Annotated in this window: 91 protein-coding genes and 1 tRNA gene (1 of these 92 only partly in view); 39 read left to right on the forward strand and 53 right to left on the reverse strand. The window is 63.6% G+C overall.

Annotation, left to right across the window (positions count from 1 at the left end; genetic code table 11):
* Both NMB41_RS00330 and NMB41_RS00335 read left to right on the forward strand, forming a co-directional pair.
* A protein-coding gene (locus NMB41_RS00330; protein ID WP_494380513.1) for a potassium transporter Kup crosses the window boundary here: on the forward strand, positions 1-687 show its final stretch. It extends 1,191 nt beyond the left edge of the window; the window shows 687 of its 1,878 coding nt (coding positions 1,192-1,878); its start codon lies beyond the left edge, outside the window; it ends in the stop codon at positions 685-687.
* 95 nt (positions 688-782) lie between these two features.
* On the forward strand, positions 783-1,223 hold the full coding sequence (locus NMB41_RS00335) for an FKBP-type peptidyl-prolyl cis-trans isomerase (protein WP_494380514.1): 441 nt from the start codon (positions 783-785) through the stop codon (positions 1,221-1,223).
* Positions 1,224-1,243: 20 nt separating this feature from the next.
* Here NMB41_RS00335 and NMB41_RS00340 read toward each other — a convergent pair whose 3' ends face one another.
* The 13 genes from NMB41_RS00340 to minC all read right to left on the reverse strand — a co-directional run bounded on the left by NMB41_RS00340 (position 1,244) and on the right by minC (position 14,973).
* Positions 1,244-1,696: a GNAT family N-acetyltransferase gene (locus NMB41_RS00340; RefSeq protein WP_494380515.1), complete on the reverse strand. Its 453-nt coding sequence runs from the start codon at positions 1,694-1,696 to the stop codon at positions 1,244-1,246.
* A 15-nt stretch (positions 1,697-1,711) separates the two neighbouring features.
* Positions 1,712-2,764, reverse strand: a complete 1,053-nt coding sequence (locus NMB41_RS00345; protein WP_494380516.1) for a histone deacetylase family protein — start codon at positions 2,762-2,764, stop codon at positions 1,712-1,714.
* 8 nt (positions 2,765-2,772) lie between these two features.
* Positions 2,773-4,371 carry a glutamate--cysteine ligase gene (gene gshA, locus NMB41_RS00350; protein WP_494380517.1) on the reverse strand — a complete coding sequence of 533 codons (1,599 nt, stop codon included), beginning with the start codon at positions 4,369-4,371 and terminating at the stop codon, positions 2,773-2,775.
* Positions 4,372-4,505: 134 nt separating this feature from the next.
* Positions 4,506-6,515, reverse strand: coding sequence for a DUF885 domain-containing protein (locus NMB41_RS00355; RefSeq protein WP_494380518.1), 2,010 nt, complete (start codon positions 6,513-6,515; stop codon positions 4,506-4,508).
* Between the two features lie 149 nt (positions 6,516-6,664).
* Positions 6,665-7,771 carry an IS481 family transposase gene (locus NMB41_RS00360; RefSeq protein ID WP_494379720.1) on the reverse strand — a complete coding sequence of 369 codons (1,107 nt, stop codon included), beginning with the start codon at positions 7,769-7,771 and terminating at the stop codon, positions 6,665-6,667.
* 162 nt (positions 7,772-7,933) lie between these two features.
* Entirely contained in the window at positions 7,934-8,758 is an 825-nt protein-coding gene (gene prmC, locus NMB41_RS00365; RefSeq protein WP_494380519.1) for a peptide chain release factor N(5)-glutamine methyltransferase, read from the reverse strand.
* Positions 8,755-9,240: a disulfide bond formation protein B gene (locus NMB41_RS00370; protein WP_494380520.1), complete on the reverse strand. Its 486-nt coding sequence runs from the start codon at positions 9,238-9,240 to the stop codon at positions 8,755-8,757. The genes prmC and NMB41_RS00370 overlap by 4 nt, the downstream gene beginning before the upstream one ends.
* 103 nt (positions 9,241-9,343) lie before the next feature.
* The gene (prfA, locus tag NMB41_RS00375) at positions 9,344-10,420 is read right to left on the reverse strand and encodes a peptide chain release factor 1 (protein WP_494380521.1); all 1,077 of its coding nucleotides are present in this window, start codon (positions 10,418-10,420) and stop codon (positions 9,344-9,346) included.
* Positions 10,421-10,507: 87 nt separating this feature from the next.
* Positions 10,508-11,788 carry a glutamyl-tRNA reductase gene (gene hemA, locus NMB41_RS00380; protein ID WP_494380522.1) on the reverse strand — a complete coding sequence of 427 codons (1,281 nt, stop codon included), beginning with the start codon at positions 11,786-11,788 and terminating at the stop codon, positions 10,508-10,510.
* A 211-nt stretch (positions 11,789-11,999) separates the two neighbouring features.
* The gene (locus tag NMB41_RS00385) at positions 12,000-12,692 is read right to left on the reverse strand and encodes a response regulator transcription factor (RefSeq protein ID WP_494380523.1); all 693 of its coding nucleotides are present in this window, start codon (positions 12,690-12,692) and stop codon (positions 12,000-12,002) included.
* Between the two features lie 397 nt (positions 12,693-13,089).
* A complete protein-coding gene (minE, locus tag NMB41_RS00390; RefSeq protein WP_193687891.1) occupies positions 13,090-13,341 on the reverse strand; it encodes a cell division topological specificity factor MinE in 252 nt (83 codons plus the stop codon).
* Position 13,342: 1 nt separating this feature from the next.
* Positions 13,343-14,158 carry a septum site-determining protein MinD gene (gene minD / locus NMB41_RS00395; protein ID WP_494380524.1) on the reverse strand — a complete coding sequence of 272 codons (816 nt, stop codon included), beginning with the start codon at positions 14,156-14,158 and terminating at the stop codon, positions 13,343-13,345.
* Positions 14,159-14,193: 35 nt separating this feature from the next.
* Entirely contained in the window at positions 14,194-14,973 is a 780-nt protein-coding gene (minC, locus tag NMB41_RS00400; RefSeq protein ID WP_494380525.1) for a septum site-determining protein MinC, read from the reverse strand.
* Between the two features lie 361 nt (positions 14,974-15,334).
* Between minC and NMB41_RS00405 the strand changes: the two genes are divergently transcribed.
* Both NMB41_RS00405 and phbB read left to right on the forward strand, forming a co-directional pair.
* The gene (locus NMB41_RS00405) at positions 15,335-16,513 is read left to right on the forward strand and encodes an acetyl-CoA C-acetyltransferase (RefSeq protein WP_494380526.1); all 1,179 of its coding nucleotides are present in this window, start codon (positions 15,335-15,337) and stop codon (positions 16,511-16,513) included.
* Positions 16,514-16,593: 80 nt separating this feature from the next.
* On the forward strand, positions 16,594-17,334 hold the full coding sequence (phbB, locus tag NMB41_RS00410) for an acetoacetyl-CoA reductase (RefSeq protein ID WP_494380527.1): 741 nt from the start codon (positions 16,594-16,596) through the stop codon (positions 17,332-17,334).
* 96 nt (positions 17,335-17,430) lie between these two features.
* Here phbB and NMB41_RS00415 read toward each other — a convergent pair whose 3' ends face one another.
* The 4 genes from NMB41_RS00415 to NMB41_RS00430 form a co-directional block, all read right to left on the reverse strand.
* Positions 17,431-19,473 carry a peptidase domain-containing ABC transporter gene (locus NMB41_RS00415; RefSeq protein WP_494380528.1) on the reverse strand — a complete coding sequence of 681 codons (2,043 nt, stop codon included), beginning with the start codon at positions 19,471-19,473 and terminating at the stop codon, positions 17,431-17,433.
* A gap of 181 nt (positions 19,474-19,654) precedes the next feature.
* Positions 19,655-20,989: an HlyD family secretion protein gene (locus NMB41_RS00420; RefSeq protein WP_494380529.1), complete on the reverse strand. Its 1,335-nt coding sequence runs from the start codon at positions 20,987-20,989 to the stop codon at positions 19,655-19,657.
* 600 nt (positions 20,990-21,589) lie between these two features.
* Complete coding sequence (locus tag NMB41_RS00425) at positions 21,590-21,772, reverse strand: hypothetical protein (protein ID WP_494380530.1); 183 nt, start codon at positions 21,770-21,772, stop codon at positions 21,590-21,592.
* A gap of 26 nt (positions 21,773-21,798) precedes the next feature.
* The gene (locus NMB41_RS00430; protein WP_494380531.1) at positions 21,799-21,954 is read right to left on the reverse strand and encodes a class IIb bacteriocin, lactobin A/cerein 7B family; all 156 of its coding nucleotides are present in this window, start codon (positions 21,952-21,954) and stop codon (positions 21,799-21,801) included.
* A 493-nt stretch (positions 21,955-22,447) separates the two neighbouring features.
* Between NMB41_RS00430 and NMB41_RS00435 the strand changes: the two genes are divergently transcribed.
* The 6 genes from NMB41_RS00435 (at position 22,448) to NMB41_RS00460 (ending at position 28,310) form a co-directional block, all read left to right on the forward strand.
* Positions 22,448-22,852 carry a DUF2750 domain-containing protein gene (locus NMB41_RS00435; protein WP_494380532.1) on the forward strand — a complete coding sequence of 135 codons (405 nt, stop codon included), beginning with the start codon at positions 22,448-22,450 and terminating at the stop codon, positions 22,850-22,852.
* 9 nt (positions 22,853-22,861) lie between these two features.
* Complete coding sequence (locus tag NMB41_RS00440) at positions 22,862-24,178, forward strand: amino acid deaminase (RefSeq protein ID WP_494380533.1); 1,317 nt, start codon at positions 22,862-22,864, stop codon at positions 24,176-24,178.
* Positions 24,179-24,229: 51 nt separating this feature from the next.
* A complete protein-coding gene (gene pip, locus NMB41_RS00445) occupies positions 24,230-25,186 on the forward strand; it encodes a prolyl aminopeptidase (RefSeq protein ID WP_494380534.1) in 957 nt (318 codons plus the stop codon).
* A gap of 86 nt (positions 25,187-25,272) precedes the next feature.
* Positions 25,273-25,728, forward strand: a complete 456-nt coding sequence (locus NMB41_RS00450) for a DUF2721 domain-containing protein (protein WP_494380535.1) — start codon at positions 25,273-25,275, stop codon at positions 25,726-25,728.
* A 29-nt stretch (positions 25,729-25,757) separates the two neighbouring features.
* Positions 25,758-26,213: a hypothetical protein gene (locus NMB41_RS00455; protein WP_494380536.1), complete on the forward strand. Its 456-nt coding sequence runs from the start codon at positions 25,758-25,760 to the stop codon at positions 26,211-26,213.
* A 66-nt stretch (positions 26,214-26,279) separates the two neighbouring features.
* On the forward strand, positions 26,280-28,310 hold the full coding sequence (locus NMB41_RS00460; protein WP_494380537.1) for a 2,4-dienoyl-CoA reductase FMN-binding domain-containing protein: 2,031 nt from the start codon (positions 26,280-26,282) through the stop codon (positions 28,308-28,310).
* Here NMB41_RS00460 and NMB41_RS00465 read toward each other — a convergent pair whose 3' ends face one another.
* Positions 28,311-29,066 (reverse strand): DUF8692 domain-containing protein, encoded by a 756-nt coding sequence (locus tag NMB41_RS00465; protein ID WP_494380538.1) that lies wholly within the window; start codon positions 29,064-29,066, stop codon positions 28,311-28,313. It abuts the gene before it with no gap.
* A gap of 393 nt (positions 29,067-29,459) precedes the next feature.
* Between NMB41_RS00465 and NMB41_RS00470 the strand changes: the two genes are divergently transcribed.
* The gene (locus NMB41_RS00470; RefSeq protein WP_494380539.1) at positions 29,460-30,947 is read left to right on the forward strand and encodes an alkaline phosphatase family protein; all 1,488 of its coding nucleotides are present in this window, start codon (positions 29,460-29,462) and stop codon (positions 30,945-30,947) included.
* Positions 30,948-30,981: 34 nt separating this feature from the next.
* Here the strand turns inward: NMB41_RS00470 and NMB41_RS00475 are convergent, their stop codons facing one another.
* Together NMB41_RS00475 and NMB41_RS00480 are read right to left on the reverse strand one after the other, a co-directional pair.
* Positions 30,982-32,103, reverse strand: coding sequence for a beta-ketoacyl-ACP synthase III (locus tag NMB41_RS00475; protein ID WP_494380540.1), 1,122 nt, complete (start codon positions 32,101-32,103; stop codon positions 30,982-30,984).
* A gap of 104 nt (positions 32,104-32,207) precedes the next feature.
* Positions 32,208-33,632 carry a S41 family peptidase gene (locus tag NMB41_RS00480; protein WP_494380541.1) on the reverse strand — a complete coding sequence of 475 codons (1,425 nt, stop codon included), beginning with the start codon at positions 33,630-33,632 and terminating at the stop codon, positions 32,208-32,210.
* A 630-nt stretch (positions 33,633-34,262) separates the two neighbouring features.
* Between NMB41_RS00480 and NMB41_RS00485 the strand changes: the two genes are divergently transcribed.
* Both NMB41_RS00485 and NMB41_RS00490 read left to right on the forward strand, forming a co-directional pair.
* Positions 34,263-36,308 (forward strand): M13 family metallopeptidase, encoded by a 2,046-nt coding sequence (locus tag NMB41_RS00485; RefSeq protein ID WP_494382908.1) that lies wholly within the window; start codon positions 34,263-34,265, stop codon positions 36,306-36,308.
* A gap of 111 nt (positions 36,309-36,419) precedes the next feature.
* A complete protein-coding gene (locus NMB41_RS00490; RefSeq protein ID WP_494380542.1) occupies positions 36,420-38,468 on the forward strand; it encodes a M13 family metallopeptidase in 2,049 nt (682 codons plus the stop codon).
* Positions 38,469-38,607: 139 nt separating this feature from the next.
* Here the strand turns inward: NMB41_RS00490 and NMB41_RS00495 are convergent, their stop codons facing one another.
* A complete protein-coding gene (locus tag NMB41_RS00495; protein ID WP_494380543.1) occupies positions 38,608-40,689 on the reverse strand; it encodes an RIFT barrel domain-containing protein in 2,082 nt (693 codons plus the stop codon).
* On the opposite strand from NMB41_RS00495, the gene NMB41_RS00500 reads away from it, so the two are divergent.
* On the forward strand, positions 40,676-41,116 hold the full coding sequence (locus NMB41_RS00500) for a hypothetical protein (RefSeq protein WP_494380544.1): 441 nt from the start codon (positions 40,676-40,678) through the stop codon (positions 41,114-41,116). The genes NMB41_RS00495 and NMB41_RS00500 overlap by 14 nt on opposite strands.
* Positions 41,117-41,162: 46 nt before the next feature.
* Here the strand turns inward: NMB41_RS00500 and NMB41_RS00505 are convergent, their stop codons facing one another.
* Entirely contained in the window at positions 41,163-42,062 is a 900-nt protein-coding gene (locus tag NMB41_RS00505) for a c-type cytochrome (protein WP_494380545.1), read from the reverse strand.
* A 234-nt stretch (positions 42,063-42,296) separates the two neighbouring features.
* Between NMB41_RS00505 and NMB41_RS00510 the strand changes: the two genes are divergently transcribed.
* Positions 42,297-42,372 (forward strand) — tRNA-Arg (locus NMB41_RS00510).
* Positions 42,373-42,486: 114 nt separating this feature from the next.
* Here NMB41_RS00510 and NMB41_RS00515 read toward each other — a convergent pair.
* Positions 42,487-43,557: a GNAT family N-acetyltransferase gene (locus tag NMB41_RS00515; protein ID WP_494380546.1), complete on the reverse strand. Its 1,071-nt coding sequence runs from the start codon at positions 43,555-43,557 to the stop codon at positions 42,487-42,489.
* A 418-nt stretch (positions 43,558-43,975) separates the two neighbouring features.
* Here NMB41_RS00515 and NMB41_RS00520 point away from each other — a divergent pair, with 418 nt between their 5' ends.
* The 7 genes from NMB41_RS00520 (at position 43,976) to NMB41_RS00550 (ending at position 53,816) form a co-directional block, all read left to right on the forward strand.
* Positions 43,976-45,265 carry a nucleotide sugar dehydrogenase gene (locus NMB41_RS00520; protein WP_494380547.1) on the forward strand — a complete coding sequence of 430 codons (1,290 nt, stop codon included), beginning with the start codon at positions 43,976-43,978 and terminating at the stop codon, positions 45,263-45,265.
* Positions 45,266-45,379: 114 nt separating this feature from the next.
* Positions 45,380-46,447, forward strand: a complete 1,068-nt coding sequence (locus NMB41_RS00525; RefSeq protein ID WP_494380548.1) for an SDR family oxidoreductase — start codon at positions 45,380-45,382, stop codon at positions 46,445-46,447.
* Positions 46,448-46,469: 22 nt separating this feature from the next.
* Positions 46,470-47,873, forward strand: a complete 1,404-nt coding sequence (locus tag NMB41_RS00530) for a TIGR03013 family XrtA/PEP-CTERM system glycosyltransferase (RefSeq protein ID WP_494380549.1) — start codon at positions 46,470-46,472, stop codon at positions 47,871-47,873.
* Positions 47,874-47,931: 58 nt separating this feature from the next.
* On the forward strand, positions 47,932-50,010 hold the full coding sequence (prsK, locus tag NMB41_RS00535) for an XrtA/PEP-CTERM system histidine kinase PrsK (protein WP_494380550.1): 2,079 nt from the start codon (positions 47,932-47,934) through the stop codon (positions 50,008-50,010).
* Between the two features lie 14 nt (positions 50,011-50,024).
* Positions 50,025-51,386: a PEP-CTERM-box response regulator transcription factor gene (gene prsR / locus NMB41_RS00540; protein WP_494380551.1), complete on the forward strand. Its 1,362-nt coding sequence runs from the start codon at positions 50,025-50,027 to the stop codon at positions 51,384-51,386.
* A complete protein-coding gene (locus tag NMB41_RS00545) occupies positions 51,383-52,801 on the forward strand; it encodes a right-handed parallel beta-helix repeat-containing protein (RefSeq protein ID WP_494380552.1) in 1,419 nt (472 codons plus the stop codon). The genes prsR and NMB41_RS00545 overlap by 4 nt, the downstream gene beginning before the upstream one ends.
* A 109-nt stretch (positions 52,802-52,910) precedes the next feature.
* Complete coding sequence (locus tag NMB41_RS00550) at positions 52,911-53,816, forward strand: hypothetical protein (RefSeq protein ID WP_494380553.1); 906 nt, start codon at positions 52,911-52,913, stop codon at positions 53,814-53,816.
* Positions 53,817-53,868: 52 nt separating this feature from the next.
* On the opposite strand, the gene NMB41_RS00555 is transcribed toward NMB41_RS00550, so the two are convergent.
* From NMB41_RS00555 to NMB41_RS00595, 9 genes are all read right to left on the reverse strand, one after another.
* Complete coding sequence (locus NMB41_RS00555) at positions 53,869-54,957, reverse strand: polysaccharide deacetylase family protein (protein ID WP_494380554.1); 1,089 nt, start codon at positions 54,955-54,957, stop codon at positions 53,869-53,871.
* 720 nt (positions 54,958-55,677) lie between these two features.
* Positions 55,678-57,066 carry an FAD-binding oxidoreductase gene (locus NMB41_RS00560; RefSeq protein ID WP_494380555.1) on the reverse strand — a complete coding sequence of 463 codons (1,389 nt, stop codon included), beginning with the start codon at positions 57,064-57,066 and terminating at the stop codon, positions 55,678-55,680.
* A gap of 273 nt (positions 57,067-57,339) precedes the next feature.
* Complete coding sequence (locus NMB41_RS00565) at positions 57,340-58,263, reverse strand: AAC(3) family N-acetyltransferase (protein WP_494380556.1); 924 nt, start codon at positions 58,261-58,263, stop codon at positions 57,340-57,342.
* A complete protein-coding gene (locus NMB41_RS00570; protein ID WP_494380557.1) occupies positions 58,256-59,317 on the reverse strand; it encodes a hypothetical protein in 1,062 nt (353 codons plus the stop codon). The genes NMB41_RS00565 and NMB41_RS00570 overlap by 8 nt, the downstream gene beginning before the upstream one ends.
* Before the next feature lie 496 nt (positions 59,318-59,813).
* Complete coding sequence (locus NMB41_RS00575; RefSeq protein WP_494380558.1) at positions 59,814-60,668, reverse strand: hydrolase 1, exosortase A system-associated; 855 nt, start codon at positions 60,666-60,668, stop codon at positions 59,814-59,816.
* Positions 60,661-61,497, reverse strand: coding sequence for a hydrolase 2, exosortase A system-associated (locus tag NMB41_RS00580; RefSeq protein WP_494380559.1), 837 nt, complete (start codon positions 61,495-61,497; stop codon positions 60,661-60,663). Before NMB41_RS00580 ends, NMB41_RS00575 begins: the two co-directional genes overlap by 8 nt.
* A gap of 3 nt (positions 61,498-61,500) precedes the next feature.
* Complete coding sequence (locus tag NMB41_RS00585; RefSeq protein WP_494380560.1) at positions 61,501-61,749, reverse strand: acyl carrier protein; 249 nt, start codon at positions 61,747-61,749, stop codon at positions 61,501-61,503.
* Positions 61,746-62,807: a GNAT family N-acetyltransferase gene (locus NMB41_RS00590; RefSeq protein ID WP_494380561.1), complete on the reverse strand. Its 1,062-nt coding sequence runs from the start codon at positions 62,805-62,807 to the stop codon at positions 61,746-61,748. The genes NMB41_RS00585 and NMB41_RS00590 overlap by 4 nt, the downstream gene beginning before the upstream one ends.
* Positions 62,804-63,991, reverse strand: coding sequence for a DegT/DnrJ/EryC1/StrS family aminotransferase (locus NMB41_RS00595; RefSeq protein WP_494380562.1), 1,188 nt, complete (start codon positions 63,989-63,991; stop codon positions 62,804-62,806). The genes NMB41_RS00590 and NMB41_RS00595 overlap by 4 nt, the downstream gene beginning before the upstream one ends.
* Before the next feature lie 161 nt (positions 63,992-64,152).
* Here NMB41_RS00595 and NMB41_RS00600 point away from each other — a divergent pair, with 161 nt between their 5' ends.
* The 5 genes from NMB41_RS00600 to NMB41_RS00620 all read left to right on the forward strand — a co-directional run bounded on the left by NMB41_RS00600 (position 64,153) and on the right by NMB41_RS00620 (position 71,488).
* A complete protein-coding gene (locus NMB41_RS00600; protein WP_494382909.1) occupies positions 64,153-65,751 on the forward strand; it encodes an acyl-CoA ligase (AMP-forming), exosortase A system-associated in 1,599 nt (532 codons plus the stop codon).
* Complete coding sequence (locus NMB41_RS00605) at positions 65,748-66,983, forward strand: pyridoxal-dependent decarboxylase, exosortase A system-associated (RefSeq protein ID WP_494380563.1); 1,236 nt, start codon at positions 65,748-65,750, stop codon at positions 66,981-66,983. Before NMB41_RS00600 ends, NMB41_RS00605 begins: the two co-directional genes overlap by 4 nt.
* Before the next feature lie 322 nt (positions 66,984-67,305).
* Positions 67,306-68,751 (forward strand): oligosaccharide flippase family protein, encoded by a 1,446-nt coding sequence (locus NMB41_RS00610; protein WP_494380564.1) that lies wholly within the window; start codon positions 67,306-67,308, stop codon positions 68,749-68,751.
* Complete coding sequence (locus tag NMB41_RS00615) at positions 68,748-70,529, forward strand: hypothetical protein (protein ID WP_494380565.1); 1,782 nt, start codon at positions 68,748-68,750, stop codon at positions 70,527-70,529. The genes NMB41_RS00610 and NMB41_RS00615 overlap by 4 nt, the downstream gene beginning before the upstream one ends.
* Positions 70,526-71,488: a N(5)-(carboxyethyl)ornithine synthase gene (locus NMB41_RS00620; RefSeq protein ID WP_494380566.1), complete on the forward strand. Its 963-nt coding sequence runs from the start codon at positions 70,526-70,528 to the stop codon at positions 71,486-71,488. Before NMB41_RS00615 ends, NMB41_RS00620 begins: the two co-directional genes overlap by 4 nt.
* A gap of 103 nt (positions 71,489-71,591) precedes the next feature.
* On the opposite strand, the gene NMB41_RS00625 is transcribed toward NMB41_RS00620, so the two are convergent.
* From NMB41_RS00625 to NMB41_RS00690, 14 genes are all read right to left on the reverse strand, one after another.
* On the reverse strand, positions 71,592-72,839 hold the full coding sequence (locus NMB41_RS00625) for a glycosyltransferase (RefSeq protein WP_494380567.1): 1,248 nt from the start codon (positions 72,837-72,839) through the stop codon (positions 71,592-71,594).
* A gap of 17 nt (positions 72,840-72,856) precedes the next feature.
* A complete protein-coding gene (locus NMB41_RS00630; protein WP_494380568.1) occupies positions 72,857-73,858 on the reverse strand; it encodes a polysaccharide deacetylase family protein in 1,002 nt (333 codons plus the stop codon).
* Between the two features lie 168 nt (positions 73,859-74,026).
* Complete coding sequence (locus NMB41_RS00635) at positions 74,027-75,373, reverse strand: putative O-glycosylation ligase, exosortase A system-associated (protein WP_494380569.1); 1,347 nt, start codon at positions 75,371-75,373, stop codon at positions 74,027-74,029.
* 130 nt (positions 75,374-75,503) lie between these two features.
* Positions 75,504-76,682: a glycosyltransferase family 4 protein gene (locus NMB41_RS00640; protein WP_494380570.1), complete on the reverse strand. Its 1,179-nt coding sequence runs from the start codon at positions 76,680-76,682 to the stop codon at positions 75,504-75,506.
* Complete coding sequence (locus NMB41_RS00645) at positions 76,679-77,896, reverse strand: TIGR04063 family PEP-CTERM/XrtA system glycosyltransferase (protein ID WP_494380571.1); 1,218 nt, start codon at positions 77,894-77,896, stop codon at positions 76,679-76,681. Before NMB41_RS00645 ends, NMB41_RS00640 begins: the two co-directional genes overlap by 4 nt.
* Before the next feature lie 24 nt (positions 77,897-77,920).
* Complete coding sequence (locus NMB41_RS00650; RefSeq protein ID WP_494380572.1) at positions 77,921-79,876, reverse strand: XrtA/PEP-CTERM system amidotransferase; 1,956 nt, start codon at positions 79,874-79,876, stop codon at positions 77,921-77,923.
* The gene (locus NMB41_RS00655; RefSeq protein WP_494380573.1) at positions 79,861-81,057 is read right to left on the reverse strand and encodes a TIGR03088 family PEP-CTERM/XrtA system glycosyltransferase; all 1,197 of its coding nucleotides are present in this window, start codon (positions 81,055-81,057) and stop codon (positions 79,861-79,863) included. Before NMB41_RS00655 ends, NMB41_RS00650 begins: the two co-directional genes overlap by 16 nt.
* Before the next feature lie 3 nt (positions 81,058-81,060).
* Positions 81,061-82,608 carry an exosortase A gene (gene xrtA, locus NMB41_RS00660; RefSeq protein WP_494380574.1) on the reverse strand — a complete coding sequence of 516 codons (1,548 nt, stop codon included), beginning with the start codon at positions 82,606-82,608 and terminating at the stop codon, positions 81,061-81,063.
* Positions 82,602-83,849 carry a TIGR03087 family PEP-CTERM/XrtA system glycosyltransferase gene (locus NMB41_RS00665; RefSeq protein ID WP_494380575.1) on the reverse strand — a complete coding sequence of 416 codons (1,248 nt, stop codon included), beginning with the start codon at positions 83,847-83,849 and terminating at the stop codon, positions 82,602-82,604. Before NMB41_RS00665 ends, xrtA begins: the two co-directional genes overlap by 7 nt.
* On the reverse strand, positions 83,846-84,730 hold the full coding sequence (locus NMB41_RS00670; RefSeq protein WP_494380576.1) for an XrtA system polysaccharide deacetylase: 885 nt from the start codon (positions 84,728-84,730) through the stop codon (positions 83,846-83,848). The genes NMB41_RS00665 and NMB41_RS00670 overlap by 4 nt, the downstream gene beginning before the upstream one ends.
* A complete protein-coding gene (locus NMB41_RS00675) occupies positions 84,727-85,761 on the reverse strand; it encodes an XrtA/PEP-CTERM system-associated ATPase (RefSeq protein WP_494380577.1) in 1,035 nt (344 codons plus the stop codon). Before NMB41_RS00675 ends, NMB41_RS00670 begins: the two co-directional genes overlap by 4 nt.
* Positions 85,762-85,774: 13 nt before the next feature.
* Positions 85,775-87,343 (reverse strand): TIGR03016 family PEP-CTERM system-associated outer membrane protein, encoded by a 1,569-nt coding sequence (locus tag NMB41_RS00680; protein ID WP_494380578.1) that lies wholly within the window; start codon positions 87,341-87,343, stop codon positions 85,775-85,777.
* On the reverse strand, positions 87,324-88,298 hold the full coding sequence (locus tag NMB41_RS00685) for an XrtA-associated tyrosine autokinase (RefSeq protein ID WP_494380579.1): 975 nt from the start codon (positions 88,296-88,298) through the stop codon (positions 87,324-87,326). Before NMB41_RS00685 ends, NMB41_RS00680 begins: the two co-directional genes overlap by 20 nt.
* A 38-nt stretch (positions 88,299-88,336) precedes the next feature.
* Positions 88,337-89,863: an XrtA system polysaccharide chain length determinant gene (locus NMB41_RS00690; RefSeq protein WP_494380580.1), complete on the reverse strand. Its 1,527-nt coding sequence runs from the start codon at positions 89,861-89,863 to the stop codon at positions 88,337-88,339.
* 386 nt (positions 89,864-90,249) lie between these two features.
* On the opposite strand from NMB41_RS00690, the gene NMB41_RS00695 reads away from it, so the two are divergent.
* The 7 genes from NMB41_RS00695 to pepA all read left to right on the forward strand — a co-directional run bounded on the left by NMB41_RS00695 (position 90,250) and on the right by pepA (position 96,015).
* Positions 90,250-91,032, forward strand: a complete 783-nt coding sequence (locus NMB41_RS00695) for a S1 family peptidase (RefSeq protein ID WP_494380581.1) — start codon at positions 90,250-90,252, stop codon at positions 91,030-91,032.
* Positions 91,033-91,176: 144 nt separating this feature from the next.
* Complete coding sequence (locus tag NMB41_RS00700; protein ID WP_494380582.1) at positions 91,177-91,809, forward strand: XrtA/PEP-CTERM system exopolysaccharide export protein; 633 nt, start codon at positions 91,177-91,179, stop codon at positions 91,807-91,809.
* Between the two features lie 202 nt (positions 91,810-92,011).
* The gene (locus NMB41_RS00705) at positions 92,012-92,635 is read left to right on the forward strand and encodes a hypothetical protein (protein ID WP_494380583.1); all 624 of its coding nucleotides are present in this window, start codon (positions 92,012-92,014) and stop codon (positions 92,633-92,635) included.
* 16 nt (positions 92,636-92,651) lie between these two features.
* The gene (locus NMB41_RS00710; RefSeq protein ID WP_494380584.1) at positions 92,652-92,960 is read left to right on the forward strand and encodes an HPr-rel-A system PqqD family peptide chaperone; all 309 of its coding nucleotides are present in this window, start codon (positions 92,652-92,654) and stop codon (positions 92,958-92,960) included.
* Positions 92,954-93,871: an HprK-related kinase A gene (locus tag NMB41_RS00715; protein ID WP_494380585.1), complete on the forward strand. Its 918-nt coding sequence runs from the start codon at positions 92,954-92,956 to the stop codon at positions 93,869-93,871. The genes NMB41_RS00710 and NMB41_RS00715 overlap by 7 nt, the downstream gene beginning before the upstream one ends.
* Positions 93,868-94,956, forward strand: coding sequence for a nucleotidyltransferase domain-containing protein (locus NMB41_RS00720; protein WP_494380586.1), 1,089 nt, complete (start codon positions 93,868-93,870; stop codon positions 94,954-94,956). Before NMB41_RS00715 ends, NMB41_RS00720 begins: the two co-directional genes overlap by 4 nt.
* Positions 94,957-95,157: 201 nt before the next feature.
* Complete coding sequence (gene pepA / locus NMB41_RS00725; protein ID WP_494380587.1) at positions 95,158-96,015, forward strand: flocculation-associated PEP-CTERM protein PepA; 858 nt, start codon at positions 95,158-95,160, stop codon at positions 96,013-96,015.
* 214 nt (positions 96,016-96,229) lie between these two features.
* Here the strand turns inward: pepA and NMB41_RS00730 are convergent, their stop codons facing one another.
* From NMB41_RS00730 to NMB41_RS00755, 6 genes are all read right to left on the reverse strand, one after another.
* Positions 96,230-97,321, reverse strand: a complete 1,092-nt coding sequence (locus tag NMB41_RS00730; protein ID WP_494380588.1) for a nitroreductase family protein — start codon at positions 97,319-97,321, stop codon at positions 96,230-96,232.
* Positions 97,318-98,217 carry a ThiF family adenylyltransferase gene (locus NMB41_RS00735; protein WP_494380589.1) on the reverse strand — a complete coding sequence of 300 codons (900 nt, stop codon included), beginning with the start codon at positions 98,215-98,217 and terminating at the stop codon, positions 97,318-97,320. Before NMB41_RS00735 ends, NMB41_RS00730 begins: the two co-directional genes overlap by 4 nt.
* Positions 98,218-98,332: 115 nt before the next feature.
* Entirely contained in the window at positions 98,333-99,118 is a 786-nt protein-coding gene (locus NMB41_RS00740) for an N-acyl amino acid synthase FeeM domain-containing protein (protein ID WP_494380590.1), read from the reverse strand.
* A gap of 130 nt (positions 99,119-99,248) precedes the next feature.
* Positions 99,249-102,017 carry an XrtA/PEP-CTERM system TPR-repeat protein PrsT gene (prsT, locus tag NMB41_RS00745; protein WP_494380591.1) on the reverse strand — a complete coding sequence of 923 codons (2,769 nt, stop codon included), beginning with the start codon at positions 102,015-102,017 and terminating at the stop codon, positions 99,249-99,251.
* 261 nt (positions 102,018-102,278) lie between these two features.
* Positions 102,279-102,590 (reverse strand): hypothetical protein, encoded by a 312-nt coding sequence (locus NMB41_RS00750; RefSeq protein ID WP_494380592.1) that lies wholly within the window; start codon positions 102,588-102,590, stop codon positions 102,279-102,281.
* A gap of 93 nt (positions 102,591-102,683) precedes the next feature.
* A complete protein-coding gene (locus NMB41_RS00755; RefSeq protein WP_494380593.1) occupies positions 102,684-105,122 on the reverse strand; it encodes a TonB-dependent receptor in 2,439 nt (812 codons plus the stop codon).
* Between the two features lie 249 nt (positions 105,123-105,371).
* On the opposite strand from NMB41_RS00755, the gene NMB41_RS00760 reads away from it, so the two are divergent.
* From NMB41_RS00760 to NMB41_RS00780, 5 genes are all read left to right on the forward strand, one after another.
* Complete coding sequence (locus NMB41_RS00760; RefSeq protein WP_494380594.1) at positions 105,372-106,382, forward strand: LacI family DNA-binding transcriptional regulator; 1,011 nt, start codon at positions 105,372-105,374, stop codon at positions 106,380-106,382.
* Positions 106,383-106,484: 102 nt separating this feature from the next.
* On the forward strand, positions 106,485-108,827 hold the full coding sequence (locus tag NMB41_RS00765; RefSeq protein ID WP_494380595.1) for a glycoside hydrolase family 65 protein: 2,343 nt from the start codon (positions 106,485-106,487) through the stop codon (positions 108,825-108,827).
* A complete protein-coding gene (gene pgmB / locus NMB41_RS00770; RefSeq protein WP_494380596.1) occupies positions 108,824-109,465 on the forward strand; it encodes a beta-phosphoglucomutase in 642 nt (213 codons plus the stop codon). The genes NMB41_RS00765 and pgmB overlap by 4 nt, the downstream gene beginning before the upstream one ends.
* A gap of 32 nt (positions 109,466-109,497) precedes the next feature.
* Positions 109,498-110,748: an MFS transporter gene (locus NMB41_RS00775; protein ID WP_494380597.1), complete on the forward strand. Its 1,251-nt coding sequence runs from the start codon at positions 109,498-109,500 to the stop codon at positions 110,746-110,748.
* Between the two features lie 53 nt (positions 110,749-110,801).
* Positions 110,802-112,001, forward strand: coding sequence for an FAD-dependent oxidoreductase (locus NMB41_RS00780; protein ID WP_494380598.1), 1,200 nt, complete (start codon positions 110,802-110,804; stop codon positions 111,999-112,001).
* 22 nt (positions 112,002-112,023) lie between these two features.
* On the opposite strand, the gene icmF is transcribed toward NMB41_RS00780, so the two are convergent.
* Complete coding sequence (icmF, locus tag NMB41_RS00785; protein WP_494380599.1) at positions 112,024-115,311, reverse strand: fused isobutyryl-CoA mutase/GTPase IcmF; 3,288 nt, start codon at positions 115,309-115,311, stop codon at positions 112,024-112,026.
* Positions 115,312-115,343 lie beyond the last annotated feature (32 nt).

Consider the following 115,343-nt stretch of genomic DNA (forward strand, 5'->3'; position numbering starts at 1 on the left):
GTGCTGTGCCTCGGCGCGACCGGCTTCTTCCTCGTGATCGACATCATGCTGTTCTCGTCGACGGCGCTGAAACTGTTCCACGGCGGCTGGTTCCCGCTGCTGCTCGGCACGGTGCTGCTGACCGGCATGCTGACCTGGAAGCGCGGCCGCGAACTGGTGTTCGAGAACCTGCAACGGCATGCGATTCCGCTCGACGCCTTCCTGCAGTCGCTGTTCGTCGGCCCGCCCACGCGCGTGCCCGGCACCGCGATTTTCCTGCGCGGCGAAAGCGATGGCGTGCCGCACGCCCTGCTGCACAACCTGCTCCACAACAAGGTGCTGCATGAGCGCGTCGTGTTCCTGACCGTGCGCATCAAGGAAGAACCCTGGGTCGCGCTGCCAGAGCAGGTGCAGGTGGTGGAACTCGGCCACAACTGCTTCCAGTTGAACATCCAGTATGGCTTCAAGGACGAACCGGACATCCCGGGCGTGATGCAGCACTGCGCCACGCTGGGCTTGCCCTTCGAGATGATGGAAACCTCGTTCTTCATCGCGCGCCAGACCGTGATCTCGGCCCCTGGCGGCGGCATGGCGCCCTGGCGCGAGCATTTGTATGTGGCGATGTCGCGCAATGCACGCGGTGCGGCGGACTATTATCAAATTCCGACCAATCGGGTGATCGAGCTCGGTACCCAGGTCGAAATCTAATACATTTAAGCTACAAAAACCGGACAGTCTGGAATGCCTTGCGCTGGTAAGGTGCAGTGTTTTCCCTCTAAAACACACCTTTCCGCGAGTTCCCGATGCAAGCTAAATTTTCCCTGCTGGCCGCCTGCTGCGCCGCCCTACTGACCTTGAGCGCTTGCGGCGGCGGTGGCGACGACAGCAGTGCGCCGCCGATCGCCGTCAGCAATCCGGCCACCCTGGTGGTGACCGACACGGTCGTCGGCAGCGGCACCACGGCCACCAACGGCAAGAAGCTCACCGTCACTTACACGGGCTGGTATTACAGCGCCAGCGCGGCCGATCACAAAGGTCCGCAGTTTGAGACCGGCAGTTTCGCCTTCACGCTGGGCGCCGGCGCCGTCATCGCGGGCTGGGACCAGGGCATGGCCGGCATGAAGGTGGGCGGCAAGCGCACCCTGGCCATTCCGTCGACACTCGCCTACGGCAGCGCCGGGCGCGGACCGATTCCGCCGAATGCGGGCCTGCTGTTCGACGTCGAACTGACCAAGGTAGAGTAAGTACCTTTCAGCCGCTGCAATCAGCGCAGCATGTCGATGTGCTGGATACCGTCTTCGTCGTAAGGGGCAGAGACGGTCTCGAAGCCGAAATCCTGATAAAACTTTTCCAGCCGCTGCTGGGCGCCGATACGGATGCGGTGGCCCGGGTGCAGCTGCTCGGCGTACTGGATGCCGTGGGCGACCAGTTCGCGTCCGGCGCCGGTGCCGCGCACGTCGTTCGTCGTCAGGATGCGGCCCAGCGACATCTCGTCGTATTTCGCGCCCGGCGCCAGGCAGCGCAGGTAGGCCACCAGCACACTCCGCCCGCCGATGTCGCGCCAGCCGAGCAGGTGATGGGCGTCGAGGTCGTAGCCGTCGATGTCCGGATACAGGCAGGTTTGCTCGAGGATGAACACGCCCTGGCGCTGGGCCAGTACTTCATACAGTTGCGCGCCGGAGAGGTCGGCGAAGCTGCACCATTGCCATTCGATCATGTGTGAATCCCTGAGTTAAAGAGTGGCCGCCGTCTCGAAACCTTCGAGCACGTTGACTGTGTGGATGCCGATGTCGGCCTGCGCCTGGCCGCCTTCGAACACGAAGGCGGTCGGCACACCAAGCCAGGCGATGCGTTCGCCGATGCGCAGGTAATCCGCGCCGCTCAGTGCAAAGCCGGCGTTCGCGCCGGCGTCCGGATCGCCGCCGCGGGCGCCCACGCCGAGCGACACCACCAGCGCCTCGGGCGCGAACATGCCCAGCTTCAGGCAGGCCGTCTCCAGCGCCGTGAACCATTGCGCGGCGCTTGTCGCGCGCGCCAGCGGCAGGTTCATGTTGTAGCCGCTGCCTTCGCCGGCGCCCGTTTCGTCGGCGTGGCCGCTATAAAACGGAAAGTCCATGCGCGGGTCGGCGTGCAGCGAGAGGGTCAGCACGTCGCTGCGGCCATAAAAAATGGCCTGGGTGCCGCTGCCGTGGTGGTAGTCGATGTCGAGGATGGCCACGCGTTTCATGCCGTCGTCGAGCAGGTGCTGGGCGGCCAGCGCCGCATTGTTGAGGAAGCAGCCGCCGCCCAGGAAGTCGGCGCCGGCATGGTGGCCGGGCGGGCGGGTCAGGGCGAAGCTGGCGCGCTGGCCCAGGCGCAGTGCGTGCGCCGCGTTGATGGCGCAGTCGGCGCCGGTTTTCGCCGCGTTCCAGGTGCCGGCCGTGAGCGGCGTGGCGTCCATCGAATACAGGCCGAGGCAGCCGCTGAAACTGTCCGGCTCGATGTCGCTGCGCAGGCCGCGCACCGGCCAGCTCGCCGCCTGCGCGTCAAGGTCGGCATTGCGTGGATCGAGCGCCAGCCACCCGCTCCAGGCGCTGCGTAAAAAATGCAGGTAGCGCGCGCTGTGGATGCGTTCGAGCGACACCAGCGGCGCGCGGTGCGGGGTGACGATCTCGCCCAGAGCGCGCCGCTGCAGCTCTTTCAATACCAGCTCGACCCGCTCGGGCTTTTCAAACGCCGCCGCGCCCTGCGGCCGCGCAGCTCTCGCGCGGTGCAGGGCATGGTGTTCGTTATAAAAAGTGAGCAAGGCTTACCTTACTGATGGTTGCCGCACAGGGTACTGGTGTTATACGCCGCCACGAAGTCGTCGAAGCTGCCGGTGTCCTGCTGTTCGATCGCCGCCTGTTCGGCCAGCGAGGCGGCCGCCATCTCGGCGAACACCGCTTCCTCGGCCGGCATCAGGGGGCTTTCGCGGAAGTAGGCGGCATGCAGTTCGCTCTGGCGCAGGCCGAAGGCCGCGGCCGAACCGAGTTTGCGCACTTCGTCCAGCACGCGCGCCGACGGCGTCTTGCTCGGGTCGGCGACCTTGGCCTTTTGCTGCGCCAGCGAGGCTTCGTGCACGCCGCTTTCGTTGTGCTCTTCGTCGAGCAGGCGCGCCAGCGGACGGATGCGTTCGATCAGCTCGTCGGCCCAGGCCGAGAGCAGCACTTCCTCGCCATCGCGGGTGAGCGTCAGGTCGGGGCGGCGCCCTTCCTTGACCGTGCGCGCGAAGTTGCGGGCGTGGATTTGCCCTTCGGCGGCGCTGATCATCGGGCTCTCGTCGAGCGCGCAGAAGAGTAAAAAAGCGTCGAGGAAGCGGCCGGTCTCGATGGAAATCCCGATCGGCTCGAAGGGATCGACGTCCAGGCAGCGCACCTCGATGTACTGCACGCCGCGGTTGCACAGTGCCTGCACCGGCCGCTCGCCGGTGCGGATCACGCGCTTCGGACGGATCGTCGAATAGTATTCGTTCTCGATCTGCAGCACGTTGGTCGACAGCTGGATCCACTCGCCATCGCGTTTGGTGCCGATTTCCTGGTAAGGCGGATACGGGCGGTTGACCGCATCCATCAGGCTCGTGACATAGCTTTCCAGGCTGTTTTCGTGCGGGCGCAGGCCGGACTGGGCGTCGTTCTGGTAGCCCAGGTCGCTCATGCGCAGGCTGGTCGCATACGGCAGGTACAGCGTATCGTCGGACAGCGTTTCCAGCGCATGCTCGCGCCCGCGCAGGAAGCTCTTGGTCAGTGCCGGCGAGGCGCCGAACAGGTACATCAGCAGCCAGGCATAGCGGCGGAAGTTGCGGATGGTGGCGATATAGCTTTCGGACTGGAAGTCGCGCAAGGCGCTGCGCCGCTCTTCGGGAATGCCGTCGCTGGCCAGGATCAGCCCCCAGAGCTGCTCCGGCAGCGAGTAATTGTAGTGAATGCCGGCGATGCATTGCATCGCCTTGCCATAGCGCAGGGCCAGGCCGCGGCGGTACACGTGCTTGAGCATGCCGATGTTCGAGGTGCCGTACCAGCCGATCTCGATGTCTTCTTCGGCAGGCAGTTCGCCCGGCATCGAGGAGCTCCACAGCATCTCGTCGCCCAGCTTGGCGTAGCCGAAGCGGTGGATCGCGTCGAGGCGGTGCAGCGCCAGGCCGATGTCGTGCTCGGCCGGGGTGATGAATTCGAGCAGCGCCTCGGCGTAGTCGGTCGTGATTTGCGGGTGCGTCAGCGCCGAGCCGAGCTGGACCGGATGAGGCGTGCGCGCGAGCTGGCCGTGCGCGTCGACGCGCAGGGTTTCGCGTTCGATGCCGCGCAGGCCCTGGCCAAGCAGGCCACGGTGGGCATCGTCGTCCAGCAGGGCCAGGCGGCGGGTCAGTTGGTTCGACACGGGTGTTTCCTTTCTTATACTGCCATAGCGATGATTTGGTGCAGAGAGTAACCGAAAATCGGGCAGCGCGTCGGTGGCCGGATCATTTCCCGGGGCCGCCGCCGGCCGCGCCCGAGCGGCGCCCGGCGCTGCCTTCAACCGGACGCGGGCGGGGGCGGTGCGGGCAGCGCGCCAGCCGCTTCCGGCTCGGGCGTGCGCCCCGGGGGCGCGTCTTCTCCGGGACGCTTGCCGGGTGCGGTCGCGGGCGCTTTGTCGGGCGGCTTGGCCGGTGCCGCGGCCGGGGCATCGGCAGCGTCGGCGGCAGGCTTGGCGGGTGCGGTGTCGGCGGGCGGCTTGGCAGGCGCCGGCGCCGGGGCCGGCGTGGCGCCGGCCTTGGGCGCTGCGGCGGCTGCCGGCTCCGGCCCGTTCACCTGGACCGACAGCCATTTATTCATCTCGCGCTCGAGCAGCGGCAGCGGCAGCACGCCGTTGCCGAGCAGCGCATCGTGAAAGCGGCGCGTATCGAAGCGCGCGCCGAGCGCCGCCTGCGCCTTCTCGCGCATGGCGCTGATGCGCAATTGCCCCGCCTTGTAGCTCAGCGCCTGTGCCGGCTGGGCGATGTAGCGGTCGATCTCGACCTCGTTGTCCTGCAGCGCGTTGGCGGTGTTCGCATTTAAATAGTCGAGCGCCTGCTGGCGCGGCCAGCCGAGCGCGTGGATGCCGGTATCGACCACCAGCCGCGCGGCGCGGAACATCTCGTCGTTCAGGTAGCCGAAGCGCGAGAATGGATCGCGAAAGAAGCCCAGCTCCGTTCCCAGGCTCTCGGCATAGGTGGCCCAGCCTTCGCCGAAGGCGTCGTCCCAGCCGTTGCGGCGAAATGCCGGCAGCTCGCGCAGGCTGCGCGCGCGCGCCACTTGCAGGTGGTGGCCGGGAACGGCTTCGTGCAGGGCCAGCGTTTCGACTTCCCACAGCGGCTGGGTATCGAGGCGCTCGGTATTGACCACCAGCGCCGCGCTGCGTTCCAGCGTGCCGGCTTCGTAATAGGCCGCCACCTGGCTGCCGGCGCCGGCCTGGCCGAGGCGCTTGACGCCGATCTCCACGTCGGGCAGCGTGCCGAACAGGGCCGGCAGGCGCAGCGTGGCGCGCTCGATCACGCGCCGGTAGCGCGCCAGCAGCACTTCCGGCTCGCGCGCAAACAGGCGCTTGTCGTCGCGCGCAAAGGCGAGGAACTGGGGCAGGCTGCCGCGAAAGCCGGTGCGGCCGATGGTCTGCATCATCGCGGCGCGCAGGCGCGCCACTTCCTTGAGGCCCAGCGCGTGCAGTTCGAGCGGGGTCAGTTCGCCGCCGGTGGCATTCCGAGCCAGGAAGGCGTAGTAACCGGGGCCGCCGGGCAGGGTGGACGCGCCCAGGGTCTCGCGCGCGGCAGGCAGGTATTCGCTGCGCACCATCTCTTCCAGGCGCCGCAGGGCGGGCGCCACGCTGTCGGTCAGGGCCGCCGTGCCGGCCGCCAGCAATTCCTCGCGCAGCTTGCTGTCGATGGTGGCGGGAATGCGCCGCAGCGGCGCGCCCAGCGGACCCTCGTTGAGGTTCTTGCGCAGCGCCCGCAGCAGCTCCGGCACCTCGCGCATGCTCGCTTTCGGCGCGGTCCAGCCGCTCTTCACGCCTTCGCGCAGCTGCTCGATCAGGCCGTCGACGTGGCCGGGCAAGGCGTTCAGGCGGGCGATGTAATTGCGGTAGTCTTCTTCGCTGGCGAAGGGCGTCTGGGCGACCAGGCGCGGCAGGCGCACGTGCAGGCCGTCCCAGGCCGTCAGCGCTTGCGGGTCGACCAGGGTAAAAGCGCGCGTGGCGAGCTGGCGCTCCTGGTCGAACACGAACAGGTCGAGCGACAGGCGTTCCTGCGCGCCCAGGCCGGCGCGCTCGATGGCGCGCGCTTCATCGAGCATGCTGCGGGCGTGCTCGCGCCGGGCGCGCACGGCGGCCAGCGACAGGTCGGTCAGGCGGTCGTTATAGCGGCGCTCGCCGAGCGAGGTCGCGTACTCCGGGTACTGCTCGAGGCGCCACTGCCAGTCGCGCTCGAACAGCGCCGCCGCCGGTCCCGGCCCGCTGCGGGCGGCGCCGTGGATCAGTGCGGTGGACAGCAGCAGGAGGGCGAGTAGGCGTCGCATCGGGGAAGGAAGGTGGGGATGTGAGCATTGTAACAACGCTGACAAGAAGGCCGCGCACCGCGCAGCCTGCGGGGGGGGGGAAACCTGTATAGCACAGACACATAGGTAACAGGTGTCTAGACACATAGGTGACACTGCCGGGTTAAATTTTAGCGCCTTGTAAGTTGAATTTGGGTGACCTCTCGGTTACAGAAAATCACTTGGAAGAGCCCGTCTTCGTTGGCTGGACGGATGGCTACGTGCTCACCTGTTAAACCCTCGCCGACGAAGTAGTCGTGTCCTTTGAAGGTGAGCTGGCCATGTTGCCGGACCCGGCGCACGATGTCTTCATGGTCGTATTCAATAGCCGGTGGCTGAGCCGGAAGAGCCCTGGCACTGCGATGGTATCGCGTAATCGGTGGTTTCTGTCCTAAGGCTTCGTGGGGGCGTATCAGGTTGTACTGGTCACGCCATTCATCGAAAGCGACCTGGCATGCCGATATCGAATTGAAGCCGAAGCGTGCGAGCAAGTCGCGCTTGAGCGTACGGTGAAAGCGCTCGTCCTTGCCCTGGGTTTGCGGGTGAAGCGGCCTGCTATGGCTGACGCGAATTCCAAGACGAATGAGCCAGACTTCCAGGCGCGATAAGGTCTCGTGTCCTGACGTTCCCCATGGCGGGCCGTTATCACAGGTAATTCGTTCGGGTAGCCCATACAACTGAAATGCCCGCGTCAGCGCGCTGCGCACCTCGTCGCCAGTCTCGCCCGAGCAGGCAGTCAATGCGATGGAAAAGCGCGAATAGTCGTCCAGAACAGTCAGCGGGTGGCAACGGCCGGCACGTGGATCGGTCAATGCGAAATGACCTTTGAAATCCATTTGCCAAAGCTGGTTAGGCGCCTCATGCTCGAAGCGCTTCGTTGCCGGCCTGGTTCGATCGGATTGCGGCACCAGTTGGCAACCATGCCGACGCAGGATCGCGGCAATCGTATTTGGGTGCGGCGCAATGTCGTCAGGCAGCAAGGCACGCAACTTGCGCGCTCCCCAGCACGGGTACCTCTTATGCAATGCCAATACCTGTTCCTCGACTCTGGCGCTGCAGCGTCGGGGCATTGATAACGGACGCCTGGAACGGTCGTTCAGGCCCTCCTTGCCGTGTTCGAGGTAGAGATTGCGCCACTTGTAGCCTGTCTTTCGGCTGACGCCGAAAGACAGGCACAGGGCCTGCATGTCCGTGTTGGGCTCTGCCGCCAACATCGCAAACTCGAGTCGAGAAGACATTTGGTTACTCTCTTTCCAGGGCATCGCACACTCCATTTGTAGGCTGTGCAATGATCATAAAAGTGTTACCTATGTCTCTAGACAAGTGTTACCTATGTCCCTGTGCTGAACAAAACCGTGCCAACACGGCGCAAAGTTCCGCGTGGGCACGGAGTGCCCACCCTACGAGGCGCGGCGCCCGCCGCTGACGCGCTCGATCCCGCCCAGATCGCGCCAGCTCCGGACCTCGGTGTAGCCGGCGTCAAGCAGCAGGGTACGCACCGCCTCGGCCTGGTCATAGCCATGCTCGAGCAGCAGCCAGCCGCCGGCGACCAGATGGGCGGGCGCGCCCTTGATGATGGTGCGCAGCGCCGCCAGGCCGTCGGCGAAATCGGTCAGTGCGCCGCTCGGCTCGAAGCGCAAGTCGCCCTGCGCCAGGTGTTCGTCGCCTGAAGCGATATACGGGGGATTCGAGGCGATCAGGTCGAATGCTTCGTCGTTCAATGCCGTGAACCAGTCGCTGCGCAGGAAGCGCACGGCGGCGCCGTTCGCGGCGGCGTTCGCGCGCGCCACCGCCAGCGCTTCCTCGCTCAGGTCGAGGGCGGTGACGGCGGCGTCAGGCCGCGTGTGCGCCACGGCGACCGCGATCGCGCCGCTGCCGGTACCCATGTCGAGCAGGCGCGCGCGCGCGACCAGGCGTTCCAATACCAGTTCGACGATCAGTTCGGTATCCGGGCGCGGAATCAGCACGGCCGGGCTGACCTGGAAGGGCAGGCCGAAAAATTCGCGCTGGCCGACGATATAGGCGATCGGTTCGCCCGCCTGGCGGCGCGCCACCAGCGCGGCGAGCTGCGCCGCCTCAATGTCGTTCAGCACGCGCTCGGACTGGGTGATCAAGCCGACCCGGGTCAGCGCCAGCGCATGGCACAGCAGGATGCGGTTTTCCAGCGGGTCGAGCGGCAGGCCGGCCTGCAGCGCTTTGACGGTGGCGCCGGCGGCGATCTTCATCGTGCGTAGCGTCCCGGGGTTTTACTCACCAGGAACCAGACCAGGGCCAGCGTCAGCAGCACGAACCAGACGGCCGACCACTGCGGGATCGACAGGCCCAGGATGCCGTCGGTGGCGCTCTCGCACAGGCCTTCGGCCTTGAACAGCCATGGCATCAGGGTGGCCGTCGGGATTTTATTCAGCGCCGTCTCCATCGGATCGATACCGCAGGAAAAACCGGGATTGGCCAGCACATACAAATGTTTGCCGACCACGCCCAGGCCGCCCAGCGCCGCCAGCAGCGCCACGCCGGCGCCGGCGCGCAGCTTGCCGGAGAGGGCCCCGGCCAGGGCGGCGATGCCGACCGCGAGGAACAGGTAGCGCTGGATCACGCACAGCGGGCAGGGCAGCATGTCGTGCGCGTGCTGCAGGTAGACGGCGACGCCGACCAGCGCGAAGCTGATGAGGGAAATGATCAGGAGTGGAGTGCGGGAACGTGGCATCGCTTGATAGCTTTCGTGGTCGGGAGATGGGCGCGATTCTCGCATACGCGGGAACCGCCGCCGCATTTTCACATTGGCAAGACCTGACTGACTTAGCGCGGCCTTAATCGCCCAGCGCCGCCAGCAATTCGGCCTGGTGCTCGGCGGCCAGCGCATTGGTCAGGTCGAGCAGGTCGCCGTCCATAATAAAATCGAGTTTATACAGGGTCAGGTTGATGCGGTGGTCGGTCAGCCTCCCCTGCGGGAAGTTGTAGGTGCGGATCCGTTCGCTGCGGTCGCCCGAGCCGATCAGGCTCTTGCGGGTGGCCGCTTCCTTCGATTGCTGCTCGCGCAGCTGCACGTCCTTGATTCGCGCGGCCAGCACCTTCATGGCCTGCGCCTTGTTCTTGTGCTGGCTGCGGTCGTCCTGGCATTCGACCACGATCCCCGTCGGCAGGTGGGTCAGGCGCACCGCCGAATCGGTTTTGTTGATGTGCTGGCCGCCGGCGCCCGAAGCACGGTAGGTGTCGATGCGCAGGTCGGCCGGGTTGATGTTGACGTCTTCGACCTCGTCCGCCTCGGGCATCACGGCCACCGTGCAGGCCGAGGTATGGATGCGGCCTTGCGTTTCGGTGGCCGGCACGCGCTGCACGCGGTGGCCGCCCGATTCGAATTTGAGTTTCGAGTACACGCCATTGCCGATCACGCGCACGATGACTTCGCGGTAGCCGCCCAGGTCCGAGCTCGACTCCGACACCATCTCGACCTGCCAGCGATTGCGCTCGGCAAAGCGCGTGTACATGCGCAGCAGGTCGCCCGCGAACAGGGCCGATTCGTCGCCGCCGGTGCCGGCACGGATCTCCAGGAAGATGTTGCGCTCGTCGTTTTCATCTTTTGGCAGCAGCATCTTTTGCAGGTCGAGATCGAGGGCGGCCAGGCGCGCTTTGGCCGACTCGATTTCCTCCTGCGCGAACTCTTTCATCTCCGGATCGGCCAGCATCTCCTGGGCCGCGGCGATGTCGCCATTCGCGTCCTGGTACTGGCGGTAGAGCGCGACCAGCGGGCCGATCTCGGCGTGCTCGCGCGTCATCTTCCGATAATTGTCCATGTTGGCGGTGGCGCCTTCATGGGTCAGCAATTCGTCGAGTTCGACCAGGCGGTTCGCGAGTTGGTCCAGCTTGGCCAGCATCGATGGTTTCATAGTTTTTTCAGTCGTGCAGAAGGGATGACGGGGCGGCGCGCGAACGCCGGGACGCGCCCGGGGAGGCGCAACTGCGGAAAATAAGCGCTAACGGCGGCCGCGGAACAGCTGGGGCAGCAGGCTGGCCAGGCGCGCGCGCTCGTCGCCCTCGGCGCGGTGCAGCGCCTGCTGCGGGCCGTGCAGGAATTTGGCGGTCAGGCCTTTAGATAAAGCTTCGAGCACGGCGTCGGGATCTTCGCCGCGCGCCAGCAGTTTGCGGGCGCGTTCGAGTTCGGCCAGGCGCAGCGCCTCGCTCGACTCGTGCAGTTGCTGAATCACGGGGACCACCGCGCGGTCGCCGATCCAGTGCATGAAAGAGGCGACCCGGGTCTCGATGATGGCTTCGGCCTGGGCCACGGCCGCCTGCCGGCTTTCCATCCCGGTTTGCACCACTTGCGCCAGGTCGTCGACCGTGTACAGGAACACGTCGTCGAGTCGCGCGACTTCGGGTTCGATATCGCGCGGCACGGCCAGGTCGGCCATGAAGACCGGGCGGTGGCGCCGCGCTTTGATGGCGCGCTCCACCAGGCCCAGGCCCAGCAGCGGCAGCGTGGAGGCGGTGCAGGAGACGACGATGTCGAATTGCGCCAGGCAGTCGGGCAGGTCGGCCAGGCGGATCGCGCGCGCGTTCAGGCGCGTGGCGAGCGACTCGCCGCGCTCCATGGTGCGGTTGGCGATGGTGATCGATTTCGGGTTGTGCGCGGCGAAGTGCGCGGCGCACAGTTCGATCATTTCGCCGGCGCCGATGAACAGTACGTGCTGGTCGGCGATGCTGTCGAAAATGCGCTGCGACAGGCGCACGCAGGCCGCCGCCATCGACACGCTGTGGGCGCCGATCTCGGTGGTGGTGCGTACTTCCTTGGCCACGGCAAAGCTGCGCTGGAACAGCTGGTGCAAATAGGTACCCAGGCCGCCCGCCTGGTCGGCGGTGCGCACCGCGTCCTTCATCTGGCCGAGGATTTGCGGCTCGCCCAGCACCATCGAATCGAGCCCGGAGGCGACGCGGAAGGCGTGGCGCACGGCGTCGCCCTGCGGCAGCATGTACAGGTGCGGACGCAGTTCGGCGTAATTCAGGGCGTGGTAGTGGGCCAGGAACTGGGCCGAGGCGTCGAGCGGCTGCGGCACGCCGCTGGCGGCGTACAGTTCGGTGCGGTTGCAGGTGGAGAGGATGGCCGCTTCGTCGCCGCCAGGGGTATCGCCGCCGAAGCGGCCGAACCATTCGCGCGCCGAGTGGACGGCACGTCCCAGCTGCTCAGGCCCGAGCGCCAGCTGCTCGCGCAGCGAGACCGGTGCGGTCGTGTGGTTCAGGCCAACGGCGAGCAATTGCATGCTGGGGTGAAGGAAGGGAAACGGTGAGGATCATTATACCCCTATGCGCGCAGGGCATGCGGCCCCGGGCGGCCCGCGCATGGGTGCGGCGGGCCAATCCGACACTTAGAGAGCGCCTAACAAAACCGTCAGGGCAAGGCGCAGCGCCGAAGACAGTACGCAGGTACGGCGAGGCGTTGCAACGCTGCCATGATGGTTTTGTTAGGCGCTCTTACGCGGCGCCCAGCTTTTCCAGGCGGTAGCCGTAGCTGTACACCGGCACCAGCCGGAAACCATTTTCCGGACGCAGGCTGAGCTTGTTACGCACGCGCGACACGTGGGTGTCCATGGTGCGCGAGGGCACGGCCGTTTCGCGGACCCACACCGCTTCATGGATATAGGCGCGCGACAGCGGGCGGCCGATGTTGCGGAAGAACAGCAGGGCCAGGTAAAACTCTTTCTGGGTGACGTCGATGACGCTGCCGTCCTTCAGCAGGCGTCCCGGACGCGTCTCGAAGACGTAGGAACCGAACTGCAGCTGCTCGGTGCCGGTCTGGGCAGGATAAGCGCGGCGCAGCAGGGCCGATACGCGGGCCACCAGCTCGCCGCGGCGCAAGGGTTTGACCAGGTAGTCGTCGGCGCCGGCGGCCATGCCGGCCACGATGTCGTCTTCGGCGCTGCCGTTGACGAGGAACATCGCCGGGGCGTCGGGGGCCATTTTCTCCTTGGCGCGGCGCAGGATGTCGGCCGACCCCGCGTCGCCGGCAGGCCAGTCCATGATCAGGAGATCGGTACTGTCCTTGCGCAGCTGCGCCACCATATCCTTGCCGCTGTCAAAGAACTGGCAACTGTGGCCGGCGGCACTGAGTACCTGGCAAACGAGGTCTGCTTGACTACGGTCATTATCGAGGACGGCTATTCTCATGGAGGCACATTATTTGTCAAATTCGTTCGTAGGATGAGTCCTACAACGTTAAACCGACTATATCAGACTTTGACAAAATAATGCTAATCGTAAACTTCCATTTTTTAACGAAAGAAGGTAGATGATGAACAATGGGGGCGTTCTCTCAGCATTTCTCACTCTATGCGCGCTCAATTCCGACACTTTTGTAGGAGTGCCCCTAGCTTGAACTCTTGCCGCAGAAATGCAACATCCATGGCCAAAAAACAACAGTGTTTCTTGGGTTTACCAACTTGCAGGTAAAAAAGGCGTGCTACCCGATGTAGGACGGGTGGCAGAGAGGGCGGGCAGGGCCGCAAATGAAAAAAGGCGCCCGGTGGAACCGGACGCCTTTGCTGGAGCAGGGGACCTCGATGCCTCAGGCGTCGGGCAGCACCACGTTCACGTCGAGTACTTCCAGGTTGCCCTGGCGGTCGAGTGAAATCTTGATGTCGTCGGCGTTGACCTTGGTGTACTTCGAAATCACTTCGATCAGTTCGCGGTGCAGTGCCGGCAGGAAATCCGGGCCGGTGCGGTTGGTGCGCTCGCGTGCGATGATGATTTGCAGCCGTTCCTTGGCCGCAGTCGCGCTCTTCTTCTTTTCAGGGAACAGGAATGAGAGCAAGGCCATGTCATTTTGCCCCAAAGATGCGCTGCAGCAGGCCCGGCTTTTCGTAGTTCGTGAAGCGCAGCGGACGCTCTTCGCCCAGGAAGCGGGCGACCACGTCCTCATACGCCTCGGCCACGTCGGTACCCTTGAAATGGATCGCCGGATTGCCCTGGTTCGATGCGTGCAGCACCGATTCCGATTCCGGAATGATGCCGATCAGCGGAATGCGCAGGATTTCCTGCACGTCCTGGTAGGACAGCATTTCGTCGTTTTCGACGCGCTTGGGCGAATAACGGGTGATCAGCAGGTGTTCCTTGACCGGCTCGCCGCCGGTCTGGGCGCGGCGCGACTTGGCCTGGATGATGCCGAGGATGCGGTCGGAATCGCGCACCGAGGACACTTCCGGGTTGGTCACGATCAGCGCCTCATCGGCGAAGGTCAAGGCCATCAGGGCGCCATGTTCGATACCGGCCGGCGAATCGCAGATGATGAACTCGAAGTCCATTTTCACCAGCTCGTTGAGCACGCGCTCGATGCCGTCTTCCGACAGGGCATCCTTGTCGCGGGTCTGCGAGGCAGGCAGGATGAACAGGTTGTCGCAGTGCTTGTCCTTGATCAGGGCCTGGTTCAGCGTCGCCTCGCCATTGACCACATTGACCAGGTCGTACACCACGCGGCGTTCGCAGCCCATGATCAGGTCGAGGTTTCGCAGGCCGACATCGAAGTCCAGCACGGCGGTCTTGTGGCCGCGCAGGGCCAGGCCGGTGGAGAAGCTTGCGCTCGAGGTGGTTTTGCCCACGCCGCCCTTGCCGGACGTCACAACAATAATTCTTGCCACAAAAGTGTCCTTTACAGTATCTGGTAGTGCCTGGCCTAGCGCGTCGAAGCCGGAGTCAGCGATGATATATCGATCCGGTCGCCGACCAGGCGAATTTGTGCCGGCTGGCGTGCCAGCTCGGCCGGGAAGCCGTCGTCGAAGGTGCGGTACACGCCTGCGATCGACACCAGTTCAGGTTGCAGCGACAGGCCGAAAATACGCGAATCGGCATTGCCCGAGGCGCCCGCCAGTGCGCGGCCATGCATCGGCGCGTACACGTGGATGCTGCCGTCGGCAATGATCTCGGCGCCATTGTTGACCGACGCGGTGACGATCAGGTCGCAGCCGCGCGCATACACGCGCTGGCCGGCGCGCACCGGCGTGTCGACGATCATCGCCGGCAGCGCGAGCGTTTGCGGCGCCGGGGGCACCGGCGCCGGGGCAGGCGCCGCGGCCGGCGCGATCGTCACGGCGGCGGCCGCCGCGGCCACGTCTTCGCGCGCACGGTCGGCGCCGGCGCCGTCGTCGAGCGCCAGGCCGCGCGCCTTGATGGCCTCGCTCATGTCCGGGGTGGCGCCGCGCACGGCGACCGCGTTCAGGCGGTATTTCTTGAGCAGGTCGACCAGCGTGCGCCAGTCGATATAGGTGCGGTCGGCGGCAATCGCGCCGACGTCGATCACCGCGAATTCATCCTCGAAAAAGTCCGAGACGCCGCCGGTCATCTGCTTGAGGGCCGCATCGATCGCAATCGGGTCGCTCGAATGCAGGATCGCCGAGATGGCGACGACCGTGGAGATCTTGATTTCGATGGGCAGGCTGGACGGGCTTTTCGACATAAATGGTTCAGGTTGGATTAGCCCGTGCATTCTACTGTGAAATTTGCTGAGAAGGACAGCATTTCCCCTATCATGCCATAGGGCAACTGACGGTCTGATCACGTTCCGTATTTTGCCGGAAAACACCCTGCGGAACCCCTTAGCAACCTATTGGCTTTACTGGTTGTTTTCCGTGGATAAGCTGATAAGATTGACTTCGCTCAAACGTAAACGCGAGCGTGAAAACTAACATGCGAGGTTTCCGCCAGGCCGAATCGGCAGCCGTGCGCAGCATCCCGGGTGTGCAGCCGAACCATCGCTACAGGGCATAGCGGGCGACCGCGGCCCTTCAACCTGGTTAAGTCCAGAACTGGAGATATCAATGGAAGACGTCGTCATCGTAGCCGCCGGCCGCACCGCGGTCGGCAAATTCGGCGGGTCGCTCGCCAAGATTCCCGCTGCCGAGCTCGGCGCGCAAGTCATCCGCCAGCTGCTGGCGAAAACCGGTATCGATCCGGCCAGCATCAGCGAAGTCATCATGGGCCAGGTGCTCACCGCCGGCGTCGGCCAGAACCCGGCGCGCCAGGCCGCCATCAAGAGCGGCTTGCCCGACATGGTGCCGGCCTACACCATCAATAAAGTCTGCGGCAGCGGCCTGAAGGCCACCCACCTGGCGACCCAGGCGATCCGCTGCGGCGACGCCAGCATCGTCATTGCCGGCGGCCAGGAAAACATGAGCGCTTCGCCGCACGTCCTGAACGGCTCGCGCGACGGCTTCCGCATGGGCGACGCGAAACTGGTCGACACCATGATCGTCGACGGCCTGTGGGACGTCTATAACCAGTACCACATGGGCGTCACGGCCGAGAACGTCGCACGCAAGTACGACATCTCGCGCGCCGAGCAGGACCAGTTCGCACTGAACTCGCAGCTGAAGGCCGAAGCAGCCCAGGCGGCCGGCAAGTTCAAGGACGAAATCATCCCGATCGAGATCCCTTCCAAAAAGGGCACGGTCGTCTTCGACACCGACGAGTATCCGAAAGCGGGCAGCACGATCGAGGCCTTGAGCAGCCTGCGTCCGGCCTTCAACAAGGAAGGCACTGTCACCGCCGGCAATGCGTCCGGCCTCAATGACGGCGCCGCCGCCGTGATCATGATGAGCGCCTCGAAAGCGCGCGAACTGGGCCTGACCCCGCTGGCGCGCATCAAGGCTTATTCGTCCTCGGGCCTGGACCCGACCATCATGGGCATGGGCCCGGTATCGGCCTCGCGCCTGTGCCTGCAAAAGGCCGGCTGGACCCACGACCAGGTCGACCTGATGGAAATCAACGAAGCCTTTGCCGCGCAAGCCGTGGCGGTCAACAAGGAAATGGGCTGGGATACGTCGAAGATCAACGTCAACGGCGGCGCGATCGCGCTCGGCCACCCGATCGGCGCCTCCGGCGCCCGGGTGCTGGTGACCCTGCTGCATGAAATGATCCGGCGCGACGCCAAGCGCGGACTGGCCAGCCTGTGCATCGGCGGCGGAATGGGCGTGGCGCTGGCGGTAGAGCGCGATTGACGGGTCCTGTAGTGCGTGAGGGCGCTGCGGGGTCGAGCGCAGCCCCTTGACTGATCGACATAAAAAAATTGGAGAAGACAATGGCACGAGTAGCTTTAGTTACGGGTGGTATGGGCGGTCTGGGCGAGGCAGTGTGCATCAAGCTGGCGGCACTCGGCTATACGGTCGTCACGACCCATTCGCCGGGCAATACCAAGGCCGAGGGCTGGCTGGCCTCGATGCGCGACCAGGGCTTCAACTTCAAGGCCTATCCGTGCGACGTGTCCGACTATGATTCGGCCCAGGCCTGCGTAGCCCAGGTCGAGAAGGAAGTCGGCCCGGTCGACGTGCTGGTGAATAACGCCGGCATCACGCGCGACATGACCTTCAAGAGGATGGACAAGCCGAACTGGGACGCGGTCATGAAGACCAACCTCGATTCCGTGTTCAACATGACCAAGCCGGTCTGCGACGGCATGGTCGAACGCGGCTGGGGCCGCATCATCAACATCTCGTCGGTGAACGGCCAGAAGGGCGCCTTCGGCCAGACCAACTACTCGGCCGCCAAAGCCGGCATGCACGGCTTCACCAAGGCGCTGGCGCTGGAAGTGGCGCGCAAGGGCGTGACCGTCAACACCATTTCGCCAGGCTATATCGGCACCAAGATGGTGATGGAGATCCCAAGTGAAGTGCTGGAAAGCAAGATCATCCCGCAAATTCCGATGGGCCGCCTCGGCAAGCCGGACGAAGTCGCCGGCCTGGTCGCCTATCTGTCGTCGGACGAAGCCGCTTTCGTGACCGGCGCGAATATCGCGATCAATGGCGGGCAGCACATGTCTTGATCGTTCACCGAATGCCTGTTAAGGGCGCTCAAACTGGGAAGAAGGCCGGGACAAATAACTGTTCCGGCTTTTTTATGAAGCTACTGCCGTCGGTCGTCAAGCCGCTTGCTCGTCATTAGGGGCGGACTTATTGACATCCTGAACAACTTGGCCGCCATGCAGGACAATCACGCGCTCTGCCATTTGAATTGTTTCCGGACGGTGCGCGACGATCAGGCGAGTAAGTGGAATTTGCTGAATAGCTTGGTTCACCGCCTGTTCATTCAACACGTCCAAATGACTAGTTGCCTCGTCCAGAACCAAGATTTTCGGGTTCTTGTACAGGGCCCGCGCCAACAGGATGCGTTGCTTCTGTCCGCCCGACAGTCCTGTACCAATATCACCTACCAAGGTGTTAAAAGCCATAGGCATGGCGGCGATTTCAGGTGCGATGGCGGCGAGTGCAGCGCATGTGTAAACACGTTGCATGTCGGCCATCGGATCGAAGAAACTGATGTTATCCGAGATCGATCCGGCAAAAAGAGTGTCGTCCTGCATCACGGTACCTAGCATATAGCGGTAATTCGACAGACCGAGCGTATCCAATGGGATCCCGCCAACACGAATTTCGCCTTCGGTCGGCGTGAGAAGACCAAGCAACAGCTTCATCAGAGTTGTCTTTCCGCAACCAGACGGCCCGGTGATTGCCACGCATTGCCCAGCTCGGATGTTAAGGTTAAGTTCATGGATAACCGCCGGCTCGCTGTCGGAATAGCGGAAACTCAGGTTCCTTATCTCAATCGAAGGCGTGAGATGGCTGACATCGACCTCTACCGCCTCGTCATCCCGTTCTGCTTCCGTAAGCACGATGTCGGCCAAGCGCTCTCCATGCAGGCGCATCATCCGCAATTCGAACAGCTTGTCGATCAGGCTTGCCATGCGCTGGCTGAACTGGTCTTTATAGCTGATAAAGGCGAACATCATTCCGACCGAGAATTCGTTGTTAAGCACACTGAGCGCAGCAAGCCAGACAACGATCACGCGCTCGCTTCCGAACAGTAGAATGTTGACTGTCTGGTAGGAGACCGCGAGCTTTGCGATACGCAGTTGAGCGTTGAATTCGTCGGTCAATGAGTTCATCCAGCCAGAACGGCGCTCTTCGCCGCGTCCGAACAGGCGAATACTCTGCATGCCCCGAACCGTCTCCATGAAGTGACTCTGCTGTTTGGCGGCATGAATGATTTCCTCCGAATTCGCATCTCGCAAAGGACGGAACATCGCCCAGCGCAGTAGCGCGTACAGCAGTACGGCAATGCAAGCCACCGCTGCCAGCGTAGTGCTGTAGAGGAGCATCATGACAAGGGTGCCCAGCACCAGGACACCGTCAATGATCCCTTCAACAAACTCCGTCGTCAGACTGGTCTGGATGCGCTGAATCGAACTGAAGCGTGAGACAATGTCGCCCGTATGGCGCTTCTCGAAGTAGGGTAGGGGCAGCTTCAGAAGGTGGACAAACGCATTGCCCAGCCATTGCAGGTTCAGACTGGTGGACATCACTGTAGTAACCCAAGAACGTACGGCACCGATCGCGGTCTGGAGCAGCATCAGCAGCAGGAACCCGCAACCTAGTACCGTGATCAAGTCGCGATCCGACGCCAGTAGTGCCTCGTCCACGATCCACTGCATGTAGAAGGGCGCGACCAGCGCACAGACTTGCAGTGCCAGACCGAGTGCGAGCAATTGCAACAGGCTGCGGCGCAGACCCAGTACTCGCCCCATTAGCGATACAAGGGAAAACTGTTGGCGATCTTCCTTTCGCTCGAACTGCGCAGTCGGGGTTAGCTCCAGCGCGATTCCCGTAAAGTGCTTGGCGAACTCAGCCATTACCATGCGGCGTTCGCCAACCGCCGGATCGTGCACGACGATGTGCTTGGTCGATACAGACTTGAGAACGACGAAATGGTTCAGGTCCCAATGCAGGATGCACGGCAGCTGCAGCTCAGGCAAATGCTGGAGGTCCAGCTTTAGCGGGCGCGTCTGCAGAGACAGGCCCTTCGCCATTGCCATTAAACCTTTCAGATTGACGCCTTTCATCGACACCGAAAAGCGACGGCGCATGCTCGGGATATCGATCTGATGGCCCCAATAGCTGGCCGCCATGGCCACGCATGCCAAACCGCACTCAGCTCCTTCGGTCTGCAGCAAGACGGGTAGTCGGCGGCTGTTCCAGAATGTTAGATGGGAAAGAATAGGAAGGTACATAGTTCAGCTGCTATCAGAAGTGTGGGAAGCTGCTGCCGTGCCACGCTCACACGGCAGGATGGAGGAAATGCTTGTTCGCTTACATGCGGCCGGAGATACTGAACAGTGGTTCTAATACCCATTCGTATAGCTTGCGTCGTTCGAGCATAACGCTGGCGTCGACCAGCATGCCGGAGCGCAACGGCATCGCTGCTCCATACGCCTGGACGGTTTGTTCGTCGAGTTCGAGACGGATGCGGTAGACTGGCTCCGACTGGGCCGTGCTTGGCATGGCTGCCGCCGAGGTAGGCAGTTCCTCGGGGCGTACCGACGTGGTAGCAACCTCGCGCACGTGCGCCCGGTGTTGACCGAATTTCTGATAGGGAAAAGCCTGGTAGCGCAGTAGTGCCGTCATACCCGGTTTGATGAAGCCGACGGCACGGGAAGGCACATACATTTCCGCTTCAAGCTTGTTGCCCTCGGGCAGAATCGATGCCAGCGAAGTGGAGATGCTGATAGCCTGGCCGAGATTAGAGGTAATTGCCGTGATTGTCCCGCTCTGGCGTGCACGGATTGGAATCTCGCGCCGTGCCTCGTTCTCAGTCAGATCCTGCTCGAGCGTCGACGCATTGCGGCGTAGGGCGTTCTCGTCGCGCAGCGCTTGCACGGTGAGGTCTTGTATCTCTGCTAAGGTACTTGCTAGGTCGCGTTGGATCGCGGAACGGGCCCGTTCGATATCGAGAAAGCGCTGGTGCTGGTCGAGCAGCTCGGCTTCCCGTTCTTGTAGTTGCGCTGGCGATATGTAATTAGTTGCCTTCAATTGAGCGAAGCGCGCCACCGTTTGTTCGGACAGCGCAACGCGCTGCTTTTGCATGAGTGCTTGGTTGTCGAGCCGCTTGATTTCCCCCTGCAGGTCGTGCACACGTCGCTGCAGGGCTGCGTGGCGATATCTAGTCTGTACTTTGGCCTGCTGTAGTTCGTTATGGAAGCTGTCACGGCGCTGCGTCAGCAATTCGGAGATCAATGCTTCCGTAGAACGCGGCGCGGAAGTGCTGCGCTCGCTGGACACGACGAACAATATCTCGCCTTCGCGCACCAACTGACCTTCCTTGACGCGGATTTCTTTGATGACGCCGATCTGGTTAGAAAAAACCCGGATCACCCCGGCGGTAGGAACCAGCATGCCTTGGATCGGCGCTTTGCGGGTCGTCTCGAAAAACAAGAAAAATGCGATGAGCAGAAGTACCAGTGCCGTGAACATGCAAGTAAGAATTACATGACTGACAGGGCGAGTCAGAATGACCGTGCCATACTGGCGAACCGTGATATGGTCAATGGCCTGCCGCCGAAACAAGGTCTCAGACGTGGATATGGAAGGTTCTTTAACAGGTATTTTTTCTACCTGCTCGCCCGAGGTGGTCAAAGTATCGCGCAAGGTAATATCCTCTTAAAAGCCGATGACGAGTTTTTTGCAGTGTGAAATATTTATGATCTGGAAGTTGGCGTTACTAAGGAGTACTTAAAAAGGTTGGTCTCTTAAGACCAATGTAAAACAATGATCGGAAAACGATGGACGGGATATGCTGGTTTTTGCGTGTCTACCGGACTACCAATGAATTTCGACATGTTGCAGCACGCGTTTGCTTTCAAGACGTAGTTCGGGCGCGATCGCTTACAAAATTCGGCCAGCCAGCGGCCGATGGGCAAGCGCGAACAAGACAGGTATTGAATAATAGTATTCGCTAGTTCTCCGTAACGCGTCCTACGATGCCGAAACAGGTTTTTCTTCAGCAGCTGAACGGGTGCTCGACCTTTGTACGCACGCTTTGTCTTGGCACTCTCCGGCTTTTTCCTTCATCCGTCTCAGCGAATGTTTTTTCACGGCTGGCGGAGCACAGTCCAAATTGCAAAAACATAGCGGAGTAATTTTGCATATTTTTGATAGCTTGATCCGCCACGGCGAAAGATGACTGCATTAAACCGGCGTGCTTAAATGAGGATCCCTCCGGCGCTCGAGCAGCGGAGGGATCGGCATTTATTTATACATAGCGGTATAAATGGCTCTGCCCATACTTTCACCGAGGCTGTGTGCTCCATTAAGAGCTGCCATGTAAGCTGCGACACCTATCCAATATCCGCCCGAGACCTGTCCCACCTCGTCTTCGTTCAGTTCATAAAATTTTGAATTCTGTTTCGGAAAATACAATTCATTTTGCATAATTCCTCCTATTGAAATAGTAACGCTTATTTGGATTTACTTGAATCGTCGCTTTTTGCTTTTTGGTATCCATTATAGATGCCGAATCCTAACGCAATGCCAAGGCCAACTACTCCGGCTACAGCGAACCACGCGATTCCTCCATTGACACTGTCAATTTCGTCTTGTTTAAGCTCTTGCATAATAAATTTTCCTTTAATAAATTAATGAGTGAGGTAGTAAAGAGCCTGACCAATGCCAACTCCGAATTCACACGCAGAATTCATTGCTGTCACGATAAAGAACATTACAAGAGCTATTCTCGTTTCGCGAGGAAGAGATTGCTCCAATGAAACTAGATTTTCATAAATGCTCACGAATTACCTCCATGTTGCCTGCGGTTGTTGCTAGGAGGAAAGTAGCATGCGCATAGGCAACGTAATATTGGATTTCATCAATGTTTACAGAGGTGTTGGCTTAATTGTTGATAAATCCCGGGGGCCAAGGTCGAAGCCATGACCCAAGACCTAGGACGAGAAGAGCGATTTTGAAATGCATTGTTTTGTCTATGATGAATTTTCGCGCAGGCTCAATAGTCCAACCTATTTTTCAGGACTTCCTCGGCTGCCAAGGGCGCGGCCAACCCGGGCTATCTTTTGTATCCTGTACGACAGCCCACGGCAAAGCCAACACACCATGGTAAGCAGCGACAACCCTTCCGTCATCGTTCGCCTAAAGCAGTTGCGCTACGACCACTTCATCCGGCGCGTCGCTGATACCGGCCGCGTTTGGGGACTGGTGAGCGACGGCTGGGCCATCGGCAAGACCGACGAGGGCGCGCTGGTGTTTCCGCTGTGGCCGACGAGCGAGCTGGCCGCCCAATGCGCCGTGCTCGAGTGGACGGGTTACCTGCCCCAGGAGTTCGGCTTGCAGGAATTGTTCGAGGACTTGCTGCCCCAGCTCGAAGCCGACGGCATCCTGCCGGGCATCACCTACACGCCCGACGAATACGGGCTCACGCCGACGCACGCCCAATTGCGCCGTGACCTGGCGACGCGGCTGTCGCAAGGCGCGGGCCTGCCGGCCAACCCTGTGGACTGACACACACTCATGCACACCCTCCCTTACGATGGCTTGGCGCTGGGCGCCCTCGACGAACAGTTGCTGCATCCGGGCGTCAAAGGTTTGCCGATTCTCGAACCCCTGCGCCAGGGCGCGATCGGCGTGCAGGGCTGGAATGTGCTGCACGCCGATACCAGCTTCCCGGTGGCGGTGCTGAAAACGTCGGCCCTGCGCCACAACCTCGACTGGATGCGGCGCTTTTGCGAGCGCTACCGGGTGACGCTGGCGCCGCACGGCAAGACGACGATGAGCCCGCAACTCTTCGGCGCCCAGCTGGCCAACGGCGCCTGGGCCATCACGCTGGCGAACGCCACGCAAATCCAGGTCGCGCACCGCTTCGGCGTGCGCCGCGTGCTGCTGGCGAACCAGCTGGTGGCGCCGAGCGACCTCAAGGCGGTGCTGGCGCTGCTGCACGGCGACCCGCATTTCGAATGCATCGTGCTGGCCGATTCGCTGACCGGGGTGGCGCGCCTGGCCGAGGCGGTGGCGCAGCATTCGCTGGCGCGTCCACTGCCGGTGCTGGTCGAGCTCGGCCTGGCCGGTAAACGCGCCGGCTGCCGCACGCTTGAAGCGGCCATCACGGTGGCGCGCGCCATTGCCGGCGCGCCGGGCCTGCAGCTGGCCGGCTTCGAGGGTTACGAGGGTTTATTGGTGAGCGACGAGCGCGGCGCCGACCTGGCCGCGGTCGACGCTTTTCTCGCGCAACTGGTGGAACTGGTGCGCAGCGCCGACGACGAAGGGCTGTTCGAGGGCGCCGAGATCCTGCTTTCGGCCGGCGGTTCGGCCTACTTCGACCTCGTCGCACGGGGTTTTAGCGCCGTGTCCGGGCTGTCGCGGCCGGTCCGCGCCGTGCTGCGCAGCGGCTGCTACCTGACGAGCGACCACGGCACCTATGAACGCATGATCGGCGAACTCAATGCGCGCGAAGGGGAAGGTGACGGCTTGCGCCCGGCCCTCGAAGTCTGGTCCATGGTGCAGTCGCGCCCGGAACCGACGCTGGCGATCCTGACGATGGGAAAGCGCGACGCCTCCTACGACGCCGACCTGCCGACGCCGCTGTGCTACCACCGTCCCGGTCCCGGCACGCCGCACGCGCTGCCGCCGGCATGCGCCATCTTCAAACTCAACGACCAGCACGCCTGCCTGCGCCTGCCCGAAGGACACCCGCTGTGTAGCGAGCTGGCCGTCGGCGACCTGGTTGGCTGCGGCATTTCGCACCCCTGCACCACCTTCGACAAGTGGCCGCTGCTGCTGGGCGTGGACGACGACTATCACGTGCGCGGCGCCTACAATACCTTCTTCTGATTCGGTAAGCCGGTACGCTACAATCCTTGCTCGACCTACAAGAGAGCTGCCATGCCCGCCACCCCATCGTCGCTGTTCCCGCCGATCCAACCGAGCCGCCACGGCATGCTGGCGGTCGACGACCTGCACACGATTTACTGGGAAGAGGTGGGCAACCCGAACGGGATTCCGGTGCTCTTCCTGCACGGCGGCCCGGGCGCCGGCCTGTCGCCCCAGCACCGGCGCTTTTTCGATCCGCATGCCTACCGCGTGATCCTGTTCGACCAGCGCGGCGCCGGCAAATCGACCCCGCTCGGCGAATGGCGCAACAACACGACCGAATTGCTGATCGAGGACATCGAACGCCTGCGCGTCATGTTCGGCGTCAAGCAATGGCTGGTGTTCGGCGGCTCCTGGGGATCGACCCTGGCGCTGGCCTACGGCCAGCGTCACCCCGAACGCTGCCTGGGCTTTGTCCTGCGCGGTATTTTTCTGTGCACCAAGGCCGAAGTCGAGTGGTTCCTGCACGGCGTGCAGTGGTTTTATCCGGAGCTGTACGAAGAATTCGTTGCGCCCATCCCGCTGGAAGAGCGCGGCGACTTGCTGGGCGCGTATGCGCGGCGCCTGCTGTGCGACGATCCCGCCCTGTACTGGCCGGCGGCGCGCGCCTGGAGCCGCTTCGAGGGCCGGCGGGTGTTCCTGCTGCCGCAGGAAGAAGAGCAGCCGTCCGACACGCTCGACCTCGGCGTCGGGCGCCTGGAAGCGCACTACATGGCCAATGGCGCGTTCATTGAAGAAGACCAGCTGGTGCGCGACATCGGTCGCATCGCCCACCTGCCGGCCGTGATCGTGCAGGGCCGCTACGACGTGATCTGCCCGCCGCTGTCGGCGCACCGCCTGCACGCCGCCTGGCCCGGCGCAAGAATGCGCATGATCGCGGATGCGGGCCACGGCGCGCTGGAAGTGGGCATCGCGCGCGCACTGGTGGGCGCGACCGAGCAGTTCAAGCGCCACGGCCGCTTCGACTGAGCGCGGCGCTCGAAGCCATTCATACATACAGGCGGCTGCTACACTACGCCTGACGCACCCATAACGCCAAAAAAACACGTGTTTTCATGAATATCCAGATTAGCGACATCGGCCACATGATCCAGCTGGCGATCGCCCCCGTCTTCCTGCTGACGGGCGTGGCGACCAAGCTGACGGTGCTGACCAACCGGCTGGCGCGCATCATCGACCGCACCCGGGTGCTGGAAGACCGCCTGCGCATCGGCCCGAACGACGAGTACACCGACGAACTGGAAACGCTGTACGTGCGTTCGCACCTGATCAATTACGCGATCACCTCGAGCACCGCCTGCGGCTTCCTGGTCTGCCTCGTCATTGCCATGCTCTTCCTCGGCGACAGCGCCAACATCAAGCTCGACCAGTACATTGCCGCCTCCTTCGTGCTGGCGATGTTCGGCCTGATCTTCAGCTTCGTCTTTTTCCTGCGCGAGATTTTTATTTCGTCGCGCTTCATGCGCATGCGCCACCACGTCAGCCTGGCGACGGGCGAGCGCCGCGACTGATTAAACTTTTACATCGAATCGAGTACCACATGCACGACTACCAGCGCCCACCCACCCTGCACCGCTACGGCATGCGCGACGAGCTCGAACTGGCACTCACGGAAGGCCAGTTCCGGCTGCAAAGCGCAGGCGGTTTCCTGACCGTCTCGTTCTCGCAGGCCTGGAACAAACACCTGTTCGACGTACTGGGACCGGCCGACTGCTGCCTCGTGATCCACAACAGCGAGGAATTCGGCGAGCGCCTGCACCGCGCCGTCCAGCGCGCGCTGCCGAACTGGGCCGGCATCGACGGCGCCGTCGAATACGGCAGCCGCTCGCCGCTGGGCGCAGCGTTTACGAAAACCCGCGCCGAAGCCCAGGAACAGGAGTGGAAGTTCGCCTGGCGCTCGTTGTCGCCGAATACGAGTTTGAATCCCGTGACGGTGAAAATTGGCAGCATCGAGCAGTTTGCGGAATTGCGCGCGCCGCAGAGCCATCTGGTGTAAGCGGTTCTGCTACGTTTAGAACCACCGCTCCACGGATTCCCGGCGTAATTACTTGATAATGCCGGGATGACAAATAGCGCCTACCCCCATCTCCTCGCCCCGCTCGACTTGGGTTTTACGACGCTGAAGAACCGCGTGATCATGGGGTCGATGCACACCGGGCTCGAAGACCGTTTTTATAACTACGGCAAACTGGCCGCCTTCTACCGCGAGCGCGCGGCCGGCGGGGTCGGGCTGATCGTCACCGGCGGCATCTCGCCGAACCGCCAGGGCTGGCTGCTGCCGCTGGGCGGCACCCTGAATTTTCTGGGCGACGTCGTCAACCACCGGCGCGTCACGCGCGCCGTGCACGAAGAGGGCGGCAAGATCCTGATGCAGATCCTGCATGCGGGCCGCTACGGTTATCAACCCTTCGTCGTCTCCGCCTCCGCCGTCAAATCGCCGATCTCGAAATTCAAGCCGCGCGCACTGAGCGAGCGCGGCATCGAATCGACGATTCGCGCCTATGTGCGCTGTGCGAAGCTGGCGAAACTGGCTGGCTATGACGGCGTCGAAGTGATGGGCAGCGAGGGGTACTTACTCAATCAGTTCCTCTGCGCGCGCGTCAACCGCCGAACCGACGCCTGGGGCGGCCCGATCGAAAACCGCATGCGCCTGGCGGTCGAGGTCGTGCGCCGCATCCGCGCCGCCGTCGGCCCGGAATTCATTTTGATGTACCGCCATTCGGTGCTCGACCTGGTCGAGGGCGGCAATACCTGGGAAGAAGTCATCACCGTGGCGCGCGCTTTGAAAGCGGCCGGCGTCACCATCCTGAACACGGGCTATGGCTGGCACGAGGCGCGCGTGCCGACCATCGTCACCTCGGTGCCGCGCGCGGCCTTTGCCAGCGTGGCCGGGCGCCTGCGGCGCGAAGTGAACATCCCGGTGGTGGCCTCGAACCGCATCAACATGCCGCGCGAAGCCGAAGAGGTGCTGGCGCGCGGCGACGCCGACATGGTGTCGATGGCGCGCCCCTTCCTCGCCGATGCCGCCTTTGTCGCGAAAGCGGCGAGCGGCCGCGTCGACGAGATCAACACCTGTATCGGCTGCAACCAGGCCTGCCTGGATCACACGTTTGCCAATAAACGCGCCAGCTGCCTGGTCAACCCGCGCGCCTGCCACGAGACCGAACTCAATTACGTCAAGACCGACAAGCCGCGCAAGATCGCCGTCGTTGGCGCGGGACCGGCCGGCCTGTCGGCGGCCACCGTTGCAGCGGAACGCGGCCATGCGGTGACGCTGTTCGAAGCATCAGGCCAGGTCGGCGGCCAGTTCAAGGTCGCGATGCAGATTCCCGGCAAGGAGGAGTTTACGGAGACGGTGCGCTATTTCGCGCGCAAGCTGGAAACCACCGGCGTCGACGTGCAACTGAACCGCCGGGTGACGCGCGAGCAATTATTGGCCGCCGGTTTCGACGACGTCATCGTCGCCACCGGTGTGCGCATGCGCATGCCGGCCATTCCCGGCATCGACCATCCGATGGTGCTGTCCTACCTGCAGGTCCTGCGCGACAAGGCGCCGGTGGGAAAACGGGTGGCCATCATCGGCGCCGGCGGCATCGGTTTCGATACCGGCGAATTCCTGCTGCACGACCCGTCCCACCCGCTGCCGCAGCCGATTCCGACCTGGACCGGGGAGTGGGGCGTCGACCTGGACGCGACGGTGGAAGGGGGCCTGGTGAAACCGGTACCGGCGCATCCTTATCGCCAATTGTTCCTGTTGCAGAGGAAGAGCACGCGTCCGGGAGCGGGTCTCGGTAAAACCTCGGGCTGGGTGCACCGTGCGGCGCTGGTGCGCGGCGGCGTGAGCATGCTGGCGGGGGTGCAGTACGACCGCATCGACGACGCCGGCCTGCACATCACGGTGGGCGGCAAGCAGCGGCTGCTGGAAGTGGACAATGTCGTCATCTGCGCGGGGCAGGAAAGCCTGGACGAGCTGACGGCGGGGGAGGTGTCGCCGACTACTTCGTTCCACAAGATCGGCGGAGCCGTGCTGGCGGCGGAGCTGGATGCGAAGCGGGCGATTCGGGAAGGCGCGCAGCTGGCGGCGCGCCTCTGATTAGTACTCCAGGCGCAGGTGGACGTTGGGGTAGTACTCGTTCAGATAGCGCAGCAGGAAATACTGGAAATACAGGATCGAGGAGATTTCCAGCGTTTCTTCGGCAGTCACCAGCAGCATGAAGGTCACGTCGCGCACGCCGTTGGTGAGCGCGACATGGCTGCCTTCGATGGTCTCGAAGCCGATCGCGGCGAAGACAAAGGCGGCGCCGGCGAGGGCGAAGTTGATCATGTAGACCGGCTTCAGGCGCAGCAGGAAGGGAATGAAATACACCGCCAGCACCACCACCAGCAGCGCCACCGGCACCGTCCAGGCCACGGTCAGGAGCGGCACGCTCTCAAGCTGTGCGCCGGCGACGGACTTGGCCACCTTGCTCAGGATGATGCGCAGGTCCGCGAACTCGTCGATCGACATGAAGAGGAAACCGCCGGCCAGGATGCGCCAGGCCGTGCTCTGGTGCTTGGCGGCCTCGGCCAGGCGTGCAATCGCATACAGCAGCGCGGCCGTGAGCAGCAGGTTCAGCGACGAAAAATAGGTGGGTGCATTGTGCTCTTCATAGAAATCGAAGAGGGGCACCAGGCCGAAGACGGTGTCCTTGCCTAAGTAATATTTGAGCACCATGGCTGCGCAATGGGCGAGCAGCAGCATGCCGGCAAGGACGATCAGCTTGCGGTGTGCCCGATAGAGCGCGCTTGGGCCAACGACGAGCTGGCGGATGTCGGTGCGTAGCGAAGGAGTGTCGAGAAGATCAGCCATGATGAGCGCACTGAGAGTAATGGAGCCAGTGCCATCTTATCAGAAAAACATGCAAATATTGAAACAATATATGCAATTTATTAATAGATATATTAGAGGCGTCGGATGCCAATGATCAGCAGGGGGAACCAGCTCTTTGTTCGAGATCGAATACGGAGGCATGACAGGCCAGTTCTATAGGGAGAATGTTTAAGTTGCGTGCACACGGCGTACGCGGCCAACTTCATGTTCGTTAACCGTTGCCTCGCGGCTATGGAAGCAGCGGACGCCAACAAGTGGACGACTTGTTGTTGATGTTTCAACAAAACAACGTTACAGAGACAAGCTGTTTATTCGTGATATTCTGCTGCGAACACGTTTTTCACTGATTTAACTTACAAACAGCAGGCGGTTATGAGTACTGATTTCCCCCCACGCCCCCCAGGCAAGTCCACCCAAAATATCATCGTTATGGAGTTCAATGAACTCTGTCCATCGCTCCTCGAGCGTTGGATGGGCGAAGGCCGCTTGCCGAATTTCGTTCGATTGCGGCAGCAAAGCGACTCATTCATCACCGAGGCCGATGTGAAGGATCCATCGAAGCTTGAACCGTGGATCCAGTGGTATTCGACCCATACGGGACTGGCTTATGAGCAACATGGGGTATTTCACCTGACTGAAGGCGCCCGTGCCGAGCACGAGGATATCTACCGTACTCTCATGAATGCCGGCCATAAGGTTGCCTGCTTCGCCGGCATGAACGTACGCGGGTTTGCCAAACCAGGTTCTCTGTTTGTCGGCGATCCATGGTCGGAAAATGGAGACGCTTTTCCTGTCGAACTTGAAACTTATAACAAGTTTATCAGCCGTAATGTGCGTGAATACTCAAATACGACGAATCGGCTGACCGCCTCTGATTATTTGAAATTTCTGAAGTTCATGCTTGCGCGGGGGTTACGCGCATCGACTGTTGCAAGGCTTGCCGGGCAGCTCATCAAAGAGCGTACGACTGACCGTCGGCTGTCTTATCGTCGTGCAGCACTCCTGGACCTCATGCAATTTGACGTATTCCGCTGGTATTACAAGCGCAATCGTCCATCCTTTGCAACTTTCTTTATTAACAGCACGGCGCACTTGCAGCATGCGTACTGGCGTCATCATGATCCTGCAGCGTTTGAAGTCAAGCCAAGCGCCGCCGAAATGGCTGTCTATGGAGATGCGGTGCGCTTCGGTTATGAAGCAATGGATAAGCTTGTCGGTGACTTTCTGGAACTGGCGCAAAGCAGCGGTGCTCGCCTGATTTTCATGACAGCGCTGAGCCAGCAGCCTTTCCTCAAGCATGAGTCGAAAGGCGGACAAAAATTCTACCGCTTGCACGATGTCGAGCGCTTCCTGAGCGATTGGGGGATCACGTACGCTGAGGTCAGCCCCACTATGACCAATCAGTACTTAGTTCGTTTTAGTGACAACGAACAATTACAATATGCTCGTGAACAACTTGCCGGATTTACGCTTGAAAGTGGCCAGAGCGTGATCGACACACGGTCCGCAGAGGGTGGGTTGTACTTCGGTTGCGGCCTGCATGGGACCATTTCAGATAGTACGGCAGTCAGACATTCACATACGGGTAAGCAAGTTAAATTCAGCGATTTACTTTACGCTATCGATGTGCTCAAGAGCGGTTGCCATCATCCCCAAGGCGCGCTATGGATCAGCGGCAACGTCGACAGCAAAACAACAGGCGCTGCCTCGATCTTGGACGTCTACCCGACCATTCTCGATTTGCTGGGTGTGCCTGCACCAGCTGGAGAAGTGCGTTACGGAACCAGTTTGTCTCCACAACTGGGAGGTACCGGCCCAGCCGTGTCGCTGGGTGCCAAACCGCACCCGCTAGTCGCATAAGGTCATTCGCCCGGTTGGCGACCGGGCGTTAGCGCTACCTCCTGCGCACAACGACGCAGCCAATCGAGTACCCGGCACCGAACGAGCAGATCACGCCATTCGCGCCTTTCGGCAAATCGTCCTGGTTCAGGTGGAAGGCAATGATCGACCCGGCCGACGAGGTATTGGCATAGGTATCGAGGATCACCGGCGCTTCGTTCGGCTCGGCGTCGCGTCCGAGCAGGGTGCGCGCGATCAGCAAATTCATGTTCAGGTTCGCCTGGTGCAGCCAGTAGCGCGATACCTGCGGGATTTCCAGGCCTGCCGCCTGCACCGTGTCGCGGATCATTTCGGCCGCCATCGGGCAGACTTCCTTGAACACCTTGCGGCCCTGCTGGCGGAACAGTTTGTCGGGCTTGCCGACGCCGGCTTCGTCGAAGCGGTTCATGAAGCCGAAGTTGTTGCGGATGTTGTTCGAGAATTTCGTTTTCAGCTTCGATTCGAGGATCTCGAACTGGTGCTCGCCGACGGCCGTATCAGCCGCTTCGATGATCATCGCCGTGCACGCGTCGCCGAAAATGAAGTGGCTGTCGCGGTCGCGGAAGTTCAGGTGGCCGCTGGTGATTTCAGGATTTAACACCAGCACGGCGCGCGCCTGGCCGGTCTGCACCGCCGCCATCGCGGTCTGGATGCCGAAGGTGGCCGAGGAACAGGCCACGTTCATGTCGAAGCCGAAGCCCTCGATGCCGAGCGCTTCCTGCACTTCGACCGCCATCGCCGGGTAGGCGCGCTGCATGTTCGAGGCGGCGACCAGCACCATGTCGATGTCGGCGGCCGCGCGCCCGGCGCGCTGCAAGGCGTCGTTGGCGGCGGCGACGCACATCTCGGCCTGCAGCGACAGTTCGTCGTCGCCGCGTTCAGGGATGCGCGAGGTCATGCGCGCCGGGTCGAGGATGCCTTCCTTTTCCATCACATAGCGCGACTTGATGCCCGAGGCTTTTTCGATGAAGCCGCTGCTCGAGGCTTCCAGCGCGGTGACGCTGCCGGCGGCGATGGCCTCGGCTTGCTCGGCGTTGTGGAGTTCGACGTAGGCGTTATAGGCCGTCACCAGCTCGTCGTTCGAGATGGAATACGGAGGCGTAAACAGGCCGGTGCCGCTGATGACGACAGGTTTCATAATCAAGGCTTTCAAAGACGATAACGGGAGATTCCCGTGTGAATGACGGCGATTCTACACAATCAACCCGAGCCTGGGAATTGTCGGTGCGACCACCAAGGGCGCTATTTCGGCGCCTGGTGGCGCGCCAGCGTGGGACGCGCTGGCCGCTTCGACAACTGCATCGGCTCGCCCTTAAGGTGTTTCACGGCCTGCGCCAGCTGGAAGTCGCCGGCGCTGCCGTAGGCCAGCGGCTTGCGGTCGCGCGCAGCGTCGAGCAGGGCCATCTGCTCTTCGATGTCGTCCGGCCGCGTTTTTTCTTCCGCGCCCTCGCCCGATAGGTGGTGCTGGAGGTCGGCTTCGCGCAGGCGCAGCGCGTTCAGGCCGTCGTTATCGAGATTTTCGTCGACCGCGAAGTCGGGCAGGATGCCGCGTGCCTGGATCGAGCGGCCGCTGGGCGTGAAATAGCGCGCCGTGGTGAGCTTGACGGCGGCGTCGCGCCCGATCGGGCGGATCGTCTGGACCGAACCCTTGCCGAAGGTGGGGCTGCCGACGATGGCCGCGCGTTTGTAGTCCTGCAGCGCGCCGGCGACGATTTCGGAGGCCGAGGCCGAGCCGGTATTGACCAGCACCACCAGCGGCAGCGTCTTGAACACGGCGGGCACGCTGGCCAGCGGATCGCGTCCGCTCCTGAGCATGTAGTGCTCCGGGCGGCCATAAAAACGCTGGCGCATTTCGGGCAGCTGGCCATTCGTGGAAACGATTTGCGCGCCCTCCGGCAAAAACGCGGCGGCCACGCCGATCGCGCCCTGCAGCAGCCCGCCCGGATCGTTGCGCAGGTCGAGCACCAGGCCTTTCAGCTGCGGCTCCCTGCGTGCCAGCTCGGCCAGTTTGTCGGTCATGTCGTCGAGCGTCGGTTCCTGGAACTGGGCGATGCGCAGCCAGCCATAGCCCGGTTCGACGATGCTGGCCTTGACGCTTTTTTGGACGATCTCCTGGCGTTCGACGGTCAGCACCAGCGGCTGCGCCGCGTTCAGGCGCGCGATGGTGAGCGTGACGCGGGTGCCGGGCGTGCCGCGCATGCGCTTGACCGCTTCTTCCAGGCCCAGGCCGCGCACATCAAACCCGTCGATGCGGGTAATCAGGTCGCCCGCCTGGATGCCGGCCCGTTCGGCCGGCGAGTCTTCCATCGGCGCGACGATTTCGACATAGCCCTCGTCGCTCTCGCCGATCTCGATGCCCAGGCCCACGAATTTCCCCTCGGTGCCTTCGCGCAGTTCGCGAAAGGCCGCCGGGTCGAGGTAGGCCGAATGCGGATCGAGCGCATCGACCATGCCGGAGATGGCGTCGGTGAGCAGCTTGCCGCCCTCGACCGGCTCGACGTAATCGGAGCGGATGACTTCCACCACCTTGGCCAGCTGCTGCAGCTGGTCGAGCGGCATGCTCGGCTCGACCGGTTTATAGGCGAGCGCGGAAAACTGCATCGTGACGGCGGCGCCGGCTGCAAGGCCGACGGCAAGCAGGCCGGTCGTTTTGAGAGTGGAGCCCATAGCTGTTGGTGGTAACGGCGTACAAGGCGCCCTGGCACGCATGAGATAGCGCGCCCCCAGTATAAACCCGAATCGCGCCCGGCTCGGGGTGCGCCCGCGCAAACCTGCGCGCGGCGGCTGCGCGTGCGGGCCACTTGTAAAGGGGCTTGTCCTTCCCGTAAGTAATTGTAAGAGTGGACACGCCGGCCCCCGCGCAGTCCTATAGTCAACTCGACTTTTCTCTCACCACCCCAAAGTGGTTTCGCCCATGGCCCCCTCCGTGGGCATTTTTTTGTCTGGCGCTTTTATACAGGCCCCATCAATGCCGCGCGCGGCGCCCTGCGGCATCGGCTGGAATGGGCGCCGACGTCCAAGCTTCCGCTGGAAGGCCCTTCCGCTGACCCTGGGCCGCAGCTGCAACCGGCGTCGTAATGCCACACTCCCTCTCGACGGATGGGTTCGGATCGGGCATTCTTGCAGGATGACCGGCGCCGCGGTGGCCATGCATGTCGTGTAATGACAGGTGTGAACCGCGCGCCGGAGTAATGACAATCCTGTTGGCGCACAGGGGCTCGCTTCCCGGTGCGCGTTTTCCATCGGCATACGAGGACTTCCTTGAAACCTACCCTTCTGAGTACCCTGATCCTGTCCATGCTGGCCAGCTTCGCCCACGCGGGCGACGCCGCCAAGTCCAACGCCGCGCCAACCGTGGCCGCCAGCACTGCCGCCACCGCCGCACCGATCTCCGGCATCGACACCCAGTACATCGACACCTCGGTGCGCCCGCAGGACGACTTCTTCACTTACCTGAACGGCAAGTGGCTCAAGTCGACCGAGATCCCGGCCGACAAGGCCAGCTGGGGCACCTTCATGAAGCTGCGCGACGACGCCCAGGAAAATTCGCGCGGCATTATCGAAGCGGCGCACAAGGACAAGACGAAAAAGGCCGGCACCGACGTCCAGAAGATCGGCGACCTGTACGCCAGCTTCATGGATGAAGCACGCCTGGAAGCGCTCGGCACCAAGCCGCTGGCAGGAGAGTTGCAGCGCATCCGCACCCTGAAGGACAAGAAGGGCCTGCCGAACCTGATCGCCCACCTGTCGAAGATCGGCGTGCCGACCCCGTACGGCATCCGCGTCGGCCAGGATGCGCGCGCATCGACCAAGTACGCGACCTATATCGGCCAGGGCGGCCTGGGCATGCCGGACCGCGACTACTACCTGAAACTCGACGACAAGCGCATGCTCGAAGCCCGTACCAAGTACGAGGCGCACGTGGCGCAAATCCTGAGCCTGGCGGGCGAGAAGAACGCCGCCGAACAGGCCAAAGCGATCGTCGCGTTTGAAACCGAACTGGCCAAGGTACAGTGGACCAAGGTCGAGAACCGCGACCCGGTCAAACGCTACAACAAGATGAGCGTGGCCGAACTGGCCGCGCTGACCCCGGGCTACGACTGGAACGCGGCCCTGGCCGCCGCCGGCGTGGGCAACAAGCTCGACTACATCATCGTCGCCCAGCCAAGCTACCTGACCGGTTTCAACCAGGTCCTGGCCACCACCGACCTGGCGACCCTGAAGTCCTACTTCGAGTGGCAGCTGCTGCGCGAATACTCGCCTTACCTCTCGAAAGCCTTCGTCGACGCCAACTTCGCCTTCTACGGCACGGCGCTAACGGGCGTAACGGAAAACCGTCCGCGCTGGAAGATCGGCGTGTCGACCGTCGAAGGCGCGCTGGGCGAAGCGGTGGGCCGCCAGTATGTGGCCAAGCACTTCCCGGCCGAGCGCAAGGCGCGCATGGAAGAACTGGTGAAAAACGTCACCGCCGCCTACGCGCAAAGCATCGACACGCTCGACTGGATGACGCCGGCGACCAAGAAGGAAGCGCAGGCCAAGCTGGCCAAGTTCGTGCCGAAAGTGGGCTACCCGAACAAGTGGCGCGATTATTCGAAGCTGACCGTGCGTCCCGACGACCTGGTGGGCAACGTCAAGCGCGCGGCCGAATTCGGCTACAACCGCAACATCACGAAACTGGGCAAACCGATCGACCGCGAAGAGTGGGGCATGACGCCGCAGACGGTGAACGCCTACTACAGCAGCTCGATGAACGAGATCGTGTTCCCGGCCTCGATCCTGCAGCCGCCCTTCTTCGACATGCGCGCCGACGACGCGGTGAACTATGGCGCCATCGGCGCCGTGATCGGGCACGAAATCGGCCACGGTTTCGACGACAAGGGCAGCCAGTCCGACGGCGACGGCAACCTGCGCGACTGGTGGACGAAAGAGGACCGCGCCGCCTTCCAGACGCGTGCCGACATGCTGGTGAAACAGTACAGCGGCTACAGCCCGATCCCGGGCTATAACGTCAACGGCGAACTGACCCTGGGCGAGAACATCGGCGACAACTCCGGTCTCGCGATCGCCTATAAAGCCTACAAGATTTCGCTCAAAGGCCAGCCGGCCCCGGTGATCGACGGCCTCACTGGCGACCAGCGTTTCTTCATGGGCTTCGGCCAGGTGTGGCGCAGCAAGATGCGCGAAGCGCAGCAGATCGTGCAGGTCAAAACCGATCCACATTCGCCGGGCCAGTTCCGCGCCAACGGCACCGTCATGAACCACCCGGCCTTCTACGACGCGTTTAATGTCAAGGAAGGCGACAAGATGTATTTGGCGCCGAAAGACCGCGTCACGATCTGGTAAAGTCGTCGATCGGCCGGATTATGCATGGCATGCATGAGGTGTATGCATGTCATGCATATGCCGGCCGCGAAGACTGGTATCTACCCAACACACGATAAAAAAGAGAGACATATGAAACAACATCTGCTGAGCGCATTGACGCTGGCGCTGCTCGCCGGCGCCGTCCAGGCAGCACCTGCCGCGAAAAGCGCCAAGGCCCCGGTCCTGTCCTCGGGCATCGCCACCGAATACATCGAACAGAGCGTGCGTCCGCAGGACGATTTTTTTGAATACCTGAACGGCAAGTGGCTCAAAACTGCCGAGATCCCGGCCGACAAGGCCAGCTGGGGTTCGTTCATGCAGCTGCGCGAGAACACCTTGCCGCGCCTGCGCGGCATCATCGAAAAATCCGCCGCGACGAATGCGGCCGCCGCCACCGACGCCCAGCGTATCGGCGACTTCTACGCCAGCTTCATGGACGAAGCCCGCCTGGAAACCCTGGGCGTCTCGCCGCTGAAAAGCGAGCTCGATAAAATCGCCGCATTGAAGGACAAGTCCGAGCTGCCGGCAATGCTGGCGCGCCTGGGCAAGATCGGTGTGGGCGTGCCCTTCGACTTCGCCATCCACCAGGACAACAAGGATTCGACCAAGTACGTGGCCGACATCATGCAGGGCGGCCTGGGCATGCCGGACCGCGACTACTACCTGAAGGCGGACGACAAGAAGCTGGCCGAGACCCGCGCCAAGTACCAGCAGCACGCGGAAAAAATGCTGGCCCTGGCCGGCGACCGGAATGCCGCCGCCAACGCCAAAGCCGTCGTCGACTTCGAAACCGAGATCGCCAAGATCCAGTGGACCAAGGTCGAACTGCGCGACCCGGTCAAGGCCTACAACAAGGTCAACCTGGCCGATATGGACAAAGTCGCGCCAGGCTACGACTGGAAAAGCTGGTTCGACACCACCGGCCTGTCCGGCAAGGCCAGCTATGTGATCGTCAGCCAACCTACGTACCTGAAGGGCTTCGCCGAGGTCTCGAACAAGACCTCGCTCGACACCTGGAAAGCGTATCTGTCGCTGCACCTGATCGAATCCTACGGCAGCTTCCTGTCGAAGAATTTCGTCGACGAGCGTTTCGATTTCTACGGCAAGACCCTGTCGGGCGTGACCGAAATGGAACCGCGCTGGAAGCGTGGCGTCGGCGCCGTCGAGCGCGCGCAGGGCGAGTCGCTCGGCAAGCTGTATGTGGCCGAATACTTCCCGCCGGAGCACAAGGCGCGCATGGAAAAGCTGGTGAAAAATCTGCTGGCCGCCTACAAGCAGAGCATCGACAAGCTCGACTGGATGAGCGCGGCGACCAAGAAGGAAGCCCAAGCCAAGCTGGCCAGCTTCACCCCGAAGATCGCCTACCCGAACAAGTGGAAGGATTACTCGAAGCTCGTCGTCAAGCGCGACGACCTGGTCGGCAACGTGATGCGTTCGCGCGTGGTCGAAGCGGACCGCGAAATCAACAAGCTGGGCAAGCCGATCGACCGCGAAGAGTGGGGCATGACGCCGCAGACCATCAACGCCTACTACAACCCGGAGATGAACGAGATCGTGTTCCCGGCCGCGATCCTGCAGCCGCCGTTCTTCGACGCGAACGCGGACGACGCGGTCAACTACGGCGGCATCGGCGCCGTGATCGGCCACGAGATCAGCCACGGCTTCGACGACCAGGGCGCCCAGTACGACGGCAAGGGCAACCTGCGCGACTGGTGGACTGCGGCCGACCACAAGAACTTCAAGGCCAAGGCCGACATGCTGGTCAAGCAGTACAACGGCTACAGCCCGCTGCCCGGCTATAACGTCAACGGCGAACTGACCCTGGGCGAAAACATCGCCGACAACTCGGGTCTTGCGATCGCAGCGAAGGCGTATAAAATTTCGCTGAAGGGCAAGCAGGCGCCGGTGATCGACGGCCTCACCGGCGAGCAGCGCCTGTACATGGGCTGGGCCCAGGTCTGGCGCGAGAAGATGCGCGAGCCGGCCCGCATCGCCCAGGTGAAAACCGACCCGCACTCGCCGGGCCAGTTCCGCGCCAACGGCACCCTGATGAACCAGCCGGGCTTCTACGAGACCTTCAAGGTCAAGGAAGGCGACAAGATGTACCTGGCGCCGAAAGACCGCGTCATCATCTGGTAAGCACAGCGCCGCTGCTGCTGTAAACGAAAACACCGCCTGGCTGCCCGCCGGCGGTGTTTTTTTTATGCCGCCGCGCCGCCCGGAATAAAAAAAACCCAGCGGCCTTGCGGCGGCTGGGGTTTTGCCAATCAGGCCTGGTTCAGCGCGGCACGATCGCGAACTGCGGGCTCAGGCCGTAGTTCGGCTTGACGCTGCGGGCCATGAACTTGGTCCAGGCCGTGGCGCCGTTCGGCAGGCCGGCGTCGACCGCGTAGGCCAGGGCTGGCTGCATGTTCGACGGGTAGCCGACGGTGCTCGACGAGTATCCCGTCATTTCGCCCACTTTCAGCTTGAGGAAGCTGGCCATCGCAGTACTGCCGCATTCGAGCGACTGGAAGGTCGCCGTCTGGCTGGCCTTTGAAGCCTGCGCCATCGTGGTGTACAGCGGGCTGGTGGCCGAGTCGCGGATGTTCATCGAGTACAGCGCGCCATCGATCCAGCAGTTGCCCGGATCGGTCATGCGGATCACCGGCGCCTTGGCCTTCCAGGCCAGCAGTTTTTGCGCTTCGGTAAAACCGAGCTCGGCTGCGTGACCGATGGCAGCGGTAAAGAAGTCGTCTTGCCACGGTGCGATACCACGCTTGTTGTCGTAAATGACGGCGCTCTTGGTGTCGATGACGCTGAAGACGTTGGCCGCGGGATTATCGGTGTAGGTCTTGTTGTACCAGTCCAGGTTGTTCGTCAGGATGCGGGCGAAATGCGACTTCAGGCGGTCGTCGTCCGGTGTGATGTAGGCGGCCTGCGCCAGCGTACGCATGCTCCACGCCTGGCCGCGGACCTGGTCCGGTTCCAGCAGGCCCTGGATGTTGTTGCGGTAGCCCGGGTTGGACGCGAACACGTCGTACATGGCCCAGAATTGCAGCTCTTCCAGATAGTAATAGTCGCCCGTCACCAAGTAGGGCAGGTAGGCAAAGCCCGGCTGATGCGCCGTGTCATGGAAGTTTGGCGTGCTGCAGCTGGCGCCGACAGCGCATTTCGGGAACGCTTCCTGCAGCTTGGTCACTGGATTGCGCGTATCGGTCGGGATGCCGGTAATGGTCATATACGGATAGTCCAGCAGGCTGACCGGACGGCCAGTGCTCTTGTCGCGGTAGTGCGATGACCAGCTGCCTGCCAGGTCGCCGCTGGCGAGCGTGATGTCCTTGGCGCGCGCATCCATCGACAGCAGGTAGGTGGCCGCCCAGCCTGGCAGCAGGCCGAGTTCATTGCGCCCGCCGGTGCTTGGCATGTAAGGATTGGCCAGGCCGACACCCATCGGTTCGATGGCGGCGCCGGTCCACTTCGACTTCATCTCCGTAAAGGTCGATTCCGGCACGACGACGCTCTGGTCGTAGTTCGGCAAGGCGCGACTGGCGATCAGGTAGCCGGTATTGTGCTTGACGTAAGCCTGGGAGGCGTCGCCGCCCCACCAAAAGGTCTTGCGCCAGCGGGTGTGGTGGTACTGGGTCAGGCCCGCCTTGGTGTAGACGACGTCGCCGCGCACCTTGACTTCGGCGTCGTAGGTGAAATTCTGCGGATTGGCCTCGTAGGCCCAGGCGTTTTCGATCGTGACGTCGACGCGCGCCTTCTTGATGGCGTCGTACCAGCGGATCGCGAAGCGCGCCGTCAGGTGCGGGTGGGCCACCCCTTCGGCGGTGGTCAGCGGCGCCGACACGTGCCACTCGTTGGCGACTGCGCCCGAGAGCCAGGTCTGGTAGGCGCCGCCCATCTTGATGATGTCATCGGCCGACGCGTCGTAGCGCACGCCGTTGACGGTGGCGTGCACGGAGGCGCTGAAACCGTTGATCAGGAGCGCCTTCGGTCCGAGGCCGGTGGCGTGCGGGGCATTCGATTTCATCAGCAACATAGTGCGCGTTTCGTTCGCGGCCATGTTAGCGACCATGCCCGAGACAACGGCGTGTCGCACGGATCCATCAGGATGGCTTGCCTTGACGTCGAGCTGCAAGGGGATCGTGCTACCATTCTCGAAGCGTCCCACCAGCGAATCGGCCAGCTGCATGTCGCCGACGGCAAATACCTGGCCGAAGGTCACCGGCAGGGCGGCCTGGGTAGCGGCGCTGGTGTTCTGAACACGCACGTCGGTGACCACGCCAAAGACGCTGTAGGCGGTGGTCGTGGCGGCCGTCGTGGCCGTCGGGGCCGGCGAGATGGCATCGGTCAGCGCGCCGATGATCGTCGACACGGGTGAATCGGGTGTGGCTGCCGCCGGCGTGGCCGGGCCAGCAGCGCCCGGGGCCGTTGTGGCCGCTGCAGGAGCCGCCGGCACCGCCGTTGAAGTGGGAGCCGAGCTAGCAGGGCTGGAACCACTGCCGCCGCCGCCGCCGCAGGCCACGAGCGTGGTACCGAATGCCGCGATTGCGGCAATTCGCATTGCAAAAGTTTGGAGGGTCATGGCAGATCTTCAGAAGTTACTTTGGGGAACAAATTATTGCCCCCTGGAATTTCTAAAGGTTACGCCAAAGCAAAATTCCATAACAGCAAAATCAGTATTGCTGTTCCGAATTTCTTCCAAATACAACACAACATTGTCGATTTCTTTACGAACATTATTCGTTTTGAAAGCGATTTGTGTATATTTATATCGTCATTTTTCCGTATTTACACAATAAAAAAACCGCCCCATGGGCGGTTTTTGTTGGTGTTTCCTGCGCAGGCTCAACGCGAGGATGCCACCATGAAGTCGACTGCCGCCTTGACGTCGGCGTCCGGTGCGCTGGACCCGCCTTTTGGCGGCATCATGCCGGCCTTGCCCTGGAAGCCCTTGATGGCGTGTTCGTACAAGACTTCGGTGCCTTGCTTGATGCGTGGCGCCCAGTTGGCTTTGTCTGCCAGCTTTGGCGCGCCGGCAATCCCGGCGCCATGGCAGGCGATGCAGGCGCTGTTGTAGAGGGCCTTGCCGGTTTCGGCGCTGGCAACGGCCGGGGCGGCCGGTGCAGCCGCAGCAGGAGCGGCAGGCGCAGCGGCGACAGGGGTGGCGACAGGCGCCGCGGTGGCGGCGTTGGCGGCCGCAGGCGCGGCGGCAGCGTCAGCTGCCGGGGCAGCGCCTGGCGCTGGAACGGCTGGTTCCTTGAACTTGGCGCCGCTCTGGTTCGCCATGTAGACCACGGCGCGTTCGACTTCCACATTGTCCAGGTCGGGATTGCCGCCCTTGGCCGGCATGGCGCGGATGCCTTCGATGGCGTGCTTGACGAGCGTGTCGTAGCCCTGCGACAGGCGCGCGCTCCAGTCGCCCGCAACGCCGATTTTCGGGGCGCCGGCGGCGCCGCTGGTGTGGCAGGCGGCGCACACGGCGGTGTACACGGCGTTACCCGCTTGCAGCACCTTCGGCGCATTCGCATCGCGCAGCGTAAAACCATCATCTGCGACCGGGCGCAGGCGCTGTCCAACCGCTTCCGCACCCAGGCTATTGGTGCCGGCGCCTTCCAACTTGTCGTTGGTCACAAAAGAGACCAACAGGATGATGCCGATAACGATTACCAGGAAAAAGCCTGCGACCACCCCAATCAGTTGCTTGGGTGTCCGGATAAACGATTGTTCATTGTGTGCGTCGCTCATGATTTCCTTAATACGATTAAAAAAACCTGCTACCCGGCGTTTGTTCTTCCTGCATGACTTTTTGCAAAGGCCGCCAGTCGGCGATTATAGACTTAAAAGATGCTCCATGGCACATGGCTCGTTTGCAACTTCTACTTTCCATGGACGGGGGGCCTGAAAGAATGTATCCTTCGCATCGCTCAGGCTTGATCGCGCGGCATTATTTTGCGACATGACTCGACGTGTTTCCCCCGTGCGGCTGTAGCTCAGTGGATAGAGTATTGGCCTCCGAAGCCAAGGGTCGCTGGTTCGATCCCAGCCAGCCGCACCATTCATTCTTGATGCCTTTCTGTTTTACGACAATGCACCATTTCCCTCCTTGCCGCATTGCCCAGGACTAGCCACGCCTTGGGCTGCTGCGCATGAAGCATCAGCCCCGATCCAGTCATAAAGTAATGTAACGCCGCAGGCGCGGCCCCAAGCTGTTGGTCACTGCCAGCGGCAGGCGCTGCCATGCGCTTTCAATGAGCGGGCGCAGCGAGGAGCTGGCGCCCGCAGTTGCCGGCGCGGCCACGGGCGCCACGCCCTGCGCATCCCATTCGCGCCAGTCGAGGGCCACCGGCAGCGCGCCCCATTGCTTCTTGAATTTATAGGTGCCTTCGCCGAAGGTCGAGCGGCCGAAGTCGAACTGGCGCACGCCGCGCTCGCACAGCTGCGACTGGATGGTCCAGTAGAGCAGCATGTTCGGCGCCAGCGCGTTGTACTCGGCCAGGGTCGAGGCCCAGGGAATGACGGCCTTGTCACCGCATAACAACACCCAGCCGGCCCCGACCGCCTTGCCCTCGTGGCGCACGATGACGATGAACATGTCGCCCGGCGCGCTGTAATGGCGGTGGATGGCGTCGAACCATGCGCGGCTGTGCGGCGGGCTGCCGAGGCGGCGCATGTTGCGGCTGTAGATATCGTAGAACTCCTCCAGGGCAGACGCACCGCTCCCCAGCTCCGCCATCAAACCGTTCTTTTCCGCCTTGCGTACCTGGCTGCGCAGCTTGGGTGGATACGACTGCATCAGGGCCGCCGCGCTGTCGGGCAGGCCAAGTACCATGCGCACCTTGCGGCCCTCGAGCGCCGCCTCGTCCTGGGCGCCGCTCGCCGAGCAGCGCAGTTCCAGTCCGGCCGCACGCGCCGGGCCGACATCGCGCCGGACTTGCGCGACCAGCGCCTCGCTGACATCGCCTGAACTGCCCAGTGGACCGCCAATGTCGCAAAACGGCAACGAGATCCAGCGTGGCCGCCCCAGCGGACGGGCTACCTGGGACAGGGGCAAAATGCCGGCCAGGGCGCTATCGCGGTGTGCCACCAGCACCTTTCCCGGGTAGCCATAGGCCTCGGCAACCGCCCGGCGCCAGGCCGTCAGCTGATAGGCATTGCCCTCGGGATGGGCGCGCACGAAGGCGTCCAGCGCGTCCTGGCCCGGGGCGTCGTGGTCGAGATAGGAGAAAGTAAGGTCGTTCAAGCGCGGCTCCTGCGGTGGCCATCGGTGTTTGCACCGATGCATGATAGGTCGCGCGAGATTGTAAACGATCGACAACATTTGGCCGCACCTGTTCCAAATGTGTGCAGTGCGCACGATTCATTTTCTTACGGAACTTGTCAGACAGAAAATGCTATATTGCGCAGTGTCATGTGAACGACGTGGCCGTCTTGCGCTGGGCTGTGACCGATGTCTCCTGGGTTTTCAGGTGTGCAACAGGTTAGCCGGCTGCAGAGAACCAAACAACGAGGAAAACGTACGGTGCAAATACAACATCGGTTCAAGAACCCTGTTGTTGATGACGTACAAACTAGCTTGCTCAATTGAGGCAAGTCTAGTTCCCATGCTATATTAAATATTGGCATAATTGCAAAATTTTATTCGATAACGGAAGCTGATAATGAAAGCAGATCAGGTCGTCGCGGTAGTAGGACTGGGTTACGTCGGGTTACCGCTGGCAGTAGAGTTCGGCAAAAAAGTACGGACGATTGGTTTCGACCTGTCGGCGTCAAAAATCGATAACTACAAAAAATTTATTGACCCGACCGGTGAAGTCTCGACCGAGCAGTTGCAGGCAGCAAGCCGTCTGGAAGTCACGACCGACCCGGCCATGCTGGCCCAGGCCGATTACGTCGTCGTGGCCGTGCCGACCCCGGTCGACATCGCCCACAACCCGGATTTCACGCCGCTGATCGGTGCCAGCACCACGGTCGGCAAGAACCTCAAGAAGGGCGCCATCGTCATCTTCGAGTCGACCGTGTACCCGGGCGCGACCGAAGAAATCTGCATCCCGCTGCTGGAAAAGCATTCCGGCACCAAGTGGCTGCAGGACTTCCACGTTGGCTTCTCGCCGGAGCGCATCAACCCGGGCGACAAGGAACATACGCTGACGACGATCCTGAAAGTGGTGTCGGGCGATGATGCCGCGACCCTGGAAAGCGTCGCCCAGCTGTACGAAAGCGTGATCACCGCCGGCGTGCACCGCGCCTCGAGCATCAAGGTCGCGGAAGCAGCCAAGGTCATCGAAAACACCCAGCGCGACCTGAACATCGCCCTGATGAACGAACTGGCGCTGATCTTCGACAAGATCGGCATCGACACCCTGGAAGTGCTGAAAGCGGCCGGCACCAAGTGGAACTTTTTACCGTTCCGCCCGGGCCTGGTCGGCGGCCACTGCATCGGCGTCGATCCGTACTACCTGACCCATAAGGCCGAAATGGTCGGCTACCACCCGCAGGTGATCCTGGCGGGCCGCCGCATCAACGACGGCATGGCCAAGTTCATTGCCGAGAAAACCGTGAAATCGATGATTTCGTCGGGCTTCCAGGTCAAGGGCGCCAAGGTCAACGTGATCGGCCTGACCTTCAAAGAAAACTGCCCGGACCTGCGCAACTCGAAAGTGGCCGACATCGTCCACGAGCTGCAAAGCTACGGCGTCGACGTGCACGTGTACGACCCGCTGGCCGATGCCGGCGAAGCCGAACACGAGTACGGCATCAAGCTGGAAACCTGGGACAGCCTGCCGAAAGCGGACGCCCTGATCGCCGCCGTGCCGCACAAGCAAGTGCTGGCGATGTCGCTGACCGACTTCCAGTCCAAGCTCAACGACGGCGGCTGCTTCATCGACGTCAAGTCGCAATTCGATGAAGTCGCCATCCGCGAGGCGGGCTACTGCGTCTGGCGCCTGTAACAAAGCAAGCGGGACGAGCCGCCGCATCACGCGGCGGCTTTGTTCGTCCTGACGCTGCTGTATCACGCGTACTGTGTCGCGCTATCGTGTCACTGAGAAAGTGTTCTGAAAACTGTGAATAAGATTCAAGACGTTAGGCAGCAACTGGGCCAGCACAGCCACCATTGGCTGGTCACCGGCGCTGCCGGCTTCATCGGCTCGAACCTGGTCGAGGCCCTGCTCAAGCTCGGTCAGACTGTTACCGGGCTCGACAATTTCGCCACCGGGCACCAGCACAATCTGGATCAGGTGAAAGAATCTGTCACCGAAGAGGCCTGGATGAAATTTAATTTCATCGAAGGCGATATCCGCCTGCCTGCCGATTGCGCCCGCGCCTGCGCCGGGGTCGACTACGTCCTGCACCAGGCCGCGCTCGGTTCGGTGTCGCGCTCGATCGACGATCCGATCACGACCAACGAGACCAACGTCACCGGTTTCCTGAACATGCTGGTTGCCGCCCGCGACGCCAAAGTCAAACGTTTCGTCTACGCCGCCTCGAGCTCGACCTACGGCGACCATCCGGACCTGCCGAAAGTCGAAGACGTGATCGGCAACCCCTTGTCGCCCTACGCCGTGACGAAATACGTCAACGAGCTGTATGCGAACGTGTTCGGCCGTACCTACGGCATGGAAACGGTGGGACTGCGCTACTTCAACGTGTTCGGCCCGCGCCAGGATCCGAACGGCGCGTATGCCGCCGTGATCCCGCAATGGGTGGCCGCATTGATCAAGAACCAGCCGATGCGCATCAATGGCGACGGCGAGACCAGCCGCGACTTCTGCTACATCGACAACGTCGTGCAGGCGAACCTGCTGGCGGCCACGGCCCAGCCGGAAGCCGTGAACCAGGTGTACAACGTCGCGCTCAACGAACGCACCAGCCTGAACCAGTTGTACGCGATGATGCGCGACCTGCTGCGCCCGCGCTTCCCGCATGTCGACGCGCACCAGCCGGAGTACGTGGATTTCCGCCGCGGCGACGTGCGTCATTCGCAAGCCGATATCAGCAAGGCCGCAACGCTGCTGGGTTATGCGCCCACGCACCGGATCGGCGAAGGCCTGCGCCAAGCCATGGATTGGTATGTCCACGACCTGCTCAAGCAGGACGCGCATGGGACACCCATGCAAGTGGCTTCAAAGTAAGTAAAAGAATCAGGAGACTGACGTGTTCAGGATTTCTAACCATTACGTGTCAAAGATCGTATCCGTGCTGCTGGTCGTGGAAGTGCTGGTGCTGCTCGGCGCCGCCTACGCGGGCGCCGCGCTGCGCTACATCGACATTGGCACGACGGTCACGGTGCCGTCGCTCGACCATTTCTTCACCTCGGCCGTCGCTTTCGCCCTGGCGATCGTGTTCAGCATGAGCGCCATGGGCATGTACCAGCTCGACTTCGAAGAAGGCCTGCGCCACCCCTTCCTGATGAAGCTGATGCCGTCCTTCGTGATGGGCTTCCTGATTTTGACGCTGGTGTTCTATATCGCCCCCGAGCTCTCCTTCGGGCGCAGCATCCTGGTGCTGGTGTTCGTGCTGGCCGCGATCGGCATCTTCCTGGCGCGCATGATCTTCTTCAAGACCTCGGAAGCACGCTTCCTGCAGTCGCGCATCATGTTCCTCGGCGGCGGACCGCTGGCCAAGGAATGCAGCGAGCTGGCCGAACGCGCCAATGCCTACCACCGCTACGACATCGCCGGCTTCATTCCGGCCCCGGGCGAGGAAGTCTGCGTCGACAGCGCGAGCCTGCTCAAGATGCGCGACGACGATTCGCTGGTCAAACTGGCGCGCCAGTACAACGTGTCGGAAATCGTGGTCTCGGTGCAGAACCGGCGCGGCGGCTTTCCGATCAAGGAACTGCTCGACTGCAAGCTGCAAGGGCTGAAGGTCACCGACGCCGCCACCTTCTTCGAGCGCGAAACCTGCCAGATCCGGGTCGATTCGATCCAGCCGAGCTGGCTCGTCTTCGGCGGCGGCTTCGACCAGAGTTTTGTCCGCATCTTCATGAAGCGCACCTTCGACCTGGTCTGCAGCACGATCATCCTGGCCATGACCTTCCCCCTCATGATGCTGGCCGCATTCGCCGTCTGGTTCGAAGACCGCGGCCCGGTCTTCTATTCGCAGGAGCGGGTCGGCAAGGACGGTAAAAGCTTCTTCGTCCACAAATTCCGCAGCATGCGCGCCGACGCCGAAAAGGGCGGCAAGCCGCAGTGGGCGGCCAAGGACGACCCGCGCGTCACCCGTGTCGGCAACTTCATGCGCAAGACCCGGATCGACGAGCTGCCCCAGATCCTGAACGTGTTCAAGGGCGAGATGTCCTTCGTCGGCCCGCGTCCGGAGCGGCCATATTTCGTCGAGCAGCTGATCGAAGTGGTCCCGTACTACAATGTCCGCCACAGCATCAAGCCGGGCATCACCGGCTGGGCGCAGGTGCGTTACGGCTACGGTTCCTCGGCCGAGGATGCGCTGCAAAAGCTGCAGTACGACCTGTACTACGTGAAGAACAACAGCCTGTTCCTCGACTTCCTGGTTCTGATTAACACCCTCAAAGTCGTCTTGTTCCGCAGCGGCCGTTAATTGCCGGCACAGCGCGCGATAACGTTTAGCGCCGGGCCCCTGCGCCCGGCAGGTGCACATGGATAGTGTTTCCCTGACCAGTATCGCCACCTACAGCTACGGCCTCGCGGCCCTCGGCTTCCTGTTGCTGGGCGTGCCGCTGCTCACCAGCTGGCGCGGGCGCGCGCACGGCCCGCTGCTGGTGGCGGCCTGTCTCGCATCAAGCTTCTGGGCCGGCTCGCTGGCCTGGGCCGCCACTGACCTCCTGATGTGGACCGACCTCTCGGACGGCTTCGAGGTGGCGCGAAACGCCGTCTGGTCGCTGTTCCTGGTCGTGCTGCTGGGCGACTGGCGCGATCCGGACAGCAAACTGCCATTGAAGCTGCGCCCGGTCCTGTTCGCCGCCGCCGTCTGCTACCTGCTGGCCCTGGCCGCCGCCAGCCTCGGCTACTGGGACCTGGCCCTGCTGGAGAGCGTGCTGCCGGTGATGGCGCGCGTGGTGCAGGCCGTCGGCGGCATGTTGCTGGTCGAGCAGGCCTACCGCAACAAGACCACCCAGGAACGCTGGGCGATCAAATTCGCCTGCCTCGGCATCGGCGGCATGTTCGCCTACGATTTTTATTTGTACAGCCACGCGATGCTGTTCCGCGAGGTCGACCCCGACATCTGGGCCGCGCGCGGCATCATCAATGCGCTGACCGTGCCGCTGCTGGCCCTGTCGATGCGGCGCGCCAAGTCCTGGCGCTCGCCGCTGGCCGTGTCGCGCCGTGCGATGTTCCATTCGGCCGCCCTGTTCGGCTCGGCCATCTACCTGCTCGCGATGGGCTCGGCCGGCTACTACCTGCGCTATTTCGGCGGCAGCTGGGGCACCGTGATGCAGGTGACCTTCCTGTTCGGCGCCTTGCTGCTGCTGGCCGGGATCCTGTTCTCGGGCACCTTCCGCGCCTGGCTGAAGGTCTTCATCAGCAAGCATTTTTACAGTTACGGCTACGATTACCGCGAAGAGTGGATGCGTTTTACGCGCACCCTGTCCGAAGCCGGGCCGCACCTGGGCGAACGTACCGTGCAGGCGGTGGCGGCCCTGGTCGAAAGCCCGGGCGGCGCGCTCTGGCAGCGGCGCGACGGCGACCGCTTCGAGCCGGTCGCCGGCTGGGACGTGCCGCTGCCCGAGATCGTCGAGCCGGCGGACGCTTCCCTGTGCCGCTTCCTCGAATCGACCCAGTGGGTAATCGACCTCGGCGAATTCGCGGACGACCCGGAAAAATACGAAGGCCTGGTGCTGCCCGAATGGCTGCTGGCCTGGCCGCGCGGCTGGCTGGTGGTGCCGCTGATGATGGGGACAAAACTGTCCGGTTTCGTCGTGCTGCAAAATGCGCGCAGCCGCGTGAAACTGAACTGGGAAGTGCTCGACTTGCTGGAGATCGCCGGCAGCCAGGCCGCCAGCTACCTGGCCCAGCAGGACGCCGCCAACGAGCTGATGGTGGCGCGCCAGTTCGAGTCCTTCAACCGCATGTCGACCTTTGTCGTGCACGATTTGAAGAATCTGGTCTCGCAGCTGTCGCTGATGAACGCGAACGCCGAGAAGCACAAGAACAATCCCGAATTCCAGGCCGACATGCTGGAAACGGTCTCGCTGTCGGTGCAGAAGATGCGCCTGATGCTGCAAAAGCTCTCGCGCATCGATGTCGAGGAAAAGCCGATGCCCCTCGCCATCGACCAGGTGGTGCGCCAGGCGGTGGCCAACAAGGCGGCGTTCGAGCCGCGCCCGCAGCTCGATGTGCGCGACACGGGGCTGCGCGTGCTGGCCGACCGCGAGCGCCTGGAACGCGTCGTCGGCCACCTGATCCAGAACGCGATCGAGGCCACGCCGAAAGAGGGCAGCGTGATCATCGGCGTCTCGCGCGCGCATGAAGCCGTGCAGATCGAGATCACCGATACCGGCGAAGGCATGAGCGAAGATTTTATTCGCGAGCGCCTGTTCAAGCCGTTCGAATCGACCAAGTCGGCCGGCATGGGCATCGGCGTGTTCGAAAGCCGCGAATACATCAATGAACTGGGCGGACGCCTGGAAGTCTCCAGCAGGCCGGCGCTCGGCACCACCTTTAAAGTCATCCTGCCGCTGCACCAGCAGGATGCGCTGCTCGAACGGGCAGCCTGAACCCGAGGAATACCGTGACACAGAATAAACAGAAACTCCTGATCATCGAGGACGACCCTGGCCTGCAAAAGCAGCTCAAATGGAGTCTGGACGCCTATGACGTCGCCGTCGCCGGCGACCGCGAAGCGGCGCTGGCGCAAATCCGCCGCCACGAGCCGGCGGTGGTGACGATGGACCTGGGCCTGCCGCCCGACCCGGACGGCTCGACCGAGGGCCTCGCCACCTTGCAGCAGATCCTGGCGCTGGCCCCCGACACGCGCGTGATCGTCCTGACCGGCAACCAGGACCATGGGAACGCAGTGAAGGCAATTGGCCTGGGCGCCTACGACTTCCACCAGAAGCCGTGCGACCCCGAGGTCCTGAACCTGGTGATCCAGCGCGCCTTCTTCCTGCACGAACTGCAGCAGGAAAACCGCCGCATGCAGCGCGAACAGGCCGACTCGCCGATGGCGGGCGTGATCTCGCGCGCACCCTCGATGCTCAAAATCTGCCGCAACGTCGAGAAGGTCGCCCCGACCTCGGCCTCGGTCATGCTGCTGGGCGAATCGGGCACCGGTAAAGAGGTCCTCGCACGTGCCGTCCACGCCTTGAGCCCGCGCGCAAAAGAGCGCTTCATGGCGATCAACTGCGCGGCCATTCCGGAAAACCTGCTGGAAAGCGAATTGTTCGGCTACGAAAAGGGCGCGTTTACGGGCGCGGCCAAGCAGACCAAGGGCAAGGTTGAAATGGCCCACGGCGGCACCTTCTTCCTCGACGAAGTGGGTGATTTGCCGATGCCGCTCCAGGCGAAGCTGCTGCGCTTCCTGCAGGAGCGCGTGATCGAGCGTCTCGGCGGGCATGAGGAGATTCCGGTCGACGTGCGCATCGTCTGCGCGACGCACCAGAAACTCAAGGAACTGTGCGCCACCGGCCGCTTCCGCGAAGACTTGTATTACCGCCTGTCCGAGATCGTGGTGACGATCCCGCCGCTGCGCGAGCGCGAAGGCGATGCCGCCCTGCTGGCGCACCATTTTAAAAATAAATTCTGCGCCGCCGAAGGGCGCGCGGCGCTGCACTTCGCGCCGGATGCGATCGCCGCCATCGAGGCCTATCCATGGCCCGGCAATGTGCGCGAGATGGAAAACTACATCAAGCGCGCCGTCATCATGGCCGACGGGAACACCATCGTCGCCGACGACCTGGGCCTGCCGGGAGAAGGGCTGGAAGAAGAGCCGATCAACCTGCGCCAGGTGCGCGACGAGGCCGAGTACAAGGCCATCGTGAAAGCGCTGGCCCGGGTGGACGGCAACATCGTCAAGGCCTCCGAGATCCTCGGCATCAGCCGCCCGACCATGTACGACCTGATGAGCCGTCACAACATCAAGACCGCCGCATGAAGTTGGTCAAGGTGCTGGCTGTGCTGCTCGTATTGGGAGCGGCCGGCGCCGCGGCGGGCCTGTCTTACCTGGACTCCCAGGGCGTCACGCCGCGCGCGCTGGCGCCCTATATCCTCAAGCGCAGCAGTGGCCACAACAGCGTGATCGAAGGCGCCGGCCGCTTTACTGCCGCCACCTTGTTGCGCCTGGACCGCGGCGAGCTTGCCCCGTATGTGCCGCCGGCGTTGACCATCGGCGCCCAGCCGCAAGGTGTTCCGGCACCGCCCGGGCGCGAGCGTCTGGTCGCCACCAGCGACGAAGCCTGGCGCGCCATCGCGACTGCGGCGCCGGGCGAGGTGATCACCTTGCTGCCGGGCGACTACGCGCTGCGCCGCACGGTGTACGCGAGCCGTCCGGGTACTGCCGAGGCTCCGATCGTGGTGCGCGCGGCGCGCCCCGGCACGGTGCGCATCGACGTCGCCGCGCGCGAAGGTTTTACGGTGACGGCGCCGTACTGGATTTTTGAAAACCTCGAACTGCGCGGCGCCTGCCGCCACGACGACACCTGTGATCACGCCTTCCACGTGGTCGGCCAGGCCCACCATTTCATCGCCCGCAACAACACGGTGCGCGACTTCAACGCCCATTTCAAAGTCAACGGCGAGCGCGGCGCCTTTCCCGACCATGGCCTGATCGAAGCGAACACCCTGGTCAATGCGGCGCCGCGCCAGACCTCGCATCCGGTCACGCCCATCGACCTGGTCGCGGCCAGCGACTGGATCATTCGCGCCAACCTGATCCAGGACTTCGTCAAGACCGGAGGCGACCGCACCAGCTACGGCGCCTTTGCCAAGGGCGGCGCCGAACGTACGGTGTTCGAGCGCAACGTGGTGCTGTGCGAAGCGGCCCTGGCCGGCCAGCCGGGGCTGCGCATCGGCCTGTCCTTTGGCGGCGGCGGCACCGGCAAACCGTATTGCCGCGACGGGCGCTGCATCACCGAGCACGATGGCGGTACCATGCGCGCGAACCTGATATCGGGCTGCTCGGACGTCGGCATTTATCTCAACAGCGCGGCGAATACCCGATTGACCGATAACACGGTGCTCGATACGGCCGGGGTGCAGGTGCGCTTTCCGACCAGCGTCGCCACGCTCGAAGGCAATCTTGTCGACGGCCCATTACGGGAGGACGAGGGTGGTGTACTGCGCAACGGCGTCAACCTGGCCACGCCAATCTGGCAGCTGTATTTTGGACGCCATCCGCAGCGCAGCCTGTTTGCCGGTCCGTCGCGGCTCGACCTGCGCTGGGCCGCGGCGCGCCCGCGCCGCCCCGCGGGCGCGCCTGCCCTTGGCTTGTGCACAACCGGCCCTGGCGCCGAGCGCATCTATGGTGCGTTCGAGGATTTTAAGGCTTGTCTCGGCCGAGACGGAGGCTGAGACGGGAAATACCCGATCGTGCTGATATCACCTGGATATCCTGTAATATTGCAATTTCGAAAATGCGATACGACGTTTCTGTCCGCTTTCATTCTATCTGGAGACATCCATGGATCTCGATCCAATCGTATCCTCTGCCAAGGCCATTCTGGAGCGTCTTTCCGGGCGTCTTCCCGGTCCGTCTAAAGCGGCGATCGGTGATTTCGTGCGTGCTGCACAGGTTGTGGGCTCGTTGGACGACTACAAACATTTTAGCGAGGAAGCGCGTCTGCTGATTCCAAGCGGCGAACTGGCCGATGGTAGCAAGGAATCGGAAGTGTTTCTGAAGGCAGCCATCATGCATGGCATGCTTGAGATGGTGGAGTCGACCCGTTTTTCCAAGTTGCCAGCGCGGGTGCGCACCCAGCAACTCAGGCAGCTACAACGGATGCTGGCGGAAGGTGAAACGACGGCGGACTGGCTGCAGATAAACCAAGACCTGTTTCACAAGGAATTCGGCATCGCTACCCTGCGCCTGTATGTGGCCGGCGCCCAGCTTGTCGATGCCCACTGCGGCATTCCCCGTTCCATCGTGGTAAAGGGCGGCATTGGCAGTGTGTTCAAAAACCTCGCAGGTATTCTGCGCTTGGGGGGCTTCCGCAATTACTTCCAGATTCACACCCATAAATTCATGCTCGACACCTTCAACGAGGAAGGGTGGGACGAGTGCTACCGTTGCTGTGCCGAGCTTTATCCGCTTCATCCGGAAGTGCTGGGCATGTATGGCAGCAGCTGGTTCTACGATCCGGTACTCGACGTGATCAGCCCGCGTCTGTCCTATCTGCGCATGACGCCGGTGGCGGGGGGCGCCGAATTATTTTTCGTGGAAGAAGGCGGTTCCGCGAAAAATAATTCTCTCTCCACGTCCCCAACCCGGCGCAAGCTGTACGAAGAAGGAAAATACATTCCCAAGAGTTATATGCTTGCCTGGGGCAAGCTAAAACAGATCGCCTGGGCGAAGCGGACGGCCAGCTGACGCCGCTACGTTGGCTTTAAATCGCTGCGCTGGGGGCATGTCGTTTCTTACCTTATGCGATTTCAGGCTGCACGCTGCGGCGAGGCTGTCTGAAAAAGCGGATCGCGTTGCGCATCAATTCTGAAAATCCGCTCATTTCTGCTTCAAATTCAAGCGGATGCACATCTTCGCCATCCAAAAACCGAGGCAGATAATGGTGACGATTTCCATCGACCTCACTGATCAGGCCGGGAATGCAGGTGGTGGCGGAACGAAGTCCCAGCGCGCTCAACGTAGTGGTGGCCTCCGGGCCGAAAGAGCCGCTCGGGTAGCAATAGTGGCGCGGCTGGCGCAAGCCCATGCCGATGATCGTCGTCTCGCACTGGCGTAAATCGTCGGCGAACGCCAATGGACGGCCCTTGGGGTATTCGTGTACATGGCCATGCGATTCGATGCTGCATCCCTGCTGAGGAAGACGGAGCAATTCCTGTTCGGTCACGTAGCCGAAGCGCCGGCTGTCGAGATCGAGCACCTCCGCCGGCACGCCGAGGCTGTCCGCGAAGCGAAGCAGTGCGGCACATACTTGTTCGTGCCCGTCGGTTGATTCCTGAATAGCCGCCGCCATGCCACTGGCCAGGCGATTGCGGTCGCCGGCCGTGCGTAAATCATAATCCCCGTCGATCCCAGTACCCCACCCTTGCAGGGATACCGAACGTTGACCTGCCTTCCAGATGGCATAACGGACCGTGACGTTCAAGATCGGCCAGCCTTCCAGAAAATTCTTGGTACTCAGGTATAGGGTCGAAGGAATTTGCAATGTGGACAGCACAGGGATCAATTCACTGGCAGTCGAGTACCAGCCATCGTCGAAGGTGACGACCGTGCGCAGGGGCACTTTTGCGCCTAGTTCGGCCTGTTGGCTGACGCCGTCGTCAAGGGTAACAAACTGAAAGCCACGGTCTTGCATCCAGTGCATGCGCTTCTGCAGCGTCTTGGCAGAGCAAAACAGCTTCGGGTTGAATGCATCCTCGTCGCCGATTACCCCACCGTGGTAGCACAGGATGCGCAGCTGTGATCTGGTCAGATAGCGTGACACCTTGAATAAGCCAAGCATGCGCGCGCCGAACAGAATAAGAATCTTCGGACGGAGTTTAGTGTTCATTGTAGGGGTAAGGCGAAGGATGCAGGTTTAATGACATTACCGATGGGTTCATTGCTTCGACATCGGGCAGGTTAACGAACTGTCAAAAACGAATGAACCCTTTATGTTACCTTGCCTCAGCTGCTGCAGAAAATATTTTTATTGATTCGGAGGCGCATTTGAAAAGGTCTTCGCCCTTTCACGTGCTTTGAAGACCTTCTTCAGCATCCTCACCGGTGTGTTCCGGTCGGCTACGCGGTATTGGCATTTCAGCATCCACTTCGCGATGCGGGCGTGTGCAATCTGGATCGACATTTGCGGAATTGTATGCCAGAGCAATGCTCTGAATGACCTCGTTATCGTTGATCGCCAAGCCAGGATTCGAGCTGTGAGGAATGTCGGGAGCTGCCAGCGCGCGACAGGTTAACGCCAACGATGCAGTTTCCACTCGATCCAAGAATGCATCTTAATATTGAGCTCGGTATCGATCGTACTGCAGACTCAAGCAAAATCTAAAGTCCTATTTTTCAATGTTGGGAAAACTACATCGCTTTGGAAATTCCCTCAATTATCTTTACTAGGATCGTGAAATCGACCGCGTCTTTTTCTCGCTTTGTCAGCAGGGGCGTATTTCCATGCGATTAACCAGGCTGAGCAGCTGCGCGCCGATACGGCACCCGGGCCTTCCCGGCCGCCGTATCAAGTCTGCCCGGCGCACGCTGACGTCGGCGCCTGAGCACATCACGCGGCGGGCCGGATGTTCTGGTTGCTGCGGAACAGGTTGTCCGGATCGTACTTCGCCTTGATCGCCCCGAGCCGCAGGTAGTTCGGGCCATACGCTTCGGCGATGCGGTCGACTTCGTCCTCGTTCAAAAAGTTGATGTAGACCCCGCCGGCCGCATGGGGCGCGGCGGCCTTGAAGAATTCGCGCGCCCAGGCCAGGCAGGCGGCGTCCTCGCTCGCGTGCTCCCAGCGCGTGTGCACGTTCATCGCATACAGCGCGGCGCGGTGCGGATAGGCCATCTCGTCCGGCGTATGCGTGTTCGCCGCGCCGCCCAGCAGGCCCAGGAAGATCTCGCTCTGGGCAGAGGGAAGCCGGCCGGCGTAGTCGATCACGACGTCGATCGCCGCGTCGCTGAGCGTATTAAAATTGTGCGACTTCCAGTAATTGCGCGCCGGCGGCACCAGCAGTGGATCGAAGACCTGCTGCCAGGCGGTATACGGCACGGCGCCCACGTGTTCGCCCAGCGGCTGGCCGAAAGCGCGCACCTCGGCAATGGCGGCCGCCACCGCGTCGGGCGGAGAAGGCGAAAAGAAGGCGAGCGCCACGATGCCGGTGCCGTGCACCGCTTCGGGCAGGAAGGGCAGCGGCGGGGCGCCGCGCAGGACGGCCCAGACCGAGATGTTCTCATCCAGCGCCTCGACGTAGTTGCGGAAATTCGTCAGGACCGGTTTCGCCTGCGCGAACGGAAAGACGATCAGGCCGCCGGTGACGGTGGGACCGACCTCGTGCAGGGCGAATTCGAAATTGGTAACGACACCGAAATTGCCGCCGCCGCCGCGGATCGCCCAGAACAGGTCGGGATGGTTGTCGCTGTCGATGTGCAGCCGTTCGCCGCTGGCGGTGACGATGTCGGCCGACACCAGGTTGTCGACCGCCAGTCCGTATTTGCGCGTCAGCCAGCCGAAGCCGCCGCCCAGCGTCAGGCCGCCGACGCCGGTGGTCGAATTGATGCCGAGCGGCGTTGCCAGCCCATAGGCCTGGGCCTCATGGTCGACGTCGCGCAAGGTGGCGCCGCCCTCGACCCAGGCGCGTTTGGTATGTGGCGCCACCTGCACCGAGCGCATCAGCGAGGGGTCGATCACCAGGCCGTCGTTGACGAGGGCGCTGCCGGCGATGTTGTGGCCGCCGCCGCGCACCGCCAGCGCCAGGCCCTGGTTGCGCGCAAAGTTGACCGCCGTGCGCACGTCGGCCGGACCGGCGCAGCGCACGATCATGGCCGGGCGCTTGTCGATCATCGCATTCCAGATGGTGCGGGCTTCATCGTAGTGCGGCTTGCCCGGCAGGAGCACTGTGCCCCTGAGACTGCGTTTCAGTTCGTCGACCTCGTTGACCCCGACGGTATCCATCGCGCACCTCCGCATTAGTTGGTTGACAATCCTTCAGGATAGGAAGGAGCCAGCGATATGCAAGCGGGGTGGGCGCGGGAGGAGGGGCTTGGGCGCGGCTGAGCCGCCTGCTTTCCTCGCCGGCGGCTGCTGGCCATGCTGCTGCAAGTACGCCTTCGCATCGGCATGCTTCGGGTCGAGTTCCAGCACGCTCAGGCCGACACCGTGCGGGACCGGAGAGGGTGAAGGACTGGCCAGCTTACAGGGAAATGCAGCCGCGATTCTCCAACATTGTCACGCCAGCGGCCGGGCGGCCAGCTGCTGCGGCGTCGAGTAGATCGTGATCTCTTCGGCCGCGAGGCGCTGCAGGTGATCGAAGAAGCTGCGGGCCGGGATGAACCAGGCCTGGGCGTCGCCGACCTTGCCATTCACGCGCAGCTGGGCGCGCTCGAACTCCTGCTGGAAATAGGCGCGCAAATCCTCGCGCGCGGCGTAGTCGATGCGGCGCGCCGCGACCGCCGGGTCGAAGGGGCGAACCGGCACCTCCCAGCGGCGGCCCTCGCGGTCCAGGCAGGGCAGGCTGTAGGTGCGCGCATCCCAGACCGGCACCGGGAAGGCATCGCCGAGCGCATCTTCGAGTACGTGGTAGAAGGTCACCGGTCCCATCGTTACGCCCAGCCCCAGCACCTTGGCGCCTTCGAGGCCGATGAAGCGCTGCCAGGGCGAACCGAGGCCGAAGATCGACGGCGCCTGGTGATGGGCCTCGGTCAGGTACTGCGCATGCTGGCCCCAGGCCGATACCGAGTGGGTCGGGTGCACGCTGCGGTGGGTCGCCGCCTGCGCCAGGAAGACTTCCGGGAGCCGTCCCATGTTGGTGCCGTGACTGTTCGGATCGAACACATAGCCTTCCAGCTCGCAGGTGGCTTTCACGGTGCCGGCCGGCAGGTAATAGGTCGGCACCAGCAAAGTGCCTTGCGGGCCGACGGCGTCCTGCAAGGCGCCCACCACCGACACGGCGCCGCCCTCGACATAGCCCAGGCTCTTGAGCGACGAGTGGACGAAGACCGTGTCGCCGGGTTCGATGCCCAGTTCGGCCAGGTTCCGGGCCAGCTCGGCGCGCGTGACGCAGCGGCCCGACTGGCGAATCTGCTGTTCGCTGCGGCGCCGGCGCGCGCTTTTCAATACCGCCCTGGCGATGTTCTTGAGCGGTTCAAGCATTGCCGTTGCTGCTGACCTGCGCGACTGCTTTCAACTCGGCTTCCAGGATGTTGGCGTCGATGCAGAACTTTGCAGCCCAGTTCAGGTACTGCCACTGGCCATAGCCGCCATTCACGGGGAACGAGCCCTTGATGCCGCCGACCCTGCCGTCGTTTCCGTCGAGGCGCACGGTGCGGCGTACGAATGCGGTCAGGCTCTGGCCAGCGGTGAAGTAGCGGGCTTCACCGGTCAGGCGGTACAACAGGAAGAAGCAGTGGCCGATTTGTGCCGAACCGGTCAGGCATGCGTAATCCGCAGCCGGGCCGAAGTTGCGGTCGAGCCGGCCGGCCATGTAGCCGCCCGGTCCGATCGCTCCAAGGAGACCGTTTGCGGTGCGGATCGCAGCCCCCATCAAGTCGGCGCTGCCCGACAGCAGGTAGCCCTCGAGCACGCCGCGCAGCACATACCCGATCGTATGGGTGAGCGGGTTGTCCGCATCGGTCAGGCAGTTCGACGCGAACCAGCCATTTTCCTGCTGCTTGGTCAGCGCCCAGTCAACCTGGCGCAGGCCGGCGGCCCCATAACCGTGACCGGGTGCGACGCGCTCGGCTTCGAACAGGCCCCAGGCCACATGGGTTTCATAAGCCTTTTCCCCGGCTTTGGCGAACGGCGTCGGGAACTTGCGCCAGCAACCATCGGCGTCCAGGGTGTCGCGCAGCCAGGCTGCCGCACGGTGCATCGCATCGAGGTAGCGTGGATTGCGGTATTCGGCGGCGCCGGCGGCGAGCCCGATCAGGATTTGTCCTGTATTGAAGGTGACGGGAACGCGCGGCGTCGCATCGATTTTTCCGCCTTGGAAACCGCCATCGTCGAACTGGATCGCGACGCACCAGTCCAGCATGCGGCGTGCGCGGTCGTGCAGGTCAGGATCCTCGTTGCGGTGTGCCATGGCGATCATGGTCGGGATGATATAGCCGGTTGTTTCCGGGTACGAAGTCGACCAACCCTTGATCAGGCAGAAGTCGCGCGCGACGCCGCCGTCTTTGGAGGCCGAGTTGTCCTGCGCAGCGCACAACCATTTCGTGCAGCTGGCAATGACAGCTTCGGTACCGGGATCGACGACTGAAAGGCCAGCCAGATTTTCCTTCAGTTCACGCCTTGCGATCCTGGTCAGTGAGGCCTGTAGCGAAAGTTTCTTCTTGACTGATTTCAGTAGCTGCAACATTGGCGTTCTCACATAAAAGTTAGTGCCATTCCACCTCAGAAAGGCATTTCATATCGAATATTGCCATGAAACACTTACCCCAAATAAATATATTGATTTTATAAAAGGGTCCCTCCTCATGCGTTGGGCTTCGTAACAAGCGCACCACCCTCTGTGACAAGCAGTTACTTGATGTAGGAGTAAGCGCCATAGGCTCGCCTTAACTGTTGTGATTGCCACACAATATGTTAACGGAAAAAAAATTTTGTTAAATTCAAAGTTTTACGACACTTGCTGGGTGCGCAGGCGTGAGAAGGGTAGAAATAGTCGCAGACCGAGCCGCGGAGCCAGTCGCGGTATCAAGCCTTTACCAGGAGCGCAGCCAGTCCCGTGTCCAGCTCGACACCTGGTCCTGCCACGTCCGGCGCGAGAAGGTGTGGTCGGCCTTGTCGATCTGCTGGCGCGTGAAGCGGGCCGAGTCCAGCAGGCGCTGCCAGGCGCCCGGGCGCTGGGCGAGGCCGGCAAATTCCTGCGCCGTCAGGTCGGCGCCGCTCAGCACGACGAGCACGCGTCCGCCAAAGCGGGCCAGTGCACCCTGCATGCGTTCGGGCAGCGGCGCGCTTTCTGAAGCGCCAGGGTCGGTTTCAGTTTTTGGGCCAAACGCCTTGCCGACGTTGTCCCACAGCGAACGCACCGACGACTTCACGTCGAACTGGCCGCTGCCGACCTTTTTCCACAGGGCGGCGTCGAACAGGCGGTCCTTGTAATAGTGCTTGATGGTGGCGCGCGCGGCGCCTTCTTCGGTGCGCACCCAGGGATTCAACAGCACCAGCCCGCTCACGCGCGCATCCTGCGGCGCGTACATGGCCGCGGCCGACGCGCCGTCGCACAGGCCCCAGAGCACCACTTCCTGCATGCCGGGGACTTCCATGAAAAAGCGGTCGAGCGCGGCGCGCAGGTCGTCGTCGACGTTCTCGAAATCGGGAAGCGCGCCCTCGCTGTCGCCCATGCCGCGGTAATCGAAACGCATGGCCGGGACGCCTGCGGCGGCCAGGTCGCGTGCCAGCAGGGTGAACTGGCGGTGGCTGCCGGCGCGGTATTGCGGGCCGCCGACGACGATCAGGACGCCGCGCGCCTGCGGCGTGACCGCCGCCGGCAGGCTCAGGATGCCGTACATCCAGGCGCCATTACAGGCAAAGGCGAGGGCGCGTTCGTCAATCATCGGGATTCTCCAGGCAGGCCAGGGTCGCCGCCAGCAGGGCCGGGCAGTCGACCGTTTCCGGCGCCGTCCAGAATTGCGGACCTTGCACAGTGTGCACGTCAACCCGGCTGCCTTGCAGGCGCCAGGTATCGGCCACGCGCACGGCGGCCGGCGGCAAGGGCCGACCGGCGGCGGCCGTGACTTCGAACCAGTGGATCGGGCAGCGCGGGCCGAGCGCGCGCGCATCGGCCGCGTCCAGCCCGGCGGCCAGCTGCGCATTCAGGGTATAGCCGGCGATTTCGAGCGATTCGCCGGCGGCGAGCGCCTCGCGCAGGGCCTCGGTGCCGCCGCTGTCGCTGCCCCCGAGCAGTAATTCGCCGGCCAGGCGCAGGCGCAGGAAGCCGTTCAGGTAGCCGGAACCGGTGGTGACCGGCTGCCACAGCACCAGGCGCTCGGGCGCGACGGGCGCGCGCTGCGCATGCAGGACCGCGAGCAGGGCGCCCACGCGCAGGCCCCACAGCCCTGCGGTACGGTCCAGGCGCGCCTCGATCCAGGCGCGCGCTTGCGCGATGTCGCGCAGCCAGCCGTCCCAGCTGGCGTCGCCGAAGTCGTCCGCGCTGTCGCCGCAGCCGTGCAGGTCGAGCAGCAGCACGCCGATGCCTTGCGCGGCCAGGGCGCGCGCGCCCAGCGCGGCCATGCGGCGCGAGCGGTTCATCTCTTCGGCGAAGGGGTGGACGTAGACCAGCGCGCCGCGGCATGCGCCCACCGGCGCGTGGTACATGCAGAAGCGCGCGCCGTCGGGCGTGTCGAGGAAGAAGGCCTCGGCGGGCGCGTGGGCGGGTTCGCGCATCGCTTACTGAACGCGCGCGGCCACGAATGCGGCCAGGCTGCCGAGGGTGGCGAAGGTGCTGGCGCTGATGTCGTCGTCGTCGACCATGATGCCGAAATGCTCTTCCAGCGCGCCGATCAGCGTGACCACCGCCATCGAATCGAGTTCGGGCAGGCTGCCCAGCAGCGGCGAATCGGCGCTCAATTGTTCGCCGGCCGCGCCCAGGTGGAGCACGTCGATCAGCAGGGTTTTGACTTCTTCAAGGTACTTCATAGGCTTGTCGTCGTAGTGTGAGCGGATGGGGACTTGGCGCGATCTTCCAGCAGCATGTGCAGGCGTTTCACTCCCGACCAGCGGTAATAATTAACATGGTACAGAGTGCGTACCTCTTCCGTCCAGCGCGTATGCCACTCCATCACGCGGCCGTAGAACTCGAGCCGCCCAAAGCGTCCCGCATCGAACAGGCTGCGGCAGGCTTCTTCGCGCATCAAGAGGGTCGGCGACAGGTTCGCCGGCACGCTTTCGTCGTAGGCCGTTTTCAGCACCACGATGCTCTCGCCGTCTTCCACGCACAGGTCCATGGCCACGAGCTGGTCGTTGAAATAATAGCGGTAGACGCTGGCGGCGCCCCGTGCGGCGAGTGCTTCCAGCATCGCCCGGTAATAGCGGCCTTGGTCATTGCCGGCGCTGACCGCCGTCCCTTCGCTGCCTTTCCAGCCGGAGGTCTCCAGGCGGCCGTAGTCGGCCACTGCTGCCGCCATGTCCTCGGGCCGGCGGTCGATGACCATGCGCGTGGCGACGCCTTCGCGTTCCAGGCGCGCGCGCTGCTTTTTCAGGTTGCCGCGCAGGTTCTTGCCGCGCGCGTTCCAGTAGTCGTCGAAACTGCCGGCCAGGGTGACGCGCGCGGTGTCGATGTAGTCGAGCGTGCGGGTGCAGGAGGCAGCCGGCGGGCGCGCGACCAGCATCGGGTCCATCTGTGTCAGCGCCAGCAGCAGCGGGAAGCCGGGCAGGGCGCCGAGCAGGCTGCGCGCGAGGGTGTCCGTGTCGAGCTCATGCGCCTGCAGCCACAGCCCGACCGGCGCCTGCGCCGGCTGGAAGGTGGTCCAGGCGCCGCGCCGGCTCGGGCGCACGATCGTCATCGCGCGCACTGCGCCATCCTGGCGCAAACAGGCCAGCAGCTCGTCGCCGCGCCCGAAATGCTCGACCAGGGGCGCGACGAAATCGGCCGCCAGCAGGCTCGATGCCCGGCTCGGTGCGAGCGAGGCATGCAGCGCCGCCCAGTCGCCGGCATGGCGCGCGAATTCGCGTGCCGGAACCAGTTGCCAGCTCATGCCGTCACCGCCGTGCGCAGGGTTGTCGCCAGCCAGGCGATTTCGCTTTCGGTTAACTCCTGGTGGCAGGGCAGGGCCAGCACGTGATGGGCCAGCATCGCGCTGTTGGCGCAGGTCGCCGCGTCGACCCCTTGCCATGGCGGCGTGCCGAAGCGCGTCAGCGGCACCCCCAGCGCTTGTAAACGCGCGAACAGGGGTTCGGGGTCGTCGACCAGCAGCGGGAATACCCAGGGGCAGGCGCCGTCGGGCAGGCGCGGATGCAGGGGCCGCACGCCGGGCAGGTCCCGCACCGCCGCTTCCAGGCGTGCGTAGTGGCTGCGGCGCAGCTGCGCGATACGATGTGGTGACGCCAGCCGCAGCATGGCGCGCGCAAACAGGGAAGAGCGCTTGTCGATCCAGCGCGGATCGAAATTGAAACTGCTATCCGAGGAATCCGGGGCCAGCGCCGGCGCCGGGCTGCTGCGCGACTTTTTAAGCAGTCCCCACAACAGCCCCTTGGCGCGCAGCGGCAGCCACAGGGCGGCGCGCACGGCCGGCAGGCGGCCGTAATCGAAGCCGCGTTCCAGGGAATTGAGGGCCACCTTCGCTTCGAAGCCGGCGCCGGCCGAGTGCAAGGCGACCTTGTTTAAATTGTGGCGTGCCGAGACCAGCGCGCCGCCCTCGTAAATCGGGAAAAATTTCATGCTGCTGGCGATCGCGTAGTCTCCCCAGGCGCCGACCGGGCGGCCGCCATGCGCGCCGATAAAACAGTGGGCGCAGTCTTCGATGAGGGCGATGCCGCGCGCGTCGCACAGGGCGCGGATTGGCGCCATGGCTTGCGGGAAGCCGAAATAATGGGTGACCATGAGGGCGCGCGTGCTTGGGCCGATCTTTGCCGCCAGGTCGTCCAGGTCGACCGCGGCGTCGGGCTGGACGCGGTAGAACACGGGTGCGGCGCCGCGCCAGAGCACCGGCGGGATCATCGAGGCGCTGTGGTAGGCCGGCACCAGCACCTGCTGGCCCGGTCCCACGCCGATCTCGCGCAGCGCCAGGGCAATCGCCACGCGTCCGCTCGTCACCAGGCGCACATTGCCGGCGTCGAGCACGGACTGCACGCGCGCGCCGGCGGCGCGCCGGAACGAGGACGCCGACAGGATCGGCGCCAGCGGAATCAGGGGCCGGCCAGGGAGCGGGTTCGCGAGCATCCGGCCAGTATAAACCGGGGGTTGAAAAATTTGCCACGAAACATGCCCGATTGCCACGGAATCAGCGCAATAGGCGCGGCTGAAAAGCTGCAAGCTGGTAAGATTGCGGGCTGCGCGGAACCCCGCCGCGCCCCTGTATCGATCCCCCTTTGTTCAACATGATGGCTGACCTGATCCACGATTTTCTGTTCGATTCCGCGCGCCGCACGCCGCAGGCCGAGGCGCTGGTGCATGGCGCCAATCGCCTCGATTACGCGGCGCTGGCCGCCGCCGTGGAAGGCGCGGCCGGGGCGCTGCTGAACGCCGGCGTGCAGCGGCGCGAGCGCGTCGCCGTGTTCCTGGAAAAACGGATCGAGAACGTGGCCGCGATGTTCGGCGCCGCAGCGGCCGGCGCCGTCTTCGTGCCGGTGAATCCACAATTAAAACCCGAGCAGGTCGCCCACATCCTGGCCGACTGCAATGTGCGCGTGCTGGTCACTTCGCCGGAACGGCTGCTGCAACTGAACGCGGTGCTGGACGGCTGCCCGAACCTGCGCACGGTGTTCGTCACCGGCGCGCAGCCGGCACCGGCCGCGCCGCACGCGGCCTTCGAGGTGGGTGGCTGGGACGCGGCCCAGGCCAGGCCGCAGGCGGCCGTGCTGGCCGCGCGGCGCCCGATCGACGCCGACATGGCCGCGATCCTGTACACCTCGGGCAGTACCGGTAAACCCAAGGGCGTAGTGCTGTCGCACCGGAACATGGTGGCCGGCGCGCACAGTGTGGCAGCCTATTTGAACCTGACACCGCAGGACCGCATCCTGTCGGTGCTGCCACTGAGTTTCGATTACGGACTGAGCCAGCTGAGCTGCTCGTTTTTGACGGGCGCGACCGCCGTCCTGATCAATCACCTGTTCGCGAAAGACATTTTGAATGCTGTGGCCGCGGAGCGCATCACGGGCCTGGCCGCCGTGCCGCCGCTGTGGTTCCAGCTGGCGAACCTGGCCTGGCCGTCCGGCTGCTCGCTGCGCTATCTGACCAATTCCGGCGGCGCGCTGCCGACCGCCACCGTCGCCAGCCTGCGCGCGGCCTTGCCGGACGCCGAGCTGTTCCTGATGTACGGCCTGACCGAGGCCTTCAGGTCGACCTATCTGCCGCCAGCCGAGCTGGCGCGCCGCCCCGATTCGATGGGGCGCGCGATCCCGAACGCGCAGGTGATGGTGGTGCGCCCCGACGGCACGCCCTGCGCGCCGAACGAGGCGGGCGAACTGGTGCACCGCGGCGCGCTCGTCTCGCTCGGCTACTGGAACGATCCTGTTAAAACCGCCGAGCGCTTCAAGCCCGCGCCGGGCCAGGATCCGGCCCTGCCGATCGTCGAGATGGCGGTCTGGTCGGGCGACACCGTGCGCATGGACGAAGAAGGCTATTTGTATTTTATTGGCCGCAGCGACGACATGATCAAGGTCTCCGGCTACCGCGTCAGCCCGACCGAGGTGGAAGAAGCCGTGTACGCCAGCGGTTTGACATCGGAGGCGGTCGCCTTCGGCGTGCCGCACCCGCAGCTGGGCCAGGCGATCGTGCTGCTGGCGCTGCCGAAGGACGAGACCCTGGCTGGCGCAGCCCTGCTCAAGGAATGCCAGCGCCGCCTGCCGGCCTGGATGGTGCCGGCCCACGTCAGCCTGCATACCGAAGCCTTCCCGCGCAACCCGAACGGCAAGATCGACCGCAAGCTGCTCCAGCAATCCTTCATCACCCTGTTCGACAGCCTGAAAGTCCCCTCATGAACGCGAAACCGGTCCACGCGACGCAAACCCTGTTCCCGGTCGAAGGCGACTGCCTGCAGGTGGGCGGCATGCCGCTCACGCGCCTGGCGCAGCGCGTCGGCAGCACCCCGTTCTATGCCTACGACCGGCGCCTGCTGACCGAGCGCGTCGCCCACGTGCGCGCGCACCTGCCGGCGGCGCTGGAACTGCACTTTTCGATGAAGGCCAACCCGATGCCGGCGCTGGTGCAGCACATGGCGCAGCTGGTCGATGGCATCGACGTCGCGTCAAGCGGCGAATTGAAGGTTGCGCTCGACACCGGCATCGCGCCCGGGTGCATCAGCTTTGCCGGCCCGGGTAAATCGGACGCCGAACTGGCGCGGGCGGTGGCCGCCGGCGCCGTCGTGCACGCCGAATCCGAGCGCGAACTGCAGGCGCTGGCACGCATCGGCAATGAGCTGGGCGTCAACCCGCTGCTGGTCCTGCGCATTAATCCGGACTACGAACTGAAAGGCTCGGGCATGCGCATGGGCGGCGGCGCCAAGCAGTTCGGCATCGACGCGGAAGAGGCGCCGCGCATCCTGGGGCTGTGCGCGGACCTCGGCTTGACCGTGCTCGGCTTGCACATCTTCAGTGGTTCGCAAAGCCTGAAGGCCGAGGCGATCATCGAGGCGCAGGCCCAGACGATCGCGCTGGCGCAGCAGCTGGCCGGCCACATGCGCGACCCGCTGCGGATCCTGAACATCGGCGGCGGCTTCGGCATTCCGTATTTTCCGGGCGAAGCGGCGCTCGACCTGGCGCCGATCGGAGATGCGCTGGACGCTGCCCTGCCGCGGGTAAAAGCGGCCTTGCCCGAGGCGCAGCTGTCGATCGAACTGGGGCGCTACCTGGTGGGCGAGGCCGGCGTGTATGTGGCGCGCGTCATCGACCGCAAGGTTTCGCGTGGCCAGGTCTTCCTGGTCACCGACGGCGGCCTGCACCACCACCTGGCCGCCTCCGGCAATTTCGGCCAGGTGATCCGCAAGAATTACCCGGTCGCGATCGGCAACCGCATGAGCGCCTCGTTTGAGCGCGAAACCGCTTCGGTCGTGGGACCGCTATGCACGCCGCTCGACCTGCTGGCCGAGCGCATGGAGCTGCCGAAGGCTGAAGTCGGCGACCTGGTGGTGGTGTTCCAGTCGGGCGCATATGGCCGCTCGGCCAGCCCGCAGGGCTTCCTCAGCCACCCCGAGGTACCTGAGGTGCTGGTGTGATACCCGGCGCCCATGATTGACGAACCCTGCACGCAACACCTTGCATAAAGGGGTGCGCACGATTGTTGCGTCCGTTGACACTTGTTAACACTTCATCTACTCTGTATTGGATAAATTTCCAACGGTCAAAGTGCAATGCGTTTGGCCAACGATGGGCGATCCGGCACATGCCGGAAACGGCGTGCAGCGGTAGCTGCCTGTCTCCGTCCCCGTCTCCTGACTGCCGGCTTGGCGGGCAGCGGTACCCGGTCCCCGTTCCAATAAGGTAGTTGTCAACATGTTGCGCAAAAATAGTACCAGTCTCAGCAGTGGCGCGGTCATCATGATCGCGATGCGCTGGATCGATCGCTTCATCGGTATCGCAAGTACCCTCATCCTCGCCCGCATTCTCGTCCCTGACGATTTCGGCATCGTTGCCATGGCATCCGTCGTGGTAGCCTTCGCCGACATCATCTTCGATCTCGGCATCAACGTCGCCCTCATCCAGCGCAAGGACCCGAGCCAGGCCTACTACAACACGGCCTGGACGCTGCGCATCATTCAAACCGGCTGCGTCGCGGCAGTGCTGGTGATCCTGGCGCCGTTCGCGGCCGACTACTACAAGGATCTGCGCGTCACGACCGTGGTGCAGGTGATGGCGGCCTCGATGATGATCTCCGCATTCGAGAACGTCGGCATCATTAATTTTCAGAAAGAGCTGCGCTTCGCCGACGATGCCAGGTACGTGCTGTTCAAGCGTCTGGTACTCTTTTTCATGACGATCTTGCTCACCCTCATCCTGCAGAACTACTGGGGCATGGTCCTGGGGGCGCTGTGCGGCCGCCTTGCTGCCGTCATTCGCAGCTACATGGTGCACCCGATGCGACCTTGGTTCGCGCTCTCCGAGCTCAAGGAGATCTTCGGGGTTTCGCAGTGGGTGCTGGTCAAGAACGTCAGCCAGTTCCTCGACCGCAGGCTGCATGTGTTCCTGGTTGGCGGTATTGCCACCACCGGCGTCACCGGCGGCTACACGCTCGCCACCGAAATCGCCGACGTCCCCGGCACCGACCTGCTGGCGCCGATCAACCGGGTGCTGTTCCCGGCCTTTGCGCGTGCCAGCGACAACATGCGCGAGCTGACCAAGCTCCTGCTGAGCGCGCAGGCAGTGCAGGTGATGGTGACTTTCCCCGCCTGCATCGGTTTCGTCATGACCGCCCGAGAATTCGTGCCTGTGGCCTTGGGCGATAAATGGATTTTCATCATTCCCTTCATCCAGATCCTGGCACTGTCGAACATTATCCAGTCGATCAGCAGCAGCGCAAATTACGTACTGACTGTGATCGGCCAGATCCGCCTGCTGGCGCTGACCAGCTGGATCCAGATCGGCGTATTCGCCGCCGGCGTCATGTTGTTCCGGACCGACCTCGATCCGGAACGCATCGCCCAGGTGCGGATGGCCGCGATCGTCCTGACCTTCGGCGTCTCGTACGCCCTGCTGATGCGCTACGTACCCGGGCTGTCCATCGCCATGCTTGCGCGCGGCACTGGCCGCCCGGCGCTCGGCTGCCTGGCCATGGTGGCAGCACTGATGGGCTTGCAGGCCGCGGTTGCGGTGCCGCTCTGGATCATGCTGATGCTGAAGGTCGTCGCCGGCATCGTGGTCTACTGTGCAGTGGTGCTGGGACTATGGCGCCTCTCGGGCCGACCGGACGGCGCTGAAGCTTATTTCCTCAGCAAACTGAGACGGACGACGCCACCGGTAGTTGGCGCACCTAACGAGGTCAAATGAAGATCGACCTGGACCTGATGGCCGCGAAGTTCGCGGACATCGAATTTTTCCTGGCCTGTGTATTCCCCGGCAGCGCCCCCGAATTCAGCGGCAATCCCGCCAGGCTGGCGGTCGCCAGCAAACCCGGGTTCTGGGCCGTGACTTCGCGCGCGCGCAACAATGGTCTCGGGCTGGTGCACGATCTGGCCGCCTCGCACTTGGTATTCCGCGGTTACGAGGCTGCACTTGGTGTGCATTCCTATTCCAGCCTGACCGACCTGGAACGCATCGCCGCGCCGGCCGACCTGGAGAACGGCGCGTTTGCCTACCTGAAGTTCGACCCCCAACTCCAGCAGGCGATCATCAAGAACGACGCCTTCGGCTTCGGACCGATGTACTACCGCCAGCATGGCGGCGCTTGGCTGTTCGCCTCGCATCCGAGCCTGATCCATTTCGCCGGAGACGAACCCGACCTGACCTCATGGTTCAGCCTGATGCAAAACGGCTCAGCCCTGGCCAACCGCAGCTTCTACAGCGCCATCGCCCGGGTACCGGCAGGCGCCCAGATGACGATCCGGCGCGACCATGCCGAGACCGCGCAGTGGTTCGATTTCGGCAAGCTGCCGCCTGGGGACGAAAAGATCGATGACGAGGCCTTCCGCATCGTTGAGGATGCCTATGTTGCTGCGATGGAGCGCTGCCTGAAGCTGAACGTGGGCGAAGTGACGCTGCCGTTCTCCAGCGGCTTCGACTCGCGCCGCTTTTTCGGCACCCTCATCCGCAAGGCCGTACCGTTCAAGGCCGTCACCTGCCAGACCTTCCATCGCAAGGGTAACCGCGACTACGACATCGACGCGTTCTTTGCGCCGAAGATCGCCGCCGCCTTTGGCGTCGAGTGCGAGCTGGTGCGTGCAGTGCCGCCGGAACAGATCGCGGATGATGCCGCGCGTCGTCAGGCCCTGATCGGCACCGAAACCTTCATGCATGGCTGGGCGCTGCCCGTCATGCGCTGGCTGGCCGAGCGCCCGCCCTCGCTGGTGTTCGACGGCCTCGCGGGCGACACCTTCGGCAACTCCGGCTTCGAGATCGACGGCCTGCACGAGACGCCGGAAAAGGATGTCGAACTGGTGCTGGGGAAAACCACCGGGCCCGCGCTGCGGAAACAGCTGTCGTCACTGTTCCCTTCGCATGGCGCCTTCCGCGCACAGTACCGCGGCTTCCTCGCGCAATTCGCACCGAACATCAACCAGGCCGAGATGGCCTTCCTGCAGTCGCGCACGCGGCGCTGCATCAGCCCCTGGATCACGATGATGCATCCGCCGGGCCACGTGGTCGTGTTCCCGTACTGCGACCTCGAGTTTGCGCTGGCGACGCTGAAATACCATCCGGCCGAGAAGTACAAATACTTCTTCCAGAAGGAATGCCTGCGCCGCTTCTACCCGGAGTTCTACGACTTCCACGGCTCGCGCAACCTGCCGGCCGGCCACACGCCGCTGGACGAAGCGACCAGCCGCGCGCGCGACCGCGTTGAAAAAGACTATGCCTACGGCGACCCGGCGGGCATGCGCGCCGCGTTCAAGTATCTCAGCCTGCCGAACAAGGCCGTGCTGCTGCTCTCGCGCCTGGCGCCAGGGCTGCGCCGGCGCCGCGACTGGCTGCTGCGCCCGCTGCTGCTGCTGATCCGCACCCAGCACGAAGCACCGACGTTTATCGATGCCGGCCTGGCGCCACAGGATGCGCGCCGTGCCGGACCAACAAGCTTGACCGAGGCGGACACCGCCAAAAGGGGAATCGTATGAAAACTGTGGGACTGATGATCAGCACCAAGGAAAACGAAAAGCGCCGCGCCATGCTGCCCAAGCATATCGCACGCATCCGCAACCGCGACCAGCTGTACTTCGAGGCCGGCTACGGCGAGTCCTTCGGCCACAAGGACGAAGAGTACCGCGCGGCCGGCGCCCATGTCGTCTCGCGCGAGGAAGCGCTGGCGCAGGACGTGATCGTCGACCCGAAGATCGGCGACGCCACCTACCTGTCCGAGCTGCGCAGCGGCCAGACGGTGTTCGGCTGGGTGCACGCGGTGCAGAATCGCTCGATCACCGACAAGATCGTGGAGAAGGAAATCACCGCCATCGCCTGGGAAGACATGTTCGAGGGCGGCCGCCACGTGTTCTGGCGCAGTAACGAACTGGCCGGCGAAGCAGCGATCATGCATGCCTTCACCCTGTACGGCAAGCTGGTCTACGAGTGCAACGTGGCCCTGATCGGCCGCGGCAACGTCGCGCGCGGCGCGCACCGCGTGCTCTCGTGCATGGGCGCGCACATCAACGTCTACGAACGCCGGACCGAGAAGCTGCTGCGCCAGGAACTGTCGCAGTACGACGTGGTGGTCAACGGCCTGCTGTGGGACGTGTACCGCAAGGACCACATCATCTACCGCGACGACCTGCCGAAGCTTAAGAATCCGGCGATGATCGTCGACATCAGCTGCGACCGCGCCGGTGCGATCGAGACCAGCCGCCCGACCACGATCGAGGACCCGGTCTACATGGTGGACGGCGTGCTGCACTACGCGGTCGACCACACGCCGGCCCTGATCGGCTATTCGGTGACCGCTTGCCTTGGCGAAGAGATGGTGAAATACCTCGACATCATCATCGAAGGCCGCGCGGAGGAAGATCCCGTGCTCAAGCCGGCGATCTGCATCCACAACGGCAAGATCATCGACCAGCGTATCAACGACTTCCAGCAGCGCTGAGCGAGTCCGGTAATAAAAACTAAAAACGGCGTGCAAACAGAGGGTTGCACGCCGTTTTGTCTTGACGGCACCGATGGCGCCGATGGCGCCGATGGCGCCGCGTTTACTTTGACAGCACGCTGTCGAACACGGCCGCCAGCTGGCGCGCGCGGTGCGCCCGCGAGGAGCTTTCCACCAGGTCGAGCGGCGCCACGTGGGCTTCGCCGGCACGCACGCGGCCGAGGAAGCGTTCGAGCATGGTCGCGATCTGGCCGGCGTCGTCGATGAAGGCGACGTCGTCGAAGCCGGCCGCGCCCAGCACGCGCGCCGTCTCGCCCTTGTGGTCGACGAGGCCGAACACGGGCTTCTGGGCGCGGAAGTACTCGTATACCTTGGCCGGGATCTGGTTGTTGAAGGGCGTTCCCTGGAACAGCAGCAGGCCGTCGGCGTCCGCCATTTCGGCCAGGGCTTCGCGGTAGGGCACCGGCGCGGCGGTGACGGCAATGTCGGCCACGCCGTATTTGTCGATCAGGGCCGACACCCCGGGGATATTCCCGGGCGCGCGCAACACCACGCGCAGCTTGTCAGGTGTGGCCACGCCGGCCGCCTTCAGGCGCGCCAGCGCCTCCAGGAAGGCCGAGGGGTCGCGCCCGGTATCGTACAGCAGGCCGCTGTGCACGAGCACCAAAGGACGCCCGCCGGCGGGCGCCTTTGGAGCGCTTGCGGGTGCCGCGCCAAAGGCATCTTCATCGTAGCCGTTTTCGATCACGACGAATTTCTCGGGTGCGAGCTCAGGGAAGCGCTCGCGGTAGGACATCATCGCGCCCTGCGTGGTGAACACGGCGCGGCTGCAGCGGCGGATGGTCTGCTGCTCGATCCAGGCATACATGCGGCGCTGGCCGGCGTGGGTCGGGTAGGCCGGCTGCAGCATCGGGTCGCGGAAGTCGGCGACCCAGGGCAGGCCGGTGAGCCGGTGCAGGGCCAGGCCGATCAGGTGCGCGGTGGCGATCGGGAAGGTCGACCAGATCACGCCCGGACGGCGGGCGCGGATCATCGACAGCCCGGCGGGAATCGCGCCCAGGCTCCAGGTGATCCAGCGGTCGGGCAGGGCGCTGGCATTCAGGTAGCGCCCGCGCCAGCCCAGGTGGCGCTTGGCGTCGAGTGCGAACGCCCGGCGCACCAGCAGTTTTTCCGGGATGCTGGCCAGTTGCGACGGATTCTGGGTTTCGTAAACGCTGGCTTTGGCGGTCAGGACCATCGGCTCCCAGCCGCTGGCGGGAAGGTGACGCGAAAAACTCAGGCTGCGCTGGATGCCGCTGCTGGCGGCCTGCGGCGGAAAATGAAATGCGATCAGTAACGCACGCTTGTGCATGTTGCTATCCTTGTTGCTCATCGTGGTTGCCGGTTACCGAGCGCCATCCAGCTCAGCAGGCGCAGGCCGAAACGCAAGGGCGTGCGGTCCCAGGGCCGGCTGCGCGGCAACTGGAAGCGGTCCTGGTCTTTGGTGATGGCGCCGACGGCGGTGGTGAAGGCGGCGAAAAAGCCGGCCTGGCGCACCATCTCGACGTGGCGTGCGTCATAGTCCTGCCCGACCTTGCCGTTCGGGTAGGCGAACAGGCGCACCGGCTTGCCGACCAGGGCTTCGAGCTGGCCCTTGCCGTCGACGATTTCGGCGCGCGCGCTGTCGTCGTCCAGGCTGGTGAGGATCGGGTGCGAGATCGTGTGCGCGCCGATTTCCACGCCGCTGCCCTCGAGGGCGACCAGCATGTCGGGCGTGAGCATCAGGGCGTCGTGGTGCATGCCGCTCATGCGGTCGAGGCGCTCGACCAGGCGGTCGCGCTCCATCGGCGGCAGGTATTTGCCGGCCTCGGTCAGGCGCAGGGCGGTCGTCTTGCGGGCCTCGAGCGTATCGAGCGGATAGCATTCGAGCCCGAGGTCGGACAGGTCGAGGCTGCCCTCGGGCAGCGACTGCACCGCATGGATGATGCGGTCGTTCCACATGTTGCCGGCATCGGCGCCGATGAAGCCGCTGGTCACGAAGACCGTGGCCGGCAGCTTGAACTTGCGCAGGATCGGCAGCGCCAGGTCGTGCACCGAACGGTAGCCGTCGTCAAACGTGATGCAGACAGTGCGCGGCGGCAGGCGGCCCTCGTCGAGCGCGCGCAACGCGTCGTGCAGGGGCATGACGTTGAAGCAGTCGGCCAGCAGCGCCATCTGCCAGTGGAAGGCGGCGACATCGGGTTCGGTATCGAGCAGCGGATCGGGCCGGGCCAGCACGCGGTGGTAATTCACCACCGCCAGGCTGCGCTGGCCGCCAAGGCGCCCGATGCTGCTGCCGGCCGCGCGCAGCAGGAGCGCACCGAGCCAGTTGTGTTGTAGGGGGCGGTTCATCGGAGCGACGGCAGGCCTGCAATGTATGGGTTCATCAAATTCGTGGGCTCGTTCATGGCTGCCAGGCTGCGACCATCGTGAACACAACAGTAATTGCCAATGATACACAAGTACGGTGCAAACGTGGCCATACTGCTGCCTCCGCAATGCGGCGATTCCGCGCTTCCCTCATGCGGCGAGCCTGCGCGCCGGCATCGCTGCGCTGGCCGCGTCGGCCTGCGGCGCCAAAGCAGCGAGAAGCCTTGTTTCCAGCACCACCACTAGCCCGAACAGCGCGAACAGCAGGTCGAAATACGCCAGGCTCAATGCTGCCCCGCCGACGGCGAAGGCGAAAATACTCAACTGCACCATAGTCGCCGCCAACGGCAGCCAGGCTGGCGCGCCGGCTCGCCGTGCTTGGCGTGCAACCCTACCTGCCTTGAGGAAGCTGATGGCCAGGCAGGCTACATACAGCGCAAGGCCGACGAAGCCGTGGTCGCCCAATACCTGGAAGTAGATGCTGTGCGCGGCGCGCGCGACTTGGGTATTGGGCAAGGCGATACCGGTGTGGAACCACGAATAATCGAAAAAGTTTTTCGACAGCTCGGACCAGACCGGGAAATATTCGAGTGATTTGAAGCCCCCCCCGAAGAACGGGTTCTGCATCGCCAGAATGAAACTCAGCTTCCAGGCGACCACGCGGCTCATGAATGAACTATCCTCGTCGGCTGAGGCGATCGTGTCGATACGCGAGGCGTATTCATCCGAGATATAGAACGACGCTCCTATGATGAACGAGCTGATGAGCACGGAGAGCAATATCTTGCGGTCGCTTTTGAAGAACATGTAGCCACCAAGTACAAGCAATGCGATCAAACCACCGCGCGATTGCGTGCCAATCACACCGAGGCCCAATAACGCTACGGTGCACAACAGGGCCAGATTCAGCACACGCGACTGCTTGCCGTATTCGATCCAGAGGTAGTAACACAAAGGCAATGTCATGACGAATGCCAGCGACAATTCGTTGCGGTCACCTAACACGTGGCCGGTGAGGCCAACAATCTTGTGGCCGCCACCACTGACGATGAACTTCAGTGTTTCTAGATTGGCATAAAAGCCGACCGATAGCACGACGCACCAAAGCATAAAATCGAAATGCAGCTTTTCCTTCACAACCAGCACGACAAAAACAAACAGTGCGACGACCTTTGCAAACCGGATCCAGTACTCCCAAGTAACTTCCGGAAGGCCAATTGACGTCATCGTACTGACTACGGTCCAAAAAAAGAATGCCAGGACCAGAAACCCAAGACTCGTCAATTTAACCTTTGGCTTGTTCTTCCACGCCAGATAGCCGACGATGGCCACTGCCGCGAACAACAGGTTATAGCGTGGAATGCTGGCAATGCCATATACCCACGCGTTCGGGAAGAACAGTGCGGTCCAGAGCCACATGCCCACTGCGATAAAAGGGCGTTGCACCATCGCATACAGCATGAAGGGCAGCAGCGTGATCAGGAAGAGGTCACGCATCGTTCTGTTTCCTGTCGCGCGCAGCTTTTTCCATGCGTTTTTCCTGCTTCAGCGCCCACAGGCACAAGAACACGACCGCCAGCAGGTCAAGCGCCCACAATAATGATTCCATAGCCCTCGTCCATTCCCATCAGGTTAAGCAAGCAACCGCTTTGGAGCGGGCAGCGAGCACGCGCTCGAACAGGCGCACCTGGCCCGCGGTCGTGTCGTCCCAGCTGAAGCGTTCGGCATAGCGGCGCGTCGCGCCGCGGTCGGGGTAGTTGGCGCGCAGCGCATTGACCGCGTCGGCCACGCCCTGGTAGCTGCGCTCGCCCATCAACACGCCGGCTTCCGGCGCGGCCACCACTTCCGGCGTGCCGTAGACGCGGCTGGCCACGACCGGCGTGCCGCAGGCCATGGCTTCCAGCAGCACGTTGGCCCAGCCTTCGCGGCTCGAGGACAGCACCAGCGCGTCGGCCGCACCGTAATGGCTGCGCAGCTGCGCCTGCGGCACCGCACCGAGGAAGGTGACGCGCTCGCTGACCTTCAGCGCGCGTGCCAGGTTTTCCAGCTTGGCGCGGTCCGGGCCGTCGCCGGCCAGCACCAGGCGCACGCCGGGCAGCAGGGTCAAGGCGCCGATGATCAGGTCTTGCGCCTTGACCGGCACCAGGTGGCCTACCGCCAGCAAGGTAAACATGGGGTTCGGGGTGCGCTCGACCGGCTGGAACAGCTCGAGGTCGACGCCGTTGCGCAGCGACACCACGCGCTCGGCCTCGATCCCCATCGCCACCACTTCGTCGCGCAGCGCATTGCACACCGTGATGACGGCGTCGGCGCGTTGCGCCGCCCACATGATCATCCGGCGCGGCAGCGCGTATTGCGGGAACAGGGTGATGTCGGAGCCGCGCGCGGTAATCACCAGCGGCTTGTTGAAATAGCGTCCCAGCATCGCCGCGGCCACGCCGTCGGGATAAAAATAATGGGCGTCGATCAGGTCGAAGTCATAGCCTTCATCGATCATGCGCGCGATCGCCGGTTTGGCCGCCTGCGCCAATAAGGCCGGCGCCAGGTTCATGCCGATCTTCGGGATGACCGGATAGCGCGGGTGGGCGACGGCAATCCCGTGCCGCACCTCGTGGCGCGGCGCCTTGGCAAAGCGCGCATACGTGCCGAAGCGCGGATTGGTCGAGGGGAACCAGGGAATCGGCGCCACCACGCGTGCTTCGACTGCACCGCTGGCCACCAGGTGGCGCAAGCGGGTTTCGACAAAAATACCGTGGCCCGGCTTTTCGCTGTTCGGGAACAGGGTACTGAAGGTCAGGATCTTCATGCCGCCTTCAGTCCCGTCAGGCGGCCATAGATGTTCTTGTAGCGCGCCACGCTGACCGGCCAGTTACGCTCGGTTTCGACATAGTCGCGCCCGGCCAGGCGCAGCGCCGGCCAGGTAGCCTGGGCGTCGAGCAGGTCGCCGACTTTGCTTGCGAGCGCGGCCGGGTCGTCCGGCGCGAACAGGATGCCGGTCTTGCCGTCGGTGATCAGCTCGCGGTGGCCGCCGACGCTGGAGGCGGCCAGGATGCGGCCCTGCGCCATCGCTTCCAGCGGTTTCAGGGGCGTCACGAGATCGGTCAGGCGCATTGACAGGCGCGGGTAGACCAGCACGTCGAGCAGGTCGTAGTATTTGGCGACCTGGTCGTGCGGCACGCGGCCCGTAAACACGACCTTGTCGGCGATATTCAGGTCTTTCGCCAGCTGGCGCAGGTTCGCATCCTGCGGACCGCCGCCGACCAGCAGCACGCGCAGGTCGGGGGCGCGCGCAACCAGGGCCGGCACCGCGCGCAGCAGCACGTCCAGGCCTTCGTAGGCATAGAACGAGCCAATAAAACCAATCAAGCGATGCCCATGCAGGCCGAGCTGGCGCTTCAGGTCCTGGTCGGCTTCGCCGCCGACAGCGAACTTGTCGATGTCGACCGCGTTCGGGATCACGGTGACTTTATTTTCCGGGATGCCGCGCTCGACGATGTCGCGGCGCAGGCCTTCGCAAATGGTGGTGACGGCGTCGGCGCCTTTCAGGGCATGGGTTTCCAGCGCGCGCGTCATCTTGTAGCGCAGGCCGTTCTCGCTGCTGGTGCCGTGGTCGACTGCCGCGTCTTCCCAGAAGGCGCGCACTTCGTAGACCACGGGAATGCCGAACTTGCGCCCGGCGCGGATCGCGGCGATCCCGTTCAGGCAGGGCGAGTGCGCATGCAGCACGTCCGGCTTGATCTGCGGGATGATCTCGGCCAGGCGCTTTTCCAGGCCCTGGATCACTTCGAGCTGGTTCAGGACCGGCAGCTTGGCCAGTGCGCTGTTCGACTTTGCGGTGCGGTAGAAATGCAGGCCGTCGGCCGTTTCTTCGGTCAGGTCGTTGCCGCCCTGGTGCTTGGAACCGGTGACGTGGAAGGTTTCCCAGCCGAGCGCGCGCTGCTCGCGCAGGATCGAGGCGGTGCGGAAGGTATAGCCGCTGTGCAGCGGGATCGAATGGTCGAGGACGTGAAGGACACGCATAGTTTCTGTAACTCCGGAACTCAATTAAGCGGCGGTGGCGATCAGGGAACTGCCCGCCGCCTGGGACACGCGCGTGGCGCCGTCGGCGCCGTTTTTACGCAGGAAGGCTTCGAACATCAGCACGGCCCACAGCGCGGTGCTGTGGTCCTTGGTGCCGGCGAGGTGTTCGTCGACCATCTGCTTCAGGAATGCGGGATTGAAGATGCCGGTGTCCAGCAGCATCGGGTTCAGCACGGCGGCCTTCATCGACTCGCGCAGCGGGCCGCGCAGCCAGGACGCCAGCGGAATCGAGAAGCCCATTTTTTTCCGGTACAGGATGTCGTCCGACAGGTAAGGCTGCAGCGCCTTCTTGAAGATGTGCTTGCCCTCGCCGTTGCGCAGCTTGCTCGACGACGGCAAGCCGGAAACCCATTCGACGAACTTGTGGTCCAGCAGCGGCACCCGCACCTCGAGCGCGTGCGCCATGCTGGCGCGGTCGACCTTGGTCAGGATATCGCCCGGCAGGTAGGTCTTCATGTCGATGTACTGGATGATCGACAGCGCATCGTCGGTCGGCGCATTCGCGGCGTGGCCACGCATGACCTCGACCGCGCGGTAGCCCTGCAGCTGGCTGCGGAAGCCTTGTGAAAACAGTTGATCCCGCACGCGGTCGACCAGGATCGAGACGCCGTGGAAGTAGCCGTCGGTCAGGTCGCGCGCCAGCGCCTCAAACGTGGTCTTGGCGCGGAAGACGCGCGGCGCCCAGTCGGCCTTCGGATAGGCTTTACCGAGGAAGCCGAACACCGGTTTGCGCAGCGCCAGCGGCAGCATCGAGCGCACCTGCTCTTCGCCCATCGCCATGCGGTGGCGGCGGTAGCCGGCGAAATTCTCGTCGCCGCCGTCGCCCGACAGGGCGACCGTCACGCGCTTTCGCGCCAATTCGCACACGCGGTAGGTTGGAATGGCCGAGCTGTCGGCATACGGTTCGTCGTACAGGCCGGCGAGCAGGTCGACCAGGCCGTAGTCGTCCTTGTCGACGGTTTCGCACTGGTGGTTCGTTTTATATTGCTCGGCCACCTGGCGCGCATAGGTCGATTCGTCGAAAGCCGGGTCGTTGAAGGCGATCGAGCAGGTGTTCACGGGACCCTTGTTCAGGCCGGCCATCATCGCCACGATCGCGCTCGAGTCGACGCCGCCGGAGAGGAAGGCGCCCAGCGGCACCTCCGCTTCCAGCTGGCTCTCGACCGCTTCGCGCAGGCGAACGATCAGCTCTTCTTCCATCTGCTGTTCCGCCATCGGCGCGTGCGGCGCGAAGGGCACGTCCCACCAGCGTTTCGGTTTCGCGTCTTGCGCCTTGGTGCCGACCTTCAGGGTCAGCGAGTAGCCTGGTTCGAGTTTGAAAGCGTCCTTGAAGATGGTGCGTGGCTCCGGTACGTAGCCATAGGCGAAATACTCCTCGACGGCGCGCGGTTCGATCACGCGCGGCAGTTCCGGGAAGGACAGCAGGGATTTGAGCTCAGAGCCGAACACGAAGGTGCCGTCGGGCAGGAAGGCATAGTGCAGCGGCTTGATGCCGAGGTGATCGCGCGCCACGAAAAAGGTTTGCTTGTTGCGGTCCCAAATGGCGAATGCAAACATGCCGCGCAGGTGCTTGACGCAGTCCTCGCCCCATTCCTCCCAGGCGTGGACGATGGTCTCGGTATCGGACCTGGTGGCGAATTTGTAGCCGAGGGCGGTCAGCTCTTTCGTCAGTTCGCGGAAGTTGTAGATCTCGCCGTTGAACACGGTGACGACCGACCGGTCTTCGTTGAACAGCGGCTGCTGGCCAGCGGCCAGGTCGATGATCGACAGGCGGCGGTGGCCGAAGCCGACGCCCGGTTCGAGGTAGACGTCGCCCTCGACGGGGCCGCGGTGGAACTGGGTCTGGTTCATCCGCACGAGGGCGGCGCGGTCGAACTGGGCGACGCCGCGCGGGTCAAAAATGCCTACGATTCCGCACATGGTTTGGTAATTTCTTTAAAAGTTGTCTTGGTGTTGCAGAGCTGGTCGTACAGGGCCGTATAGGCGCCGACCATGGCTGCAACGCTGTAATGGCGTTCGATGTTCTCGCGCGCGGCCGCGCCGTGCTGCGCAACGCGCGCCGGATCGTCCACATAGCGCGCCAATGCATCGGCCAGTGCCTGTGGGTTGGACGCCGCGACCAGCGCGCCATTGACGCCGTCCTGCACCACTTCCGGGATGCCGCCGACCTCCGTCGCGACCACCGGCCGGCCGCAGGCCATGGCCTCGAGCAGGGTCACCGGCGTGCCCTCGGCAATCGAGGACAGCGCGAACACATCAAAACTGCGCATCAGCTCCGGGATATCGTTGCGCGCGCCGGGGAACCAGACCAGGTTGGCGACGCCGGCGTCCTGCGCTTTTTGTGCCAGCTTCGCGCGCAGCGGGCCGTCGCCGACGATCGCCAGGCGCAGCTTGCTGCGCGCGTCGCCAAGGCGCGCGCACAGCAAGGCGAACGCCTCGATCAGCGTGGCCTGGTCCTTGACATCCTGCAGGCGTCCGACGGTGCCGATCACGAACGGTTTTTCAGTTGCGCCGGCCCACGGCATTTCGGCCGCGGCCAGCTGCGGCGCATAGCGTACCGTATCCACGCCGTTCATGATCAGTTCGAGCTTGGCGGCAGGGATCGTGACGACATTCTTCAGCCAGCGCGCCAGGTCGTGCGAGACCGGCACATAGCGGTCGATCCACGGTGCCAGGCTGCGGCGCAAAAAATTGTGCTTGCGGTTCAGGCCATGCGGATCGCCGGCGTCGCGTCCGTGCTCGGCGTGGATGCGCACCGGCACGCCGGCTGCCCAGGCCGCCACCGCGTATTCGGCGCAGGCGAAATTATAGGTATGCAGGATCGCCGGGCGCAGCTGGCGCAGCAGCTTGAACAGTTTTACATGGATGCCCAGGCCCAGGCCCGGCTGCTTGTCCAGCGCATACAGTTCCACCCCGGGACGCGTGATCTTGTCCGCGAACGCCGTGTAGCCGGTCAGGCAGACGACGGCGTGGCGGTAGCGTTCGGGCGGCATGTGGTTGATGCAGTCGACCAGCAGGGTCTCCAGCCCGCCGAAGTCGAGCCGGTAGATCAGGTGCACGACCAGCGGCGTCTGCGCTGGCCGGTTCTTCGTGACAGCCATGATTTAGTGTTCCCGTGCTGCCTCGAGCGTGGCCTGCAGCGGTGCCAGGTTCGCGTCCAGGAAAGCGCGCAGCGTGGCGCGCGCGGTGTCCGCCTGTTCGCCGACAGGCGTGGCGAACATCAGGGCGGCGCCGTCGTCGCCATGCATCATGAGCTTGGCTTTGGCCTGGCGCAGTTTGCCGAGGTAATCGTTGGCGACGAACTGGCCGTCGACCCAGGTCCAGTGCCAGACCAGGTAATTCCCGTCCGGACCCTTGACGCGGGTCTCGCGCAAGGCCAGCTTCTGGCCATTGACCGTCTCCAGGCGGCCTTCCGAGCCCACCTGGCGGAATTGCGCATCGCGGTTGTCGACCCGGTTCACGGAGCTGATCAGGCGCTTTTCCGGACCCTGGTTGCGGTAGTAGAGCACGTTCAGGTGCACCGGCGCGCCGGCAACCATGTACTGGCCCTTGATGGTGGCGTCGGGCGTGAGGAATTCCGGGCTCCAGGCAGGCTGGCCGGCAGGCTGCGCGGCCAGGCGCGCGCCGTCGAGCTGCACCGGCGCCGGATTGTGCGCCGCCTTGTCGCTGACCGCGCCCAGCACCGGCCAGGCCGCGGCCACCAGCAGCGCGGCGATGGCCACGCCGGTGATCGAGGCGACAGGCGCCGTGCCTGCAGCCGCCGTGCCAGCTACTTTGGCGGTCGCGGGGGCCGGGGCCGCTTCGTCCTGGCGCCAGTAGCTGCCGATCCAGAACATGATGAACATGACCAGGCCGAAGAACAGCCAGCCGTAGATCAGGTGGTCGACGCCGGTGGCCAGTTCCATGCCGCTCAGGTGGCCGATCATGACGATCATGTAGGCACGCAGGCCGTTGGCGACGATCGGCACGATGATCGACAAGCCGATGAACATGGCGCGCCGCGTGGCCGAACGGTAGCTCAGGTAAGCGTACAGGCTGCCCAGCGTGATCGACGAAATCAGGTAGCGCACGCCGCTGCAGGCTTCGACCACCGACCAGTTGCCGGTCGGGAGTTCGAACAAGGTGCCGTTGCGCAGGACCGGGATGCCGGTGGCGCGCACCATGGCGACGGTAAAATCGGCGGTGAAGTTAATCAGGGGCTGCACGAACACTTCGCCGAAGGGCACCGCGAACAGCAGGAACAGCAGCGGGAAGGCGAGGGCGCCGGCCAGGCGGCGGCCCAGCACGGCCAGGGCCACGGCCGGGAACATGGCGACGAAACAGTACTGCATCACGACCTGCACTTCGCCGGCGCGCGCCAGCAGCCAGCCGGCGCCGAACACGGCCAGCCCGATCAGGGCCGGCCAGTAGGGCACGGCCGGGATGCGTGCGAACACTTCGCGCCGGCGCCAGACCAGCCACAGGCTGATCGGCACGATGGCGTAGCCGTGGGCGAAGGTTTCGGAACTGTTCCATATCGCGACCATCGAGGCCGCGGTGCCCCAGTACAGCACCAGCAGCGCCACGAAGGCGGCGACGATGACGGCGATTTTCGGTACCGACAGGCGGCCGGGAGCGCTTCCCGCCAGGACCGGATTTTCGTTCATCAGCATTCAAACCTCGATTCGATCGGGGACAGGTGGGCCGACCAGCTGTAGCGGCGCTCGACGCTGGCGCGCGCCGCCGGGCCCATGGCCAGGTTGGGGGTGCGCAGCAGTTCGATCAGGCGCTCGGCGTAGTCGGCCGGGGCGTCGACCACCAGCAGTTCGCGGCCCTGGACGGCGTCGATGCCCTCGAAGGCCTGGGGCGATGCGACCACCGGGCGGGCCATCGCCATCGCTTCGAGCACCTTGTTCTGGATGCCGCGTGCGATGCGCAGCGGCGCGACGGCGGCGACGCAGTGGGCGACATAGGGCCGCACGTCGGGCACGGTACCGGTGACGGCGATGGCGTCACTCGCCAGTGCCAGCACCTCGGGCGCCGGACGCGAGCCGACGATGTAGAAGCGCGCGTTCGGCACGGCGGCGCGTACGCGCGGCAGGACGTGCTCGGCGAACCATTTGACGGCGTCGATGTTCGGCCAGTAGTCCATCGCACCGGTGAAGACCAGCGCCTGCTCGCCCTCGGCGAACGGGGTCTCGTAGCTGCGCGCCGGGCTGAAATACTCGGTGTCGACGCCATTGTTGAAGAAGCCGATCTTGGCGCGGCTTTCCGGCGCCAGGGTGCGGAACAGTTCGGCCTCGGGTTCGGACACGAACAGCGATGCGTCGAAGTCGCCGGCGACTTTTCGCTCGTACTCGAGCAGGCTGCGCGCCTCGTGGCGATACACCCAGCTCATCGGCCAGCGCTTCTTGTCGGCGTACTGGCGCCACTTGTCGGAGTCGACGTCGCAAAAATCGATTACGCGGCGCGCGGCCGGGAAGTCGTCCGCATATTGCGCCATCACCGAGCAGAAGGTCATCACGCGGGCGATGCCGTGCTGGCGCATGGTGCGCGCGATCCAGCGCGTCATGTCGGCGTCGCGGTAGTATTCCAGCGACAGCGATTTACCCGTTGCCAGCGCCTTGGCGCTGCGGATTTTTCCCTTGAGGGGATCGAGCTTGACGAAATGGCTGCTGGCGCACAGCGCCTCGACCGCCGGCACGTGCTGCCAGTCGTCGGCGTCGTCGACAAAGGTCGCCAGGTGCACGCGGTACTTCGTTGCCAGGTGTTTCAGCAGGTTGTACGAGCGGATCTTGTCGCCCTTGTTCGGCGGGTAGGGGATGCGGTGCACCAGCAACAGCAGGTCCGGCTTGGCCGCCTGGGCGGCCGCTGCCTCTTTGCGCTGCAACGCGCCCTCGATGATCGAATTCATGGCTTGCTCAGGAAAATGCGGTCCATCCGGTCCCACGCGAAATCGCGGGCGAGGGCGGCAATCCGTCCTTCCATGCGTTCGATGTTAATGTAATGGCGGAAGCGCGATTTGGCGTCCAGGCCTGCGGGACGCGGCTGGCCGGGATCGAGTTCCCACGGGTGGAAGTAGAACAGTGCCGGCTCGTTGTCCATCTCATTGACGCGATTCACCATCCAGCGCGACAGCGCATACGGCAGCAGCCGGAAATAGCCGCCGCCACCGGCCGGCAGCTTGCGCCCGCCCAGCATGGCGGTGGTGATCGGCACTTCCAGCAGGCCGTCCGGGCCGTTCGGATAGAAAGCGAAGCGCGGCGCGTCCGGCATGCCGTAGTGGTCATGCGCGATCGGGTAGATGCTCGAGCTGTAGCGGTAGCCCGCTTCGGTCAGCGCGTCCAGCGCCCACAGGTTGCCTGCGCCGATCGAGAAGCTCGGGGCGCGGTAGCCGATGACCTGCTGGCCGCCGATGTCTTCCAGCAGCGCTTTCGCGCTGCGGATATCGTTGTCGAATTCGGCGCGGCTCTGGTCGGAGGCGCGCTGGTGATTGTAGCCGTGGCTGGCCAGCTCATGGCCGGCCGCGACGATGCGGCGCACCATCTGCGGGTAGCGTTCGGCAATCCAGCCGAGCGTGAAGAAGGTGCCTTTCACGTCGTTCTTCTCGAACAGCGCCAGGATGCGCTCGATGTTGGCTTCGACGCGGCATTCGCGCGTCGGCCAGCTGTCGCGGCTGATGTAGGGCGCAAAGGCCGAGACCTGGAAATAGTCTTCGACGTCGCAGGTCATCGCGTTGCGAATGCGTTCGCCCGGCTGGCGCTGCGGCCGGGCTGCCGGAGTCTGCATCTTCATTCGGGGGTATCCACGTGTTGGGTGGCCGGCACGCCGTTTTGCGGCGTGGCGACGATTTTCTTCAGGATCGAGAGCACCGAGACGATCGATTTTTCGAGGCGCATCATGCGCTCGTCGAGCACTTCGGCGCTGGCGCGGCGCTCCGGCATGCCGCCCATGCCGTCGGCCAGCAGCTCGCCGCCGATGTTCGCGGCGGGCGTCCCCATGGCGTCGGGCAGCTGGAATTCTTCGCTGACGTCGGCGATGACGGTCTGGATGTGCGCCTCGTTGAATTCGTGGAGCTCTTCCAGGTAGCCCATCAGCAGCACGCGGTCGAGCAGGGTGTTGGTCTTGCGCGGGATGCCGCCGGTATAGGCGAAGATGGCGGCGTGGGCCGCGTCGTCGAAGGCCGGGTCGCCCTTCCAGCCGACCGTGTGCAGGCGGTGCTCGATGTAGGCGCGCGTTTCCGGCGCATCCATCGGGCCCAGGTGGTAGCTGGCGATGACGCGCTGGCGCAGCTGCTGCATGCTCGGGCTGTGCAGGGTGCCGCGGAACTCCGGCTGGCCCAGCAGGAAGGTCTGCAGCAGCGACTTGTCGTCGGTCTGGAAATTCGACAGCATGCGCAGCTCTTCGACCGTCTTCGGGTTCAGGTTCTGCGCTTCGTCGATGACGAGCAGGGCGCGCTTGCCCTGGCGGTCGACGCTGTGCAGGAACTGTTCCAGGCGGGTCAGCAGGTCGGTCTTGCTGGCGCCCTCGTAGTGCAGGCCGAAGGCCGACACCACCATGCGCAGCGTGTCGTCCGGATCGAGGTGGGTGTTGACGATGTGGGCGGCAACGATCTGGTCCGAAGGCAGCTTGTTGAACAGGTTGCGCACCAAAGTCGTCTTGCCGGCACCGACTTCGCCGGTGACGACAATGAAGCCTTCTCCTTGCGACAGGCCATATTCGAGATAGGCCATGGCGCGCTTGTGGCCTTTGCTGCCGAAGAAGAAATGCGGGTCTGGGCGCAGCTGGAAAGGCTTGGCTGTAAATCCATAATACGGTTCGTACATCGTGTCACTCCGCTTAGAGCTGGGCCGAAAGGGTGGCGCTGATTGCGTTTTCTGTATAACCCGCGCCGAGCAGGCCGCGGTCGCCGCGCGCATGGCGCAGCTCGACGACACCGCTCAGCTTGCGGCTGAAGCGGCGCGTCATGTTCAGGCGCAGGCTTTTCTGGTCTTGTTCGAGGTCGGTGGTCAGGGAACGGCTGCGCGTCGCCGACAGCGTTGCCGTGGCGCTGGTGAGCGCGTTCAGGCGGTAGCTGTGGGCGGCGCTGAAGCCGACCTGGCGCACGTTGTCGTTGAGCGCGAACAGTTCGGTGCCGAGCAGGTCCGCGTCGGCCTGGCCGGTCGACAACGCGATGCGTTCGTTGGCATAGGCCGACAGGAGCGTGCTGTGGGCACGCATGTTGAAGGCGAACGAGGCCTGCGCCTGCTTCTGGCGGAAGTAGCGGTTGGTCAGGAAATTCACGCTCTCCGAGGTGCTGCGCGGCAGGCCGGTGGCCAGCAGGTACTCCTCGACCGCCAGGCGCCGCGCGAACGGATCGGGAATCGTCGCCGCGAACAGCGAGTCGATCAGCAAGGCGGTGTCGGTGGTGCGCAGGCCCGAGAACTGCTCGCGCGTGCTGGTCACGGCATCGGAATAGCTGGCACGCCAGACCGTGTGGCGGCTGCGGTGCAGGGCCATCAGGGAGCCGGTGTTGCCCAGGAAGTGGCGGCCCACCGACATGTCGACGGCGGTGCGCGCGGACGGGTTCCAGGCGAAGCCGACCGACCAGCTCGGACCGGCCGTTCGGTTGCCGAAGGCTTCGTAATCGTAGCTGTCATAGCCGCCGGTGGCGGTCAGCTTCAGGGTGCGGTGCACGCGGTAGTTCAGGCCCAGCAGGGAGTTTTCCGAGAAGGTGTCGCCAAAGCGGTCGGTCTGGACGTCCTGGCGTGAATAGCGCAGGGGCCAGCCAATATCGCGCCAGGCGCGCCCGCTGCCCAGGTCGACGGAGAAGCCGTCGGCGACGCTGCTGCCGAAACGCGACTCGTCGGCCGTGACTTCGTCGTGGGTATAGCGCGCGGTGGCGACCGCGAAGTTGCCGAAACGCCGGGTCAGGAAGGGGCTGATGCTCCAGTTGGACACGTCGGTGCTGTTGCGGTCGCTGAAGCCGTTGCCTTCGTCGTCGCGCAGGCCGAAGGCCGAGATGGCGCGCGAGCCGCCGCTGGCGCGGGCGTCGACGTACAGCAGTTCGTCGATCACCTTGACGCGGCCGTTGGCGTCGTACTGGGCGTTATTGCTGCGGGTGCCGACCGGCTCGCCGCTGGCGTATTTGTAGAACGAAGCGCGCGCCCGCGCGCTCATCTGCACGCGCGAGTTCTGGCCGGTCACCGAGACGCCGGGCGTCGCTTCCGTGACCCATTCGGCGCGCTTGTTGGCGTCGCTTTGCAGGGCCACGTTGTCGGTATAGGTCTCGGTCAGCGCCAGCGAGGGCGTGACTTTCCACTGGGCCTGCGCCGGCAAGGCCAGCGTCAGCGCCGCCGCCAGCGGCGCCAGGCGCAGCGCCGTGCGCGGTGTGCGTCGGGCGAAGCGTTTAGCCGTAGTGATAGTCATACGTCTCTTCGATCCCCGGGATGTCCCGCGCCTTGTTATAGATAAGATTGACATTGCTGCAGCCTTCCAGCTGGCCGAGCGCTTCCTTGACCGCGTGCTGGGTCGTGCCCTGGGCCTCGACCACCATCACGATCTGGCCCATGTGGCTGGCCAGCACCCGCGATTCGCTCGTCAGCAGCAGCGGCGGCGAATCGAAAATGACGATGCGGTCCGGATAGCGGTTGGCGATCTCGTTGACCAGGTTGCTCATCGTCGAACTGGCCAGCAGTTCGGTGGCGCGCGGCGTGCTGGTGCCGGCCGGCAGGATGCTCAGCGTATCGACGTTGGTGCGCAGCATCACGTCCGACAGGTCGAGCTTGTCGTCGACCAGGATGTCCATCAGGCCGCGCTGGGCCGGCAGGCCGAGCGTGCGCAGCACCGAAGGACGGGCGACGTCGGCGTCGACCAGCAGCACCGTGTGGTCGAGTTCCATCGCGATGCTCATCGCCAGGTTGATCGCGCAATAGGTCTTGCCTTCGCCCGGCAGCGAGCTGGTGATCATGATCAGGTTGTTCGGGCGGCCCGGCGTGCCTTCGCTGAAGGCTTGCTTGAGCAGCGGACGCTTGATGACGCGGAAGTCTTCGAGCAGGCTGGTGCGGCCGCTGGCGGCGGTGACCATGCCGGCGTCGCGCATGCGCGCCAGGTCGAGGTCGACCTTGCGCACGCCCGGTTTCGCGGCCGTCTTGCGCGGCGTGGCGGCTGGCGCGGCAACGCCAGGAGGGGCGGCACGGGGCGTCTCGACGCGCGGCGTGTCGACCTGCGGTGCGGCGACGGCCGGGGCGGCAACGGCCGGCGCGGCGGCGGGTGCGTGCGTTTCCAGGACGATGGTCTGGCCGTCGTGCTCGACGACGGCAGGGGCCGGGGCCGCTGCACGGGTGTGGTCAATGCGGCTTGCCGCTTTTTCGATAATGCTCACGTTCGCTCCTAATATTGTGCGTTACGGCGCCGGGGCGCTCAGGCGCTGGCGCGCGCCAGCATGGTGGCCATGCCGACGGCATAAGCGCCGAACAGCACCAGCACCGCGGCGGCGACGCCCAGCAGGCGGCGCTTGCGCAGCACCTTCTGGCCATCGGTCCAATGCATGTTGATCGATCCCAGGACCGGGACGCCGGTCACTTCGCGCAGCGCGGCGTGGCTGAGGAAGGTCGGGCGCACCTGGCTCATCAGGAATGCACCGACCAGGCCGGCCACCAGCGACAGGACGAACACGCCGGAGAACAGCGCCAGGCGGTTCGGGCCGCTCGGCTTGGTCGCCTCCAGTGGCGGCTCGACCGTACGGAAGGTCAGCATGTCGGTGGCCGAGGACAGGTCGCCGGACAGCTTGGCCTGCTCGCGGCGCTGCACCAGTTGCTGGTAGTTTTCGCGGTTGACCGTGTAGTCGCGGTTCAGCTGCACCAGCTGGGCCTCGATCTCAGGCGCCGTCTGGCTCTGGCTGCGCAGGGTCGTGACGCGGGTCTGGTATTCGCTGACGCGGGCACGCAGGGCGGCGACGCGCGATTCGGCATCCGACAGCGAGATGCTCAGCTGCTGCATCATCGGGCTGGCGGCCACGCCCGGATCAGGACGGCCCTTCTTCATCTCTTCCTTCTTGCGCGACTGCAGCTGGTCGACCAGGCGCTTGGTGGCGATGATGTCCGGGTGCTCCTCGGTATACTGCAGGCGCAGCGTATCGAGGTTCTTCTGGGCGGTGGCGATGCGGCTTTCGAGTTCCGGATCGACCAGGCCGCCGCCGCCTCCGCCGCCGGCACTGGCGCCACCGCCGGTCATGCGGCGGCGGATGGCGTTGCGCGACTGTTCCGCTTCGTTCAGCTCCAGGCGTGCCTGGCTCAGGGCGTCGGTGGCGCCGGCAACGCGGGCGCTGAAGTCGCCGCCTTCGCGTGGCAGCAGGCCCATGTTCTTGATCTTGAATTCCTTCAGCGCGTTCTCGGCCGTGGCGAGCTTTTCTTCGTAGCTCTTGATCTGGTCATCGATGAACCGCACCGCCTTGTCCGAATCCTGCCGCTTGCCGCCGAAGCTGCCTTCCACGAAGATAGCCAGCAGCGACTGGACCACGTCCTTGCCCAGCTTGGGATCGGTGGAGGTATAGCTGATGGTGTAGATGTCGTCGCGCTCGGTGCCGGCGATCTTGATCTTCTTCATCAAGTCCTCGATCATCTTTTCCTTCTCTTCGCTGTTCCGCGCCTTCACGTCGAGGTCGGTATCGCGCATGACGCGCTCGACGTTCGGACGGCTGATCAGCGTCTGGCGCATGAACATCACTTGCTGGTCCAGGTTGGGCAGGGTGGTCATGCCCGACAGGAGCGGCTTGAGGATGCTCTGGGTGTCGACATAGACACGGGCCGAAGTTTCATATGTATTGGGCAGCCTGAGCACGATGGCCCAGCCGATGAGTGCCACCAGCCAGGCGATGGTCACTGCATGCCAACGGTATTTACCGAGGGCCTTGAGGAAATTCAGGATTAGGGCTGTTATTTCTGCCATCTCGTCAGTCTCGCCATGAGCGCCCGGCAGGTAGCCAGGCTGGAACAATCACAAAAGAACACGCATCATCGCTTGTAGTATGTGCAATTGCAATTGCGTGCCGGAAAATTGTGGTAATAAAGAGGCCGCATAGGACCCGTTACAACACAAATTCCAGGTAGCAATGCCACTTTCCCCTGTCGCCCCTCTTCTTCGGCGCTATTATTGCCGGCGGACAAGCTAAAACAGTGAAAAATGTTGCACTTCATCAAGAGTGAGGTGAGGAGCAAATCGATGCCAGCAACTCGCGGCATACATCTTTGCGTAACATCAAGCTCTTGTATTGTAATGTTTAATTTATAAAATGGCCTGCACGATTGATTCCTATTCGAAATAATGAATGCCACATGATTAAGCTATTGCCAAGCCGCCGCGCGCTGCTGGCCGCCGCCGCGCTGGGCGCGTGCGCGGCGCTGTTGCCGGCGCAGGCCCAGACCCTGGCGCGCACCATCGTCGCCGTGAAACCGTCCATTGTCGGCGTCGGCAGTTTTCTGAAGACGCGCAGCCCCTCCGTCATGTTCTCCGGTACCGGCTTTGCCGTCGGCGACGGCTTGAGCATCGTCACCAATGCGCATGTGGTGCCGACCGCACTCGACGCGGCGAAGATGGAAACGCTGGGGGTGGTGGTGGGCGCCGGCCAGGACTTCCGCTTTCGCCCGGCGCGCCTGGTGGCGCTCGACCGCGTGCACGACCTGGCGCACCTGCGCCTGATCGACGGTCCGCCGCTGCCGGCGCTGACGCTGGGCGACTCGAACGGCGCCGCCGAAGGGCAGGCGCTGGCGTTTACGGGCTTCCCGCTGGGGATGGTGCTGGGGCTGAACCACGTGACCCACCGCGCCACGCTGTCGGCGATCACGCCGATCGTGATGCCCTCGCTCAGTTCGCGCCGCCTCGATGCGCGTGCCATCACCCAGCTCCAGCGCGACCCGTTGAAAATTTTTCAGCTCGACGGCACGGCGTATCCGGGCAACAGCGGCAGTCCCGTCTATGATGCCGAGAGCGGGGCCGTCCTTGGCGTGATTAATATGGTGTTCGTCAAGGGCCTGAAGGAAACAGCCATCACCAGCCCGAGCGGCATCAGCTATGCGATTCCGGCGCGCTATGTGCAAGAACTGTTGCAGCAGAAGTGAAAACGAAGTATTTCAATCGTGCACGCCTTTCGCGCGAGCATGATTGCGATACAATATGCCAGTTTTGATGGCTAAATAACAATTTTTAATTTGCAACAACACAGCCTGGCCTTGCCTGTCGCTGGTGTCGTGAAGGGGAATGACGTGAGCAAGATCTCGACGAATCTGACGAAGCTGGCCCTGGCAAGCGCCTGCGCCCTGGCCCTGTCCGGCTGCGCGCTGTGGAACAAGCCGCCGGCGCCTTCGGCTGCCGCCATGGCCGGCGCCGCGCCGGCCGACTACCTGATCGGCCCTGGCGACGCCGTCAACATCATCGTCTGGCGCAATCCGGAAGTGTCGATGTCGGTGCCGGTTCGTCCGGACGGCAAGATCACGACCCCGCTGGTCGAAGACCTGCCGGCCGCCGGCAAGACCTCGACCGAACTGGCGCGCGACATCGAAAAGGCGCTGGCCAAGTTCATACAGCAGCCGGTGGTGACCGTCGTCGTGACCGGTTTTGTCGGCAATTACGGCGAGCAGATCCGCGTGATCGGCCAGGCCGCCAAGCCGCAAGCGCTGCCTTACCGCCGCGACATGTCGCTGATGGATGTGCTGATCGCTGTGGGCGGCGTCACGGAGTTCGCTTCGGGCAACCGCGCCAGCATCATCCGCAACGTCAACGGCAAGCAGGAAAAACTCAATGTGCGCCTCGACGACCTGATCAAGGACGGCGACATTTCGGCCAACATGCCGATGCGCCCGGGCGACATCCTGGTGGTTCCGGAAAGCTTCTTCTGACCTGATCAACTGTCGGGTTTTCTTACAACGGCGCCTGCGGGCGCCGTTGTCGTTTGCGTCCAAAACACAGTTTGTAGGGCTAAGTGCTTGATTAGGTGTTGCATTTAGTCAACCGATGATGCTTGGTATGAAATTTGCTCAGCTTCGGATGGCCGATGCCGGCATGGGTATGGCATACTTTGACGACTCAGGAAACGTGTTTATGGACCAAGAAAAAAATACTCCAGTACCATCCGACACCGTGGCTGTCCCAGTCCAGCTCGACGCCAAAGGCATCGCCCGACGCCGCTTCGCGCGCGCCAGCGCCGGTGCCACCGGCGTCATCCTGACGCTGCACAGCCAGCCCGGCATGGCAACCTTCGGCAAGTCGGTGTGCATCTCGCCATCGGGCTTCATGTCGATGCAGCCGGGCGCCAGCGCGCGGCCGCAGCAGTCGTGCAGCGCCAACCGTTCGCACGGCTACTGGAAGACGCATGCCAGTGCCTGGAAAACGCAGGCCGGGATCGATCCGAATGCCAAGTTCGGCAAGCTCTTCCTCTGCAGCGGCCGCTATGCGGGCCTGAGCAACGTCACCCTGATGCAGGTCATCAATCCGACCAGCACGATCAAGGCGATCGACCGGAACAACGTCGCGATGCAATCCGTGGCGGCCCTGCTCAATGCGCGCGCAGCGCGTTTCACCGGGATCGGCAGTGTCTTGCCGGAAGAGCGCGTGATGGACATCTGGAACCAGTTCGTCACCCAGGGCTATTACGCTCCTGCCAAGGGCGCCACGCCATGGAGCGGCGCAGTCATCGCCGCCTATCTCGAGAGCACCTTCCGCTAGGACCGCCACGACACGCATGACAAGTTCGCCGATCTGGCGCCTGGCTCCTGGCCAACGCCTGTTGCACCGCTGCTGGGACGGCGAATGCGTGCTCTACAATGACCTGTCGGGCGATACCCACCTGCTCGACGAGTTCGCGCTCGCCTTGCTGCAGCAGGTGCAGGCGGAACCCCAGCCGGCGTCCCGGCTCGCGGCCAGCTTCGGCTTCGAGGCCGGGTCCGTCCCCGTGGCGCCAGGCGAAGAGCTGCAGAGCCCCGCCGAAGTGCTGCACGAGGTGCTGGCCGAGCTCGCCGCGCTGCACCTGATCGACTCCACCGCATGCTGACCGTTGCCGCACTCGGCCCGCAAGGGCTGGCCGCGCGCCTGCGCGGTCCCGGACTGCGCCTGCAGACCGGTCCTTTCGTCGCCTGTGTGCGCAGCCGGCTGCCGGCCCTGGCCGTCGCGCTGGGCCGCATGTATGCCGACTACCCGGTGCTGGAAGACGACACGCCGGCCGATTTCGACGTGTTGCTGCGCGGCCCGCGCGGGCTGCGGCGCCTGGTCAGGCCGCAGGTGTTCTTCCATTACGACGGCCTGGCGCCGTTCCAGCCGCTCCCTTTGGCCCAGGTGTACCCGATGTTCGAGTGGGCGATGAACTGGTGCGTGTCCAGCCACGCCCATTCCTGGCTGGTGATCCACGCCGCCGTCGTGGAGAAGGACGGCGCGGCCGTGATCCTGCCGGCCCCGCCGGGCTCGGGCAAGAGTACCCTGTGCGCCGCGCTGGTGGTGCGCGGCTGGCGCCTGCTGTCCGACGAATTGACCCTGATCCGCCTGGACGATGGCTGCATCGATCCGCTGCCGCGTCCGGTCAGCCTGAAAAACGCCTCGATCGAGGTGATCCGCGCCTGGGCGCCCGAGGCCCACCTTTCGCCGCCGGTGGCCGATACGCTCAAGGGAACGGTGGCGCACATGCGCGTGCCCGGCGCCAGCGTCGCGCGCGCCATGGAGCCGGCGCAGCCGGCCTGGATCGTGTTCCCCAAATGGCGTGCCGGTGCCCCGGCCGAACTGGTACCGGTGGCGCAGGCACGGGCCCACCTGCGCCTGGCCGAGAACGCCTTTAATTACAGCCTGCTCGGCGCCGCCGGTTTTAATGCGGCCGCGCGCCTGATCGAGGGCACCCGCACCTTCGATTTCAGCTACGGCGCACTCGACGACGCCATGGACGTGTTCGAACGATTGCTGGCAGGGCGTCCATGAAGGCCTCGCCGCTGCTGACACGCGTGCTGCGCGATCCGCCCTCGATGGCCGCGCTCGATGCGCCCGGCTGGGAATTGCTGCTGCGCCAGGCCGGCGCGGCCGACCTCGGTGCGACGCTGGCCCTGCTGGCCGACGAACACGGCGTGCTCGCGGGCCTGCCGCCGCCGGTCCGGCGCCGCCTGGCCTGGTCGCGCACGGCGTGGGAACGCCACACGCAGGCGGTGGCCTTCGAGGTGCAGCGGGTGCGCTCTGCGCTGCTGCCGACCGGCTTGCCGCTGATCCTGCTCAAGGGCACGGCCTATGTCGCGGCCGGCTTGCCGGCCGCAAGCGGGCGCCTGTTTTCCGATATCGACATCCTGGTGCCGAAGACGGCGCTGGCCGATGTCGAGAGCCAGATGCTCCTGCACGGCTGGGCCTCGACCCATCTGGACGACTACGACCAGCGTTATTACAGGCAGTGGATGCACGAACTTCCGCCGATGCAGCACGTGCGCCGCGCCAGCGTGGTCGACATCCACCATGCGATCCTGCCGGAGACGGCGGCGGTGTGCCCCGACCCGGCCCTGCTGCGCGGCGCCGCCCGCGCCATCCCGGGCGCGCCCGGCCTGCAGGTGCTGGCGCCGTGCGACATGGTGCTGCACAGCGCGACCCACCTGTTTTCCGAAGGCGAATACCACCACGGCCTGCGCGACCTGTTCGACCTGCACCGGCTGCTCTGCCATTTCGGCGCCTCCGAGCCCGGTTTCTGGCAGGCGCTGCCGGCGCGTGCACGCCAGCTCGAGCTGGCGCGGCCGCTGTTCTACGCGCTGCGCTATTCGATGGCGCTGCTCGGCACGCCGGTGCCGGCCGCCACCTTGGCCGAGGCCGCCGCGGGGCGACCGAACCCGGCGCTGCTGGCACTGATGGACGTTTTGTTCGGCAATGCACTGCGCCCACCCCTGCCGGGCTGCGGTGGAATGTTGAGCCCGGCGTTCGACGGCTGCTTATATATACGTGGCAATTGGCTGCGCATGCCGCCGCTGATGTTGTCGCGCCATTTGTTCCAGAAAGCATTCTTGTCGCAACGGAATGTTAAATCTGCCTGAGAAACATGTCTAAAAAGCATTATAATTCCTACAAGAATTTTTTGTGACATTATGCTGTCGGGATCCTTTACACATCAGTTGGTAGTGCTCTAATGATGTGTTATAAGTGTTTGATTCCAAAGGTTATTGATGGGCTGGCACGCCGCTTGCTAATAGGAGGATGTGTTTGCCCAACAATTAACTTAATCGAGGAATCGAATCATGAAATTTCTGAAGAAACTGGCCTGTGCCGCAGCTGTTGCAATGACCGTCGCAGGTAGCGCCAACGCTGCAACCGTGATGAATGACTGGGTCTTCAATCCTAACGGTGGCGGTTACGCGGCCGGCCAGTCGGTGAACGAATATCTGGACGTGAACGGCAACGCCTTCATCCAGATCAACCCAACGGGCGGTTCGAGCTTCTCGTTCACCGAGCACGCTGTGTTCAACATCACGCAGGCTGACAGCAATGGCCAACTGTTCCCAGTGAACTACGCTGGCGGCAACATTACTGCAACCTTCGATGCAACCGGCAGCGGTAACTTCAGCGGCGCCTTCAGCTTCAGCGGCGGCACCATCCGCATGTACCAGAACCCAACTAACGGCCAGTACGGCAGCACCGATGGCTTCTACGGCGCCAACCTGGGCAACGAAATCGCTACCTTCACCGTGATGGCTGGCGGCGGCGGCATGGTCGATGCAAGCGGTTCGCCAACCAACAACGGTCAAGTCACCGTGCTGGCACGCGCTGAAGCCGGTTCGCTGGATTCGGGCTACTTCTTCCGTGAAAACGGCGACGACCTGTCGATGGAATCGATCCTGGCCTTCGCTTTCACGAACGCCAACACCATCGCTGAGCCAACCGACCGTCTGGTCGATGAAGTTGCTTGCCAATTCGCCAACTACGGCGGCCCAGGCTGCGGTACCGGTACCTACGCTAACGGTCCAGGCAACTTCTTCGTCGGCAACAACGGTCAGTTCAAGCTGGCTGAAGTTCCAGAGCCAGGTTCGCTGGCCCTGTTCGGCATCGCCATGCTGGGCGCTGGCGTCGTGAGCCGCAAGCGCGCAAAGAAGGCGTAATTACCCTCTGAGCAGCACTTGATGGAATGAGAAGAGCGGGCTAGCCCGCTCTTTTTCATGCTGGAATACTTTGTTATAAAAATTGTAAGGCGCGAGTTGCTGGGCAAGCACTGGCGATATAAAAACAAGATGCACCAGGCAGGGAAATGAAAGCAAAAGCGGCGATGACCATCAGGTCATCGCCGCTTTTTCATGGGCAGCCAGTGCGGCTTGCCTACTGTTTCATCAGCTCGGCGAGCGGACGCCGCACCGAACGCGCGGCGGGCGCCGGGCCGTAGCCCAGGCGGCCCATGTAGACCGGCGCCAGGCTGTCGGTAAAAATCAGGGCCTCGGTTTCGCGGCGCAAGGCCTGCGCGGCGGCTTCGAGTTTCGGCTCGGCGCTGAAGCGCGTGCCTTCGCGGGCGTACTTCGAGAAGATCAGCGGCGTCATTTCCGGCTGCATGTACAGGCCGAGCGTGGTCATGGTCAGCCAGAAGCGCTGCAGGGCGCGCCCGGCGGCGACGTAATCGTCGATCGACTGCGGCGCCTGGTGCGCCTTGAGGACGAAGTGGGCGGCGCAGGCCATGCCGGGCGCCAGGTCCATCTGCAGGCGCGGCGCCCAGGTGCCCATCAGGGTGTTGACGGTTTTCATGCGGCGCCAGCTGACCATCGCCCATTTCATGAGGTGCAAGGTCATGGCGTCGACGCCGAGCGCGCCCGCCGGCACTTTATCCGGACTCTCGGTGCGGTTGTCCCAGTCGATGATGCTGCGGTGGGTCTCGAAGGCTTCCGGCATGGTCAGGCGCAGCCGGGCGTTGTTGAACATCAGCTTCGCCGCCTGCCATTTCTGGGCGCGGCTCTCGAGCCAGGTGAGCGCGTAGCCGGGGGCGACGGTCGCCTCCAGCAGGCGCTTGTGTTCGGCAGTGAGGGCGGTGGTGCGCATCGGCCGGCGCTGCACGGTGCGCGCGCTGATCACGTCGATCAGGGGATCGCGCGTGAGCGCCGCGTCGGCCGTAAAACGCACGTCGAAAATCGGGTGGGTCGCGCGGCCTTCGGGACGGCGCCGGATCTCGGCGCGCAGGCCATGGCCGCTGGCGGCAATGGCGATCGTCTCGAGCAGGGTGCCGAAGGCGATCTGGCTCGGGTGGCCGTCGAGGTCGTAGACGCAGTGGTCGCGCGTATCGTAGGCGTGCACGGCCAGCTGGTCGGGCGCATTGACCTCGAAGCGCCAGGTCTGCATGTTGTCGCCGCTGGGCGCCCAGCGCGCCAGCTCGAGGATGCGTTCGATCGTGCCGCTGTCGATATTGCCATTCATGGTGGTGCTCATGCCGCTGCTCCCGCGGCCACGCCGGCTGCCGCCAGGTCCTTGGCCAGTTGTTTCTTGCCGATCTTGATCATCAGGCGGTGCAGGGGATTGCGGTTGCCGCCCGGGCGCCAGGTACGCACCAGCTTGTTGCGGTAGGCGTCGAACTGGATGCCCCAGGGCGCCGCCAGCACGCGCCCGCGCCCGAGCAGGATTTTCAGGGCCTCGGTGCCCATCACGCCGGCGCACAGCTGGCAGGCCATGATGGTCGAGGGGCCGCGGCGCTCGACGAAATTCACCGCTTCCGGCACCACCAGGTAGGGGCGGTGCAGGCCGGCCGGCGCCAGGCCGACGACGAAGTGGACAGCCTTGTCCGTTTCCGGCAAGTCTCCCCACTGGAAGTATTCTTCGAAGGTCATCTGTCCCGGCAGGAAGTTGAGCAGCGCCGCGCCCATGCCCAGCGGGGCCACGGTGCTGGCGGGAATGCCGAGCCGGGCGCACAGCGCGAAGGTTTTCTGGCGGATGTCGAAGGCGAAGAAGTCGAGCGCGTCGACATACATGTCGGCGCCTTCAAGAAAGGCGTTCAGGTTGCCGTCGTTGATGCCCTCGGCAAACACTTCGACCTCGCACTCGGGATTAATATCGAGCAGCATGCGGCGGATGACGTCGACCTTCGGCTGGTCCAGGGTCGAGACCATGGCGCCGACTTGCCGATTAAAATTCGGCACGTCGAAGGTGTCGAAATCGGCAATGCGAAATTTCGTCACGCCCAGCCGTGCCAGGGTCAGCGCATGCACGCCGCCGACGCCGCCGCCGCCCGCAATGGCCACCCGCTTGCTACGCAGCCGCGCCTGCTCCTCCCGCGTTACCCAGCCAATATTTCGGGAAAAAGCCTGCTCGTAGCGAAATGGAGTCGTCATGTAAGGGGAGGTGAAACGATAGCGGTGAATGTCGGGATGGCGAAAACAGAAGTGCACCATATTAGTGCACCTGCGGCGCTGCTGCGGGAAAGCAGCGCCGTGACAAAGCGGTAAATCAGGCTGCCTGGTGTTCGTCGATGCGGCGCAGGCGGTTGATAATACCCTGCTCCTCGCGCGGGGAGAAGAAATACGGATAGAACGAGCGCTCGGTGGCCGCTTCGGTCGCCGTCTCGCTGAAGGTGCCGCCGTGCTTTTGAATCTGCTCGGTGACATACGCCAGCTCGATGCGCAGGAGGTAGGCCGGCGCATTCACGCGCGGGTTATCCTTCAAATCGCCTTCGCGCTTGAATCCGAGCATATGCTCGTAAAAGCGGCGGTGGCGCGGATTGACCTCGATGACGATATCGGTGCAGTCATGGATGTCGCGCGCGTAAATCACCGCCAGGTGAAACAAGTTGGCGAGCGAAGTCTTCGAGCGCACCGTGGGATCGAAGGCCAGCTTGGTGAATTCACAGAGCTTGGCGCCCCGGGCGCGGTGCGCGTCGAGTTCTTCCTTGAAAATCTGATCGGCCATCAGACCGATGGGCGAATCGATACCGAGCGTCAGGGTGCCTACTACCTCGCCTTTATCGGTAGCGGTCAGTGTGATGCGATTGGGATCGTCGCTGAACTGGTGCGTGCCAGCATAGCCGCGCCAAGCATACATCTTGTTGACCAGCATGCTGGCCGAATTGCGTCCTTTAGCCGTATCGGTAAGCCGGATTCCATATGAATCTTGGTTCACGATAACATCCTCTAATTCTGAGTTCGCTAGTTTATCGCGATCCTCTGACACATGAGCGTTCGATAGAAATTCGATGGAACGTTCTTCACGCTCCTGCACTTCGTCGGGATTTGTCATCGCGGGACACCTTCGTTTTTAAGGCGCCGCCTGGACCGGGCGGCGCCTTTTTTTTTGGCGCTATACCGCGCTTTCTCCATGCGGAAAAAGCGCGGTCCTGTGGGTATTATTTATTTTAAATAGTAGACGTTTATAGAGTTTTAAGCAACGAACGGGCTTCCTCCAATTGGTCGAACGGCTTGTTCTGCGCGAGCAGGGTTTCGAGTTCCTTGCGTGCGCCCGTCTTGTCGCCCGATTTATGCAGGGCGACGGCCAGGTGATAGCGCATTTCCGGCGTGCTGGCCGGCGTGGCGGCGGCTTTTTGCAGCAGCGGCAGGCCGCGCTGGGTATTACCCTGTTCCACCAGCATCCAGCCCAGCGTATCCATTACCGCGGCATTGCTGCCGGCCACCTTGAATGCCTCTTCTGCCGTGGCCAGTGCACGTGGATCCTTTTGTTGCTGGTAGGCCCAGGCCAGGTTGTTCAGCGCCGCGCCATTGCCCGGCGCGCGCTTGACGATGTTTTCCAGGATCGCCGAGGCGCTCTTGTATTCCTTGGCCGCCAGGTGCGATTCGGCCATGTACATCGCCACCGACAGGTCCTCCGGATGGGCCTTGGCCCACTGGGCGACGCGTGCGTTCGCTTCGGCCGCCTTGCCCATCTGGCGCTGCACCTGGGCGCTGCGCAGCAGGACGGCGCCCGACTTGGTGATGGCGAAGGCCTTGTCGTAGGCGGCCATGGCCAGTGCCGGGTTCTTCTGCGCCAGTTGCAGGTCGCCTTCGAGCAGGAAACCGACCGGCGAGCCGGGCACGTCCTGCTGCAGCTGGCGGGTGAGCGCCAGCGCCTCGTCGTGGCGGCCGCGGCGGGTCGCCACTTCGACCTGGGCGACGCGCGCCGGCAGCATGCTCGGCTCGAGCGCGTTGGCCTTCTTGAGCGACTCGGCTGCGCCCGTGTCGTTCTTCAGGATCCCCTGCACCTGGGCCAGGCGCATCTGCGCCAGCGCCGACTTCGGCAGCATGTTGACCAGCTTGCTGTAGCTGTCGAGCGCGCCCTGTGGATCGCTGTTCGCCAGCTGGGACCGGCCGAGCAGGTCCATCATCTCGGGGTTGGTCGGGTTCGCGGCCTGGAACTTGCGCGCCAGCGTCAGCGCCTTCTTCTCCTGCTTGGTGCCCAGGTAGTGCTGGCCCAGCTTCAGGACCGGTGCGATCGCGTCGGGATTTTCAGCCTGCGCCTTTTCCAGCCAGGTCGTCGCTTCCTCGGGACGCTTGTCGAGCATGGCCAGCTCGGCCAGCGCGCCCATGGCGCCGAAGTTCTTCTTGTCCTTTTCCAGGATCGCCTCGAAGCGCTTGCGCGCCGCTTCCGGCTTCTTCTCGATCATGTCGAGCTTGGCCAGGTTGGCGGCGGCCGGGAAGAAGGTCGGCGTGACCTGCAGCGCCTTTTCGAAGGCGGCGCGGGCAGCGGGCATGTCGCCCTTGGACAGCAGCACGGTGGCCTTCAGGTTGAAGGTCTGCGCGTCGTCCGGCTTGAGCGTCTCGAGCTTGGCGACGGCGGCCAGTGCCTTGTCATAGTGTTTCAGGCCCAGTTCGGCCTGCGCCAGCGCGGTCAGGGCGCGGTCGGACTTCGGATCGAGTTCGGTGGCGCGCTCGAGTTCGGCGATGCCCTTGGCGGTGTCGCCCTGCTGCAGGCGCGATATGCCCAGCGAGGTGCGCAGCACGGCCACGTCCGGGGCCTGCTGGACCGCTTTCTCGAGATACGAGGTGGCCTTGCCGAAATCGCGTGCCTGCATATACGACTCGCCGGCCAGCGCCAGCAGCTGCGGATCCTTCGAGTCGACCAGGGCCGGGGCCAGTACCGCGGCGGCGTCGCCCGGCTGCGCGCTTTTCAGCATGGCTTGCGCCATCAGCTTGCGCGCATACACGTTGTTCTCGTCCACTTCCAGGTATTTACGCAGGTGCATTTGCGCTTGCTGGGGCGAATCCAGGTTCAGCTCGACAGCGCCGGCCAGCAGCACGCTCGGCATGTGATTCGGTGCGTTTTTCAGGATGCGCTGCAGCGAATCGCGCGCTTCCTTGTTCTTGCCTTCGTTGTAGTCGAGCAGGGCCTGGCCATAGGTGACGAGCAGGCTGTTCGGCGCGAGCTTGCGCGCCGCCTCGATTTCGGTACGGGCTTCGGCGAATTTCTTCTGGTTGATGCGGATATACGCTTTTTCCAGGTTCGCGTTGCGGTCTTGCGGCTGCAGGGCCAGGACCTTGTCGAAGGCCGCCAGGGCTTCGTCCTGCTTGTTCATGCCGCGCAGCATGCCGCCCTGGTACATCCAGACTTCCGGATTCTTGCCATCCTTGGCAATCGCGTCGGCCAGGTAGCGCTGCGCCGCCTCCATGTCGTTACTGAGCAGGGCATGGCGCGACAGGCCAACCAGGGCTGCGCCGCTGGCCGGGTCGAGCGCCAGCGCCGCGTCGAAGGCGGCCTTGGCGCCGTCCTTGTCGCCGGTGGCGAGCAGCGCATCGCCGCGCAGCGCCGTCAGGGGCGCCGATTTCGCCGTCAGCTCGGGCTTGAGCTCGGCCAGCATTTCCTTGAACTGGCCTTGCGCCTGCATCGATTTGGCCAGCAGCGGCAGGGTGCGCGCCGGCGCCATGCCCAGGCTGGCCGCTTTGCGCAGCTCCTTGCTGGCCGAGACGGCGTCGCCGCTGTCGAGGTAGAGCATACCGAGCTGCAGGCGCGCTTCGGCATCTTCGGGACTCTTGGCTACCGCGTTTTTGAGTTGGATCAGGGCCGCTTTTTCGTCGCCCTTCTGCTGGTATTGCTTGGCTTCGGCGAGCAGGCTCGCGGTCGACTGGTCGCGGTTGCAGGCAGTCAGGCCACCCAGCAGCAGTGCGCCCGAAACGACAGCGGTAGTGAATGTGATCTTGTTACGGGACATGGCTTCCTCAGGTTTGACATGCTGATGTCGACCGGGAAAAACCCCCGGTGACAAGTTTCCTAGTCAACAATAATACCTCAAGGAACAGATTAATTACCGCACAATCGGCCCACCGTTGTAGACAGGCGATTTCCTGCCACTACTAATAGTGGGATCGACGGATTGCGGACGGTCCTGGCCGCCAGCTTGCGCCGGGTCCGCCTGATTTTCCACGCTTATTTTGCAGCAATGCTGCAGGGAAATGCCAGCGCTGGGGGCCAGCTATTCGCCGTCGCCTTTGCGCAGGCGCCCGAGCAGGGCGGCGACGTCGTCGCCTACCGGTAAACCGTGGCGCCGCAGCAACTGGACATGCAGGACCAGGTTTTCCAGCACCAGCTTGGCCGACACCGCGAGCAGGGTCAGCAGACGGTCTTCGGTGCTGAAGTTTTCCATCGCCTCGGCCATCTCGCACAGGTGGTTCGCCACCAGGGCGCGCAGCTCGTCCTCGGGAAAGGGCAAGTCGGCGAAATCGATCGGGTCCTCGCGTTCGACTTCGCGCATCAGGGCGGCCAGGTCTTCCGGTTTAATTGGCATGCGCGGCTCCGTGGATGGGTCACGCTTTCATTCTAGAGCAGGCAAAAAAAAAGGGAGCGGCAAGCCGCTCCCAAGAGGGTCTTTCTGAAACGCTTAGAAGCGGTACATCAGCGACGCTTCCACCGCGCGGCCGAAGATCGGACGGGCGTTGATCGGGCCGCTGCTCTGGGCGCCGGTCAGGCGCGAATTGCCTTCGGTGAGGCCCAGTTCATTGGTCAGATTGGTGGCGGCCACGCGCACTTCCCACTTGGCGCCGATCGAGGCCAGCGCGCCGAGGTCGACGGTCTGGTAGGACGGCAGGTAGGACAGGTTGGCCTGGTCGGCAAAGCGGTCGCCGATGTGGGTGTAGGTGCCATACAGCTTCACGGCATTCTCGCCCAGCGGGATACGGTAGCTCGGCGACAGGCGGAACTGGAAGTTCGGCTGGCGCTGGACTTCCATGCCGCTGATGGCCGGGTTGTCGCGGTATTTCGACTTCTGGTAGTTGCCGGTCATGCTCACTTGCAGATTCTTGATCGGGCGCACCGCCAGTTCGAATTCGACGCCATGGCCGCGCGAGCCGCTCACCGAGTTCAAGACCGCATTGGTCGTGATCTGCTGGAAGGAAATGCCGGTGAAATCGGTGTAGAAGGCATTCACGTAGGCGCTGTACAGCGAATTGGCGGTCTTGAAGCCGATTTCGTACTGCGTCACTTCCGGGTTCGGCACGCCGTTGCGGTCGTTCAGCGCGGTCTGGGTGCCGGCGTTGCGCATGTCATCGAAGTAGATGAAGGTGTGGCCCTTGTTGGCGCGCACGAACACGCTGGCATCCTTGTTCAGCTTGTACAGGCCGCCGACCGTGAAGGAATTGACGCTGTCGTCGCGTTCCAGCTGGGTGTAGCTGCCGGTCGGGATCGAGGTGCCGTTGTTGTAGACGGTCAGTGGATTGTTGTCGGTGTCGCCCGCAGCCAGGTTCGAGACCGAGCCTTCCAGCATCTGCTTCTCGCGGCGCGCGCCGATGTCCATGCGCAGCCTGTCGCTGATCTTCCACTCGTCGGCCAGGAAGAGCGCCAGGTTCTGGCCCTTGTAGCTGGCGTTCGGTGCGTAGAACACGTTGCCGGACTTGCCGTTGCGCGAGACGATGGTGCCGTTGTCCAGTCTGACGTCGATCAGGCGCGCGTTCGGCGTGGCCGTCATCAGGTGGGCATTGCCCAGGTACCACTCGTCATGCGAGCGGTAGTTGGCATAGTAGCCGCCGACGGTCAGCGTATGGCCGGCCACGACTTCGCGGCTGACGCGCAGTTCGTCCGTGAACGAGCGCAGCTCCTTTTCCACCGACCACAGGCCGGCCTGCACCACTTGCTGGTTGCGATCGACCGCACCGCCGCCGTTGACATAGGTCATGCTGCCGGAGGCGGTCGCAGCGGTCGGGTTGAAGCTGGTGTTGGCGGCGGCCAGGTAAGCGGCGGCCGTCTGCGGGTTATCGCCGGTGAACATCGAGATGGTGTTCATGTCGCCGCTGAAATAATTGGCCTTGTTCGACACATCCCAGCCACCCAGCTTCTGTTCGTAATTGGCGCCCCAGACCGTCGCCTTCATGCCGCGTCCTTCGGCCAGGTCGCGCTCGAGCGTCCTGCCCGGCGCCGCGTCGATCGTGAAGTGGCGCATTTCGTTGCTCATCAGGGTGCCGGTGAGCGGATCGAAGCCCGGGAACTCGCTGATGGTGCGGCCGTTGTTGCTGGAGATCAGCGGCACGCCTGTATAGAAGGCATTCTTTTCGTCGGTCGAGCGGACGTAGAAGGTCGCTTCGCCCCCAATCAGCTTGCGGGTGAGGGTGGCCGTCAGCTGGCCGCCATCGTCAGCCTTGAATTGCGGATCGCGCACGCCCTGGCCCTGGCGGTAGAAGCCGCCGACGGTACCGTACCAGCCGTCCGAAATCTTGCCGCCAATGAAAACGTCGCCGCGGCGCAGGCTGCCCGTGCCGGTGGTCAGGCGGATCGTGCGCTCGGCCACGTCCTCGCCCTTTTTCAGGATGAAGTTCATCGTCGCGCCAGGCTGGCCGACCGAATAGATGGTGCTCGGGCCGCCGCGCAGCACTTCGACGCGCTCGATGGTGTCATCGAGGCGGAAGGCCGAGGTGCCTTCGAAGAAGGACAGGACCGGCACCGGGTAGATTGGGTTGCCGTTCAGCTGGACCGAGACGAAGGGCGAATCGCTGCCCGACGGGAAACCGCGCACTTCGACGTTGGCGCCCGACTGGCCGCCGGTCGATTCGGCATACACGCCCGGCACCAGCTTGAGCACGTCGGCGGTGCTGCTTGGCGAAGCGGCTTTGAGCTGCTCTTCGGTGGCGGTGGTGATCGAGAAGGCGGTGTCGATCTTGCGCGTGCCGGACGCGGACGCGGTACCGGTGACGACGACCTGCTGGATTTCCTGGGCGACGGCGCTGGTGCCGGCGTCTTGCTGGACCTGGCCGGCGGCGTGGGCCTGGCTGACCAGGGTCAGCACGGCCAGTGCGACGGTGGACAGCGCGAACTGCTTCGATTGGTTCATGTAGTTACTCTCTTTTTATGGTTCAAAATCCGTCTCCAGGACCGGCGGGCCGCTGGCTGTCTCTGTCGCAGTGCTCTGATCTGGTGCATTGGCGAGCCCATGCGGTGCATGGACTCCTCAATATGTGTCATTGAAACAAGGAATGATATCGATGTCAATAAAATTGTTATCGATGTCATTTGGCGTTCCGCTGTCATTTAAATCTGTCATAATTTGCCGCAGAGCAGATTTTTTCCTACACGAGCACCGATGGCGACCAACAAAATTTCAAAGCGCAGCAGCGAAGCCGGCATGACGATGGAAGACCTGGCCGCCTTGGCCGGCGTCTCCACGATCACGGTCTCGCGCGCCCTGCGCAACAGCCCGCTCGTGACGGACAAGACGCGCGACAAGGTGCGCCGCATCGCCGAAGAGCAGGGCTACCGCCTGAACATCAGCGCGCGCAACCTGCGCATGGGCCGCAGCAATTCGGTGGCCGTTGTGGTGGAAATGACACCCGTCAAAGGCCGGCCGATGTCGGATCCGTATCCGCTCGCCCTGTTGGGGGGCATCACCGAAGAATTGACCGCCGCCGGCTACACCGTCGTCCTGACTTCGCGCCAGCTGCTCGACAGCGCGCCGGTGCGCGGCGCCGATGGCATGATTTTGCTGGGCCAGGGTTCGCACGGCGAAGCGGTCAAGGTATTGCAGAAGGCCGGCTTGCCGCTGGTCGTGTGGGGCGCGCCGGAAGCGAGCGAATCGTATGTGGTGGTCGGCAGCGACAACCATGCCGGCGGCGCCAGCGCCGCGGCGCGCTTCATCGAGCAGCGCCGGCGCAAGCTGGTGTTCCTCGGCGACGTCGACCACGCCGAAGTGCAAAGCCGCTGCGCCGGCTTCATCGAGGCCATGCGCGGCAACGGCATCGTCCACATCGTGCGCCCGAAAGCGTTTACTTTCGAAGCCGGTTTCGAAAGCATGACGGCGCTGCTCAAGAAGAAGGGCGCGGGCGCCGTCGATGGCGTGTTCGCCGCCAGCGATCTGCTGGCCATGGGCGCGATCCGGGCCCTGGCCGAACACGGCCTGCGCGTGCCCGACACCGTCTCGGTCATCGGCTACGACGATACGCCGGGCGCAGCCAGTTTCGTGCCGCCGCTCACCAGCGTGCACCAGGACCTGCGCGACGGCGGCGTCCTGTTGGGACGCAAGATGCTGGCGCTGCTCAATGACGAGCCGGTCGCCTCCGAGACCTTGCCCACCAGGCTGATCGTGCGCCAGACCTGATTTTTCACCACCCATTTCATCTTTCACCCCAGGCATCCGCGCGTGCGCATGCCTGCCGTGTTTCGACTTCGACCCACCGTCATACCGTTTTGAGGACTCGCCGTGCAGCCATCCGACAGCCCAAGCTTTACCCTTCCATTGGATCCGTGGTGCATCCGCGAGACCGGTTTCGATACCAGCTCCCACTTCCTGCGCGAGACCCTGTTCGCGCTCGGTAATGGCTACATCGGCCTGCGCGGCACCGGCGAAGAGGGCTATACCGGCCCGGCCGGCACCTCGCTCGACGGCACCTATTTGAATGGCTTCTACGAATCGGAGCCGATCGTCTATCCGGAAGCGGCCTTCGCGCTGGCCAAGACCAACCAGTTCATGCTCAACGTCCCGAACGCGAAGGGCGTCAGCATCGAGATCGACGGCGAGCGCTTCGATCCGCTCACGGGCACGCTGGGACAGTACGAACGCATGCTCGACCTGCGCACCGGCGTGCTGGTGCGTTCGCTCGAGTGGACCGCGCCGGGCGGCAAGCGCATCGCCCTGCGCAGCCGGCGCGTCGTCTCGCTGGCGAATAAACACCTGTTCGCGATCGAGATCGAACTGACGCCCCTGAATTTTTCGGGCACGGTCAGCTTGCGCTCCTTCGTCGACGGCGCGGTGAAAAACCAGGAAGCGGGCGACGATCCGCGCGTCGGCTCGGCCGTGTCGGGGCCGGCCCTGCAGACGGTGTCGACCGAACAGGACGGCGCCTTCTCGGCCCTCGTGCAGCGCACCCACAACAGCGGTTTCATGCTGGTGAGCGCGATCGAGACCGTCATCGCAGGCGCGGTAGCAAGGCCCTGGCAGGAAGGCCAGCGCGCCGGCCAGGCGTTTGTTTGCGACGCGGTCGAAGGCCGGACCCTGCGCCTGACCAAGTACGGCAGCTACCACTCCTCGCGCGACTATCCGGAAGGCGAATTGCTGGCGCGCGCACGCGAGACGCTGGCCGGCGCCACGGCGGCCGGCTTCGAAGCACTGTGTGCGTCGCAAGCGGCTTTTCTGACCGACTTCTGGGCCAGCGCCGACGTCGAGATCGCGGGCGACGACGCGCTCCAGCAGGGTATCCGTTTTAATGAGTACCACCTGCTGCAATCGGTCGGGCGCGACGGGCGCACCAACATCGCCGCCAAGGGCGTGACAGGAGAGGGCTATGAAGGCCACTACTTCTGGGATACCGAAATCTATATTTTCCCCTTCTTCCTGTACTCGAAGCCGGAGATCGCCCGTAAACTCCTGGAATACCGCTACGCCGGCCTGGAACAGGCACGCGAACGCGCACGCCAGATGTCGCACGACAAGGGGGCTTTGTACCCATGGCGCACGATCGCCGGCGGCGAGTGCTCCGCCTATTTTCCGGCCGGGACCGCGCAGTACCACATCAACGCCGACATCGCCTACTCGATCAAATCGTATTACGAGGCCACGGGCGATCTCGATTACATGGCGCAGGCAGGCCTGGAAATCGTGATGGAGACGGCGCGCATCTGGATCGGCATCGGCAGCAATGACCGCGAAGGGCGCTTCTGCATCAACGAAGTGACTGGCCCGGACGAATACACGGCGCTGGTGAACAACAACTACTACACAAACGCGATGGCGCGCATGCACCTGCGCTTTGCCGCCGACATGGCCGACCAGCTGGCGCACGAGCGCGCCGGCGAGTTTGCACGCGTGGCCGGCCTCACCGGCGTCACGAGCGAGGAAATTGCGCTCTGGCGCGATGCCGCCGCGCGCATGCACCTGCCCTACGACGGCAAGCTCGGCATCCACGAGCAGGACGACAGCTTCCTGTCGAAAAAAGCCTGGGATTTCGCGAACACGCCGAAAGAGAATTACCCGCTGCTGCTGAACTACCACCCGATGGTGATCTACCGCCACCAGGTGTGCAAGCAGGCCGACGTGGTGCTGGCGCTGCTGCTGCTGTCGAACGAGTTTTCGATCCACGACAAGCGGCGCGACTTCGATTACTACGAAGCCGTCACCACGCACGATTCGTCGCTCTCGTCCTGCATCTTCAGCATCATCGCCTCGGAAGTGGGCTACCACGACAAGGCCTACGACTACTTCATGGAGACGGCGCGCCTGGACCTGGACGACACCCACGGCAACACCCACTACGGCGTGCACACGGCGGCGATGGCCGGCACCTGGATGGGCGTGGCCTACGGCTTTGCCGGCATGCGCGTCTCGGATGGCGCGCTGCGCTTTGCGCCGACCCTGCCGAAACAGTGGCAGCACTACCAGTTCAAGATCCAGCTGCGCGGCGCGCAACTGCAGGTGCGCATCATTGGCGATGCGGCCGAGTACACGCTGCTGGCCGGCGATCTGCTCGAATTTACCCACCTCGGCCAGCCCGTGGCCCTGACCCGCGCGGCGCCGAACGCCCGCATTCCGATGGAGGCGCAAGCATGAGCCGCTTTAAAGCAGTCGTATTCGATCTCGATGGCGTCATCACCGACACGGCCCATTACCACTACCTGGCCTGGCACGCGCTGGCCGAATCGGAAGGCGTGCACTTCGATCACGCCTTCAACGAAAATTTGAAGGGCGTCGATCGCATGGGTTCATTGAACCTGATCCTGGCCAGTTCCTCGAAAACGTATTCGATGGAGCAGAAGCTGGCGCTGGCCGATCGCAAGAACAGGCAGTACGTGGAGCTGATCGCGGCCATGAGCCAGGCCGACCTGCTGCCGGGCGCGATCGAGGCGCTGGCCGCGGTGCGCGCGGCGGGCCTGAAAATCGGCCTGGCCTCGGTCAGCAAGAACGCGTTTACGGTGCTGGACCGTCTCGGCATTCGCGAGCGCTTCGACTACGTCGTCGACGCCGCGCTGATCGCCAACAGCAAGCCGCATCCGGAGATCTTCCTGAACGCGGCAGCCGCGCTGGGTGTGGCGCCTGGTGACTGCCTCGGCGTGGAAGACGCGGTTGCCGGCGTGGCCTCGATCAAGTCGGCCGGGATGTTCGCGCTTGGCGTGGGCAGCCCGGCCGTGCTGACCCAGGCCGACCGGGTGATCCCGAGCCTCGCCGAATTCCGCCTCGGCGACTACTGACACGCCCACATCATAAAAATACGGGAGACAGCGTGAAAAACCAGCGCATTTTATTGGCCTTATTCCTGATCTACTTCGTCTTCGCGATCCTGCTCAACAGCGTCGGCACGGTGATCCTGCAGGTCATCAACAACTACGACGTGAGCAAATCGGGCGCCAGCATCCTGGAGGCCTTCAAGGACTTGCCAATCGCGGCCGTGTCCTTCATGGTGGCGTCCTTCCTGCCGCGCCTGGGCTACAAGAAGGCGATGCTGGTCGCCCTGGCGATCGTCACCGCGGCCTGCGTCGCCATGCCGCTCGTGCCGAGCTTCTTGACGACGAAGATGCTGTTCCTGTGCGTGGGCGTGGCGTTTGCACTGGTCAAAGTGTCGGTGTATTCGACGCTGGGGCTGATCGCAACGGACCGCAAGCACCATGCCAGCATCATGAATACCCTCGAGGGTTTCTTCATGGTCGGCGTGCTGAGCGCCTACTGGGTGTTCGCCCACTTCATTGACTCAAGCAATCCGAAGTCGCAGAGCTGGCTGCAGGTGTACTGGCTGCTGGGCGCCCTGTGCGCGCTGACCTTCGTCCTGCTGGCGACGACCCCCTTCGACGAAAGCGATGCCCAGCTGCCGGCCGGCCGCAGCCGCTGGGACGATTTCTGCGCGATGTTCAAGCTCTTCTTCAAGCCGCTGGTCTGCGTGTTCGTGCTGACCGCCTTCCTCTACGTGCTGATCGAGCAGAGCGTCGGCACCTGGCTGCCAACGTTTAACAACGAAATCCTGAAACTGCCGGCGGCGATGAGCGTGCAGGTGGCCAGCATCTTTGCAGCCTGCCTGGCGATCGGGCGCCTGTCGGCCGGCGTCGTGATGCGCAAGGTGCACTGGTACACGGTGATGAACGCCTGCGTGATCGGCATGGCGGCGATGGTGTTGCTGGCCCTGCCGCTGACGCGCGACCTGGACATCGGCGCCAACGTCAACTGGGCCAATGCGCCGCTGGCGACCTTCCTGTTTCCTTTGATCGGCCTGTTCATGGCGCCGATCTACCCGGGCATCAATTCGGTCATGCTCAGCTCCCTGCCGAAGAACCAGCATTCCAGCATGACGGGCCTGCTCGTGATCTTCTCGGCATTGGGCGGCACCACGGGCTCCTTCATCACGGGCTATGTGTTCGGCAATTTCAGCGGCCACTTCGCGTTTTACCTGACGCTGGTGCCGATCGCGCTCATGTTAATCACCCTGTTCTTCTTCCGCCGCCAGGTGGAGCAGGGCGGGGAAGTCGTGGGCAAGACCGCCTGAGTTTGTTGCGATGGCGCCGCTCCGGCGGTGCCGGGCTGTTCTAGAATGGCAGGATGATGCCAAATAGCAACCCTCTAGAGATCGGAATCGTCGGGGCCGGCACCGCCGGCCTGGCGAGCGCGATTGCCCTGGCCCGTGCCGGCCATGCCGTCACGGTGTTCGAGAAGCACCCCGCCATGCGTCCCCTCGGCGCCGGTGTCCTGATCCAGCCGCAAGGGATCGCCGCCCTCGACGCGCTCGGCGTGGGAGCGGCCTTCCACGCGGCCAGTGTGCCCGTCACCCGCCTGCTCGGCACCTGCCACCGCAACTGGACCCTGGTCGACATTCCCTATGACGGAATGGAAGCACGCGGCGTGAGCCGGACGGCGCTGTCCGGGGTGCTGCTCGAAGCCGCATTGGCGCTGGGCGTGCGTGTGCGCTATGCCAGCGCGGTCGATGCCATCACGGTCGAGGGCGAGCGGGCCAGCGTGCACGCGGCGTCGACCGTGTCCACCTTCGACCTGGTGGCGATTGCCGACGGCGCCGCCTCGGCGCTGCCGGCCCAGGTCGGGCTGTCGGTGGCCTCCACGGTCTACAGATGGGGGGCCTTGTGGGCGATGTTCGATGTCGCCGACTGGCCGGGACAAGCCTTGCTCGAGCAGCGCTACCACGCCACCCGCAAAATGTTCGGCCTGATGCCGACCGCGCGCGTGGGAGACAAACTGCGCCTGTCGATGTTCTGGAGCTTGCCCTGCGCCGACTACGCTGCCTGGCAGGCGCGCCCGCTGCAGGAGTGGAAGGACGGATTGCTCGCGCTGTGGCCGGAATCGGGCGCCGTGGTCGACCAGATCGTGCGCCACGACCAGTTCACCCTCGCCACCTACCACCACGCGCGCGCCAGGCGGCTGGCCGACGGGCCGGTCTGCGTGATCGGCGACGCCGCGCACGCGATGAGTCCCCAGCTCGGCCTGGGCAGCACGCTGGCGGTGCAGGACGCACTGGCGCTGGCCAGCGCGGTGGCGCGGCACGGCGCGATTGCCGGCGCCGCCGCCTATTCGCGCCAGCGGCTGTGCGCCGTGCGCAACTACCAGCTGCTCAGCCGCGCGCTGACGCCCTGCTTCCAGGCCGACAGCAATGGCTTGTGGCGCGACCTGATGTTTGCGGTTGGCCTGAAACTGCCCGGCATCCAGCGCCTGATGGTGCGCAGCCTTGCGGCGCCGGGCGCGCAAAAACAAATCCCCCCGCAGGCCACGGAGGCCTTGCGGGGGGATTGAGCTGCAGCGGGTAGCGCAGATTTTACATATTGCGGCGGTACTGGCCACCCACTTCGAACAGCGCGGTCGTGATCTGGCCCAGCGAGCAGACGCGCACGGCATCCATCAGCTTTTCGAACACGTTCAGGTTGTCGATCGCGGCTTGCTGCAGGGCTGCCAGCGCGGCCGGCGCTTCGCTGGCGTGCTGCTGGTGGAAGGCGTCCAGGCGCGACAGTTGCGACTGCTTTTCGTCGTCGGTCGAACGGGCCAGTTCGATCGTCGCCGGGGCTTCCGCGCCCTTTGGATTGCGGAAGGTGTTGACGCCGATGATGGGCAGCGAGCCGTCGTGCTTCTTGTGCTCGTAGAGCATCGACTCTTCCTGGATCTTGCCGCGCTGGTAGCCGGTTTCCATCGCACCCAGCACGCCGCCGCGTTCGGCGATGCGCTCGAATTCCTGCAGCACGGCTTCTTCGACCATGTCGGTCAGTTCGTCCATGATGAAGGAACCCTGGTTCGGGTTTTCGTTCTTGGCCAGGCCCCATTCGCGGTTGATGATCAATTGAATGGCTAATGCGCGCCGCACGGATTCGTCGGTCGGCGTGGTGATCGCTTCGTCATACGCGTTGGTGTGCAGCGAGTTGCAGTTGTCGTAGATCGCGATCAGGGCTTGCAGCGTGGTGCGGATGTCGTTGAAATCGATCTCCTGCGCGTGCAGCGAGCGGCCCGAGGTCTGGATGTGGTATTTCAGCTTTTGCGAGCGGTCGTTGGCGCCGTACTTGTCGCGCATGGCCACGGCCCAGATGCGGCGGGCGACACGGCCCAGCACCGTGTATTCCGGGTCCATGCCGTTCGAGAAGAAGAACGACAGGTTCGGTGCGAAGTCGTCGATGTGCATGCCGCGCGCCAGGTAGGCTTCGACAAACGTAAAACCGTTCGACAGCGTAAACGCCAGCTGCGAGATCGGGTTCGCGCCGGCTTCGGCGATGTGGTAGCCCGAGATCGACACCGAGTAAAAATTGCGCACCTGGTGGTGCACGAAATACTCCTGGATGTCGCCCATGACCTTCAGCGAAAACTCGGTCGAGAAGATGCAGGTGTTCTGGCCCTGGTCTTCCTTCAGAATGTCGGCCTGCACGGTGCCGCGCACGTTGGCCAGCACCCATTCCTTGATCTTCTGCGCTTCGTCGGAGGTTGGCTGGCGACCGTTGTCGGCGACGAACTTGTCGATCTGCTGGTCGATGGCGGTGTTCATGAACATCGCCAGGATGGTCGGCGCCGGGCCGTTGATCGTCATTGAGACGGACGTGCTTGGGCTGCACAAATCGAAGCCGTCGTACAGCACCTTCATGTCGTCCAGGGTCGCGATCGAGACGCCCGAGTTGCCGACCTTGCCGTAGATGTCAGGACGCAGCGCAGGATCGGCGCCGTACAGCGTGACCGAATCGAAGGCGGTCGACAGGCGTTTTGCATCCATCCCGGTCGAGACCAATTTAAAACGCTTGTTGGTGCGGAAGGCGTCGCCTTCGCCGGCGAACATGCGGGTCGGGTCTTCGCCTTCGCGTTTGAAGGCGAACACGCCGGCCGTGAACGGGAAGGAGCCCGGCACGTTCTCCAGCATCAGGAAGCGCAGCACTTCGCCGTGGTCCTCGAACTTCGGCAGCGCGACTTTACGGATGGTGGTGCCGGACAGGGTTTTTTGCACCAAAGTGGTGCGAATTTCCTTGTCGCGGATTTTGACGACGTAATCGTCGCCGGCGTAGGCGGCCTGCATGTCGGGCCACATGGCCAGCAGCTTCTTGGCGCCGGCTTCCATCGCGTTGTCGCGCTCGGTGATCAGGTCGTCCAGGACCACTTCGCGGTTCGCGGCGGCCAGCATGCGCTTGGTTTCGCTGAGCTGCTGGCGCTCGCGTGCCAGCTTCACCTGTTTCGCCGTGTTCTTGTGGTAGCCGCGCACGGTGTCCGAGATCTCGGCCAGGTAGCGCGCGCGGGCCGGCGGCACGATCACGTTCTTGCCGCTCGAATGCTTTTGCGGCGGGACGGCCAGTTTCGATGACTCGATGTGCAGACCGAGTTCGGCCAGTTTCGGCAGCAGGCCGTGGTACAGGGCGGTCACGCCGTCGTCGTTGAAGCGCGAGGCTTGCGTACCGAAGACCGGCATCTGGTCCGGGCTCTGGCTCCACAGTTCGCGGTTGCGCTGGTACTGCTTGGCCACGTCGCGCAGCGCGTCTTGCGCGCCCTTGCGGTCGAACTTGTTGATCGCAATAAAATCGGCGAAATCGAGCATGTCGATTTTCTCCAGCTGCGAGGCGGCGCCGAATTCCGGGGTCATCACATACATTGAGGCGTCGACGTGCGGCACAATCGCCGCGTCGCCCTGGCCGATGCCGGAAGTCTCGACGATGACCAGGTCGAAACCGGCGACCTTACAGGCGGCGATCACGTCCGGCAGCGCGTGCGAAATTTCGGAACCCGCTTCGCGCGTGGCGAGCGAGCGCATGAAGACGCGGCTGACGCCATTCCACGGGGCGATCGCGTTCATGCGGATGCGGTCGCCGAGCAGGGCGCCGCCCGACTTGCGGCGCGACGGGTCGATCGAAATCACGGCGATGTTCAGGCGGTCGTTCTGGTCGAGACGGATGCGGCGAATGAGTTCATCGGTGAGCGAGGATTTGCCGGCGCCGCCGGTGCCGGTGATGCCGAGCGCCGGCACTTTTAATGTATCGGCCGCTTCGACGATCTGCTTGCGCAGCTCGGGGTCGACTTTGCCGTTTTCCAGTGCGGTGATCAGCTGGGCCAGCGGGCGGTGGCGTTCGGCGATGTCGCCGTTTTGCAATGCGTCGATCGTGGTCGGTGCGTAGGGCGAGAGGTCGATGTCGCAGGCTTCGATCATCGAACGGATCATGCCGACCAGTCCCATGCGCTGGCCGTCTTCCGGGCTGAAGATGCGGGTCACGCCATAGGCGTGCAGTTCTTCGATTTCGGACGCGACGATCACGCCGCCGCCGCCGCCGAACACTTTGATGTGCGCGCCGCCGCGCTGGCGCAGCAGGTCGATCATGTACTTGAAATATTCGACGTGGCCACCCTGGTAGCTGGAGATGGCGATGCCCTGCACGTCTTCGGCCAGGGCCGCGGTGACGACGTCGTCGACCGAACGGTTGTGGCCGAGGTGGATGACTTCGACGCCGTTCGACTGCAGGATGCGGCGCATGATGTTAATCGAGGCATCGTGGCCGTCGAACAGCGACGCGGCGGTGACGAAGCGGACCTTGTTGGCGAGCTTCGGCTGCTCCGGCAGCTCGAGCTTGGCGGCGGTGGTGATGTCGTTCATGGAGTTCCTTCTGGTCGGAAGCGGACAGGGTC

The sequence above is a fragment of the Massilia sp. FBCC-B171 genome (genome assembly GCF_059134155.1).

Bases quoted from the DNA above. Each gene is read 5' to 3' on its own strand.
- NMB41_RS00335 (WP_494380514.1), top strand. From the start codon at position 783: ATGCAAGCTAAATTTTCCCTGCTGGCCGCCTGCTGCGCCGCCCTACTG.
- NMB41_RS00340 (WP_494380515.1), bottom strand. From the start codon at position 1,696: ATGATCGAATGGCAATGGTGCAGCTTCGCCGACCTCTCCGGCGCGCAA.
- NMB41_RS00355 (WP_494380518.1), bottom strand. From the start codon at position 6,515: ATGCGACGCCTACTCGCCCTCCTGCTGCTGTCCACCGCACTGATCCAC.
- NMB41_RS00360 (WP_494379720.1), bottom strand. From the start codon at position 7,771: ATGTCTTCTCGACTCGAGTTTGCGATGTTGGCGGCAGAGCCCAACACG.
- prmC (WP_494380519.1), bottom strand. From the start codon at position 8,758: ATGAAGATCGCCGCCGGCGCCACCGTCAAAGCGCTGCAGGCCGGCCTG.
- NMB41_RS00370 (WP_494380520.1), bottom strand. From the start codon at position 9,240: ATGCCACGTTCCCGCACTCCACTCCTGATCATTTCCCTCATCAGCTTC.
- prfA (WP_494380521.1), bottom strand. From the start codon at position 10,420: ATGAAACCATCGATGCTGGCCAAGCTGGACCAACTCGCGAACCGCCTG.
- hemA (WP_494380522.1), bottom strand. From the start codon at position 11,788: ATGCAATTGCTCGCCGTTGGCCTGAACCACACGACCGCACCGGTCTCG.
- NMB41_RS00385 (WP_494380523.1), bottom strand. From the start codon at position 12,692: ATGAGAATAGCCGTCCTCGATAATGACCGTAGTCAAGCAGACCTCGTT.
- minE (WP_193687891.1), bottom strand. From the start codon at position 13,341: ATGGCCTTGCTCTCATTCCTGTTCCCTGAAAAGAAGAAGAGCGCGACT.
- minC (WP_494380525.1), bottom strand. From the start codon at position 14,973: ATGTCGAAAAGCCCGTCCAGCCTGCCCATCGAAATCAAGATCTCCACG.
- NMB41_RS00405 (WP_494380526.1), top strand. From the start codon at position 15,335: ATGGAAGACGTCGTCATCGTAGCCGCCGGCCGCACCGCGGTCGGCAAA.
- phbB (WP_494380527.1), top strand. From the start codon at position 16,594: ATGGCACGAGTAGCTTTAGTTACGGGTGGTATGGGCGGTCTGGGCGAG.
- NMB41_RS00415 (WP_494380528.1), bottom strand. From the start codon at position 19,473: ATGGCGGCCAGCTATTGGGGCCATCAGATCGATATCCCGAGCATGCGC.
- NMB41_RS00425 (WP_494380530.1), bottom strand. From the start codon at position 21,772: ATGCAAAATGAATTGTATTTTCCGAAACAGAATTCAAAATTTTATGAA.
- NMB41_RS00430 (WP_494380531.1), bottom strand. From the start codon at position 21,954: ATGCAAGAGCTTAAACAAGACGAAATTGACAGTGTCAATGGAGGAATC.
- NMB41_RS00435 (WP_494380532.1), top strand. From the start codon at position 22,448: ATGGTAAGCAGCGACAACCCTTCCGTCATCGTTCGCCTAAAGCAGTTG.
- NMB41_RS00440 (WP_494380533.1), top strand. From the start codon at position 22,862: ATGCACACCCTCCCTTACGATGGCTTGGCGCTGGGCGCCCTCGACGAA.
- pip (WP_494380534.1), top strand. From the start codon at position 24,230: ATGCCCGCCACCCCATCGTCGCTGTTCCCGCCGATCCAACCGAGCCGC.
- NMB41_RS00450 (WP_494380535.1), top strand. From the start codon at position 25,273: ATGAATATCCAGATTAGCGACATCGGCCACATGATCCAGCTGGCGATC.
- NMB41_RS00455 (WP_494380536.1), top strand. From the start codon at position 25,758: ATGCACGACTACCAGCGCCCACCCACCCTGCACCGCTACGGCATGCGC.
- NMB41_RS00460 (WP_494380537.1), top strand. From the start codon at position 26,280: ATGACAAATAGCGCCTACCCCCATCTCCTCGCCCCGCTCGACTTGGGT.
- NMB41_RS00465 (WP_494380538.1), bottom strand. From the start codon at position 29,066: ATGGCTGATCTTCTCGACACTCCTTCGCTACGCACCGACATCCGCCAG.
- NMB41_RS00470 (WP_494380539.1), top strand. From the start codon at position 29,460: ATGAGTACTGATTTCCCCCCACGCCCCCCAGGCAAGTCCACCCAAAAT.
- NMB41_RS00475 (WP_494380540.1), bottom strand. From the start codon at position 32,103: ATGAAACCTGTCGTCATCAGCGGCACCGGCCTGTTTACGCCTCCGTAT.
- NMB41_RS00480 (WP_494380541.1), bottom strand. From the start codon at position 33,632: ATGGGCTCCACTCTCAAAACGACCGGCCTGCTTGCCGTCGGCCTTGCA.
- NMB41_RS00485 (WP_494382908.1), top strand. From the start codon at position 34,263: ATGCTGGCCAGCTTCGCCCACGCGGGCGACGCCGCCAAGTCCAACGCC.
- NMB41_RS00490 (WP_494380542.1), top strand. From the start codon at position 36,420: ATGAAACAACATCTGCTGAGCGCATTGACGCTGGCGCTGCTCGCCGGC.
- NMB41_RS00500 (WP_494380544.1), top strand. From the start codon at position 40,676: ATGATCGTCGACACGGGTGAATCGGGTGTGGCTGCCGCCGGCGTGGCC.
- NMB41_RS00505 (WP_494380545.1), bottom strand. From the start codon at position 42,062: ATGAGCGACGCACACAATGAACAATCGTTTATCCGGACACCCAAGCAA.
- NMB41_RS00520 (WP_494380547.1), top strand. From the start codon at position 43,976: ATGAAAGCAGATCAGGTCGTCGCGGTAGTAGGACTGGGTTACGTCGGG.
- prsK (WP_494380550.1), top strand. From the start codon at position 47,932: ATGGATAGTGTTTCCCTGACCAGTATCGCCACCTACAGCTACGGCCTC.
- NMB41_RS00545 (WP_494380552.1), top strand. From the start codon at position 51,383: ATGAAGTTGGTCAAGGTGCTGGCTGTGCTGCTCGTATTGGGAGCGGCC.
- NMB41_RS00550 (WP_494380553.1), top strand. From the start codon at position 52,911: ATGGATCTCGATCCAATCGTATCCTCTGCCAAGGCCATTCTGGAGCGT.
- NMB41_RS00555 (WP_494380554.1), bottom strand. From the start codon at position 54,957: ATGAACACTAAACTCCGTCCGAAGATTCTTATTCTGTTCGGCGCGCGC.
- NMB41_RS00560 (WP_494380555.1), bottom strand. From the start codon at position 57,066: ATGGATACCGTCGGGGTCAACGAGGTCGACGAACTGAAACGCAGTCTC.
- NMB41_RS00565 (WP_494380556.1), bottom strand. From the start codon at position 58,263: ATGCTTGAACCGCTCAAGAACATCGCCAGGGCGGTATTGAAAAGCGCG.
- NMB41_RS00575 (WP_494380558.1), bottom strand. From the start codon at position 60,668: ATGATTGACGAACGCGCCCTCGCCTTTGCCTGTAATGGCGCCTGGATG.
- NMB41_RS00580 (WP_494380559.1), bottom strand. From the start codon at position 61,497: ATGCGCGAACCCGCCCACGCGCCCGCCGAGGCCTTCTTCCTCGACACG.
- NMB41_RS00585 (WP_494380560.1), bottom strand. From the start codon at position 61,749: ATGAAGTACCTTGAAGAAGTCAAAACCCTGCTGATCGACGTGCTCCAC.
- NMB41_RS00590 (WP_494380561.1), bottom strand. From the start codon at position 62,807: ATGAGCTGGCAACTGGTTCCGGCACGCGAATTCGCGCGCCATGCCGGC.
- NMB41_RS00595 (WP_494380562.1), bottom strand. From the start codon at position 63,991: ATGCTCGCGAACCCGCTCCCTGGCCGGCCCCTGATTCCGCTGGCGCCG.
- NMB41_RS00600 (WP_494382909.1), top strand. From the start codon at position 64,153: ATGGCTGACCTGATCCACGATTTTCTGTTCGATTCCGCGCGCCGCACG.
- NMB41_RS00605 (WP_494380563.1), top strand. From the start codon at position 65,748: ATGAACGCGAAACCGGTCCACGCGACGCAAACCCTGTTCCCGGTCGAA.
- NMB41_RS00610 (WP_494380564.1), top strand. From the start codon at position 67,306: ATGATCGCGATGCGCTGGATCGATCGCTTCATCGGTATCGCAAGTACC.
- NMB41_RS00615 (WP_494380565.1), top strand. From the start codon at position 68,748: ATGAAGATCGACCTGGACCTGATGGCCGCGAAGTTCGCGGACATCGAA.
- NMB41_RS00620 (WP_494380566.1), top strand. From the start codon at position 70,526: ATGAAAACTGTGGGACTGATGATCAGCACCAAGGAAAACGAAAAGCGC.
- NMB41_RS00625 (WP_494380567.1), bottom strand. From the start codon at position 72,839: ATGCACAAGCGTGCGTTACTGATCGCATTTCATTTTCCGCCGCAGGCC.
- NMB41_RS00630 (WP_494380568.1), bottom strand. From the start codon at position 73,858: ATGAACCGCCCCCTACAACACAACTGGCTCGGTGCGCTCCTGCTGCGC.
- NMB41_RS00635 (WP_494380569.1), bottom strand. From the start codon at position 75,373: ATGCGTGACCTCTTCCTGATCACGCTGCTGCCCTTCATGCTGTATGCG.
- NMB41_RS00640 (WP_494380570.1), bottom strand. From the start codon at position 76,682: ATGAAGATCCTGACCTTCAGTACCCTGTTCCCGAACAGCGAAAAGCCG.
- NMB41_RS00645 (WP_494380571.1), bottom strand. From the start codon at position 77,896: ATGCGTGTCCTTCACGTCCTCGACCATTCGATCCCGCTGCACAGCGGC.
- NMB41_RS00650 (WP_494380572.1), bottom strand. From the start codon at position 79,876: ATGTGCGGAATCGTAGGCATTTTTGACCCGCGCGGCGTCGCCCAGTTC.
- NMB41_RS00655 (WP_494380573.1), bottom strand. From the start codon at position 81,057: ATGGCTGTCACGAAGAACCGGCCAGCGCAGACGCCGCTGGTCGTGCAC.
- xrtA (WP_494380574.1), bottom strand. From the start codon at position 82,608: ATGCTGATGAACGAAAATCCGGTCCTGGCGGGAAGCGCTCCCGGCCGC.
- NMB41_RS00665 (WP_494380575.1), bottom strand. From the start codon at position 83,849: ATGAATTCGATCATCGAGGGCGCGTTGCAGCGCAAAGAGGCAGCGGCC.
- NMB41_RS00670 (WP_494380576.1), bottom strand. From the start codon at position 84,730: ATGAAGATGCAGACTCCGGCAGCCCGGCCGCAGCGCCAGCCGGGCGAA.
- NMB41_RS00675 (WP_494380577.1), bottom strand. From the start codon at position 85,761: ATGTACGAACCGTATTATGGATTTACAGCCAAGCCTTTCCAGCTGCGC.
- NMB41_RS00680 (WP_494380578.1), bottom strand. From the start codon at position 87,343: ATGACTATCACTACGGCTAAACGCTTCGCCCGACGCACACCGCGCACG.
- NMB41_RS00690 (WP_494380580.1), bottom strand. From the start codon at position 89,863: ATGGCAGAAATAACAGCCCTAATCCTGAATTTCCTCAAGGCCCTCGGT.
- NMB41_RS00695 (WP_494380581.1), top strand. From the start codon at position 90,250: ATGATTAAGCTATTGCCAAGCCGCCGCGCGCTGCTGGCCGCCGCCGCG.
- NMB41_RS00705 (WP_494380583.1), top strand. From the start codon at position 92,012: ATGGACCAAGAAAAAAATACTCCAGTACCATCCGACACCGTGGCTGTC.
- NMB41_RS00710 (WP_494380584.1), top strand. From the start codon at position 92,652: ATGACAAGTTCGCCGATCTGGCGCCTGGCTCCTGGCCAACGCCTGTTG.
- NMB41_RS00715 (WP_494380585.1), top strand. From the start codon at position 92,954: ATGCTGACCGTTGCCGCACTCGGCCCGCAAGGGCTGGCCGCGCGCCTG.
- NMB41_RS00720 (WP_494380586.1), top strand. From the start codon at position 93,868: ATGAAGGCCTCGCCGCTGCTGACACGCGTGCTGCGCGATCCGCCCTCG.
- pepA (WP_494380587.1), top strand. From the start codon at position 95,158: ATGAAATTTCTGAAGAAACTGGCCTGTGCCGCAGCTGTTGCAATGACC.
- NMB41_RS00730 (WP_494380588.1), bottom strand. From the start codon at position 97,321: ATGAGCACCACCATGAATGGCAATATCGACAGCGGCACGATCGAACGC.
- NMB41_RS00735 (WP_494380589.1), bottom strand. From the start codon at position 98,217: ATGACGACTCCATTTCGCTACGAGCAGGCTTTTTCCCGAAATATTGGC.
- NMB41_RS00740 (WP_494380590.1), bottom strand. From the start codon at position 99,118: ATGACAAATCCCGACGAAGTGCAGGAGCGTGAAGAACGTTCCATCGAA.
- prsT (WP_494380591.1), bottom strand. From the start codon at position 102,017: ATGTCCCGTAACAAGATCACATTCACTACCGCTGTCGTTTCGGGCGCA.
- NMB41_RS00750 (WP_494380592.1), bottom strand. From the start codon at position 102,590: ATGCCAATTAAACCGGAAGACCTGGCCGCCCTGATGCGCGAAGTCGAA.
- NMB41_RS00755 (WP_494380593.1), bottom strand. From the start codon at position 105,122: ATGAACCAATCGAAGCAGTTCGCGCTGTCCACCGTCGCACTGGCCGTG.
- NMB41_RS00760 (WP_494380594.1), top strand. From the start codon at position 105,372: ATGGCGACCAACAAAATTTCAAAGCGCAGCAGCGAAGCCGGCATGACG.
- pgmB (WP_494380596.1), top strand. From the start codon at position 108,824: ATGAGCCGCTTTAAAGCAGTCGTATTCGATCTCGATGGCGTCATCACC.
- NMB41_RS00780 (WP_494380598.1), top strand. From the start codon at position 110,802: ATGATGCCAAATAGCAACCCTCTAGAGATCGGAATCGTCGGGGCCGGC.
- icmF (WP_494380599.1), bottom strand. From the start codon at position 115,311: ATGAACGACATCACCACCGCCGCCAAGCTCGAGCTGCCGGAGCAGCCG.